At 64.7% G+C, this 110883-nt stretch carries 111 protein-coding genes, 3 tRNA genes, 3 rRNA genes, 3 pseudogenes and 4 other annotated features (2 of these 124 running past the window's edge); of the genes and pseudogenes, 56 read left to right on the plus strand and 64 right to left on the minus strand.

What is annotated here, in order from left to right; translation table 11 throughout:
* Positions 1-70, minus strand: partial view of a hypothetical protein gene (locus KWG56_RS13395; protein WP_219355141.1) — the 5' portion only. The gene continues 893 nt to the left of window position 1, outside the view; 70 of the gene's 963 nt are visible here — the first part of the coding sequence; it begins with the start codon at positions 68-70; its stop codon lies beyond the left edge, outside the window.
* Between the two features lie 286 nt (positions 71-356).
* Between KWG56_RS13395 and KWG56_RS13400 the strand changes: the two genes are divergently transcribed.
* Together KWG56_RS13400 and KWG56_RS13405 are read left to right on the plus strand one after the other, a co-directional pair.
* Positions 357-884: a hypothetical protein gene (locus tag KWG56_RS13400; protein WP_201101203.1), complete on the plus strand. Its 528-nt coding sequence runs from the start codon at positions 357-359 to the stop codon at positions 882-884.
* A 37-nt stretch (positions 885-921) separates the two neighbouring features.
* The gene (locus KWG56_RS13405) at positions 922-2232 is read left to right on the plus strand and encodes a hypothetical protein (protein ID WP_219355142.1); all 1311 of its coding nucleotides are present in this window, start codon (positions 922-924) and stop codon (positions 2230-2232) included.
* A gap of 82 nt (positions 2233-2314) precedes the next feature.
* Here the strand turns inward: KWG56_RS13405 and KWG56_RS13410 are convergent, their stop codons facing one another.
* The 4 genes from KWG56_RS13410 to KWG56_RS13425 all read right to left on the minus strand — a co-directional run bounded on the left by KWG56_RS13410 (position 2315) and on the right by KWG56_RS13425 (position 6485).
* The gene (locus KWG56_RS13410; protein ID WP_219355143.1) at positions 2315-4936 is read right to left on the minus strand and encodes a TonB-dependent receptor plug domain-containing protein; all 2622 of its coding nucleotides are present in this window, start codon (positions 4934-4936) and stop codon (positions 2315-2317) included.
* 111 nt (positions 4937-5047) lie between these two features.
* Complete coding sequence (locus KWG56_RS13415) at positions 5048-5518, minus strand: DUF6644 family protein (protein ID WP_219355144.1); 471 nt, start codon at positions 5516-5518, stop codon at positions 5048-5050.
* 10 nt (positions 5519-5528) lie between these two features.
* Entirely contained in the window at positions 5529-6038 is a 510-nt protein-coding gene (locus KWG56_RS13420; RefSeq protein ID WP_201101207.1) for a DUF6644 family protein, read from the minus strand.
* Between the two features lie 15 nt (positions 6039-6053).
* Positions 6054-6485, minus strand: coding sequence for a DUF6152 family protein (locus KWG56_RS13425; protein WP_219355145.1), 432 nt, complete (start codon positions 6483-6485; stop codon positions 6054-6056).
* Positions 6486-6678: 193 nt separating this feature from the next.
* Here KWG56_RS13425 and KWG56_RS13430 point away from each other — a divergent pair, with 193 nt between their 5' ends.
* Both KWG56_RS13430 and KWG56_RS13435 read left to right on the plus strand, forming a co-directional pair.
* Entirely contained in the window at positions 6679-7137 is a 459-nt protein-coding gene (locus KWG56_RS13430; protein ID WP_219355146.1) for a hypothetical protein, read from the plus strand.
* Positions 7138-7329: 192 nt separating this feature from the next.
* Positions 7330-7851: a hypothetical protein gene (locus KWG56_RS13435; RefSeq protein ID WP_219355147.1), complete on the plus strand. Its 522-nt coding sequence runs from the start codon at positions 7330-7332 to the stop codon at positions 7849-7851.
* Here the strand turns inward: KWG56_RS13435 and KWG56_RS13440 are convergent.
* Genes KWG56_RS13440 through KWG56_RS13450 form a run of 3 tightly spaced genes read right to left on the minus strand, consistent with a single transcriptional unit; the run spans position 7848 to position 12282 of the window.
* Positions 7848-10133, minus strand: a complete 2286-nt coding sequence (locus KWG56_RS13440) for a CHASE2 domain-containing protein (RefSeq protein WP_219355148.1) — start codon at positions 10131-10133, stop codon at positions 7848-7850. The genes KWG56_RS13435 and KWG56_RS13440 overlap by 4 nt on opposite strands.
* 38 nt (positions 10134-10171) lie before the next feature.
* On the minus strand, positions 10172-11560 hold the full coding sequence (locus KWG56_RS13445) for a FecR domain-containing protein (RefSeq protein ID WP_219355149.1): 1389 nt from the start codon (positions 11558-11560) through the stop codon (positions 10172-10174).
* The gene (locus tag KWG56_RS13450) at positions 11557-12282 is read right to left on the minus strand and encodes a response regulator transcription factor (RefSeq protein WP_219355150.1); all 726 of its coding nucleotides are present in this window, start codon (positions 12280-12282) and stop codon (positions 11557-11559) included. The genes KWG56_RS13445 and KWG56_RS13450 overlap by 4 nt, the downstream gene beginning before the upstream one ends.
* Before the next feature lie 306 nt (positions 12283-12588).
* Here KWG56_RS13450 and KWG56_RS13455 point away from each other — a divergent pair, with 306 nt between their 5' ends.
* On the plus strand, positions 12589-12804 hold the full coding sequence (locus tag KWG56_RS13455; protein WP_219355151.1) for a hypothetical protein: 216 nt from the start codon (positions 12589-12591) through the stop codon (positions 12802-12804).
* Positions 12805-12994: 190 nt separating this feature from the next.
* Here KWG56_RS13455 and KWG56_RS13460 read toward each other — a convergent pair.
* The 8 genes from KWG56_RS13460 to KWG56_RS13495 form a co-directional block, all read right to left on the minus strand.
* A tRNA-Met gene (locus tag KWG56_RS13460) sits at positions 12995-13071 on the minus strand.
* Between the two features lie 80 nt (positions 13072-13151).
* Positions 13152-13266: ribosomal RNA gene (gene rrf / locus KWG56_RS13465) — 5S ribosomal RNA — on the minus strand.
* 89 nt (positions 13267-13355) lie between these two features.
* Positions 13356-16135 (minus strand): 23S ribosomal RNA (locus KWG56_RS13470).
* Positions 16136-16399: 264 nt separating this feature from the next.
* Positions 16400-16475 (minus strand) — tRNA-Ala (locus tag KWG56_RS13475).
* 87 nt (positions 16476-16562) lie between these two features.
* Positions 16563-16639 (minus strand) — tRNA-Ile (locus KWG56_RS13480).
* A 180-nt stretch (positions 16640-16819) separates the two neighbouring features.
* Positions 16820-18280: ribosomal RNA gene (locus KWG56_RS13485) — 16S ribosomal RNA — on the minus strand.
* Together the 16S, 23S and 5S rRNA genes with 3 tRNA genes alongside form the textbook arrangement of a ribosomal RNA operon.
* Positions 18281-18838: 558 nt before the next feature.
* Positions 18839-19768 carry an electron transfer flavoprotein subunit alpha/FixB family protein gene (locus KWG56_RS13490; RefSeq protein WP_219355152.1) on the minus strand — a complete coding sequence of 310 codons (930 nt, stop codon included), beginning with the start codon at positions 19766-19768 and terminating at the stop codon, positions 18839-18841.
* A 1-nt stretch (position 19769) separates the two neighbouring features.
* A complete protein-coding gene (locus tag KWG56_RS13495) occupies positions 19770-20534 on the minus strand; it encodes an electron transfer flavoprotein subunit beta/FixA family protein (RefSeq protein ID WP_201098866.1) in 765 nt (254 codons plus the stop codon).
* Positions 20535-20651: 117 nt separating this feature from the next.
* Between KWG56_RS13495 and KWG56_RS13500 the strand changes: the two genes are divergently transcribed.
* Positions 20652-20993: a hypothetical protein gene (locus KWG56_RS13500; RefSeq protein ID WP_219355153.1), complete on the plus strand. Its 342-nt coding sequence runs from the start codon at positions 20652-20654 to the stop codon at positions 20991-20993.
* A gap of 10 nt (positions 20994-21003) precedes the next feature.
* Here KWG56_RS13500 and KWG56_RS13505 read toward each other — a convergent pair whose 3' ends face one another.
* Positions 21004-21576, minus strand: a complete 573-nt coding sequence (locus KWG56_RS13505; protein ID WP_219355154.1) for a cob(I)yrinic acid a,c-diamide adenosyltransferase — start codon at positions 21574-21576, stop codon at positions 21004-21006.
* A 2-nt stretch (positions 21577-21578) separates the two neighbouring features.
* The gene (locus tag KWG56_RS13510; protein ID WP_219355155.1) at positions 21579-21782 is read right to left on the minus strand and encodes a twin transmembrane helix small protein; all 204 of its coding nucleotides are present in this window, start codon (positions 21780-21782) and stop codon (positions 21579-21581) included.
* A gap of 174 nt (positions 21783-21956) precedes the next feature.
* Between KWG56_RS13510 and KWG56_RS13515 the strand changes: the two genes are divergently transcribed.
* The 3 genes from KWG56_RS13515 to KWG56_RS13525 all read left to right on the plus strand — a co-directional run bounded on the left by KWG56_RS13515 (position 21957) and on the right by KWG56_RS13525 (position 26687).
* Positions 21957-24113, plus strand: coding sequence for a TonB-dependent receptor domain-containing protein (locus KWG56_RS13515; RefSeq protein ID WP_219355156.1), 2157 nt, complete (start codon positions 21957-21959; stop codon positions 24111-24113).
* A gap of 102 nt (positions 24114-24215) precedes the next feature.
* A complete protein-coding gene (locus KWG56_RS13520; protein WP_201098852.1) occupies positions 24216-25370 on the plus strand; it encodes a hypothetical protein in 1155 nt (384 codons plus the stop codon).
* Positions 25371-25448: 78 nt separating this feature from the next.
* A complete protein-coding gene (locus tag KWG56_RS13525) occupies positions 25449-26687 on the plus strand; it encodes an argininosuccinate synthase (protein ID WP_219355157.1) in 1239 nt (412 codons plus the stop codon).
* A 109-nt stretch (positions 26688-26796) separates the two neighbouring features.
* Here KWG56_RS13525 and KWG56_RS13530 read toward each other — a convergent pair whose 3' ends face one another.
* Positions 26797-28113, minus strand: a complete 1317-nt coding sequence (locus KWG56_RS13530) for a PQQ-dependent sugar dehydrogenase (protein WP_244999518.1) — start codon at positions 28111-28113, stop codon at positions 26797-26799.
* Positions 28114-28244: 131 nt separating this feature from the next.
* Here KWG56_RS13530 and KWG56_RS13535 point away from each other — a divergent pair, with 131 nt between their 5' ends.
* The 4 genes from KWG56_RS13535 to KWG56_RS13550 all read left to right on the plus strand — a co-directional run bounded on the left by KWG56_RS13535 (position 28245) and on the right by KWG56_RS13550 (position 30694).
* Entirely contained in the window at positions 28245-28703 is a 459-nt protein-coding gene (locus tag KWG56_RS13535) for a translation initiation factor IF-2 (protein ID WP_219355158.1), read from the plus strand.
* 78 nt (positions 28704-28781) lie between these two features.
* The gene (locus KWG56_RS13540; RefSeq protein ID WP_219355159.1) at positions 28782-29339 is read left to right on the plus strand and encodes a hypothetical protein; all 558 of its coding nucleotides are present in this window, start codon (positions 28782-28784) and stop codon (positions 29337-29339) included.
* Positions 29340-29399: 60 nt separating this feature from the next.
* A complete protein-coding gene (locus KWG56_RS13545) occupies positions 29400-30032 on the plus strand; it encodes a LysE family translocator (protein ID WP_219355160.1) in 633 nt (210 codons plus the stop codon).
* A gap of 98 nt (positions 30033-30130) precedes the next feature.
* Entirely contained in the window at positions 30131-30694 is a 564-nt protein-coding gene (locus KWG56_RS13550; RefSeq protein ID WP_219355161.1) for a CC0125/CC1285 family lipoprotein, read from the plus strand.
* A 59-nt stretch (positions 30695-30753) separates the two neighbouring features.
* On the opposite strand, the gene KWG56_RS13555 is transcribed toward KWG56_RS13550, so the two are convergent.
* On the minus strand, positions 30754-31494 hold the full coding sequence (locus KWG56_RS13555; RefSeq protein WP_201098923.1) for a DUF6065 family protein: 741 nt from the start codon (positions 31492-31494) through the stop codon (positions 30754-30756).
* Positions 31495-31558: 64 nt separating this feature from the next.
* Here KWG56_RS13555 and KWG56_RS13560 point away from each other — a divergent pair, with 64 nt between their 5' ends.
* On the plus strand, positions 31559-32101 hold the full coding sequence (locus KWG56_RS13560) for a prolyl-tRNA synthetase associated domain-containing protein (RefSeq protein ID WP_219355162.1): 543 nt from the start codon (positions 31559-31561) through the stop codon (positions 32099-32101).
* Between the two features lie 123 nt (positions 32102-32224).
* Complete coding sequence (locus KWG56_RS13565; RefSeq protein WP_219355163.1) at positions 32225-33061, plus strand: DUF4145 domain-containing protein; 837 nt, start codon at positions 32225-32227, stop codon at positions 33059-33061.
* Positions 33062-33128: 67 nt separating this feature from the next.
* Here the strand turns inward: KWG56_RS13565 and KWG56_RS13570 are convergent, their stop codons facing one another.
* The gene (locus KWG56_RS13570) at positions 33129-34532 is read right to left on the minus strand and encodes an alpha/beta hydrolase family protein (protein ID WP_219355164.1); all 1404 of its coding nucleotides are present in this window, start codon (positions 34530-34532) and stop codon (positions 33129-33131) included.
* 107 nt (positions 34533-34639) lie between these two features.
* Here KWG56_RS13570 and KWG56_RS13575 point away from each other — a divergent pair, with 107 nt between their 5' ends.
* The 6 genes and pseudogenes from KWG56_RS13575 to KWG56_RS13600 form a co-directional block, all read left to right on the plus strand.
* Positions 34640-35512 (plus strand): LytTR family DNA-binding domain-containing protein, encoded by an 873-nt coding sequence (locus KWG56_RS13575; RefSeq protein ID WP_244999519.1) that lies wholly within the window; start codon positions 34640-34642, stop codon positions 35510-35512.
* A 28-nt stretch (positions 35513-35540) separates the two neighbouring features.
* On the plus strand, positions 35541-36446 hold the full coding sequence (gene trxA / locus KWG56_RS13580) for a thioredoxin (RefSeq protein WP_219355165.1): 906 nt from the start codon (positions 35541-35543) through the stop codon (positions 36444-36446).
* A gap of 14 nt (positions 36447-36460) precedes the next feature.
* Positions 36461-37117 (plus strand): LON peptidase substrate-binding domain-containing protein, encoded by a 657-nt coding sequence (locus KWG56_RS13585; RefSeq protein ID WP_219355166.1) that lies wholly within the window; start codon positions 36461-36463, stop codon positions 37115-37117.
* 62 nt (positions 37118-37179) lie between these two features.
* A complete protein-coding gene (locus tag KWG56_RS13590) occupies positions 37180-37374 on the plus strand; it encodes a Trm112 family protein (RefSeq protein ID WP_201098812.1) in 195 nt (64 codons plus the stop codon).
* 93 nt (positions 37375-37467) lie between these two features.
* Positions 37468-38424, plus strand: coding sequence for a glutathione synthase (gshB, locus tag KWG56_RS13595; protein WP_219355167.1), 957 nt, complete (start codon positions 37468-37470; stop codon positions 38422-38424).
* A gap of 60 nt (positions 38425-38484) precedes the next feature.
* Positions 38485-39327: pseudogene (locus KWG56_RS13600) on the plus strand (YifB family Mg chelatase-like AAA ATPase); the annotation flags it as partial.
* Positions 39328-39603: 276 nt separating this feature from the next.
* Here the strand turns inward: KWG56_RS13600 and KWG56_RS13605 are convergent.
* From KWG56_RS13605 to KWG56_RS13620, 4 genes are all read right to left on the minus strand, one after another.
* Positions 39604-39876 (minus strand): hypothetical protein, encoded by a 273-nt coding sequence (locus KWG56_RS13605; RefSeq protein WP_219355168.1) that lies wholly within the window; start codon positions 39874-39876, stop codon positions 39604-39606.
* A gap of 64 nt (positions 39877-39940) precedes the next feature.
* Positions 39941-40825 (minus strand): 3'-5' exonuclease, encoded by an 885-nt coding sequence (locus KWG56_RS13610; RefSeq protein WP_219355169.1) that lies wholly within the window; start codon positions 40823-40825, stop codon positions 39941-39943.
* The gene (locus KWG56_RS13615; RefSeq protein WP_219355170.1) at positions 40825-42792 is read right to left on the minus strand and encodes an ATP-binding protein; all 1968 of its coding nucleotides are present in this window, start codon (positions 42790-42792) and stop codon (positions 40825-40827) included. Before KWG56_RS13615 ends, KWG56_RS13610 begins: the two co-directional genes overlap by 1 nt.
* A complete protein-coding gene (locus tag KWG56_RS13620) occupies positions 42789-44129 on the minus strand; it encodes an SIR2 family protein (protein ID WP_219355171.1) in 1341 nt (446 codons plus the stop codon). Before KWG56_RS13620 ends, KWG56_RS13615 begins: the two co-directional genes overlap by 4 nt.
* A gap of 592 nt (positions 44130-44721) precedes the next feature.
* Between KWG56_RS13620 and KWG56_RS13625 the strand changes: the two genes are divergently transcribed.
* The 5 genes from KWG56_RS13625 to KWG56_RS13645 all read left to right on the plus strand — a co-directional run bounded on the left by KWG56_RS13625 (position 44722) and on the right by KWG56_RS13645 (position 48334).
* Positions 44722-45630, plus strand: a complete 909-nt coding sequence (locus KWG56_RS13625; RefSeq protein WP_219355172.1) for an endonuclease III domain-containing protein — start codon at positions 44722-44724, stop codon at positions 45628-45630.
* Complete coding sequence (locus tag KWG56_RS13630; protein WP_156494705.1) at positions 45627-45893, plus strand: hypothetical protein; 267 nt, start codon at positions 45627-45629, stop codon at positions 45891-45893. The genes KWG56_RS13625 and KWG56_RS13630 overlap by 4 nt, the downstream gene beginning before the upstream one ends.
* A complete protein-coding gene (locus tag KWG56_RS13635) occupies positions 45890-47083 on the plus strand; it encodes a PfkB family carbohydrate kinase (RefSeq protein WP_219355173.1) in 1194 nt (397 codons plus the stop codon). Before KWG56_RS13630 ends, KWG56_RS13635 begins: the two co-directional genes overlap by 4 nt.
* Positions 47083-47676, plus strand: a complete 594-nt coding sequence (locus KWG56_RS13640; RefSeq protein ID WP_244999520.1) for a 7-cyano-7-deazaguanine synthase — start codon at positions 47083-47085, stop codon at positions 47674-47676. The genes KWG56_RS13635 and KWG56_RS13640 overlap by 1 nt, the downstream gene beginning before the upstream one ends.
* A gap of 433 nt (positions 47677-48109) precedes the next feature.
* A complete protein-coding gene (locus KWG56_RS13645; RefSeq protein WP_219355174.1) occupies positions 48110-48334 on the plus strand; it encodes a hypothetical protein in 225 nt (74 codons plus the stop codon).
* Between the two features lie 690 nt (positions 48335-49024).
* On the opposite strand, the gene KWG56_RS13650 is transcribed toward KWG56_RS13645, so the two are convergent.
* Both KWG56_RS13650 and KWG56_RS13655 read right to left on the minus strand, forming a co-directional pair.
* Entirely contained in the window at positions 49025-50506 is a 1482-nt protein-coding gene (locus tag KWG56_RS13650; protein WP_219355175.1) for a SulP family inorganic anion transporter, read from the minus strand.
* 35 nt (positions 50507-50541) lie between these two features.
* Positions 50542-50605: a sequence feature (sul1 is cis-regulatory element that is thought to sense ions involved in sulfur or methionine metabolism; They are found in Alphaproteobacteria), on the minus strand.
* 364 nt (positions 50606-50969) lie between these two features.
* Positions 50970-52373 (minus strand): MFS transporter, encoded by a 1404-nt coding sequence (locus KWG56_RS13655; RefSeq protein ID WP_280638385.1) that lies wholly within the window; start codon positions 52371-52373, stop codon positions 50970-50972.
* A 168-nt stretch (positions 52374-52541) separates the two neighbouring features.
* On the opposite strand from KWG56_RS13655, the gene KWG56_RS13660 reads away from it, so the two are divergent.
* The gene (locus KWG56_RS13660; protein WP_219355177.1) at positions 52542-53174 is read left to right on the plus strand and encodes a methyltransferase domain-containing protein; all 633 of its coding nucleotides are present in this window, start codon (positions 52542-52544) and stop codon (positions 53172-53174) included.
* Positions 53175-53182: 8 nt separating this feature from the next.
* Complete coding sequence (locus tag KWG56_RS13665) at positions 53183-53437, plus strand: hypothetical protein (protein WP_219355178.1); 255 nt, start codon at positions 53183-53185, stop codon at positions 53435-53437.
* Positions 53438-53451: 14 nt separating this feature from the next.
* On the opposite strand, the gene KWG56_RS13670 is transcribed toward KWG56_RS13665, so the two are convergent.
* The 9 genes from KWG56_RS13670 to KWG56_RS13710 all read right to left on the minus strand — a co-directional run bounded on the left by KWG56_RS13670 (position 53452) and on the right by KWG56_RS13710 (position 61610).
* Positions 53452-55083 (minus strand): glycosyltransferase family 4 protein, encoded by a 1632-nt coding sequence (locus KWG56_RS13670; protein ID WP_219355179.1) that lies wholly within the window; start codon positions 55081-55083, stop codon positions 53452-53454.
* Positions 55080-55802, minus strand: a complete 723-nt coding sequence (locus KWG56_RS13675) for a hypothetical protein (protein WP_219355180.1) — start codon at positions 55800-55802, stop codon at positions 55080-55082. Before KWG56_RS13675 ends, KWG56_RS13670 begins: the two co-directional genes overlap by 4 nt.
* Before the next feature lie 39 nt (positions 55803-55841).
* Positions 55842-55893 (minus strand) — a sequence feature (sul1 is cis-regulatory element that is thought to sense ions involved in sulfur or methionine metabolism; They are found in Alphaproteobacteria).
* A gap of 70 nt (positions 55894-55963) precedes the next feature.
* Positions 55964-57097, minus strand: coding sequence for an MFS transporter (locus KWG56_RS13680; protein WP_219355181.1), 1134 nt, complete (start codon positions 57095-57097; stop codon positions 55964-55966).
* A gap of 68 nt (positions 57098-57165) precedes the next feature.
* Positions 57166-57855, minus strand: coding sequence for a polyamine aminopropyltransferase (locus tag KWG56_RS13685; RefSeq protein ID WP_219355182.1), 690 nt, complete (start codon positions 57853-57855; stop codon positions 57166-57168).
* Positions 57852-58220, minus strand: coding sequence for a TraR/DksA family transcriptional regulator (locus KWG56_RS13690; protein ID WP_219355183.1), 369 nt, complete (start codon positions 58218-58220; stop codon positions 57852-57854). The genes KWG56_RS13685 and KWG56_RS13690 overlap by 4 nt, the downstream gene beginning before the upstream one ends.
* A complete protein-coding gene (locus KWG56_RS13695; RefSeq protein WP_219355184.1) occupies positions 58217-58774 on the minus strand; it encodes a hypothetical protein in 558 nt (185 codons plus the stop codon). The genes KWG56_RS13690 and KWG56_RS13695 overlap by 4 nt, the downstream gene beginning before the upstream one ends.
* The gene (locus tag KWG56_RS13700; RefSeq protein ID WP_219355185.1) at positions 58771-58968 is read right to left on the minus strand and encodes a hypothetical protein; all 198 of its coding nucleotides are present in this window, start codon (positions 58966-58968) and stop codon (positions 58771-58773) included. Before KWG56_RS13700 ends, KWG56_RS13695 begins: the two co-directional genes overlap by 4 nt.
* A gap of 300 nt (positions 58969-59268) precedes the next feature.
* A complete protein-coding gene (locus KWG56_RS13705; RefSeq protein ID WP_219355186.1) occupies positions 59269-60117 on the minus strand; it encodes a universal stress protein in 849 nt (282 codons plus the stop codon).
* A gap of 11 nt (positions 60118-60128) precedes the next feature.
* The gene (locus tag KWG56_RS13710; protein ID WP_219355187.1) at positions 60129-61610 is read right to left on the minus strand and encodes a SulP family inorganic anion transporter; all 1482 of its coding nucleotides are present in this window, start codon (positions 61608-61610) and stop codon (positions 60129-60131) included.
* 168 nt (positions 61611-61778) lie between these two features.
* Here KWG56_RS13710 and KWG56_RS13715 point away from each other — a divergent pair, with 168 nt between their 5' ends.
* Positions 61779-62048, plus strand: a complete 270-nt coding sequence (locus KWG56_RS13715) for a cold-shock protein (protein WP_219355188.1) — start codon at positions 61779-61781, stop codon at positions 62046-62048.
* 154 nt (positions 62049-62202) lie between these two features.
* Positions 62203-62252: a sequence feature (sul1 is cis-regulatory element that is thought to sense ions involved in sulfur or methionine metabolism; They are found in Alphaproteobacteria), on the minus strand.
* A 143-nt stretch (positions 62253-62395) separates the two neighbouring features.
* On the opposite strand, the gene KWG56_RS13720 is transcribed toward KWG56_RS13715, so the two are convergent.
* From KWG56_RS13720 to KWG56_RS13740, 5 genes are all read right to left on the minus strand, one after another.
* Positions 62396-62788 carry a response regulator gene (locus tag KWG56_RS13720; protein WP_219355189.1) on the minus strand — a complete coding sequence of 131 codons (393 nt, stop codon included), beginning with the start codon at positions 62786-62788 and terminating at the stop codon, positions 62396-62398.
* A 59-nt stretch (positions 62789-62847) separates the two neighbouring features.
* The gene (locus KWG56_RS13725; RefSeq protein ID WP_219355190.1) at positions 62848-63879 is read right to left on the minus strand and encodes a D-alanyl-D-alanine carboxypeptidase family protein; all 1032 of its coding nucleotides are present in this window, start codon (positions 63877-63879) and stop codon (positions 62848-62850) included.
* 88 nt (positions 63880-63967) lie between these two features.
* On the minus strand, positions 63968-64216 hold the full coding sequence (locus tag KWG56_RS13730; protein ID WP_219355191.1) for a hypothetical protein: 249 nt from the start codon (positions 64214-64216) through the stop codon (positions 63968-63970).
* The gene (locus KWG56_RS13735) at positions 64204-65205 is read right to left on the minus strand and encodes an SRPBCC family protein (protein WP_219355192.1); all 1002 of its coding nucleotides are present in this window, start codon (positions 65203-65205) and stop codon (positions 64204-64206) included. The genes KWG56_RS13730 and KWG56_RS13735 overlap by 13 nt, the downstream gene beginning before the upstream one ends.
* Positions 65206-65367: 162 nt before the next feature.
* Positions 65368-65417: a sequence feature (sul1 is cis-regulatory element that is thought to sense ions involved in sulfur or methionine metabolism; They are found in Alphaproteobacteria), on the minus strand.
* 151 nt (positions 65418-65568) lie between these two features.
* Positions 65569-65805, minus strand: coding sequence for a DUF7662 domain-containing protein (locus KWG56_RS13740; RefSeq protein WP_219355193.1), 237 nt, complete (start codon positions 65803-65805; stop codon positions 65569-65571).
* 792 nt (positions 65806-66597) lie between these two features.
* Between KWG56_RS13740 and KWG56_RS13745 the strand changes: the two genes are divergently transcribed.
* Positions 66598-68352, plus strand: coding sequence for a hypothetical protein (locus tag KWG56_RS13745; protein ID WP_219352605.1), 1755 nt, complete (start codon positions 66598-66600; stop codon positions 68350-68352).
* An 81-nt stretch (positions 68353-68433) separates the two neighbouring features.
* Positions 68434-68745: a DUF2293 domain-containing protein gene (locus tag KWG56_RS13750; protein ID WP_219352606.1), complete on the plus strand. Its 312-nt coding sequence runs from the start codon at positions 68434-68436 to the stop codon at positions 68743-68745.
* 57 nt (positions 68746-68802) lie between these two features.
* Here the strand turns inward: KWG56_RS13750 and KWG56_RS13755 are convergent, their stop codons facing one another.
* The 4 genes from KWG56_RS13755 to KWG56_RS13770 are packed head-to-tail and all read right to left on the minus strand — an operon-like array spanning position 68803 to position 73406.
* Positions 68803-69984 carry a TniQ family protein gene (locus tag KWG56_RS13755; protein WP_219352607.1) on the minus strand — a complete coding sequence of 394 codons (1182 nt, stop codon included), beginning with the start codon at positions 69982-69984 and terminating at the stop codon, positions 68803-68805.
* On the minus strand, positions 69984-70874 hold the full coding sequence (locus KWG56_RS13760; RefSeq protein ID WP_219352608.1) for a TniB family NTP-binding protein: 891 nt from the start codon (positions 70872-70874) through the stop codon (positions 69984-69986). The genes KWG56_RS13755 and KWG56_RS13760 overlap by 1 nt, the downstream gene beginning before the upstream one ends.
* A complete protein-coding gene (locus tag KWG56_RS13765; RefSeq protein ID WP_219352609.1) occupies positions 70874-72778 on the minus strand; it encodes a Mu transposase C-terminal domain-containing protein in 1905 nt (634 codons plus the stop codon). The genes KWG56_RS13760 and KWG56_RS13765 overlap by 1 nt, the downstream gene beginning before the upstream one ends.
* On the minus strand, positions 72765-73406 hold the full coding sequence (locus KWG56_RS13770) for a TnsA endonuclease N-terminal domain-containing protein (protein ID WP_219352610.1): 642 nt from the start codon (positions 73404-73406) through the stop codon (positions 72765-72767). Before KWG56_RS13770 ends, KWG56_RS13765 begins: the two co-directional genes overlap by 14 nt.
* A gap of 185 nt (positions 73407-73591) precedes the next feature.
* Here KWG56_RS13770 and KWG56_RS13775 point away from each other — a divergent pair.
* The 3 genes and pseudogenes from KWG56_RS13775 to KWG56_RS13785 all read left to right on the plus strand — a co-directional run.
* Positions 73592-74371, plus strand: a pseudogene (locus tag KWG56_RS13775) (ATP-binding protein); the annotation flags it as partial.
* Positions 74372-74438: 67 nt separating this feature from the next.
* Entirely contained in the window at positions 74439-75959 is a 1521-nt protein-coding gene (locus KWG56_RS13780; RefSeq protein ID WP_219352611.1) for a response regulator, read from the plus strand.
* A 39-nt stretch (positions 75960-75998) separates the two neighbouring features.
* A complete protein-coding gene (locus tag KWG56_RS13785; RefSeq protein WP_219352612.1) occupies positions 75999-77684 on the plus strand; it encodes an AmpG family muropeptide MFS transporter in 1686 nt (561 codons plus the stop codon).
* Here the strand turns inward: KWG56_RS13785 and KWG56_RS13790 are convergent.
* Both KWG56_RS13790 and KWG56_RS13795 read right to left on the minus strand, forming a co-directional pair.
* On the minus strand, positions 77674-78075 hold the full coding sequence (locus tag KWG56_RS13790) for a YidB family protein (RefSeq protein ID WP_201098795.1): 402 nt from the start codon (positions 78073-78075) through the stop codon (positions 77674-77676). The two genes, KWG56_RS13785 and KWG56_RS13790, sit on opposite strands and share 11 nt — an antisense overlap.
* Positions 78076-78179: 104 nt before the next feature.
* Positions 78180-78317: an entericidin A/B family lipoprotein gene (locus KWG56_RS13795; protein ID WP_201098793.1), complete on the minus strand. Its 138-nt coding sequence runs from the start codon at positions 78315-78317 to the stop codon at positions 78180-78182.
* A 172-nt stretch (positions 78318-78489) separates the two neighbouring features.
* Here KWG56_RS13795 and KWG56_RS13800 point away from each other — a divergent pair, with 172 nt between their 5' ends.
* The 3 genes from KWG56_RS13800 (at position 78490) to rplS (ending at position 81693) form a co-directional block, all read left to right on the plus strand.
* Positions 78490-80325: a DUF885 domain-containing protein gene (locus tag KWG56_RS13800; RefSeq protein WP_219352613.1), complete on the plus strand. Its 1836-nt coding sequence runs from the start codon at positions 78490-78492 to the stop codon at positions 80323-80325.
* Between the two features lie 200 nt (positions 80326-80525).
* The gene (gene trmD / locus KWG56_RS13805; RefSeq protein ID WP_219352614.1) at positions 80526-81266 is read left to right on the plus strand and encodes a tRNA (guanosine(37)-N1)-methyltransferase TrmD; all 741 of its coding nucleotides are present in this window, start codon (positions 80526-80528) and stop codon (positions 81264-81266) included.
* 1 nt (position 81267) lies between these two features.
* Complete coding sequence (gene rplS, locus KWG56_RS13810) at positions 81268-81693, plus strand: 50S ribosomal protein L19 (RefSeq protein ID WP_201098759.1); 426 nt, start codon at positions 81268-81270, stop codon at positions 81691-81693.
* 75 nt (positions 81694-81768) lie between these two features.
* Here rplS and KWG56_RS13815 read toward each other — a convergent pair whose 3' ends face one another.
* The 4 genes from KWG56_RS13815 to KWG56_RS13830 all read right to left on the minus strand — a co-directional run bounded on the left by KWG56_RS13815 (position 81769) and on the right by KWG56_RS13830 (position 84615).
* Positions 81769-82254, minus strand: coding sequence for a PA2169 family four-helix-bundle protein (locus KWG56_RS13815; RefSeq protein WP_219352615.1), 486 nt, complete (start codon positions 82252-82254; stop codon positions 81769-81771).
* An 84-nt stretch (positions 82255-82338) separates the two neighbouring features.
* On the minus strand, positions 82339-83136 hold the full coding sequence (locus KWG56_RS13820) for a tryptophan 2,3-dioxygenase (protein ID WP_219352616.1): 798 nt from the start codon (positions 83134-83136) through the stop codon (positions 82339-82341).
* A gap of 42 nt (positions 83137-83178) precedes the next feature.
* Positions 83179-83727 (minus strand): CHAP domain-containing protein, encoded by a 549-nt coding sequence (locus KWG56_RS13825; RefSeq protein ID WP_201098765.1) that lies wholly within the window; start codon positions 83725-83727, stop codon positions 83179-83181.
* A gap of 48 nt (positions 83728-83775) precedes the next feature.
* Positions 83776-84615, minus strand: a complete 840-nt coding sequence (locus KWG56_RS13830; RefSeq protein WP_244999521.1) for an acyltransferase family protein — start codon at positions 84613-84615, stop codon at positions 83776-83778.
* Between the two features lie 72 nt (positions 84616-84687).
* Between KWG56_RS13830 and KWG56_RS13835 the strand changes: the two genes are divergently transcribed.
* From KWG56_RS13835 to KWG56_RS13860, 6 genes and pseudogenes are all read left to right on the plus strand, one after another.
* Positions 84688-85455, plus strand: coding sequence for an IS6 family transposase (locus KWG56_RS13835; RefSeq protein WP_066521070.1), 768 nt, complete (start codon positions 84688-84690; stop codon positions 85453-85455).
* Positions 85455-85871 (plus strand): phosphotransferase, encoded by a 417-nt coding sequence (locus KWG56_RS13840; RefSeq protein WP_425331926.1) that lies wholly within the window; start codon positions 85455-85457, stop codon positions 85869-85871. The genes KWG56_RS13835 and KWG56_RS13840 overlap by 1 nt, the downstream gene beginning before the upstream one ends.
* Positions 85871-86707: an aminoglycoside O-phosphotransferase APH(6)-Id gene (locus KWG56_RS13845; protein WP_000480968.1), complete on the plus strand. Its 837-nt coding sequence runs from the start codon at positions 85871-85873 to the stop codon at positions 86705-86707. The genes KWG56_RS13840 and KWG56_RS13845 overlap by 1 nt, the downstream gene beginning before the upstream one ends.
* Before the next feature lie 109 nt (positions 86708-86816).
* Positions 86817-87716, plus strand: a complete 900-nt coding sequence (locus tag KWG56_RS13850) for a DUF3363 domain-containing protein (protein ID WP_219352617.1) — start codon at positions 86817-86819, stop codon at positions 87714-87716.
* Positions 87717-87932: 216 nt separating this feature from the next.
* On the plus strand, positions 87933-89147 hold the full coding sequence (floR, locus tag KWG56_RS13855) for a chloramphenicol/florfenicol efflux MFS transporter FloR (protein WP_000214124.1): 1215 nt from the start codon (positions 87933-87935) through the stop codon (positions 89145-89147).
* A gap of 93 nt (positions 89148-89240) precedes the next feature.
* A pseudogene (locus tag KWG56_RS13860) lies at positions 89241-89357 on the plus strand (DUF3363 domain-containing protein); the annotation flags it as partial.
* Here KWG56_RS13860 and tetR(G) read toward each other — a convergent pair.
* On the minus strand, positions 89354-89980 hold the full coding sequence (tetR(G), locus tag KWG56_RS13865; RefSeq protein ID WP_000163574.1) for a tetracycline resistance transcriptional repressor TetR(G): 627 nt from the start codon (positions 89978-89980) through the stop codon (positions 89354-89356). The pseudogene KWG56_RS13860 and the gene tetR(G) overlap by 4 nt on opposite strands.
* A 103-nt stretch (positions 89981-90083) precedes the next feature.
* On the opposite strand from tetR(G), the gene tet(G) reads away from it, so the two are divergent.
* Both tet(G) and KWG56_RS13875 read left to right on the plus strand, forming a co-directional pair.
* Positions 90084-91259 (plus strand): tetracycline efflux MFS transporter Tet(G), encoded by a 1176-nt coding sequence (gene tet(G), locus KWG56_RS13870; RefSeq protein WP_001257840.1) that lies wholly within the window; start codon positions 90084-90086, stop codon positions 91257-91259.
* 56 nt (positions 91260-91315) lie between these two features.
* Positions 91316-92008, plus strand: a complete 693-nt coding sequence (locus KWG56_RS13875; RefSeq protein ID WP_244999522.1) for a LysR family transcriptional regulator — start codon at positions 91316-91318, stop codon at positions 92006-92008.
* On the opposite strand, the gene KWG56_RS13880 is transcribed toward KWG56_RS13875, so the two are convergent.
* Both KWG56_RS13880 and KWG56_RS13885 read right to left on the minus strand, forming a co-directional pair.
* Positions 92005-92772 carry an IS6 family transposase gene (locus KWG56_RS13880; RefSeq protein WP_066521070.1) on the minus strand — a complete coding sequence of 256 codons (768 nt, stop codon included), beginning with the start codon at positions 92770-92772 and terminating at the stop codon, positions 92005-92007. The two genes, KWG56_RS13875 and KWG56_RS13880, sit on opposite strands and share 4 nt — an antisense overlap.
* Before the next feature lie 133 nt (positions 92773-92905).
* Positions 92906-93562, minus strand: a complete 657-nt coding sequence (locus KWG56_RS13885) for a hypothetical protein (protein ID WP_153923403.1) — start codon at positions 93560-93562, stop codon at positions 92906-92908.
* Positions 93563-93714: 152 nt separating this feature from the next.
* On the opposite strand from KWG56_RS13885, the gene KWG56_RS13890 reads away from it, so the two are divergent.
* On the plus strand, positions 93715-94053 hold the full coding sequence (locus tag KWG56_RS13890) for a hypothetical protein (RefSeq protein ID WP_153923404.1): 339 nt from the start codon (positions 93715-93717) through the stop codon (positions 94051-94053).
* A gap of 68 nt (positions 94054-94121) precedes the next feature.
* Here KWG56_RS13890 and KWG56_RS18935 read toward each other — a convergent pair whose 3' ends face one another.
* Genes KWG56_RS18935 through KWG56_RS13915 form a run of 6 tightly spaced genes read right to left on the minus strand, consistent with a single transcriptional unit; the run spans position 94122 to position 100915 of the window.
* Positions 94122-94250, minus strand: a complete 129-nt coding sequence (locus tag KWG56_RS18935) for a hypothetical protein (protein ID WP_257903725.1) — start codon at positions 94248-94250, stop codon at positions 94122-94124.
* 9 nt (positions 94251-94259) lie between these two features.
* Positions 94260-95726 carry a conjugal transfer protein TraH gene (locus KWG56_RS13895; protein WP_153923406.1) on the minus strand — a complete coding sequence of 489 codons (1467 nt, stop codon included), beginning with the start codon at positions 95724-95726 and terminating at the stop codon, positions 94260-94262.
* A 13-nt stretch (positions 95727-95739) separates the two neighbouring features.
* The gene (locus KWG56_RS13900; RefSeq protein WP_153923407.1) at positions 95740-96681 is read right to left on the minus strand and encodes a conjugal transfer protein TraF; all 942 of its coding nucleotides are present in this window, start codon (positions 96679-96681) and stop codon (positions 95740-95742) included.
* Between the two features lie 35 nt (positions 96682-96716).
* The gene (gene traN, locus KWG56_RS13905; RefSeq protein WP_219352618.1) at positions 96717-99875 is read right to left on the minus strand and encodes a conjugal transfer protein TraN; all 3159 of its coding nucleotides are present in this window, start codon (positions 99873-99875) and stop codon (positions 96717-96719) included.
* A gap of 24 nt (positions 99876-99899) precedes the next feature.
* A complete protein-coding gene (gene trbC / locus KWG56_RS13910) occupies positions 99900-100748 on the minus strand; it encodes a type-F conjugative transfer system pilin assembly protein TrbC (protein WP_153923409.1) in 849 nt (282 codons plus the stop codon).
* Between the two features lie 11 nt (positions 100749-100759).
* Positions 100760-100915 (minus strand): TraU family protein, encoded by a 156-nt coding sequence (locus KWG56_RS13915; protein WP_219352619.1) that lies wholly within the window; start codon positions 100913-100915, stop codon positions 100760-100762.
* A gap of 3 nt (positions 100916-100918) precedes the next feature.
* Between KWG56_RS13915 and KWG56_RS13920 the strand changes: the two genes are divergently transcribed.
* The 6 genes from KWG56_RS13920 to KWG56_RS13945 all read left to right on the plus strand — a co-directional run bounded on the left by KWG56_RS13920 (position 100919) and on the right by KWG56_RS13945 (position 103864).
* On the plus strand, positions 100919-101188 hold the full coding sequence (locus tag KWG56_RS13920) for a hypothetical protein (RefSeq protein ID WP_219352620.1): 270 nt from the start codon (positions 100919-100921) through the stop codon (positions 101186-101188).
* A 60-nt stretch (positions 101189-101248) separates the two neighbouring features.
* Positions 101249-101923 carry a hypothetical protein gene (locus tag KWG56_RS13925; RefSeq protein WP_153923432.1) on the plus strand — a complete coding sequence of 225 codons (675 nt, stop codon included), beginning with the start codon at positions 101249-101251 and terminating at the stop codon, positions 101921-101923.
* 265 nt (positions 101924-102188) lie between these two features.
* Entirely contained in the window at positions 102189-102953 is a 765-nt protein-coding gene (locus KWG56_RS13930) for a nucleotide-binding protein (RefSeq protein WP_153923433.1), read from the plus strand.
* Complete coding sequence (locus tag KWG56_RS13935; RefSeq protein ID WP_153923434.1) at positions 102950-103348, plus strand: hypothetical protein; 399 nt, start codon at positions 102950-102952, stop codon at positions 103346-103348. Before KWG56_RS13930 ends, KWG56_RS13935 begins: the two co-directional genes overlap by 4 nt.
* Positions 103345-103560 (plus strand): hypothetical protein, encoded by a 216-nt coding sequence (locus tag KWG56_RS13940; protein ID WP_153923435.1) that lies wholly within the window; start codon positions 103345-103347, stop codon positions 103558-103560. The genes KWG56_RS13935 and KWG56_RS13940 overlap by 4 nt, the downstream gene beginning before the upstream one ends.
* A gap of 25 nt (positions 103561-103585) precedes the next feature.
* Entirely contained in the window at positions 103586-103864 is a 279-nt protein-coding gene (locus KWG56_RS13945) for a hypothetical protein (protein WP_153923436.1), read from the plus strand.
* 2 nt (positions 103865-103866) lie between these two features.
* On the opposite strand, the gene KWG56_RS13950 is transcribed toward KWG56_RS13945, so the two are convergent.
* The 4 genes from KWG56_RS13950 to KWG56_RS13965 all read right to left on the minus strand — a co-directional run bounded on the left by KWG56_RS13950 (position 103867) and on the right by KWG56_RS13965 (position 105919).
* Entirely contained in the window at positions 103867-104445 is a 579-nt protein-coding gene (locus tag KWG56_RS13950; RefSeq protein ID WP_153923437.1) for a thermonuclease family protein, read from the minus strand.
* Positions 104445-104639, minus strand: a complete 195-nt coding sequence (locus KWG56_RS13955) for a hypothetical protein (RefSeq protein WP_219352621.1) — start codon at positions 104637-104639, stop codon at positions 104445-104447. Before KWG56_RS13955 ends, KWG56_RS13950 begins: the two co-directional genes overlap by 1 nt.
* A 261-nt stretch (positions 104640-104900) precedes the next feature.
* Positions 104901-105494, minus strand: coding sequence for a hypothetical protein (locus KWG56_RS13960; RefSeq protein WP_153923439.1), 594 nt, complete (start codon positions 105492-105494; stop codon positions 104901-104903).
* The gene (locus tag KWG56_RS13965) at positions 105491-105919 is read right to left on the minus strand and encodes a hypothetical protein (RefSeq protein ID WP_153923440.1); all 429 of its coding nucleotides are present in this window, start codon (positions 105917-105919) and stop codon (positions 105491-105493) included. The genes KWG56_RS13960 and KWG56_RS13965 overlap by 4 nt, the downstream gene beginning before the upstream one ends.
* A 227-nt stretch (positions 105920-106146) precedes the next feature.
* Here KWG56_RS13965 and KWG56_RS13970 point away from each other — a divergent pair, with 227 nt between their 5' ends.
* The 4 genes from KWG56_RS13970 to KWG56_RS13985 form a co-directional block, all read left to right on the plus strand.
* Positions 106147-106902 carry an ArdC family protein gene (locus KWG56_RS13970; RefSeq protein WP_219352622.1) on the plus strand — a complete coding sequence of 252 codons (756 nt, stop codon included), beginning with the start codon at positions 106147-106149 and terminating at the stop codon, positions 106900-106902.
* Between the two features lie 157 nt (positions 106903-107059).
* Positions 107060-108409: a tyrosine-type recombinase/integrase gene (locus tag KWG56_RS13975; RefSeq protein WP_219352623.1), complete on the plus strand. Its 1350-nt coding sequence runs from the start codon at positions 107060-107062 to the stop codon at positions 108407-108409.
* Positions 108406-110193 (plus strand): hypothetical protein, encoded by a 1788-nt coding sequence (locus KWG56_RS13980; protein ID WP_219352624.1) that lies wholly within the window; start codon positions 108406-108408, stop codon positions 110191-110193. Before KWG56_RS13975 ends, KWG56_RS13980 begins: the two co-directional genes overlap by 4 nt.
* Positions 110190-110883, plus strand: the start of a protein-coding gene (locus KWG56_RS13985) for an integrase (RefSeq protein ID WP_219352625.1). Its footprint extends 1469 nt past the window's final position; the window shows 694 of its 2163 coding nt (coding positions 1-694); the start codon lies at positions 110190-110192; its stop codon lies beyond the right edge, outside the window. The genes KWG56_RS13980 and KWG56_RS13985 overlap by 4 nt, the downstream gene beginning before the upstream one ends.

Below are 110883 nucleotides of genomic sequence, written 5' to 3' on the forward strand. Positions count from 1 at the left end.
TCGCCGCCAGCAGAACGGCCAGGGCCGCGCCTCCTCGCCTCGTTCGGCCTGATTTCAACCAATGCGTCAAAGTCGCTCCCCTCGCTCGCCGGATCGACGCCCAGCCTTTCAGGCGGGCGTAACGGCATTGCGGCTTATGGTCTGGCGGCCTCGCGTGAGTGAAAATGCTTGTCGTCATATGCATATGCTTTCGCTCTGCCGGATGCAGACGAACGGGACGATCCGCACACCGATTTAGAAAGCCTGCGCCCCGCTTTAGGAAAACAGCCAAGGTTCATCGAACGCACTGGACTAGGGTTCACGCCACAGCCGCGGCCGCCACAGGGGGCAGGCACGCGCCAAGGGGAGCCTTCTGAATGCCAGCCAAGACCGCCGTCCATCCACGCGATCATCGTCCAGCCTGGTCGCTTTTGCTGGCAGGGGCGGCGGCGGCCTGCCTGGCCCTGGCGGGGTCTGTCGTGCGTGCGGAGGACGCCGGGACGCGGCCCGTCCTGTCGGCCGAACCCTATCGCACCCTGTCGGTGAATATCCCCCTGAACTCCGGCGATGAGGCGGGGCACTGGATCGAATGGCTGGTGCGGGCCAAGGCGGGCACGCCCATCCTCTATTCCTGGTCCGTCTCAGGCGTGACCGAGCCGGAGGAGTTCTATTCCGACCTGTTCGGCCACGGGGTCGAACCCGGCACCGGCGAGGACGTCAGCTATCAGAAGTTCAGCGGCCTGTTCAGCAACGGTGCGGTGACCGTGCCCTATGACGGGCTGCACGGCTGGTATTTCAAGAACGACTCGGCCGGCGCCGTGGTGGTTCATCTGCGCCTGTCCGGTGATTTCGAAGTCGTCTCGGCGGAAGAACTGGCGGCGATCCAGGCGGCCGACGAACCATGAGCCGCCCCCGCCTGCGCCGCACGACGCGGCGCGCGGCATGACGGACGCCGCCGCAGTCTCCGCCCTGTCGTCCGACGCCGAACGCATCCGCCGCAGCGGCGTCCTGGGCCGCCCCGGCCAGCTGACGCGCCTGTTCGACTTTCTGGTCGAACGCTCCGCCGACGCCGATCCGCCCAGCGAGACCGACATCGCCAGCGAGGTCTTCAACCGGGGACGCGAGTTCATTCCCGGCCAGGACGCCGTGGTCCGGGTCAACATCCACCGGCTGCGCAAACGGCTGGACGACTTCTATCTGCGCCACGGCCTCAGCGGCCCGGACCGTCTGGCCCTGCCGCGGGGCGAATACCGGCTGGTGGTCGAGACGGCGGCCGAAGGCGAGACCGGCGATCCCACGCCCGCACAGACGCCTGCCGCCCGCACGACGTCCCAAGACGGCCTGCGCCCGACATCCGCTGGAAAACTGTCTCCAGACAAGATCGCTATATCGCGCCGCTCGCTGTTCCTTGGCGCGGCCGGTCTGGGCGTCGCCCACCTCGCGGGCTGGGGCGCGGCGACCTATGTGAACTCGCGGCCAAAGGGGTTTCTGGACGCCAGTCCGTGGAGCGTCTATGAGCGCGCCGCCGCGCCGCTGCTGATCGTGCTGGGCGACTATTACATCTTCGGCGACACCGACGAGAAGGGTCAGGTTCTGCGCCTGACGCGCGAGTTCTTCATCAACTCCCGCGACGAACTCTATCAGTACATGATGGAGAACGACGACCTGCACTACCGCTACATGGACCTGGACCTGCGCTATCTGCCGACCTCGGTGGCGACGGCGCTGCAGGATCTGGCGCCCCTGATGGCGCGTCATCCGTCGGCACAGATCATCGGCGCCTCCCAGGTGTCACCCCAGATGCTGCGCGACCACGACGTGGTCTATGTCGGCTATCTCAGCGGCCTTGGGCCGGTGCGCCATCCGGCCTTTCGGGGCGGGCGGCTGACGGTGGGAGCCAGCTTTGACCAGATCATCGACCACAAGGCGGGCCGCACCTATGACAGCGAGGCGGCGCTGGTTCCTCCGCCGCAGGGGCTGGTGCGGGACTATGGCTATTTCACCCGCTTCCCCGGCCCGACCGGCAACACCATCAGCATCATCGCGGGCGCGCGCGACATCGGCCTGTCCGGCGTGGCGGAAGCCGTGACCTCGCCCACCGTGCTGAAGTCCCTGCCCCGCATCCGCGACGATCAGGCGATCGAGGTCCTATTCGAGGTCGAGGGCCAGAACGGGGCCAATCTGAAGACCAAGCTTCTGGTCGCCCAGCAGCGCGATCCCTCGACCATCTGGACCGCCACGCCGCTCAACTGAGCCGCATCAACCTTGAGGCCGCAATGCAAAAGGGCGTCCCGCCCGGGACGCCCTTTCGTCTGTCCGCCTGACGGCGCCGGTCCTACCAGCGCACGTCCAGCTTGATCGACCAGAAGGCGCCCTCGGCCCCGATGGCGCCGTTGTTGCCGTAGCTCCACAGCTGAGTGAAGGCCTGCAGGGGCGCGGGCGTCTTCTCCGGCCTGGTCCCGAAGATGTTGTTGCCCGCCACTGTCACGGTCGCATTGTCCCGGATGTCGTAGGACAGGCTCAGATCCGTCGTCCAGATCTTGCCGATGTCATAGAATATCTCCGTCCCCGCGTTGGGCGAACCCGCCGGCACGACGCCCGAACGCGGCAGCTCGCCCCAGTAGCTCTGGCGCACGAAGGCCTGGAACCGCCCGACATTGACGCTGCCCGACAGGATGTGCCGTTCGCGCGGCAGGGTGTTGGTCAGGTTCACTGCATCGCCCGCGCTCAGCAGGGTGATGTTCGGATTATAGGCGGTCAGGACCGGCGGCGCGTCATAGATCTTGGTCAGTTCACGCTTCAGGAAGTTGCCCGCATACGACAGGTTCAGGCGGCTGCCGGCAGGCAGGTTCAGGAAATTATCCTGCTCCAGCAGGAAGGTCTTGTCCGCCGTGATCTCGACCCCGCGCGTGCGGATGTCGGACGAGTTAAGCAGATAGCTGATGCCGTCGCCGGGATTGATCCGGCCGTTGGTCAGACGCTGCGACACCGACTGGCCGGGCGCGGGCGTGCCGTTCGCGGGATTGTCCAGCCAGCGGGCGCCCGCGGCATTGACCTGGCCCAGGGCGGTGATGCGGTTCTCGACCTCGATCTGGAAGGCGTCGACCGCCAGATTGATCCCCCAGAAGGGCTTGGCCACCACGCCGAAGCTGTAGTTGGTCGAGGTTTCCGGCTGCAGCGGCTTGGCGCCCAAAGCTATGGCCTCTGGCGAACTGACCGCCAGCGTATAGTTGGTCGAGGTGTTGGCGTTTCCGACCGAACGGTAGGACAGGGCCGCCAGAGCGGGGGCGTGGAAGCCGGTGTTGACCGTTCCCCGCACGCCCAGGCGCGGGCTGAAGTCATAGCGGCTGGACACGCGCCAGGTCGCCTTGCTGCCGAAGTCTGAGAAGTCCTCGCCTCGCACCGCCAGATCGACCGACCAGGCCTCGACCGGCGTGACGCTGACCCCGACATAGATCGAGGTGCTGTCGCGTTTGACGTCCTGCTCTTCGTCCGGGCGATAGGCGGGCAGCGCCTGGGACACGGCGAAGGAGTTGGACAGGGTCTGGCCCGCATTCGGTCCGTCCAGAACCTTGGCCCCGCCGTGGGTGTAGCCCGCCGCATCGCCCGCGCCGAGCTGATAGTGCTCGCGGCGATGCTCGATCCCGAACGACACATCCGTCGGGATGGAGGCGATCAGGAAGCTGCGACGCAGGTCGAAATTGCTGGTCCAGGCCGAATAGTTGTGATTGCCGATATAGAAGGAGGTCGGGCTGGCCGCGCCATAGGTGACGTTGATCGAATTGTGCACGTTCACGTCGATCGAGTTCTCGCCATAGACCGAGCTCAGATCCCAGTTCCAGCCGAACAGGTCATTACCGCGAATGCCGAACAGACCCGAATAATCCGTCTCGTCGATGGCTTCGACAGGGGTGTAGCCGTTCGGATAGATGGCGCGGACGTTGGCGTTGCGGTTCGGCGTGCGGAAGTTCTGCGGCGCGCTCGATTCACGCTCGGCATAGGTCAGGAAGGCGTAGGTCTCGACCTTGTCGTTCAGCGGCAGGCCGAAGTCGATGGAGTAGGACGACAGGGTGAAGGGCGCCTTGCCCGAGTTGATCCAGGCGTTGTTGTCGCGCGTGGCTTCCTTCGGATTGGGAATGGCGCCGACGGGCAGGCTGGGATTGCTCTCCAGATTGCCCGCAGGCAGGATTTCCTGGCCCGTGACCGGATTGATCGGGAAATAATACAGCAGCGCCGGGTTCACCGGGCTGTTGCGGATGACGATCTTCTGGTCGTCATACTGGCCGCTCAGACGCAGGTGTCCGGCCTCGCCGATGCGGAACCCCTGGCTGAACTGGAAGACGCTGGTCTCGCCGCCGCCGTCGGCGAACTCGCCGTAACGATAAGAGGCGCGGCCGCCTTCGGGGCTGTCGTCGGTGATGATGTTGATGACGCCCGCGATGGCGTCCGACCCATAGATGGCCGAGGCGCCGTCACGCAGAACCTCGACCCGGCGGATCGAGGCGCTGGAGATGGTCGACAGATCGACCGGCGCCGTGGCGGATTCACCGCCCGCGCCCAGGAAGGCGGTCGAATGGCGGCGCTTGCCGTTGACCAGCACCAGGGTGTGGCCCGAGTTCTGGCCGCGCAGCTGACCCGAGCGGACCATCGACCCGATGTTGGGCGTGGCCACATTCGGCACGAAGAAGGACGGCAGATTGGCCTGAAGCTGCTCCAGCACATTGGCCTTGTTGGCCAGTTCGACGGCCTGGCCGTTGATCACGTCGATCGGCGCCACTGCATTCTCGACGGTGCGGCCCGAGGCCCGCGCGCCGGTGACGACGACTTCGCCCAGTGTCGCCGCTTCCGTGGTGGCCTGCTGGGCCGACGCGGCGCCCGCCGCCAGCAGGGCCGCGCCCAGGCTGATCAGGCTGACGCCATATCGGCCGACGCGCCCGGTTGCTGTTCTCTTGCTCATGACCTGTTCCCCTTGGCCTGCCAATACGGCTTGAAGAACAGTGGGTATCAGATCAAATAATCAGCGTAAGTATATCGGGTTATGATGTTTGAGACCGTCCATATGGTCGATCTATATAAGACCCACCCACCGACCGATTACGGCAACCGTAATCCATATAAGGATAGAAGCAGCAGCTATAACCTTAGACAGATTGGTTGACTTCTGAACATTCCACTTAAGAATGACCGGGTAAAGCAGGAACTGCGCGACCACGGCGAAGAGCAAAGCCAGGAGCTTTGGTCCAAACAGCGGATTCAGCCAGTATTTCAGCGGCCCCGCGGACACCAGCAGCACGCCCGACACGACCATTATGGACAGGCCGATCAGCAGCAGCGGGAACAGAGCAGCGGCGATCCGCGCCGGATCCGCCCTTCTGAACACCACACGCAGCACGGTCAGATCAGTAACCAACGCCGCGCCGCCCAACAGGGCCAGACCCAACAGGTGCAGCGACTCCACCGCCGCGAAACTGGCCGTCGATCCCGCCAGGAACAGGCCGACACCCGTATCGCCCAGCGACAGGAACAGGTTCTCGAACACGGAGGGGGTTTCAGTAATAAGCAATGTAACGCCCCGTCACGACAACTGCGGCCCAGACGACCAGGGACAGAACCGCCGCCGCCTTGGCGGAACGCGGCGCGCCCTCCACGGGCCAGGAGGCGATCGACCGATAGGTGGTGGCGTGAAAGATCACCACGTTCAGCGCGGCGAACAACAGCAGGCCCAGCTTCACCTGCAGGAAGATGTTGTCATAGATCTTGCCTGACTGGGCGGCGAACAGAGATCCGCCGCTCAGGAACATGACGATGAACCCGACCCAGGTGACGGGCAGCAGGCTCTTGCCCACCTCCGCCGCCGTCCGCTCCTTCAGCACCACGCCCAGGATCCGAAGATCCACGATGGCGATGGAGCCGACCATCAGCAGGATGCCCAGCACATGGAAGGTCTGCAGCAGCGGAAAGGTGATCTCCGACTCGCGCACATGGGTCGCCAGCGGACTGTTGTAGATGACAGAAATAAAGGGCGGGATCGCTTCACCCGCCTGAATCAAACTCGCCACTCGATAGGCCCGGCGTCAGGCCTGGGGACGGGGCGCGCGCGGGGCGGCGTCGCCCGGACCGCCGTCGCCCGGCGTGCCGCCGCTGACGCTGCGGCCGTCCGGCAGGGTGATGCGGCGCGCATCGATGATCCGCCCGCCGCTCTTGGCCAGATAGCCGTCGACGACCAGGGTGTCGCCCACGCTGATGTCCGAACGGCTGAAGCCGCGACGCGACAGGGCGCCCGGCCCGGCCCCTTCGCAGGCCCAGGTCGTAACCCGGCCCTGGGCGTCACGGACCTCAAGGTGGAAATAGGAGTGCGGATTGGTCCATTCGACGCTGGTCAGGCGCCCGACCAGCCGGATCGGCCGGTTGGCGTCATACATGGCCGCAAACGAATGGTGAGCCGACGCCGGCGCCGCGACCGAAGCCGTCAGCGCCAATCCCAGAACAAGAGCACGCAGTTTCATCTTACCCATCTCTCTCGGCCCCCGACGCCAGACGCGGCGCGCTCGATCCGACCTTTGTGGGCGTCAGCCTAAGCTGGACCATGAGGGGCGCGATAATGACCGATGGCTATATCCACATGCCCCAAGACCATTGGGCGCGGGCGCAGACAGGCGGAAATGTGCGCGCCGTCACGCTTTCAAGGTCGCCGTCGCCATGTCCACTTCCACCGTCATAGACCGGCCTCTGCGCATCGGGCTGCTCGCCGTGACGGTCATCGGCCTCACCCTTGCGTCGCGTGGCGGCGCCCAGGCGACCGACGCCCCCTCCGTGACCCGCGCCGCCCACGCCGCCCACCTGGACCGGATGCTGCGCGCCGAAGACCTGAAACAGGCCCTGCTGGAAGCCGCCGACGCCAACCAGACGAACCTGGTCCTGCAGAATGCGCGTCGCCTCAAGCCGCTTGTGACCGCCGAACACATCTACTGGACCAACGCCGGCGACGCCCGCGCCCTGACCCTGTCCCGCCAGAACCAGCAGGCGCTCGACCAACTGATCGCCACGGCCTCACAGGGCAATGCCGACCGCGCCTACAACTCCGCCCTCGCCTTCGCCGCCAGCTGCTCCGCCTGCCACGACAACCACCCCGAACAACGGGTGCGCATCAGGAACTGAGTTTTCAAGGCTGAGATCGCCGCCCGTTTCCCACGGCTGCCAACTCGACAGCGCGGCCAGAACGAGGACGAATGCCTTGGGTGGTTCGAAACGCGGGTTGCACGGTTCAATACGGCTCAGTTTCGGCTTAGTGTCGCGGGCATGACTTATCGGGCGCGACGGTTCTCCAAATCTTCCGGGCTGGCGGCTGTGATGGCGGGGGGGCTGGTGCTGGGCGCCTGCGCGTCGCAGCCGAAGCTGGTCGTCGAACGGCCGCTTGGCGTAATCGATCTGGGCTCGACCTCGACCTACAGCCTGTCCTCATCGGAGCATCCGATGGAGGCGGCGGTGGCGGACAGTCTGCGCAGCGCCTTATCGACAGCGGGCTGGCGCGAGGAGGCGGAGACCAGCGCGGACTGGCGGCTGGACGCCCTGTACGCCATCCGCCCGGCGACGACTGGCGCCCATGCCGGGGCGGAGGCCTCAACGGCGGATACGGTGTGGCTGCGGTCGCCTGCTCCGCGTCGCTGGTGGCGTCACGAAAAACAGGTGCGGACTTTGACCCTGTCCCTGATCGCGCCGAAGACCGGGGTGGAGACGGCCCGCGTCACCGCGACCCTGACCGCCATGCCCGGCCATCCAGACACGGGTGACGAAGCGGCGACCATCGCCACGCTGGCGGCGGCGGCGCTGCAGACGCCGGCCGCATCGACGGCGTCTGGCCCGGCGCTTTAGGTCTCGAGGCTCTGCGGCAGGCGGAGGGTGAAGACCGCGCCCGCGCCCGGCGCGCTTTCACAGCCAATGTCGCCGCCGTGCCGTTCGACGACCGCCCGGGCGAAGGCCAGCCCCAGACCGGCGCCGGGCCGATCCGTCTCGCCCTTGGAAAAGGGTTCGAACAGGCGGGTCTGAGCGTCTGTGGCCATGCCCTCGCCATGGTCGCGAACCGTGCAGACCCAGACCGGCGTCCCGGCGCGTTCGCCCGCCGTCACGGCGCACTCCACGATGCTGTCGACGGGGCTGAATTTGATGGCGTTGTCGATCAGGTTCATCAGCACGCGGGTGATCAGGCCCTGATCGCCGCGCACCAGCGGCTCAAGGCCGTCGTCATCGGCTTCAGCCTCAATCCGCACCCCTTTCTGCGACGCCTGGGGCCACAGGGTGTCGGCGGCGTCCAGCAGGGCCTGGGACAGATCGAACACAGCGTCGCCCAGCACCTGAGACTCGGCGCGCGCCAACTGCACATAGCCCTCGGCCAGGGTCAGGGTCAGGCGCGCATTGTCGGCGATACGGCGTTCGAACGCCGGGTCCGTGCGGTCGTGGGGGCCGTCCAACAGGGTCAGGATCGAGACCTGCGGCGCGCGCATGTCATGGCTGAGAAGCTGCAGCGCCTGTTCGCGCTGGCGTTCGGCCAGGCGGAACTCGGTCATGTCGGCCAGCCGCACGATCCGCCCCTGGGCCGCGCCGTTCGCATCAACCAGCGGCGCGGCGCTGACGAAGACCCGGCGGCCCGCGGGGGTGGCGATTTCAAGAGGCTCGGCGCTCTCTTCGGCGCCCAGGCCCTCTGAACCCAGCCCGCCGATCGCTTTCAGCAATATCGTCAGGGGCGCGCCGACCAGATCGTCACGGCCGAACAGGGCCTGCGCCTGCGCATTGGCCATCACCACCGCGCCCGCCTCGCCGACCACCAGGGTCGCATCCGGCAGGCTGTGGAGGGCGTCGGAGATGAACCGCTCCAGATCGCGCAGGTCCGACACCGCCGTGCGCAACGTCTCCACCTGCCGCGCCACGACATCCCCGCCCGCCAGGGCATTGACGACACGGGGCGCCGGGCCGGAACGCGCAAAGGCCTCCACCTCGATCTGCATATAGGCGGACGCCGCCGCCAGCCGCCGCCAGCTCCACAAGGGATAGGCCAGAGCCAGTCCCGTCATCGCCGCAAGCGGCGGGAACCAGACGCCGAACCAGAAAGCCGCCGCGCTGATCGCCAGGACCATGAGCGCAAGGCCCGCGCCCGCAATCAGGCTCCACAGCGGCCGCAGCAGAAGCAGCGCCCCCATCAAAAGCCACAGCGGGATCAGCGACAACAGGGCGCCCCAGAGCGGCGCCGTGGGCGTTATGGCGTCATGTCGCAACAGGGTGTCGACCAGACTGGCCTGGATTTCGACGCCGGGCGTCAACTGGCCCTCGCCCGTCGTCGGGGTGGCGTAGCGGTCGCCCTGACCGTCTGCGGTCATGCCCACCAGAACCAGTTTGCCGGTCAGGAAGGCGGCAGGCGTCTCGCCGCGCAGCAGATCGACAAAGGACGCGGTGCGGAACTGGCCAGGCGGGCCGCGATAGTTGACCAGCACCGCGCCCTTTCCGGTCAATAGGTCCGACGGCTGGGTCCGGGGCGGGACGTCGCCCCCTATGCGGGGGTTCACAGTCCGCGCCAGTTGTGCGGCCAGATGCGGCCACGACGACTGACCGGCCGACAGATAAAGCGGCATCCGGCGCACCACGCCGTCATCATCCACCACCAGATTGACGTGCCCCAGACCGGCGGCGGCGTCACGCAGTTCCGGGATGGGCTCGGTCGCCTGCCACGGCGCGCCGTTCTCGCCGACGGGATCAACCAGCATCGGCAGATAGACATTGCCCGCCGCACCGATCGCTCGGGCCAGGTCGGCGTCGCCCTGGTCTGAGGGTTCGACAAACAGGACGTCATAGCCGACCGCGCTGGCCTGCGCCTGCGCCAGCCGGTCGATCAGATCGGCATGAACCTGGCGGGGCCAGGGCCAGCGGCCCAGCGCCTCCAGACTGCGGTTGTCGATGGCGACGATGACGATCTGTTCGCTGGTCGGCCCGGCGCGCATCCGCATCCAGGCGTCATAGATCATGTTGTCGGGCCGTGCCGTGGCCGCCGCCAGCGACAGCCAGACCACCAGAGCCGAGGTCAGGGCGCCCACCAGCGCCCATTCGATCAACGCCCGCCCGACAAAACCCCGCCCGGCGGAGCCGACTGAAGGCAGGCGCCGCATGGACGTCGATAGTCGGGCGCTCTTCTCGGCCAAGGCCGTCAGCGACCGATATGGAGCGTCTGCGGCTCGGACCAGGTTTCAAGAATACGGCCGAACGCCTGCCGCGTCGCCCGGACTCGCCATTCGTAATCACCGGGCTTCAATCCCGTCAGGGTGATCTCGGCAGCATCCAGCCTTGCTTCGTCGATCACCGGCCGCACGTCTGGATCAGTGGAGACCGGGCGGATCTGGAAGCGGAAATGCACATCGCCCGCGCCTTGCGCCTCCCAACGGAACAGATACCGTCGCTCCCGCCCTCTGCCGAACACCGAGGCCGCCAGATTGCTGAGCCCGTTGCGGGCGCGCAGCAGACTGTAGTTGGAGGCCAGGCCTTCGACGCCTTCGGCCGTCACCGCCGTCAGACGCACGAAATAGGCGCCGTCATCCAGTTGGTCGAACACGACGGCGTCGTCCGCCGTTTTGCTGCGCGCCTCTGCGAAGGCGTCGATCATCCCGGCGTCATTGGCCAGTCGGGCGCGATAATAGGCGATGTCGCCCTGCGGCCTCAGCGTAAGAGCCACGGCGGCCGCGCTCTGGATCCTGTCGGGCTGCAGCAGCTCAGGCGCAGGGGCCAGATCGGTCAGATGGGCCGAGCCCTTGGCTGAAACCACGCCCTGACGCGCCGCCGCGTCCAATAAGGCGCCTTCACCCTGGGCGCCCGGGGTCGACACCCCGACCAGACCCTCGATCACCTCGGTTGCGGCGCGGTCGACCTCATCATCATAGGAGACGCGGAACTGGGTGCCGCGCACCGCCGACACCGAAACCGGCGTGCGAATAGCGAAGCCGCCGGGCGCCCGCACCGGGGCGGCGCTGGCCTCAGCCCGCCCGGTCTCGACACGCATTTCCTGATCCAGGGCGCCGTTCAGCAGAATGGTCCGCAAACGCCCGACGCGCACCCGGCTCTGCGAGGGCAGGGTCACATGGCCGCCGTCCGGCAGGCCCAGGCGCACAAAGGCGTTGGCGCCGGTGGCGATGACCGCATCCTCGCTCACGATCTGACCCACGGTCGGCGTCGCGCTCTGGCCGGCCTGCAGGATCGTCACCGCTCCGCGAAAACCAGTGACCCGCGCCTGGGCCGGTTCGGTCCGCAGCAGATCGACAGGAAACCGCACCACCTGGCCCACCGCCATGCGTCGGTCATTGCGCACCCGGTTCAGCCGCTGGACCTGTTGATAATCAGATACGCGCAGCAGATAGGCGCGGGCCAGGTCCGACAGGGTGTCGCCCGGCTTCATCACATAATCGACGGTCGGCCGCGTCGGCGACGTGTCGGTCGGCGTCGCCCGGCCCGTCTGGGCCGATGCCGAACCCGTATAAATCATCGCCGTCAGACTGGCGGCGATGATCGCCCTCGCCCCCCGATATCCCAGGCCCCCGCGCCTCATGTTTCGTCGTCCTTCAACGGCGTCGTGCGCTCGGCTCCAGCCACACGCTCCAGCCGATAGCCATAACTATAGACCGGCGTCAGACGAAAGCCGTTCTGCGGCCGCAAACCCAGTTTGGCGCGCACCCGCGACACATGCATGTCCAGCGATCGGCTGTTCAGGTCGGGATCGCTGCCCCAGGCGGATTCGCTCAGATAGCTGCGCGACAGGGCCCGGTGGAGATTGCGGAACAACACCAGCGCCAGAGAGAACTCACGCGCCGTCAGCGTCACGGCTTCACCGCGCACGACCACCGCGGACATGGACGGATCAAAGCTCAGGCCCGCATGGGTCTCGATCCCGCCGTCGGCCCGTCCCGGATAGGCGCGCCGCAGCAGGGCCGCGATGCGGGCGGCGAGCACCGGGGGCGATATCGGCTTGGCCAGATAGTCGTCGGCGCCCGCCTCCAGGCCCGCGACAATATCCGCATCCTCGGTCCGACTGGTGACCAACAGCATCGGCGGCGGCGGGTCGACGTTCAGGCGCACCCAGCCGATCACCTCCAGGCCTGATCGATCCGGCAGGTTCCAGTCCAGCACCAACAGATCGAAGGTGTCGCGGCGCAACGCCGACAGCAGGGCGCCGGAACGTGAGAACCCCGTCGCACGATAGCCCGCGTCCTCCGCTACAGCCGTAATGGCCGCCAACTGCACCGGATCGTCGTCGAGCACGGCGATCTTCATCGAGTCTCCACCCCTTGATTTCCGCCCTTTTAACCCGCCGACGTCGCACAGGGCAGGAAGCGTCGCTGCGAGCGGTAAAGAGTTGTAACCTCAAACAGCCCCTCGGCGCGGCCCTTATACGCCGGACTGAGACTGGGAGATCGAAAAGAGCCGCGAATCTCCTGCGCGCACAATCGTTTACAAACCCGGGCGGCAGAGCCTGATAGCGTAGCCATAACGGCTGAGGGTCGCCTGATCGCCAATGGCGGACCGGGCTCGCCTGTGTTTTTCACAGGTTGAATCGCAGCCGATGAGGCGAGCAGTGCGATGACCAACCCGTTGAACGACAACCCCGCGCCCCGGCCGCTCAGTCCCGACGATGCGGCGCTCGACGCCCTGTGGCGCGAAGCTTTCGGCCAGCCCCTGCCCATCCTCGGCGCCGGCCATATCGTCCGGGAAATTCTCAAGGACCAGGGCATCACCGTGCCGCCCGCCCCCGCGCAGAGATCGGGTGCGAAGAAGAGCGAGCCCGCCAACCGCTGAACGACCTCAGTCAACACAGGGGCTGCGCATATTCGTGGCCCACCGCCTCGACGAGCGGGTCACGAACAGTTCACGCATTGTCCTGATACAGCCTGGATCGGCGGCCTTGCGCCCATGAGACAGGTTTCTGCCAAGCGCAACTCGCACAGCAAAACGCCCTCGCGTTTTGAGCGAGGGCGTTTTGGTTGTTTGGGTGCGGGAGTAGGATTTGAACCTACGACCTTCAGGTTATGAGCCTGACGAGCTACCGGGCTGCTCCATCCCGCGGCAAACGGTAGTGTCGTGAAGGAAGAACGGTTCGAGAAGAGCCTTTATGGGGCTGCGCAATCATTCTGTCCGCCTGGTAGACCCGGCGGCGACCTACTCTCCCGCGCCTTAAGACGAAGTACCATTGGCTCTGGAGGGCTTAACGACCGAGTTCGGAATGGGATCGGGTGGGGAACCTCCGACATAGCCACCAGGTCAACGAGGCGGACAGAAGGATTGCGAAGAAGACATTGTCAGAGATTGTTCGGGTCATTGAACAATCATCGAATGAGTTTTGCTGAGAAACGATCAAACCGATCGGATTATTAGTACCAGTAAGCTTCACGCGTCGCCGCGCTTCCACACCTGGCCTATCAACGTGGTAGTCTTCCACGATCCTCAGCGAAGCCTTGTTTTGAGGTTAGTTTCCCGCTTAGATGCTTTCAGCGGTTATCTATTCCATACTTAGCTACCCTGCTGCACAGCTGGCGCCATGACAGGTACACCAGAGGTATGTCCATCCCGGTCCTCTCGTACTAGGGACAGATCCTCTCAAGCTTCGAACACCCACGGCAGATAGGGACCAAACTGTCTCACGACGTTCTGAACCCAGCTCACGTACCACTTTAAATGGCGAACAGCCATACCCTTGGGACCTGCTCCAGCCCCAGGATGTGATGAGCCGACATCGAGGTGCCAAACTTTGCCGTCGATATGGACTCTTGGGCAAAATCAGCCTGTTATCCCTAGAGTACCTTTTATCCGTTGAGCGATGGCCCTTCCACTCGGGACCACCGGATCACTATGGCCGACTTTCGTCTCTGCTCGACTTGTCAGTCTCGCAGTCAGGCGAGCTTATGCCATTGCACTCGACGAGCGATTTCCGACCGCTCTGAGCTCACCATCGCGCGCCTCCGTTACACTTTGGGAGGCGACCGCCCCAGTCAAACTACCCACCACGCCATGTCCCGGGACCGGATAACGGCCCTCGGTTAGACGTCAACGACAGTAAGGGTGGTATTTCAAGGACGACTCCACCAGAGCTGGCGCCCCGGTTTCATAGTCTCCCACCTATCCTACACATACGGTCGCTAACGCCAAGGCGAAGCTATAGTAAAGGTTCATAGGGTCTTTCCGTCTGACCGCGGGAACCCCGCATCTTCACGGGGAATTCAATTTCACTGAGCCTGTGCTGGAGACAGTGGGGAAGTCGTTACGCCATTCGTGCAGGTCGGAACTTACCCGACAAGGAATTTCGCTACCTTAGGACCGTTATAGTTACGGCCGCCGTTTACCTGGGCTTCAGTTCGGAGCTTTCACTCCTCCCTTTAACCTTCAGGCACCGGGCAGGCGTCAGACCCTATACGTCGCATTGCTGCTTCGCAGAGCCCTGTGTTTTTGCTAAACAGTCGCTACCCCCTGGCTTGTGCCACTCATTCCTGCTTGCGCAAGGTGAGTCACGCTTATTCCGAAGTTACGCGTGCAATTTGCCGAGTTCCTTCAGCACAGTTCTCTCAAACGCCTTGGTATGCTCTACCTGACCACCTGTGTCGGTTTCGGGTACGGTCTCTGCTGGAGTTATTTCCTGGGACAACGCCCCCGCACACACAATCCAATAAGTGGGTACGAGTTAAGCCATCCGTCACTTCCAGCTGGTGCAGGAATATTTACCTGCTTCCCATCGACTACGCTTTTCAGCCTCGCCTTAGGGGCCGACTAACCCTGCGCAGATTAGCTTTACGCAGGAACCCTTGGTCTTTCGGCGAGAGTGTCTCTCACACTCTTATCGTTACTCATGTCAGCATTCTCACTTCCGATACCTCCAGCCAGGCTCACGCCTGACCTTCACCGGCTTACGGAACGCTCCGCTACCGCTTGCAGTAAACTGCAAACCCATATCTTCGGCGCACGGCTTGAGCCCCGTTACATTTTCCGCGCAGGATCGCTTGATCAGTGAGCTGTTACGCTTTCTTTAAAGGATGGCTGCTTCTAAGCCAACCTCCTGATTGTCAAAGCAATCCCACATCGTTTCCCACTTAGCCGTGACTTGGGGGCCTTAGATGATGGTTAGGGTTGTTTCCCTTTTCACGACGGACGTTAGCACCCGCCGTGTGTCTGCCCGATAGTTCTCTTGGGTATTCGGAGTTTGGTTAGTATTGGTACCGCTCGCGCAGCCCGCAACCATCCAGTGCTCTACCCCCCAAAGGAATTCGTCGGACGCTCTACCTAAATAGATTTCGCGGAGAACCAGCTATGTCCAGGTTTGATTGGCCTTTCACCCCTATCCACAAGTCATCCCAGAATTTTTCAACATTCACGGGTTCGGTCCTCCAGTTAGTGTTACCTAACCTTCAACCTGCTCATGGATAGATCACCTGGTTTCGGGTCGTCATACGTCGAACTTAGCGCCCTATTCAGACTCGCTTTCGCTGCGCCTACACCTAACGGCTTAAGCTTGCTCGACACATGAAGTCGCTGACCCATTATACAAAAGGTACGCCGTCACCGCGCTTGGCGGCTCCGACTGCTTGTAGGCTTCCGATTTCAGGATCTGTTTCACTCCCCTTGTCGGGGTGCTTTTCACCTTTCCCTCACGGTACTTGTTCACTATCGGTCGTAGAGGAGTACTTAGGCTTGGAGGGTGGTCCCCCCATGTTCAGACAGGATTTCACGTGTCCCGCCCTACTCGAGTCTCTTGCTATTTGATGACTACGGGGCTTTCACCCACTATGGCCGACCTTTCCAGATCGTTCGTCTTTATTTCACAAGAGCACTGGCCTGGTCCCGGTTCGCTCGCCACTACTACGGGAGTCTCGGTTGATGTCCTTTCCTCCGGGTACTGAGATGTTTCAGTTCCCCGGGTTCGCTTAATGAAGCCTATGTATTCAGCTCATTATACCTTTCAACAATCCGCCAATCGCTGCCCCGAAGAGCAGAGTTGGAAGACTGTAAAGGTGGGTTTCCCCATTCGGAAATAACCGGATCAAAGGGTGCTAGCGCCTCCCCGGTTCTTATCGCAGCTTGCCACGTCCTTCATCGCCTCTCTACGCCAAGGCATCCGTCAGAAGCCCTTCAACGTTTGATCGTTTCTCAGCAAAACTCATGCTTGGTTTATTCCGCCCGACTGGAAAGTTGCCGGGGGACCAAGCCTGATTTTTGTCAGACAATGTCTTCTTCTCGAACAAGACCTAAAAGCTCAGGGGAGCCGGTCACGTTCTTCCTTTACGATATCAATGCCTGTCGGCGAGCGCCGACGGGCAATACTTGATGCGATCTGCGAGCTTTGGCGGGGTGCGCCACCGCTTTCAAAGCGGAGCCTCTGGTCAAATGCCCCTCGCCGCACGGCGAGTGGTGGAGCCAGACGGAGTCGAACCGACGACATCCTGCTTGCAAAGCAGGCGCTCTACCAACTGAGCTATGGCCCCATTCCTTCGAGGAATAGTGCGAAGCCCAGGAGAGCTGTCATCGATACTGCCTAGGCTGGAGGCCAGCCCCAGCAAACCAGAATGACCTGGTAGGCCCGGGCAGACTCGAACTGCCGACCTTACGCTTATCAGGCGTACGCTCTAACCACCTGAGCTACGGGCCTATGGCAGCGACAGCCAGGTCGAATGACCCAGGCTCGCGATCGCGTCACCAATACAACAACCCGTATGGCTGATGTCTCAGTGACGAAAGAGGAAAGAGAAACGGAGACGGCGGCGTTCCGCCGTTTATTGGAGCCTCAATAGACAGTCTCGTGAGAGACGGCCTGGAGAAGCATCCTTAGAAAGGAGGTGATCCAGCCGCAGGTTCCCCTACGGCTACCTTGTTACGACTTCACCCCAGTCGCTGACCCTACCGTGGTCGCCTGCCTCCTTGCGGTCAGCGCAGCGCCTTCGGGTAGAACCAACTCCCATGGTGTGACGGGCGGTGTGTACAAGGCCCGGGAACGTATTCACCGCGGCATGCTGATCCGCGATTACTAGCGATTCCAACTTCATGCCCTCGAGTTGCAGAGGACAATCCGAACTGAGACGACTTTTAAGGATTAACCCTCTGTAGTCGCCATTGTAGCACGTGTGTAGCCCACCCTGTAAGGGCCATGAGGACTTGACGTCATCCCCACCTTCCTCCGGCTTAGCACCGGCAGTCCCATTAGAGTTCCCAACTAAATGATGGCAACTAATGGCGAGGGTTGCGCTCGTTGCGGGACTTAACCCAACATCTCACGACACGAGCTGACGACAGCCATGCAGCACCTGTGTCCTAGTCCCCGAAGGGAAAGCCAGATCTCTCTGGCGGTCCAGGCATGTCAAAAGGTGGTAAGGTTCTGCGCGTTGCTTCGAATTAAACCACATGCTCCACCGCTTGTGCGGGCCCCCGTCAATTCCTTTGAGTTTTAATCTTGCGACCGTACTCCCCAGGCGGATTGCTTAATGCGTTAGCTGCGTCACCGAAATGCATGCATCCCGACAACTAGCAATCATCGTTTACGGCGTGGACTACCAGGGTATCTAATCCTGTTTGCTCCCCACGCTTTCGAGCCTCAGCGTCAGTAATGAGCCAGTGTGTCGCCTTCGCCACTGGTGTTCTTCCGAATATCTACGAATTTCACCTCTACACTCGGAGTTCCACACACCTCTCTCATACTCAAGACACCCAGTATCAAAGGCAATTCCGAGGTTGAGCCCCGGGATTTCACCCCTGACTTAAATGTCCGCCTACGCTCCCTTTACGCCCAGTAATTCCGAGCAACGCTAGCCCCCTTCGTATTACCGCGGCTGCTGGCACGAAGTTAGCCGGGGCTTCTTCTCCGGGTACCGTCATTATCGTCCCCGGTGAAAGAATTTTACAATCCTAAGACCTTCATCATTCACGCGGCATGGCTGCGTCAGGCTTTCGCCCATTGCGCAAGATTCCCCACTGCTGCCTCCCGTAGGAGTTTGGGCCGTGTCTCAGTCCCAATGTGGCTGATCATCCTCTCAGACCAGCTACTGATCGTCGCCTTGGTGAGCCTTTACCTCACCAACTAGCTAATCAGACGCGGGCCGCTCTAAAGGCGATAAATCTTTCCCCCGAAGGGCACATTCGGTATTAGCACAAGTTTCCCTGAGTTATTCCGAACCTAAAGGCACGTTCCCACGTGTTACTCACCCGTCCGCCACTAACTCCGAAGAGTTCGTTCGACTTGCATGTGTTAGGCCTGCCGCCAGCGTTCGCTCTGAGCCAGGATCAAACTCTCAGGTTGAGTTGACTTCTGACCTAAGCTTGAAGCCTACCGAAGTAAGCTTGGCATTAGTTCTACGTATTTTATTGACGAGTTCCCACGTCATCGATCCGAAGACCGACGCATGGTATCTTTTCAAAAAGACCGCAGATAGTCAGTGTCGTATGATGACCTCGAAGGGCCATCGCAAGAACACCGCCGCCTGCGTTTCTCTTTCCAAATCAACAATGTCAAAGACCCAAACCGCTCCAGCGGCCCGACTTGTTTAGCGCCGGTGTCGTCGGCGGAGGCGGGTGTTTAGTCGCCTCAGTTTTGAAAGTCAAACACTTCGTTGAAGTTTTTTTTCTTTCGTTCAAAACCCCGGAAGGTCTTGCCTCAGAAGCCCCGAGGGGCCCGTTGGAGAGGGGCGGTTTAGAGACCGTCCAAATCCCTGTCAACCTTTTCTTTTTCAAGAGAAAATCGATCAGCTCGCGGCCGCGAGGAGCGGCGAAGAGGGGCGGGGTTTAGGCCCCCGCCCGACCCGAGTCAACCGAACACTGAAGCTTTTTCAAAACTCGTTGTTCGGTCCGGTTTCAACCCCTAGCCCAGAGCGGCCAAAAGCTCCGGCACAGCCGTCTTATAGTCTGCGACCAGACCGTAGTCGGCGACCTGGAAGATCGGCGCATCGGGGTCCTTGTTGATGGCCACGATGGTCTTGGAGTCCTTCATGCCCGCCAGGTGCTGGATCGCGCCCGAAATGCCGATGGCGATATAGAGGGCAGGCGCAACGACCTTGCCGGTCTGTCCGACCTGATAGTCATTGGGCGCATAGCCCGCATCGACCGCAGCGCGCGAGGCGCCGATGGCGGCGCCCAGCTTGTCGGCCAGCGGCTCCATCACGGAATGGAACTCATCCGCCGAACCGAGGGCGCGGCCGCCCGAGACGATGATCTTGGCGGCGCCCAGTTCAGGACGATCCGACTTGACCATTTCTTCCGAGACGAAGGCCGTCTTGGGCGCATCGGCGCCGGCGACGCTCTCTATAGAAGCGGAACCGCCCTCAGCCGCAGCGGCGAACGCGGTCGGACGCACGGTGATCACCTTCTTGGCGTCAGAGGACTGGACCGTCTCCAGCGCATTGCCCGCATAGATGGGGCGCACAAAGGTGTCGGCCGAGACGACCTCGACGATGTCGGAAATCGGGGCGACGTCCAGCTTGGCGGCGATGCGCGGTGCGAAATTCTTGCCGTCGGTCGAGGCCGGGGTCAGGATCGCGTCATAGTTGGCGGCCAGGGGCACGACGGTCGCTTCAACAGCTTCGGCCAGGCCGTGGCCCAGACCGGCGCTTTCGGCCAGCAGCACCTTGCGGACGCCTGCGATCTTGGCGGCGCTGTCGGCGGCGGCCTGCGCGCCCTGCCCCACGACCAGAACGTCCACGTCGGACGACAGGCCCAGAGCGGCGGTCACGGTCTTGTTGGTGGTGTCGCGAACGGCGGAGCCGTCGTGATCGGCGATGACGAGGACAGCCATATTACAGCGCTCCCGCGGACTTGAGCTTGGAAACCAGTTCGGCGGCGTCGGCGACCTTGACCCCGGCGGAGCGCTTGGGCGGTTCGGTGACCTTCACGACCTTCAGACGATCGGCGACATCAACGCCGTAGTCGGCGACCGCCTTCACGGCGATCTCCTTCTTCTTGGCCTTCATGATGTTGGGCAGGCTGGCGTAGCGCGGCGTGTTCAGACGCAGGTCCACCGTCACGACCGCGGGCAGTTCAGCCGCAACCGTCTGCAGACCGCCGTCGACTTCACGCGTCACCGTGGCCTTGCCGCCGTCGATGACCAGCTTGCCTGCGAAGGTGGCCTGGGGCCAGTCCAGCAGTGCGGCCAGCATCTGGCCCACCGCATTGTTGTCGCCGTCGATGGACTGTTTGCCCATCAGGACCAGGTCGGGCTTTTCCTCCTCGACCACCGCCTTGAGCAGCTTGGCGACCGCCAGCGGCTCCAGATCGGCGTCCGACTGGATCAGCACGCCGCGGTCCGCGCCCATGGCCAGGGCCGTGCGGATGGTTTCCTGGGCCTGGGTCACGCCGATGGAGACGACCACGATCTCGGTCGCGGTTCCGGCGGCATGGTGTTCCTTGCCTTCCTTAAGACGCACAGCCTCTTCGACGGCGATTTCGTCGAAGGGATTCATGCTCATCTTTACGTTGGCCAGATCGACGCCTGACTGGTCCGCCTTGACGCGGGCCTTGACGTTATAGTCGATCACCCGTTTGACGGGGACGAGTACCTTCATGGGTCTATCCGTGAAATCGCCTGAATGTAGAGGCAGGGACATGGAGCGGTCGCGAAGGCCTGTCAACGTAACGCGGGGTCAAGCTTTGGCTGCGCGCCACACCCAACGGATCAATCGATGAAGCGTTTCCTGACCTTTCCCCGCCTGGCCATGCTGTTCGCGGGGGTCTTCGGCCTGGCGGTGATCGGCGTCTTCGCCATCCAGAACTATTGGGTCGCGCCGGGCAAACGCTGCGAGGCGGCGGGCAAATGGTACGACATGGAAAACCGCATCTGCGCCCAGCCCATCTCGATTGCGGAAATCACCGGCCGTCCGATCGGCGTGTCACGCGCCGAAGCCTCGGCCGAGAAGAATCGCGAACTGGTGAAGATCGAAAACGAGATCGCCCTGCAGAATCAGGCGCGCGACGCCGAGACCGCTCGCCAGAAGGCGGCGCTGGCCGCCCGCAAGGGCAACTGATCCAGAAGGTCTAGCGGGTCGCGCCCGGCTTCCACTTGATGTCGTTGGCGCCATTGGCGTTGGCGCGGCGGCCGGCGACGAACAGATGGTCGGACAGGCGGTTGAGGTATTTCACCGCCGCCGCGTTCACCGCCTCGCCCGTTTCCACCAGACGCACCGCCTCGCGCTCGGCGCGACGGCAGACCGTGCGCGCCACATGCAGATGCGACGACAGGGGCGAGCCGCCCGGCAGGATGAAGCTGTCCAGCGGCTTCAGGCTCTCGTTCATCCAGTCGATTTCCTGCTCCAGCCGTTCGACCTGGCTGTCGACGATGCGCAGGGCCTCCCAGGCTGGGGGCGGATCGAGGGGGGTGGCCAGATCGGCGCCCAGATCAAACAGCTCGTTCTGGATCCGACCCAGCATGGCGTCGATCCGGTCGTTCTGGCCGCTGTTCAGGCGGGCCACGCCGATGACGGCGTTCAACTCGTCCACCGCGCCATAGGCTTCGACCCGGCGGTCCGTCTTTGACACCGGCGCGCCCGACGCCAGCCGCGTCTGTCCGCCATCGCCGGTCCGGGTGTAGATCTTGTTCAGCACGACCATGATCAGCCTCCGCGCGTCGCCTTCCACAACATCCCGACCACCAGCAGCAGGATCGCCACCGCCTGCAGGCCGACCCGCAGCCGCATCAGCTTGTTGGAGTTGGAGCGTGCATAGTCTCCGCCCCGGAACAGCGAATAAAGGCCGAACCCCAGGGTGACGGCGACGGCGGCGATAGCGACCAGGATCAGGATGTCGAAAATCTGCATAGCCCCGTTCTAGGCCCGCAAGCGGCGCCGCGCCAGCGCAAGGGACCGGATCAGCCGCCGCCGAAAACCGCGCCCTCAGGGGTGCGACACTTGCGACCCTTTCGCACACCCCCCTTGGTGCGGATTTGCGAATGATGTTGAGAGGCGCTCGCAACAACCGGGACCTTTCTCAAGATGACCTTCTCCACCCGCGCTCGCCTGCTGGCCGGCGTTTCGTGCGCCTTCGGCCTGACCTCCGGCGCCGCCTTCGCCCAGACGTCGTCCGCGACGACACAACCGGCGAACCTGGAGGAAGTCGTCGTCACCGCCTCGGGCTTTGAGCAGCGCATCACCCAGGCCCCTGCCTCCATCAGCGTCATCCCCCGCGCCGAGATCGAAGAGATCCGCGCCGTCTCGCTGGCCGAAATCCTGAACAATGTCGAAGGCGTCGACACCGGCGCCGCTGTCGGCAAGACCGGCGGCCAGACCATCAACATCCGCGGCATGGGCTCCGACTACACCCTGATCCTGGTCGACGGCCGTCGCCAGAACACGGCGGGCAGCGTGACCCCGAACGGTTTCGGCGAAACCTCGTCCAGTTTCATGCCGCCAGTCTCGGCCATTGAGCGCGTCGAGGTCGTGCGCGGTCCCGTTTCGACCCTGTATGGCTCGGACGCCATGGGCGGGGTGGTCAACATCATCACCCGCAAGATCGGCGACAGCTGGCACGGTTCGGCGACGGCCCACTACACGATCCAGGGCGATGACGAGTTCGGCGCCATCCGCGGCGGCGACGTCTATCTGGCCGGTCCTCTGGTCGCGGACCGCATCGGCGTGTCCATCCGGGCGTCACGCTCGGAGCGTGAACAGTCGAAACTGACCTATGAGACCATCAACGGCGTCCAGACGCCGGTGTCGGGCTTTGGCCGCAGCGCCACCGCCAACCAGATCTGGTCGGCGGGCGGGCGTGTCGCCTTCAACCTGCACCCCGACCATGACCTGTGGATCGACGGCGACGTGACGCGCCAGTGGTACGACAACTCAAAGGGCCAGATGGGCACCGCCACCACCGCAGGCGGCTATGACCGGTTCCTGGAGTTCAACCGCGACCAGATCTCGGTGGCCCACAACTGGCGCCTGCCGTTCGGCGTGCTGGAATCCAACTATTCGCTGAACAAGACGACCACCGACGGCCGCATAATCCCCAACGGCGTGGCGGGCGCAGGCGGTTCGCGCACGCTGGAGAGCGAGAACCGCATCTTCGACACCAAGCTGTTCTCGCAATGGCGCAACCACACCTTCACCATCGGCGGCCAGCATTGGGAAGCCGAAATGACCGATGGCGTGGTGTCGGGCACGTTCAACCACACCCAGTGGGCGGTCTTCGCCGAAGACGAATGGCGCTTCACCGACAGCCTGGCCCTGACGCTGGGCGCGCGCCACGACGATCACTCGACCTTTGGTTCGCACTTCAGTCCGCGCGCCTATCTGGTGTGGAACCCCAACGAGACCTGGACGGTGAAAGGCGGCGTCAGCCAGGGCTTCAAGACCCCGCGGCTTGAGCAGTTGGCCTCGGGCATCAACGGCTTCGGCGCCCAGGGCCGCCTGCCCCTGCTGGGCAGCCCCGGTCTGAAGCCGGAAACCTCGACCTCGACCGAGTTCGCCGTTCTCTATGACGACCGCCGACATCTGCGCGCCGGCGTGACCGTCTTCCACAACAAGTTCGAAGACAAGATCGCCTCGGGCGTGCCCATCGCCAACTGCGTGTTCGGCCTGACCCAGGCTCAATATAATGCAGGCGGCTACAACACCTCGGGCTGCTATGATGTGGGCTTCTACACCCCCTACATCTCCACGGTCGCCAGCTATGGCCAGAGCGTGAACATCGACGAGGCGGTGACGCAAGGGGTCGAGGCCTACGCCCGCTATCGCTTCAACGACGCCTGGACGCTTCAGGGCAACTACACCTTCACCGACAGCGAACAGAAGTCGGGCGCAGCCGCCGGCCAGCCCCTGACCGACACGCCCGAGCATATGCTGAACGGCAATCTGCGCTGGGTCGCCAATGACCGCCTGAACCTTTGGCTGCGCGGCGAATACCGCTCGTCGCGCTATCGCGGCGAGGGCGCGGCCCAGACGGCGCTGGGCGACTACAAGGCCTACAGCCTGTTCCACCTGGGCGGCGCCTATCAGATCGACAAGAACCTGACCCTGAACGCCGTGGTCTATAATCTGTTCGACAAGGATTTCGTCAGCCTGTTGCCCTACGGACCGACGCCGACCTACGCGCCCGAGTTCGCCAACAATCAGGAGCCGCGCCGCCTCTGGATTTCGGTCACCGCCGCCTTCTGATTTCCTTCCCCGCGCCTGCCCACAGGGGTCGCTTCGGCGACCCCTGTTCTTTTTTGCGCCTCAGCTAAGCCCTTGGTCACCATTAGGCGTCATCCTGGCGTCATGACTGATCGCGCCGTCCGCAGCCTCGAACACCTCAAGGGCTCCGCCTCCACCGCCCGCGTGCTGAATCTGTTGCGCGTCTGGGAGGAGAATGGCGACGGCGGCAGCGACGGCGTGGCCAAGAACCCGGAATGGGCCGAACGTCCCATCTTCCACACCACGGCCCTGAATCGGGCCCTGATCATCAAGCACCGTCTGCGCCGCAACGAGTTCGACCTGTTCACCGGGCGGCGTCAGGTGGCGACGAAAATCATCATCCCCATCGACGAAGCCGATCTGAAGACCGGCGGCCGCTATGTCTTCGTGAACCAGATCGGCTTCGAACGGGCGATGACCGAGGCGTTCGGCGTGGCGCCGGACCATCCCGACATCACCACCCTGCGCCTGATCGACAAGCTGCCCTCGCTGGACCCCTTCCTGCTGCGTGAACAGCTGCGGCGCGGCGGCCAGGACCCGGCGGCCTGCTATTTCTCGATCAGCGAAGGCGATCTTCAGCGCATGACGGCCTTCGTGCGGTGCGAGATCGAGCCGCTGGTGACCCTGAGCCTTGGCCCGGACACCATGGCCCTGGCGCACGAATCCGCCACCCGCATGGCCGCCAAGATCCTGTCCAACAGCCCCGGCGACCAGTTGGACGCCCTGCGCCAGACCCTGCGCCTGGCGCCGGAGCAGTATCAGGAGGGCGTCTTCTGCTGGAAGGGCTTCCTCTATTACAAATGGACCCTGTCCACCCTGCTCAGCGAAGTCGGCGTCGTCGCCGAATCCGTGCGCACCACCCATCCGGCGGGCAGGATGGACCGGGCGGCCCGCGAATATCTGGACCGCAGCCGCGAAGTCCTGCGCATGCGCATCATCAAGACCTGCGACGAGGTCAGCCGCACCCTGCGCGTCTATGACGACGCCTACGCCAAGCTGACGCAGGAAGGCCATCCGGTCGCCTTCCGCGACTTCCTGCTGGACGCCCCGGCCATGTTCGCCAAGCTGGGCGACCAGCTGGGCGCGGTCCAGCATATCGTCAGCTACTGGCGCTTCCGCTTCGGCCCCAACAGCCCCCCGGTCAATGTCGAGGAGCTGATGGACATCTTCATGGACTTCGAGACCGGCCTTCTGGGTCGGGGCGAAATCCCCGAGGCGTCAGGCGTTCTGGCCGCCTGACGGGCGGAAAAGGTTGCATCCCCGCCCCCCCGGTCTTATGCGCGCGTCAACTTCCCGAACGCTTGCAAAAGAGTTGCCATGTCCGCCCCTGCCGACAAGCCCGTCAAAAAGGTCGTTCTCGCCTATTCGGGCGGTCTCGACACCTCGATCATCCTGAAGTGGCTTCAGACCGAATATAACGCCGAGGTCGTGACCTTCACGGCGGACCTGGGCCAGGGCGAGGAGCTTGGCCCGGCGCGCGAGAAGGCCCTGAAGCTGGGCATCAAGCCCGAGAACATCTTCATCGACGACCTGCGCGAAGAGTTCGTGCGCGACTTCGTCTTCCCGATGTTCCGCGCCAACGCCCTGTATGAAGGCCAGTATCTGCTGGGCACCTCCATCGCCCGCCCGCTGATCGCCAAGCGCCAGATCGAGATCGCCAAACAGGTCGGCGCAGACGCCGTCTGTCACGGCGCCACCGGCAAGGGCAACGACCAGGTGCGGTTCGAACTGGGCTACTACGCCCTGAACCCCGACATCCACGTCATCGCCCCCTGGCGCGAATGGGAGTTCCGCAGCCGCGAGGCCCTGCTGGACTTCGCCGAGAAGAACCAGATCCCGATCGCCAAGGACAAGCGCGGCGAGGCGCCCTTCTCGGTCGACGCCAACCTCCTGCACTCCTCGTCCGAGGGCAAGGTGCTGGAAGACCCGGCGGTCGAGGCGCCCGAGTTCGTGCACCAGCGCACCATCTCGCCGGAAGACGCGCCGGATACGCCGACGGTCATCGAGATCGGCTTCGAAAAGGGCGACGCCGTGTCGATCAACGGCGAGGCCATGTCCCCCGCCACCCTGCTGACCGCACTGAACCAGTACGGCCACGACAACGGCATCGGCCGTCTGGACCTGGTCGAGAACCGCTTCGTCGGCATGAAGTCGCGCGGCGTCTATGAGACCCCCGGCGGCACCATCCTGCTGGCGGCGCACCGCGGCATCGAATCGATCACCCTGGATCGCGGCGCCATGCACCTGAAGGACGAACTGGCGGTCAAATACGCCCACCTCGTCTATAACGGCTTCTGGTTCTCGCCCGAGCGCGAGATGCTGCAGGCCGCCGTCGACAAGAGCCAGGAAAAGGTCTCCGGCACGGTCAAGGTCAAGCTCTACAAGGGCAACACCACCGTTATCGGCCGCGAAAGCCCCTACAGCCTGTACGATCAGGATCTGGTCACCTTCGAAGAAGGCGTCCAGGCCTATGACCACCACGACGCCGAGGGCTTCATCAAGCTGAACGCCCTGCGCCTGCGCGTCCTCGCCAAGCGCGACGCCCGCAAGAACTAAGGCCAATCGACATTCGGTTGGCCGACGTTAAGCCGTCATTTCGGGTTCTTCGCTTCGCTCAGTCCCGGAATGACAGCTTCGGACTGAATGTCGACCGAGCCTAGGCCATCTAAGGCCGGGCGATCCTCAGGATCGCCCGGTTCTTGTCGTCGGTCACCCAGATCGAACCGTCCCGCGCCACAGCCATGACCACCGGCGCGCCCTGCGGCTGACGGTCCGCAATCCTGTTCCAGCCCGGCGTCAGCACCTTGCCGCGAATGCTGGGCGCCCCCGCCGGATAGGCCAGCGACCCGCGCGGATAGATGGCGTAGCGCCCGCCGCGATCCACCAGCGGCACGCCCTGCCCGTCCGTCTCCGCCGCCACGATGCGTCCGCCCGCCCGGCGATAGCCGTGCCAGGTCATCAGCAGACGCCCGCGCAGCTCCGGGAACATGGCCCCCTCATAATAGATCAGGTCCAGAGGCGCCGCGTGCGGCGGCAGCAGGGCGACGGGGCTGGCGCGCTGGCTGCAACGTGACTGGGCCGCGCTCCATCCTGGCAGGGGCGTGGCCAGATCCACGCAATAGGGCCAGCCGTAGTCGCCGCCCTGGCGCAGCACATTGATCTCGTCATACGGATGATCCGGCGTGGTCAGATCGACCGAGTTCTCGCCCTGCAGGATCGTGCCGGACGGATGCCGCACCAGGGCGATGGAGTTGCGCAGACCCGAGGCGAAGACCGTGCTGTCCTCAGACCAGCGCCCGCGTCCCAGATAGGCGTGTCGGCGCACCTGGGCCGTCGCTGCGCTGTCGATGCAGGCGCCGGAGGCGTCGACCAGCGGCTTGCCGGATGGATCGACGCAGCGATCCGTCGGCGCGCCCACATTGACCAGCAGATCGCCGTTGCCGTCGAAGACGAAGCTGGACAGCGGGTGGCGGTTGTCATGAAGCTGGTTGTCCGGCAGGCCGCCGATCACCGTGCGGACGCTGGCGGCCGGATCAGCGGCGTCGGGGTCCAGGGTCAGGATGCGGTTCATCTCCGACACATAGATGCGTCCGTCCGGCCCGCGCGCCACGGTGTGGGGCATGCTCAGGTCGCGCGCCAGCCGTCGCCAGCTGGCTGCGCCGTCGCTGCCGAAGCTCAGCCGCCAGACCGCGCCCCGACCCGCCGACCACGCCCCCAGATCGGTCACCAGCCAGTCGCCGTCGGCCAGCTGCATCAGGCCGCGCGGCATCAACGGTCCGTCGGCGCCCGCCCCCTGCCAGACCAGCCCCAGACAATAGTTCGGAGCCATCCGCACCGTCGTGGAGGGCGTTCCGGCGCACTGGCCCTCGGTCACATACTGACGCCGCGCGGCGGTCTGCGCCTGCGGACTTGCGGCGGCGCCGACGACCCCGGCGAAGGCCAGGGCGGCGGCGAGAAGCGGGGTCAGTTTTCGCATCGTCATGACCGGATTCATGCGACCCCAGGCGGCGCTCTGGCAAGGGCGCCCGCCCTGGAACGAACGAATGCCGCAATACGGGCTTGCCACCGCCGTCATAGGCCTTGAGGTTGTGCGCCTGAAAATTGGAGTTTCAAATGCGCCTTCTGACCCCGCTGGCCGCCGCAGCCGCCCTCGCCTTCGCCGCTCCGGCCTTCGCCCAGAGCACGCCCCCAGCCCCCCCGGCAGCTCAAGCCGTGAGCCCCGAGGAAGCCGCCATCGAAGCCAAGGGGCAGGCCTTCGAGGCGGTCATCAACCAGATGAACGCCGAGCTGGAGGCCATTCTGAAGGACGAGAGCAAGAGCGCCGCAGCGGTCACCGCCGAAACCAACGCCGTGATCGACCGTCGCGCCGCCGACATCAACACCTTCGCCAATGAGGTCGAAGCCTTCATCAAGGCCGAAGCCGCCAAGCCGGAACACGCGGCCCAGAAGGACGAAATGATCGCCGGCGCAGACCAGGCCCAACAGGCCATCGCCAGCATTCCGGACCAGATCCGCGCCGGCGTTCAGCAGGCTCTGGCCGCACGCGCCGCTGCACCGGCCAGCCCGCAGTAGGTCCGCCTTACCGCGATTTCACTTGAGACAGGGCGGCGTTGGGCACAGGGTCGGCGGGTCAACAAAGGGGTTCCTCCCATGATCCGCATGCTCAGCCTGACCGCCGCCCTGACCCTGCTGCCGCTCTCGTCGGCCCTGGCGCAGGAGGCGACGCCCGCGCCCGGTTCCGCCGAAGCCCGCCTTCAGGCCGCCTCCAGCGCTTTTGAGCAGCGGATGGAGCGTTTCGGCCAGCGCGCCGAGGCCCTGTCGCTGGACAACAGTCTTCCCGAACTCGAAAAAAGCGCCCGTATGGCCGCCCTCTGGGCCGAGTATTCGCCGGACGTGACCGCCTTCACCGCCGAGGCCACGCGCCAGGCCTCCCAGATCGCCGCCGAGGCGCTGAAGGACATCGACGTCAACGCCCTGGTCGCCGAAGCCCTGAACGATCCAGATGTGCAGGAGGCGATGCAGAGCGGCGCCGCCGCCGGGACCGGCATCGCCCGCAACAGCGCCTGGACCAACCCCAGCCCTGAACAGATCGAGACCTACGGCCTGATCGCCCAGTATGCGCTGGACCAGGCGCAGGACGCCGTCGGCCCCTCGGATCAGGCGGACGACCGCGCCGCCAAGGCCAGGCCCGCCGTCCAGAACCCGTAATCGCGCGCTTTCGCGTCTGCGCAACTTGACGCAGGCGACGCAGCGCCCGACACCGCCCCCATGTCCGCCCTGCCCGTCGACCCGCACCTGTATGTCACCTTCCTGGGCGTCATGGTGGTGATGGCCATAACCCCCGGACCGGCAAACCTTTTCGCCGTCGCATCGGGGGTCGAGAAGGGGCACGCCTCGGCCTTGGTCAGCGTGGTCGGCATGAACACGGCCACCCTGGTCTGGTTCGGCGCGGCGGCCCTGGGCCTGGGCGCTTTGGTCAAGGCCTTTCCCGAGGTCTTCCGCATCATCGCCATCCTCGGCGCTCTCTATGTCGCCTGGCTGGGGCTGAAGGCCCTGATGGGCGCCTTCAAGACCGCCGCCCAACCCGATCAGGTCGTGGTGCGCAAGGATCGCGGCGCCTTCCTCGACGGGTTCGCCGTCCAGATCGCCAACCCCAAGGCCATCCTGTTCTTCACCGCCGTCCTGCCGCCCTTCGTGGATGTGAACCGCCCCGTTGGTCCGCAGCTGATCCTGTTCGCCGTCGCCGTCATCGGCATGGATATGATGTCGATGAGCGCCTACGCCCTGTCGGGCGCCGCGCTGTCACGACGCATGCAGGAGCCGCGTTTCAAACGCGGTTTTGGGCTATTCGTCGGCATCCTGCTGCTCACCGCCGCCGTCCTGATCGTGTTACGCCTCTAGACGCGGCGGAGCTTCATCCTAGATTGGCGTGGAACGGGCCGTTCATGCGTCGTTCAGCCGTCAGCGCGCCCAATTGGGCAACAAGGAGTGTGATCTACATGCGTGCCCTACCTCTGAAGACCTTGGCGGTGACTTTGGCCGCTGGACTCGCGCTGGCCGCCTGCGCCACCGCCACGCCCTATCAGCCCGCAGGCTTCAACGGACAGCGCGGCGGCTATGCCGAGCAGCGGCTGGAGAACAACCGCTTCCGCGTCAGCTTCTCCGGCAACTCGGTGACGTCGCGCGATCAGGTCGAGATGTCCCTGCTGCTGCGTTCGGCCGAACTGACGGTCGAGAGCGGCTTCGACTGGTTCTCCACCGTGAACCGCGCCACCGACCGCGACACCCGCTTCGTCTCGACGCCGGATCCGTTCTACTCGCGCTACAACAGCTTCTATGGCCCCTACTGGGGTCCGTCGTGGCGCTACTACCGCAGCGGTTTCTGGAGCCCGTGGGATCGTTGGGGCGCCAATGACTTCGACGTTCGCCAGGTCGACCGCTACGAAGCCAATGCGGAAATCATCATGGGTCGCGGTCCCAAGCCCGCCAATGATCCGAACGCCTTCGACGCCCGCGAAGTCGTCCAGAACCTGAGCGCCCGCGTCACCCGCCCCGGCGCCTGACCCATAAATGCAAAGGGCGGCCTGAGACTTCGATCTCGGGCCGCCCTTTTCTTTTGAACTCAGCCGACGCGCGGCGTCTTCAGGCGCCGCTTGTTGGCGTGCGTCGCCGGGGCCGCGCCCAGATCCTCCGGAATCTCCCCCTTGAAGTAGAAGCGCTGCCACGCCTCCTTGGCCGCATCCGGATCGCCCGAGGCCAGGCGGGTGTTGAAGTCGGTGCGCGCCCGGTTCCAGGCCTCGAACTGGCCCTTCATCACGGGATTGGATTCCAGGGTGCGGATCACCGGCTGGAACTGCTCGACCTTCTTGTGCTCGACCAGATTGATGAAGCAGAAGGGTTCGCCCTTCTCGAACTTCACCCGGCCCGGACGCGTGAAAAGCCAGTTCATCGTGAAGGGGAAGGGCAGCCAGTCCGTCTCGATCAGGCCGACCAGAGGCTGAATGCCGTCCTTCATATGATTGGGCGAGCCCGAACAGATCATCCCCCAGCCGGGCGGCGTGCGGAACAGATACTGCGGATGCATGGTCAGAACCCCGCGCGAGAAGTGCGAGGTGACGAAATGGTCCAGGTCCGCCTGCGGGCGGTCCGGCGTGATGGTGATGTCGTCCTGGCGTGGGCCGCCGTTCCATTCCGCCGTAAAGCCGAACGGGCACAGGATCTCCCACCCCGTCGTATTGGCCATGTTCAACGGCAGACAGCGATAGGGGTGGCGGCTGGCGAAGGCGTCCATCCAGTTCCGCGACTGGCGCCCGGGCACCAGATCCGGCGGCCGCGACGACATCGGATAGCATTCCAGTTCCAGCGGGCGGGTGTTCGCGGTATCGACCATGACCCTCTCCTACCGCCCTGTTTGCGACGGCTCAACCATGACTGACCAGCCCGCCCCCGACGCCGCCCCCGCCGACGTCCCCGCCTACAACCGGGATCGCCTGACCGCCTGGATGGTCGAGAACGGCGTGGCCCACGTCACCCACGACCACCCCGCCGTCTTCCGCGTCGAAGAGGGGCTGGAGCTGAAGGCGGGCCTGCCCGGCGCCCACACCAAGAACCTGTTCCTCAAGGACCAGAAGGGCCGCCTGTGGCTGATCTCGGCGCGTCAGGACACGGTGATCGATCTGAAGCGCGCGGCGGGCGTGATCGGCGCGGCCAAGCTGTCGTTCGGCAATGAGACCCTGATGTGGCAGACCCTGGGCGTGCGCCCCGGCTCGGTCACGGCCCTGGGCCTGATCAACGACACGGACCGCCGCGTGACCTTCGTGCTGGATCAGCGCCTGTGGGACGCCGACATCGTCAACTTCCACCCCCTGACCAACACCGCCACCACCGCCCTGAACCAAAGCGCTTTCCGCCGGGCGTTGGAGCTGTTGGGACGAGAACCGATCGTGGTGGACTTCGAGGCGCTGGGCTGATTCAAAGCCGTGACGAACGGTGTTCACACAAGCTGAACTTCGGCTTTGCGTGCAGGCGTAAAAACCTGCTTCCGACCCTAAGCAGACCTTAGCCGTCTTGCCGACCCAACGATCGACGCCTTCTTGACGATCTGGCACCCTCTCTTTGCCATGCTGGCAACGAGCCTACTGAGCGCGATGAACCTACACACTGACGGTCAAGAGAAAGACACCGTATTTGGTGATCTCAACCAGCTTCAAAGCCTGACGTCCGCGATGGATGAACGCAGCCTTGTGCTGGCCTTGGGGGCCTTTGCCGAGGACGCCCTCGGTGATCTGATCAGGGCCTTTATGCTTCCGGGCGAGCAGGCCAATCGTCTCCTCAATGGCTTCAACGCGCCCATCGGGACTTTCTCGGCGAGGATCAAAACGGCATTTGCGTTGGGCCTGATTACTGAGGCCCAACATAATGATCTCGACCGCCTTCGGAAGGTAAGGAATATCTTCGCCCACGGCTGGAAGCCGACGTCGCTAACGGATCAGAATATCGCCTCCCATGTTTCGGCAATGAACTTCAGCACATTGGACGAAGATTTCCCAGAAACACCAATCGACAAAGTCCGCACTTCAATCGGTGCCCTGCTGATAGAGTTGAGGTCCGCTACCCATCAAATCACCAAGAACCGATTGGGTGCCAAACTGATTGGAACGCACCTGCTGGCAGGTCTCACAGGTCCGTTAAACAATCAGGTCAAAGAGTGTGAGACGCGGCTCGCAGAGATTATAACCGAGATGCGCGAAGCTTCGGGAGATCGGGCGAGGTTTCTCCAAGCGTCTTATGTTCGTTGGACCGGTAAGTTCGAGATCGTCAGGCGGAATGCGCCCGCCGAAGGACGTGAGAAAATCCGGGCAGCATTGGCTGACATTGAAAGCCAATGGTCACAGCTCAAAAAATGTTCTGATTTTGCGGGGTGCACGTAGGGAGGAGCTGCGAAGACCGGCGCAAGTGGTGTCTTTTGTTTGCAATCCGAAGGCTCGCCTTCCACCCCTAGCGGCCCCTCGAACAGCCCGCTCTCTGCATCCTCGCACACGCCAGAACCTGCCCGTCGCCGTAGCCCCCGGTCAGTCGTCCGGTTTTCGCCCAATCCAGAACGGCCTGGAAATAGCCCGGCGGATTGCCCAGCGACGTGCGGGCGCCGTCGGGGGCGGTTTCGAAACGGGTCAGGCCGTGGTCCGTGCCGGGGTATTGCATCACCGTGATCGGACGCCCCTGCGCCGACAGGTCGATCAGCCGCTGGCGGGTGGCCTCGGGCGGGGCCTTGGTGTCCTCGCCCGCCAGAATCCACAGCATGGGCGTGTTCAGCCCGCTCAGCACCGGCAGGGGGTCATAGGTCCATGAGGTGCCGACGTCATACTGGGGCAGGATGGCGCGGATCTGGTCGTTGGTGGCGTTCAGCAACATGCCAGTGAAGCCGCCCTTCACGTCCGCGAACCACGGCGCGGCGCCATATCGGGCGCGTACGGCGTCCAGCCCCTCATAGCCGACCGCGCTGTTGGAGGCGACGAAGGCGCCCATGGCGTCGGTGATGTCGCGCGCCTGGGCCAGGACGTCCGGCCCCCAGCCTTTCGCCTTCAACCCCTGCGCCACCAGATCGCTTTCCTGGGTCAGGGGCGAATAGGCCAGTCCATAGTCGACGATGACGAAATCGACGGGCGTGCGGCTGGCAGCCAGGGGCGTGACCCACCCGGCCTGACTGCCGCCATGCAGACCCACTTGGCCCGCGCGCCGACCGGCCAGGCGCCGGGCCTCTGTCACAGCGGCGGCGGCGTCATCGGCCAGGATGTCGAAATCCTGGGTGTAGCGACCCTCGGACCCGCCCGAGCCGCGCTTGGCATAGACAAAGACGCCGACGCCGGAGGCCGGGGCGAACCGCTGGAAGACGTTGAAGTCCAGCGCATTGGCCCCTTCCGACCCATGCACCTCGACCATGATCGGCGCCCGCCCTGATCCCGGCGGCAGGATCAGCCGCCCAGTCAGCCGGGTTCCGCCGTGTCCGGTGAAGACGACGTCCTGAACCTGCTGACTGATGCGCCGCCCGGCCCGGCCTTCAAAGACGATCCGGTCCTCGCCGCAGGCGCCCAGTTGCGGTTGCGGCCCCTCGACGCGGCGCGTCCCGCCCAGGGTGCTGACCCACAGGCCCTCGGCGCTCTGCGTCATTCGCCCGCTCGATCCGTCCAGACGTCGCCAGCGCAGCCCTGCCTCCGGCAGGGGCGCGACATCCACCCAGCCGCCGTCCGCCAGACGATAGAGGCCCACGTGACAGGCGACGGCGGGATCAGGGCGCAGATTGACATCGTCGCCCGGAACCTGGGCCAGGGCGGACGAGGCCAGAAGCGATGCGGTCAGGCTGAAGGCGGTCAGGATCAGCGCGGATGGCCGGAGTTGCGACACGGGATTTCCAATCAGGACGAAATGCGGTTCGATCTCCATTGTCGGACGTAAGGTCACTCGCTAGGGCGTTCTTCGCGAACGGCGCCGGAACTGCGTGATCGGGACAGATGAACGGCGGAACGAAGACAGGATCACGGGCCGCACCCGATGCACAGCGCACGACGGCGATGCGGCGGGGACTGATCGACCTGGCCATATTGTGCGCCATCGGCCTGCTGATGGGGTTTCTGGCGCCCCTGAGCTGGGACCGCATCTCCACGCCGGTCCGGTATCTGTACTGGATGATCTGCATTCTGGGCGCAGGCGGGCTGGCCATCACCCTCGACGCCTGGCTGAGCCGACGCATCGGCGTCCTGTGGCGGCGGCTGGTGGCGGTTTCGGTTCTGGCGGCGCCGCCGACGGCCCTGCTGGTGCTGACGGCCCAGCACCTGCTGATCGGCGAGGCTTACAGCTGGCCCGCCTATCTGAAACTGTCGTGGCAGGCCTGGCCCATACTGCTGGCGGTCGTCACAGTCCGGGCGCTTGTCTGGCGACGCCCGTCCCCGCGCATCCAGACCCGCATCCTCATCGCCCCGCCTTTGCCCGAGGCCGAGGCCAGGTTCCGACGGCGGCTGTCGGCCCGACGCCGCGCCGCGCGCCTGATCGCGGTCGAGGCCCACGACCACTATCTGAAGGTCCACACCGATGCGGGCGAAGAGCTGATCACCCTGCGCTTTACCGACGCGCTGGACGAACTGTCGGGCGCCCACGGCTGGCGGGTGCATCGGTCCTGGTGGGTGGCGGCGGAGGCGGTTGAGAGCGTGCGCTGGCGGCGCGGCGCGGGCGAAATCACCCTGACGGGCGGCCTGACCGCGCCGGTCAGCCGGACCCACGCCCCGGCCCTGAAGGACGCGGGCTGGCGATCGCGGACCCCGCGTCCGGCGCTTTCGGCCAATTCAACGCTTGATGCCGACGCATCCCGACGCCATCTGGACCGTTGAACCTGACAGACCCTGCACGGACCCCGCCATGACCCTCGTTGATCCGACCCTAGACCCGAACCTCTCAGGCGACCTGATCAAGGAAGGCACGGACGCCTCCTTCATGACCGACGTCATCGAGGCCTCGAAGCATCAGCCGGTCATCGTCGACTTCTGGGCCACCTGGTGCGGGCCGTGCCGCACGCTTGGCCCGGCGCTGGAGAAGGCCGTGCGCGCCGCCAAGGGCGCGGTGAAGATGGTCAAGATCGATGTGGACGCCAACCCGGCCTATGCGGGCCAGCTGCGGGTGCAGTCGATCCCGACGGTCTACGCCTTCGTCAACGGCCAGCCGGTCGACGGCTTCCAGGGCGCCATTCCGGACAGCCAGATCAAGGCCTTCATCGACAAGCTGACCGGCGGCCAGGGCGGTTCGACCGAGACGGCGCAGCTGCTGGACCTGGGTGAAGAGTCCCTTGGCCTGAACGATCTGGGCGGCGCCGCTCAGGCCTTCGCCCATGTGCTGCAGATCGAGCCTGAGAACGAAAAGGCCATCGCCGGGATGGCGCGGGTCTATCTGGCCGACGGCGACCGCGAACAGGCGCTGCAGACCATCGCCATGGCCCCGCAGGACTCCAAGGAGCCGACGGTCCAGAGCGTGCGCGCTCAACTGGCCCTGGCGGCAAAAGCCCCCGCCGGCGCCTCTGCCGAGTTGGAGAGCAAGGTCGCCGCTGATCCGAACGACCATCAGGCGCGCTTTGACCTGGCCGAGGCCCAGAGCGCGGCGGGCGACTTCAAGGGCGCGGTCGACAATCTGCTGCACATCATCAAGACCGACCGCGAGTGGAACGAACAGGCGGCGCGCAAGCAGCTGCTGGTCATCTTCGAGGCGGCGGGCCTGAGCTCGGACGTGGCCAAGGACGGGCGACGCCGTCTGTCCTCGATTCTCTTCTCGTAACGGGACGGCGGCCCATGCCCCAAAGCTATGTCAGGGCGCTGGACCTGCCGCAGGTGATCCCGGTCTTTCCGCTGGACCGGGTCATTCTGCTGCCGCGCGGCCAGCTGCCGCTGAACATCTTCGAGCCGCGCTATCTGAACATGATCGACGACGCCATGGCCGGGGATCGCATCATCGGCCTGGTCCAGCCGGTCGGCGGAACCCCCGCCCTGCCCGGTCTGTCGCCGGTCGGATGCGCCGGGCGGATCACCAGCTTCGCCGAAACGTCGGACGGCCGCTATCTGATCACCCTGACCGGGGTGTCGCGGTTCCGCATCGCCGCCGAACTGCCGTCCAAGGCCCCCTATCGTCAGGTCCGCGCCGCCTTCGACGCCTATGAGGCCGATCTGGCCTCGCCGCCGGAGGAACCCGACTTCGACCGCCACGCCTTCCTCGATGCCCTGCGCAACTATCTGGCGCACCGGTCGCTGGACATCGACTGGGAGACGGCCGAGAGCGCGCCGATGGAGGCCCTGGTCAACAGCCTGTCCATGGCCCTGCCGTTCGAACCGGCCGAAAAACAGGCCCTGCTGGAGGCCGTCAGCCTTCTGCCGCGCTCGGAGGCCCTGATCGCCCTGATGCGGATCGACGCCGCAGACAGCGGTGACGACGCCTCTCCCTCCATGCAGTAGCGCGATGCGACAAGGCCCCCTACAACGGCCTCAAGCAGAGCAAGACGCGATAGGCCCATACAATGAGTGATGCTTTCAACACCCCCGTCTCGGTCGATCCGCGCCTGCTCGAAGTGCTGGTCTGCCCGGTCACGCGCGGCAAGCTGACCTATGACCGCAACGCCAATGAACTGATCTCGGCGGGCGCCAAGCTGGCCTATCCGATCCGCGAAGGCGTGCCGATCATGCTGGCCGAAGAAGCGCGTCAGATCGACTGACCGACGCGCCCAGCCCCTTTCTGACATCCACAGGCCCGAGCGCAGCGCGTCGGACGGGCCCCAAGCAGCGCGACGCGCGATAGGCCCCAGCCCATGACTCTCAAGATCGCCATCCAGATGGACCCGATCGAGGCCGTCGACATCTCCTCGGACACCAGCTTCCTGATGGCCGAGACCGCCCAGGCGCGCGGTCACAAGCAATGGGTCTATGACTTCCGCACCCTGGCGCTGGAGGAGGGCCGTCTGTACTGCCGCGCGCGTGCGATCACCGTGCGGCGCGAGGCCGGCAACCACGTCGATTTCGGCGACTGGGAGACGCTGGATCTGGCTGAGGACGTTGACGTCATCCTGATGCGTCAGGACCCGCCGTTCGACATGGCCTATGTCACCGCCACCTATCTGCTGGAGACGGTCCACCCCAAAACCCTTGTGGTCAACGACCCCGCCCAGGTCCGTTCGGCGCCCGAGAAGCTGATGGTCACGGCTTTCCCCGGCCTGCAGCCCCCGACCCTGATCTCCGCCGACCCCGTCGCCCTGACCGCCTTCCACAAGAAGCATGGCGAGGTGGTGCTGAAGCCGCTGCACGGCAACGGCGGATCGGGCGTGGTCAAGCTGCGCGCCGACGATCCCAATCTGGACGCCCTGATCGAGATTCACGCCGCAGGCAGCCGCGATCCCCTGGTGATCCAGAAATTCATTCCCGCCGTAACCAAGGGCGACAAGCGCATCCTGCTGATCGACGGCGAACCGGTCGGCGCCATCAACCGCGTGCCGGCTGCGGGCGCCGTGCGCTCCAACCTGCACGTCGGCGGCACGGCCATGCCGGTCGAACTGACGCCGCGCGATCTTGAGATCTGCAAGGCCATCGGCCCCACGCTGAAGGAACGCGGCCTGATCTTCGTCGGCATCGACGTGATCGGCGACTATCTGACCGAGATCAACGTCACCTCGCCCACCGGCGCCCAGCAGTTGAAAACCTTCACCGGCATCGACGCCACGGCCCTGATGTGGGACGTCATCGAGAAGAAGCGCGCCGCACAGGTTGCGTGACCGCCACTTGAATTAGATTTCAGTTCGTGTTTCGTTCCCCGGCAACAGCGGGGGAGCAGCATGGTCGCGCGGGTTGTCACGGTCGCCTTTGACGGGGTCGAGGCCCGGCGCGTGGACGTCGAGGTCCAGCTGATCGGCAACGACGGGCCGACGATCTTCAACATCGTCGGCCTGCCCGACAAGGCGGTCGCCGAAAGCAAGGAACGGGTGCGCGGCGCCTTTGCGGGCATCGGCCTGGCCCTGCCCGCCAAGCGCATCATCGCCAATCTGGCGCCCGCCGACCTGCCCAAGGAAGGCAGCCATTTCGACCTGCCCATCGCCCTGGCCCTGATGGCGGCCATGGGGGTGATCGCGCCCGATGCCCTGGACGGCTGGGCCGCCATCGGCGAACTAGGTCTGGATGGACAGATCGCGCGCGTGGGCGGCGCCCTGCCCGCCGCCGTCTCCGCCGACGCCATGGGCCTGGGTTTGATCTGCCCCGAGGTGTCAGGGCCAGAGGCGGCCTGGGCGGGCGGGGCGCGCATTCTGGCCCCGCGCTCGCTGATCAGCCTGATCAACCATTTCAAAGGAACCCAGGTGCTGCGGGCGCCTGAACCCGGCCCCCTGGCGTCCGGCGGCGTCGTGCCCGACCTGCGCGAGGTCAAGGGTCAGGAAAGCGCCAAGCGCGCGCTGGAGATCGCCGCAGCGGGCGGTCACAATCTGCTGTTCATCGGCCCGCCGGGATCGGGCAAGTCGATGATGGCGCAACGCCTGCCCGGCCTGTTGCCGCCCCTGACCTCTCAGGAGTTGCTGGAGACCTCGATGGTCTGGTCCATCGCGGGCCTGATCGAGCGCGGCGCCCTGACCCGGGACCGCCCCTTCCGCAGTCCACACCACTCCGCCTCGATGGCGGCCCTGACCGGCGTGTCCATTCCATTCCGGAATGCGATTTTTAATGAATTATGCGACAAAGGGCGATGCGCTGGCCTTGAAGACGCGCTGCACTATCCGGGAACATAACAAGAACAGTTGTCATCATCAAGCTTTAGGGGGGAGCCTTCTTTAGTGCGCGGGCATTGAGGGTGAGCTAGGACTGAGCAGATGCGATTGTAGTCCGCAGGGGATCTGGTTCTCATTCCTAGGCTCCGCGCCGTTCGCTCTCTTTCGGCCTATGCCGACCCGACTTGGACGACGGTTCCATCAACCGCTGCTGGGTGTAATCATCGCCCTGCTGCCAAACACGAAAGCCTCCTCGTTACCTTGATCGCAGTGCTGCCGCTCATTGTTGAGCTGGTTGGTGAGCGAAGCGACGATTTGCTCAACCTTGCGGGCTTTGAACGGTGGATCGGCGTAGGTGAAGCTGGCTTTGTCCGTGCCGTTCGCTACCGAGCTTACGTCAAAAGCGTCCAGCCCATGTCGCGAGCGGCTTGCTGGGTTCGAAAAGGAAGGCGGGATCGTGCGTGAAAACGACAATCTGCCGGCTCACCGCTTCAGCCACGAGGCGTTTGACGTCGTCTTCACATGTCAGGCGAACAACCTAGCAGCGGTCTGAAAATCGATCATAAGCGTCGATCCGGCGCGTCAGCAGATCGATCTCTCGCTGATAGATCTCCATCTTCAGGAAGGTCAGTTCGTTCTGTAGCGCCGATTCTTCGACATCGACATACCAAGCCCGCGGGCTAGGCCCGCCCTCACCGTTCCAGCGGTAGCCCCGCGCCTTCAGCCGGTCTTTGAGATCGAACGGACTGTTCTCCGCCCAGATGCGCCAGCTCGGCGCTCTCGCTCGTTCAAGCAGTTCTGCCATAGCCGGTCGATCGGTCCGCCGCAGCGGACGCGCGAGAAGCTCGATAGCGGCAAAGCAATCGTTCACCGCTCGATGCTGGTCGTAGAAGAACCCGCAGCCTTGGGTGAGATAGCCGAGCTTGGTGCCTTCGTGGCCGTCAGCCGCCCAATCGACCTGCGACATCGAACACGCCCAAGCCTTGGTGGTGAATACGGCGTCGAGCCGTTCCAGAAAGCGTCGGTCGAAGCCGGCGTTATGCGCAACCACTAAGGCGGCAGGCGAGACGACCGACAGGACGCCAGCTGGATCAATCCGCTGACCCGCGACCATCTCATTGGTAATGCCGGTCAGGGCCTGGATTTCAGCCGTGATCGGGAGACGCGGCTGGTTGAAACCCTGAAATGGGGCGCTGCAGCCTAGCACCTGTCCGTTCGGCTCATACCAAAACGGCACCATGGCAAGTTCTATGATTTCGTCTTGGCGCGGGTCCAGGCCGGTGGTCTCCACATCCACATAGAGCGCTAGGCGAGCGCTTGGGATGAAGTCGGGCTTGAACATGCGAGGCTGCAGGCGGCGGAGCACGCGATAGTCGCCGCTCGCCTCCAGCGCCGACGCCATCTCTTCATGGCCCAATTCCATCAGGCGATCTTGATATTGGCGGGGCGGCCCGCTTCCTGGAACCACAGGTCGACGATACGGGTGTCGTCACTGTGGGGAAGCGGGGACGCCTCACGCACCTTGAACGTCGTCGGTAGGTTCACGGACGTGCCGAAGACCAGCGCATGCTGCTTGGGCAGGGACGGCAGACGCTTCAGCACGGCGTCGGAGATGAAGGGTGTCATCTGGCGAATCTGGGATAGGTCATCCGGGTTCTGGATGCGATGAATGACGAAGTTCGCGCACTGCGACAGGACGGTCTTGGACAGTTCGCTTGGCCGCTGGGAGGCGACGAGAAGGAACATCCCGTATTTGCGGCCCTCCTTGGCGATCCGTTCGAACACCTTGCTGGCGTCGACCGCATACCGCGAGGGCACCGAGCCCACATAACGGTGCGCCTCTTCCAGCACCATGTGCACCGGAAAGCGATTGCGCGGGTCTGCGTGACGCAGAAGCCTGAAAGTCATTCGAGCCAGCACCGCACTGACCAGCTCGACGACTTCGTCGTCCACGCTGTTCATGTCGATGATGATCACTTGATGGGACTTGGCGAAGCCTTCGCCCTTTTTGGTCAAGCCCAGAAGCTTAGCCAGGACAGCAGGCTCGGAATTGTCAGGGTTTGCTGCATCCGCCAGCCCGTGGCGGAGAAATTTATACTCTTGCCGATCTTCGAGCGACTTCAGCCTCGTCACCATTTGAGAGCAGTAGTCGCGGATGTGTCGGTTGCCGTGAGCCTCCTCATAGAGAAGCGCCAAATCCATCGCTTTGGACAGAATGGAAAACTCGAAGGCTTCGTTCGTGTAGGCCGGAAGATTGAAGCCTTCGATGATGAACGGGTTATCCTCGGTCAAAAACTTACTGAGAGCGATGACGTTGGCTATGCTGCCGAAACCGACCCTAATGTATTTTTCGATGACGCCGTTGTTGATCTGGGGCGTGTTGAACCTCTGCAGAATACCCTGGATCCGGTCCGCCTTCGACGGGCTCGTGGTCTCGTCGCTTAGGATCTGGGTGATGCATTTTGCGAGGATGTGATTTCGCACTTCCACCAACGCCCCGGGAGGACCGGAAAATAGCGTGGTGAACCCCAGAGCGAGTCGGAGTATCGGCACCTGGGTGCGCTCGCTGGCCTGCAGCAGCAGTTCCCACTCCGACTGATCCAGAAACCAGTGAGGGAGTCGAAAGCGGCCCGGCGTCGCTGTCCCGTCCAACACAAGGTATTGGCAGCCGAGTCCGCCAGACGCCTCGATACTCTTCAGCGCCGCTTCGTATTCGCCGTTCACGTCAAAGACGACGAAGGTGGCACCTCGCGCATGATGCTCCTTCGGCTTCTCGAACAATCCCTGCAAGATCGAAGCAACCGTGCAGGACTTGCCGCTGCCAGTATTGCCCAGGACGGCCGCATGGCCTCCGAAGAAGTCGTCCAGCCTGACCTTGACGCCGTAGTTGTCGAAAACCACCGACCTCCCAATGTTGAGGATTCGGTGGCGAGTTGCGCCCTCCGGCACACACGGCGCGTCGCCGATGCCGGCCGCCGGCTCATCGAAACCAGCCGTTTCGAAAATGCGATCCAGCTCTGCATCGAGCGCATAGAGAACGTCAGCGTAGAGCGAGGGGAAGACCGAGACGCCGAAGCGGAACTTGCTTCCGTCCGCCGGCAGCATCCCGACCGGCACGACGTCGAGGAACTTGGCCGAAGACGCCTTGTCCATTTCGCCACGATCGCCGCCAGAGGCGCTGTCGCGTTCTCGCAGCCCCACCACTTCGACGACGACCAGGTCGCCATGGGTGGGGACCATTAGAAAGGATCCCAAACGCGCCACGTAGTGGATGTCATCGAAGCCGACGACGGTGAAGTTGTCGGTCCCGGCGTGCATTTCGACGACGAAACGGTCCGCGGCGACTGAAGTGAGTTTTCCGATCGCGCGCTTCCGGTCGTCGCCGCTCACTGACCCACCTCGCCCGAAGCCTCGTCGCCAGAGCCTAGCGCTTCGAGCACCTTCTTGACGGCCGCCTCGATCCGCTCGGGCGGCCGCTGGGGCAGGAAGTGCTCGACGACCTGGTTGAAGTAGTGAGCAGGCGCTCCGCCTTCGGCGCCCGCGCCGCCGATGATCCAGATTCGCGGATCCCCTAAATCTCGCAGCTTTGCGATCTCGCCTTCCGCCTTTGGGTCGGCGAAGATGATCAGGCGGAAGGTCGGAACCGTCAGGGCTTGGTAGATGATGTTGTTGATGTGCTCGTCGCCGAAGGCGTATCCGGCCGTCACCAGAACGCTCTGCTCACGAACGATGCGGTGCTGGAACTCTCGAAACAGGTCGGCGTAAGGCGAGCCCAGGCTCGAGTTCTGTTTGGCCGGGGTCGGATAGATCATCACCTTGGATGTCGAGGTCGCCGGCCATTGCTCCCGAATGGGGAAGAGCCCATGGCCGTCCTCGGTCCAGCTGAGCGACCCATGCAGTTTGCAGAGATAGACGAAACCGTCGACGGCCGACCATTTTCGCTGGCTCAAGTCGAGTTGTTCGGCCAGCGCATAGCGGAAGGTCGATGGGTTGAACCGCCGTTCGATGACCCCACTGAAGCCGTTTGCGTAGGGTAGACCCAACCGGTCCATGGCCCGCTCGTTGAACAGGTCGTAGTTGGTGGTGAAGACCCAGGGACGCGGCAGCGACCGGTCTCGGAACACCAGCCTGCGATAGAACTTCTCGTAAAGGTCGAGGACGGAGCTGTCCCCGTGGGCGAAAGCGCCATTAGTGCAGCGCTCCCAGAGAAAAAGTTTCACTTTTTCTATGATGCTTTGAACGGTCTTGGCGCGCTTCTCATGGCCGTCTTTCCAGCTGTGATGAAGCACGAAGTGCAGGCTGTGGAGCGCCTCCATCAGCCGCTCAAGGTTCCGCTCGTAGTGAGGGTCCTTCAGGCTGACGCCGACTTTCGCCAGGTAGGCGCGCTCGTCTTTCGACAGAACCCAGGCCGGTTCGCCTGGTGACCCGGCGGCTTCTGCCGGTGCTTCGAGGTCTTCGCCCTCGCCGTCGTCCTCTTCATCAACCCCGCCGTCCTCAGCGCTGGCGGCGCAAAATTCCTTGGCCAACGGCTCCATCGTCGCGATGCCGGTTTCGGCTCCATTGGCATCACGCATTGATGAGCAGCCGGCCCCTAGCAAGAAGGCCACGTTGCGCGCGTTTAAGGCTTCGCCGACCGCTTTGCGCACAAGGCCGGGACCAGAGGTCCAGTCCAGCTGTTGCGGTTCTGGCGATCCGTCCCGCAAGAACTCGAAGGTCGGCGTGGGCATAGCCTCGGCGTGAGGGGCAGTGTCAGTCATGAATCCTCCCGTGCCGGAGACTACATCTTCGGCGGAGCGAGCCTAGCTTTATCGTGCCGGAAGTCGTGCGCAGTTGGCCCTCCTCGAATCGAAAACACTGACGCCTGACAGTGCTCCATCTGCGGGCGAGCCGAACTGCCTGATCTCGCCATCCGCAACGACGCCGGCCCGCGGCCGCTTTGCCTCCCGCCAATCTAGACGCCTTTTCGCCTAGAGAAGGCGCTCAAGCGTCGCTAGAAATTGCATGACATGCATACGTTTTGAAGGCGTGGTCGCCTCTAGGCGTGCAGCGAGCCTCCCGAGCTGATCAGCGGTGGATGCCGCCTTCTCCCCACTGAGCCACGCCTCCAATGCGGACGTGGCCTTCTTCCCCGGCTCGACGGCGTTCGAGAGGATTTTACTGAGGTGTGGCTGAGTCATTCCGCAGGCAATCGCGACCTGCGCCTGGCTTAGGCCCAGCTCCGAAATCCTCCGCCTTATAGCGTCCGTATCGAGCATATTTCGGTTGACCAAGCTCCATGCATTGCATACAGCCTGTATGCATTACATGGAGCTTCGGACCTTGCAACGCATCATCGGCGGCTCGGACGGAAATTATCGCTTTCTGGATCTTCCAGACGCTGACGAGTGGGTCATGCCAGGGGTCCGCTGGGGCGCTTTCGAACACGCCCTAACCCCGGCGTTTTGGGTCAGCCAAGCTTGGCTCGAAGGAACGCCGGCGGAAGGGTTCCAGCTCTGCAACACGCTGGTCGAAGAAGTGGTGACGTGTTTGCTGGGCGGCCATGGCGCCCCGGCGGAAGTTGGGCTTGCTGCCTCCGAGCGAGTGATCGATGCGTTGAACGCCGATCCGGAAGGCGCGCACGATCTGGCATGGGCGGAGCGCTTGTTGACGGAGCCCCTGACCGTACACGGCCGTCAAATCCGCTATCGGTTCGCCTCCCAAAGAGCGAAGTATCTAGCTGGCACACTCGCCGGCCTGAACGAGATCGACGAGGACGACCTCGGCGATCTGGAGCTGCGAGACGCCTTGTGCGGGCTACCAGGCATTGGCCCCAAGACGGCATCGTGGATTGTTCGGAACCGGCGCGGTAGCGATGCGGTCGCCATTCTCGACGTTCATATCGTGCGGGCCTGCGTCCACATGGGCGTGTTCCCGGACAAGGCCGATCCCGCCCGTCACTACCTGGATCTGGAGCGCCGCTTTCTGGACTTCTGCATCGGCGCCGGCGCCAAGGCATCGCTTATCGACGCCATCATGTGGGGGACGATGCGGCGACTGGATCACTCATTGATGAAACTACTGATTGACGGTGGAACGCCGATCGACGAGCGTCTGCCCCTACTCGAATGGGGGGAGAATCAATGTCAGGTAGTGGCGGAACGCGTAGCGACTCCAGAAGCTATGGGTCGGGTCAAACAGGCGGCGCGCAGGCGGGCGGAGCCGGTGGGGGCGCGGCGGATTCATGCATGATTGTGCTGCGCGGGCCGATTAACAGCCCGCAGGCAGCCATTCTTGCAGGCATGGTTCCGGGGAATACCCTGCAGGTCGCAGTCGATAGGACAGGCGCCGCCCCCGTACTGGTCGTGGAGAGAACACCTGGTGTTCGGGCCGGGTCTTTGACAATGGCCAACTACCTTAGCGTCATCACCTGCATCGACCGTGGCTTCGACTATGAAGCCACCATCATGACCATCAACGGGGGCATCTACGACGTGCGGATTGCCCGCGTATGACCACGTTCGCGATTGTCGGCGGCGTGTACCGCGAACGATGCGTCGAGCCGCTGTGGGACGCCATATATGGTTCGGCAGGCCGAGCGCTGGCCGCGACCACGCAAATCGCCCCTGGGGCTCGTTTGGTTTCCTATGTCGATTCCGCCACGGCGACCGGTGCTCAAGCCCTGGCTGACGATTGCGGCGCCACGTTCGAAGGTCACCCAACACCCGCCAGCGTGTGTTTCGACTATCTGCACCCGTTGGCCGCGCCCCGGATCAACCCTCAACCAGGGACCGTGACCAACGAGCCCATCACCGTCTCCGGTGACGTGGTGTTGCGCTACGGGATGCTCGAAGGCGACGCCGTCGTCCACGCCAAGAAAGCCATCTACGACCCTCAATCCTCGTTCGGAACCCAGCCATTCGGCGCGAACGGTTCCACGGCGGAGCGCCTGGCCATAGTCCTCAACAAGGCGGAAGCGAAGTCGATGACCGGGATCGAAGATCCCGAAATCGCCGCTAAATCGCTGCTCGGCGATGGCGTCGAAGTGGTGGTGTTGAAGATGGGACCCCTGGGCGCCCTGGTGATGACAGCCAACAGGGTTCAGCGGATTCCGCTCTACAAATCAGCCAGCGTCTTCAAGATCGGTTCTGGGGATGTCTTCTCTTCGACTTTCGCTGCGCTCTGGGGCGTTCAGGGGCTCGACCCCTTCGAGGCAGCAGACATCGCCTCCCGAGCAACGGCCTATTATTGCGAAAACCGCAGCCTGCCTCCGCCCGATCCGGAGGCGTTGCGTCAACAGAGCTTCGAGCCTCTGACGCCAGGCAAGGGCACCGTCTATCTCGCCGGACCGTTCTTCGACATCGGCCAGCGGTGGCTCGTCGAAGAGGCAAACGACTATCTCTTGGAAATGGGGGCGAACGTGTTTTCGCCTGTTCACGAGGTGGGGCCTGGCCCGGCGGACATCGTCGCTCCGGAGGACATTAAAGGCCTGGAGAGATCAGACGTGGTGTTTGCCATTCTCAACGGCATGGATCCTGGCACCATTTTCGAGGTCGGGTACGCTGTGAAGAAGGGCATCCCCGTTGTCGGCCTGGCCCAGAACGTCCGCCTCGAAGACCTGAAAATGATGGAAGGTACCGGGTGTGAAATACACAGCGATTTCGCGTCGGCCATCTATAGAGCCATCTGGGCCTTGCCCGCCTGATGGCCGCCCTTCTGCTTTCAGGCGGAATGGACTCGGTGAGCATCGCTTGGTGGAAACGACCGACGATCTCGATTTTCGTCGATTACGGACAGAAGCCCGCCCAGGCCGAAGAGGCTGCTGGTCGGGCCGCTGCCGAAGCGATGGGGCTGCGGTATGAGGTCGTTCGGGCGGATTGCTCCGCCTTGGGCTCAGGCGACTTGGCGGGGCGCCCGGCGTCAGCCGTGGCACCGGCGAGCGAGTGGTGGCCGTTCCGCAACCAGCTGATCCTGACGCTGGCGGGAACGGCGGCACTCCAGTTCGGTGAAACCGAACTCATGATCGGGGCGCTCAGGACGGACGGCCACCACGCGGACGGACGACCAGAATTCATCGAGAAGATTTCTTCGCTAATGGAGATGCAGGAAGGCGGACTAAGGGTGAGCGCGCCAGCGATAGGCTACTCCGCACCTGAGTTGGTCGAGGTCTCCCAGATTCCGCAAAGCGTCCTAGCGTGGGCTCACTCATGCCATACGGGCAACCTTGCCTGCGGCCAGTGCAGAGGCTGCGTCAAACATTTCGAGACGTGGGAAGCCCTTGGCTGGACACCCCACTGAACCGAAGCCGAACGCGACCGGAGAATGGTCGCCATTCGAATGGCCCGTTGGACCGTCGGAGCCATGCGCGGCGCCCTGGCCCGGCGCTGATCGGCTGTTTGCCGATGTGGCGTGGTCCCGCCGCTCAGCCGTCGGCGAGAGCATTGGCCTTGGCCCCGCCGGCAACCTTCTTCACCATCTGACAAAAGATGCCGACGACAGGCTCGTCGGCCGCGCGGGTATTCCAGTCCATCGGAGGATCACACCGTCCGCCGGAGGTCTTCACCCCTATAGCTTCCTATGCATCGGAGACGAGGACCGTCGCGCCCTCCTCTACGACCCGGCCACCCACGCCTTCATGCCGATGGCTGTTTCTCATCACGACCTGTACGGCCTGAATCATAGAGAGGTGTCGGAGATCTTGGGCTCCGCTCCTGGCGTTACGGTTCGCGTCATGATCGACGCCGCCAAGGTTTCCGCCGCCTACCGCGATCCTGAAACTCTCATTCTTCGCGACGCGGGCGCGATCTTGTCCGTGGCGGGCATGCTGGCCGAATGGCTCGATCTGCTTGCCTGCCCTCTCGGGTTCATGGGCGGCGCTTTCCTTAATGTGATCGGCCTGCCTTCTGAGCGACTTATTGGAGCCGGCGGCTTTCAGTTGTCAGCCAAACAAGCCTGACAGCTAGAGGGGGCCACAATTCTGGGCACCCGATGACAGGCGCGCCGGTCAGTGGCGGACTCCGCAGGCGGACGAACTGGCCGGCGATCATCACGTTCCTGTGCTTTCGGTGCTGTCACTAACAGCGGCGCTCGTCTTGACGGGTCCCGACGATGTCGTGCGTTGGGGCGGGGCCATGGGGCTGGTGGTCTTTATCATGACGGGCGGGCTGGCCGTTCTCTATCGCCATGCGCCGACGTTCTCGCGGCCAAAGAATGACGCTCAAGATAAGGCGGCATAGGCGGCTCGCCGCGCCGAGCGGCGCGACCGACGGATCAAGGCTCCCGACTCGCGCGCCGTCGCAGATGCGCCAATTGCGGAAGTTGGGTGCCGGGCAAACCGCGGACTTTCAACGAGCAATGAGGCTCGGAGATCTAGATTGCATCCCGCGCCTTCTGCATCGCCCGTCCACATCGTCAGCCAGGAACGTCGGCGGCTGTGGCGTGACCCAGATCGCGTCGCGACCTGGGACACCACGGCCAAGATTTGAGCGCCTGAGTTGCCGCCCCCGGCCATCCGCACAGCTTCCCGAAGAAGGGGCGACGTTGCGATAGGTGGCGGAGTGAAGTTGCGCGCCTTGAAAATCATTACGGGCGGCGTAGTCCGGCACGAAGGATTTGCGCCAAGTCCCAGTTTCCCCGACCAAGGTGCCTAGTGCGTCGCGCCTGCCGGAAGATGTTCCTTCTCGAACCGCCCCACCCGATCGACGAGCGTCCGGGCAGCCTGGTTCATACCGATGACATCGACCTGGGCGCCCTGGCGGCGATAGCGGAAGACGACCTTATCCACCGCCGCGACCCCGGTGAGGTCCCAAAGATGGGCGTCGGTCATGTCGATTTCGACCCGTTTGGGGTGGCCGTGGTGTTCGAAACTGGCGGCGAACAGGTCGGCCGAGGCGAAGAACAGCTGGCCGGTCACGCGATAGCGCAGCACGCCCTCCTCCGGCGTCTCGATCTCGGTCACGGCGACGGTCTTGCCGACCTTGCGCATGAAGAAGATCGCCGACAGCAGCACACCCAGGATCACGCCCTTCGACAGGTCGTGGGTGGCGACCACGGTAACCGTTGTGGCGATCATCACGAGTGAGGACTGGAACGGCGTGGACCGCAGCTTCAGGATAGACCCCCAGTCGAAAGTGCCGATCGACACCATGATCATGACCGCGACCAAAGCGGCCATCGGGATCTGGGCCACCCAGTCGCGCAGAACCAGGATCAGGAACAGCAGGAACAGGCCGGCCCAAAGCGTCGACAACCGCCCTCGCCCGCCGGAGGTGACGTTGATGATCGATTGGCCGATCATGGCGCACCCCGCCATGCCGCCGAACAGGGGCGACAGGATGTTGGCGATGCCCTGGCCGCGCGTCTCGCGATCCTTGTCCGACGGCGTGTCGGTCAGATCGTCGAGCAGATTGGCGGTCAGCAGGCTTTCGAGAAGGCCGACGAAGGCCAGGGTCGCCGCAACGGGCGCGATGATGGCGAAGGTCTCCCAGGTCAGAGGAACGCCAGGCAGATGGAAGACCGGCAGGGTCGAAGGCATCTGCCCCATGTCGCCGACGGTGCGGACATCCAGCCCGGTCATCATCACGAAGACGCTGATCAGGACGATGGCCACCAGGGGCGACGGTACGGCCTTGGTCAGGCGCGGGAAGCCGTAGATGACGATTAGGGCGGCCCCGACCAGGGCGAAGGTCTGCCAGTTGGCGCCGATCAGTTCGGGCATCTGGGCCAGGAAGATCAGGATGGCCAGCGAGTTGACGAAGCCGGTCATCACGCTGCGGCTGACGAACTTGATGTAGCGGCCCAGTTTCAGCAGGCCGATGACGATCTGGAACACCCCGCACAGCAGCGAGGCGGCGAACAGATATTCGAGGCCGTGGTCGCGAACCAGGGTGACCATCAGCAGGGCCATGGCCCCGGTCGCGGCCGAGATCATGGCCGGGCGCCCGCCGACGAAGGCGATGGTCACGGCGATGACGAAACTGGCGTACAGGCCGACGGCGGGATCGACGCCCGCGATGATCGAGAAGGCGATGGCCTCTGGGATCAGGGCCAAGGCCACGACGGTCCCGGCCAGAAGATCACGGCGAGGATTGGCGAGCCATTGCTGACGCGCGGAAGCGATGATGGACATGACGGTTCAACTGGAGCGGGCCGCACGGACGGCAGGGTTTCCCAGCGGATCGGCGGCGGGGATAGCCACCCGTCGCCTGCGAACAGGGCCGGGTCCAAGGTGAAGCTGGCCTCATGCTCCGCCGCAGCGGAAAACTCAAGCCTGGGCGCGTGATGCGGGCCATGCCAACCTAAAGCTGAGGCGCCCGCGTCACACTGATCGTGCCGTCCTAAACGTCTTTGGTCCCACCAGGATGAGGCTGCGGCCAGGGTGAGCCCGAACCGGAGCACCGAGCGCCGCATTCACCGACCTGGGGCCGGTTTCGCCTGCCTGCGAACGGCCGGCCCGGTGACGGGGGTGAATCCCTCGTTGATGGCCTCGGAACCCGGAAGGATGTCGCCCGTCTGCCGATGGCGGAAGCGCATCGTCCTTGGCTCTGTCAGTCATCGACCGGCGGCGGCGAAGCCGAGACAGCTTCACCCCCTCATGCGCGACGCCGCGATAGGCGTAGGGCCGCGTATATGCCGAGCAGCCCAAAGACGGCGCACGGCGCGGCCGTCCACAAGGCGGTCTCGACCGCGATCTCCGGGCTGAAGCCGACGGCGAAGCCCGCAGTATTTGCGGCGACCCCGGCCGCCGAAGCCCCGAAGGCGCCGCCTACCTGGCGGACGGCGATGAACGCGCTCGATCCTGTCGCGAGATCGCCCGCCCCCAGGGATCGCAACACCCTGCGGTTCATTAGGCTGGAGCTGATCCCGAAGCCCGCGCCCATGACGGCGGCGGCGGCGGCGGCCGGCCACGCCTCACCGGTCCCAAGAGCCGGTCCAAGACCGGCCGCTGCTGCCGCGATGAGGACCGCGCCAAGAGGTATCAGCAGGCGTTCCGCCCGTTCGGAAGCGCCTCCGACCGCAAAGGCGCACCCCGTCCAGACAAGGGCCTGAACAGCCACGACATAGCCGGCCTGCAACGCGGTCAGCCCCGCAAGGCTCTGGAGGACTGGTGCGGCGTAGATCGCCAGCCCCATGCCCGCAGCCGTGAGCGCCAGCATGGCGAGATAGCCGTTGCCCGGCGGCCGATGAAGATCGGCCAGGACCACAGGGGTCAACCGGGTTGCGGACCGCGCGTCGAACCTGGCGGTCGCCGCTAGGCCCATCGCGCCCAGAACCAGGGCGCCGACCGCCGCAGGGCCTTGGAAGCTCGGCGCGCTGAGGATGACGCAAAGCGCGCCGCAGAGCGCCATCAGAGATCGCCAAGGGAGATTGGAGCCGGCCTGTCCGGGGCGTGAGCCCATGAGGCGCGGCGCGGCGACGGCGAACACCCCCGCCTGGACGCAGAAAAACCAGAAGACGCCTCTCCAGCCTCCCGGACCGGCGGCGAACAGTCCCCCAACCAGGGGCCCCAGAAGCGTCGCTACGCCCCAGACCGCCGCCACCGCCGCATAGACCCGCGCGCGCTGACTGTCCGGAAAATGCAGAGCGACCGCCACCATGGCGAGGCCGGCGGCCCAGCCCGCCCCCAGCCCCTGGATGAAGCGGCCGGCGAGAAACGCCTCGGGGCCGCCCGACGCCGCGCTGACCCCGCATCCCAGCGCCAGGATCACGCCGGCGGCTGCGGCGGCGCGGCCCAACCCCAGGCGTTCCGCCAGCCACCCCGCGCTCGCGCTTGCGGCCACGGACCCGACCATGAAACCCGAAAAGGCGAGGCTGAAGTAGCGCAGACCGCCAAGGTCGCGACCGACATCCGGCATGACCGTGGCGGTCACGAGCGCGTCGGCCGCATTCAGCCAGACCGCGAGGCAAATCAGACCGAGGACGCCTCCCCGCCTGCGGATCAGGTCGCCCCATCCCTGCTCTGTGGAGGCGGGGTTTCGATTTGCCGGTTTGGTCACGGGAACCTATATAGAGGATGCGCGGCCCAAACGTCGCGCTCCCCCATTTTTGGGCGGGCGATTGTGCGAGGCGACCGGATGACACCGGCCGCGGAACGCCGCCGTTGATGCGGCTCGCCACGCGCCCGGACCGGCGCCTCGATGTTCCCGCCATCGAGGATCTGACCCGTGCCTGAATTTGCTCCGCCCGCCATCACGCCCGACCGGCCTTCGCCGCTCCACCGGCGGCGCATGGACGCCGTACGACGCGCCCTTGCCCGTTTCGGCGCCCGCCGGATCGCGGACTTGGGCTGCGGCCGTGGCCCGCTGCTGATCGAATTGTTGGCGTCTGGTCAGATCGACTACGCCGTCGCCGTGGACCGTGATCCTGACGCCCTGCGCAGCCTCTCGCGAAGACTTCCCAGCTCCGCCGCCGACGTCGACCTGCGTCTGGCCTGTTTCATGGATCGGCGGGTCCCGCCCGCTGCGGTGGACGCCGTTCTGCTGATCGAGACGATTGAACATATCGCGCCCAGCCGGCTGTCGGCCGTCGAATACGCCCTGTTCCGGCACTGGCGCCCGCGTCTCGTCCTGCTGACGACGCCCAACGCCGACTACAATCCCCTCTTGGGCGCGCCGCCCCATCGGCTTCGACATTGGGACCATCAGTTCGAATGGGGACGCCGCCGCTTTGCGGCATGGGCTCAGGGCTGCGCTCGACGGAACAACTATCGGCTCGCGCTGGAAGATGTGGGTCCGGTCGTCCCGGGCGTCGGCGGCGCCAGCCAGATGGCGCTCTTCACAGCCGCCCCGGCTTCATAGGAGACACAATGATCGAACATCCTCTCGACGACCACGCCTTCCGCACCCTCGCGGCGCTGGCTGCCGGCGCACGCGGCGTCTATCCCGTCCTGAGCGCCCGCTCGCGCACACGCGCCATTGGGGAAGGCTGGGCCACGCAGCAGGGCGTGCTAACTGCGCGCGGGGAAGCCCTCCTTCTCGCAGAACAGGGGCGACGGCGATCCGTCCAGCCCCTCGCTTCAGGCGCCGGCCTTCACGAACGGGCCGGTCCCGGCTCTTCCTGAAGAGCCCGAGGGACTCAGCCGAGCCCCGCCGCCGCCAGCCACAGCGGCGCCAGTCGCAGATAGTCCGTCGCGACACGGCCGATGCTGTCGCGTGGGCGGACATCCCTCGCCGGAACCGTGGTCAGCAACCAAAGAGCGCGGCCCGCCATGCGCACCGGCTCAGGGGAGACATAGAGGCCGGTGTCCAGCCACTGCCTACGTCGGCGCCTGCGATGACGCCAAGGCCCCTGATCGACGACGGCGATCGTCCCGTGACCCGCAAGGCGGCGCTTGATCCAGTTCATAGCCTCGGCCGACACATCGGACGCGACCAGAACCAGATCCGGCGCTTCGGGAGGCGGTCCGGATCGAAGCCCTCGTGCGCCCCAGCGGTCGACCACGAGGGCCTCGCCCACTTCGCCGCCCAGGCCCTGCGCCGCCAGGGCGGCCGCAATCCCCCGCCAGCGCTCGAGGGGTTCGCGCCGCTCGTCCCCCTTGAGATCGACGACTTCCGCATAACAGCTCAGCGTCGCCGCAGTCGTCGTGGCCAGGGCGTAGACGCCGCTCACGGACCGCCTCGCCGCTTCGCCCAGCGTCGCATTCGCCTCGCGCGTGCGGCCGAGGAAAGCCTGCAGGCCCGTCGTCCAAGCGTCCAGGTCGCCGACGGGCAGTCGCAGGCCGCCGGTCGTCACGGTCTCCTGGAACCCGCCGAGATCGGCGGCGATGACGGGACGGCCCGTCAACTGCGCCTCGACGGCCACACGCCCGAAACTCTCCGGCTTGAGGGACGGCAAGGCGACCGCATCACAGGCGCCATAGGCCGGCGTCATGTCCGCAAGATCGCCGACGAACAGGATCCGGTCGCCCAGCCCGCTGCGTTCCGCGAGTTGCTCCAGTTCTCGGGCGTAGGCGCCCCGCCCCTGGCGGTCTCCCGCCAGCACCAGCCGCCAGCCCTCGACGTTCGCGCGCGCAAACGCCGCGATGAGCAAATCCTGTCCCTTCCATCGGGTCAGTCGCCCCGGGCAAAGCAGGATGCGACGACCGTCAGAACTCCATGTCCGACGCAGGTCTTCGACGGCCCGTCCGTCCGCCAGTTCAGGCGAAAATCGGGCTTCATCGACCGCCTCCGGCACCAGCCGCATTCGGCTGCGAGGGATGCGATGTTCGCTCAACACATGCCTGTGGGTGTAGCGCGAGTTGACCATCACCAGATCGACGCGGGTGAGAATCCGATTGTAGGCGCGTTTGATCGCCGTGCGGGCGTCATGGGCGCCGTGGCAGGTCGAGACGATCGGCACATCGGTCCAGCGGGCGGCGGCGATCGCGCTGAAGGCCGGCGCGCGCGAGCGCACGTGGACGACATCGACGCCCTCAGACCGGATGAGCCGTCGCAAGCGCAAGATGTTGAGCGCCATGACCAGCGGATTTTTCGACTGCACGGGAAGAGAGACGACGACGCCTCCATCCTCCGTCACGCGATCGCACAGGCGTCCGCCCGATGTCGCCAGTATCGATCGCAGGCCGTGCGCGACCAGACCGCGATTGAAATCCACGACCGCGCGCTCGACGCCGCCATGGTCCATGCGCGGCACGATCTGCAGGACCGTCACCGGCCGCGCCGGAAGCGCGCGGTGCAGATCGGGGGCTGTCGGGGAGGGGCCGTTCATCGTCGCCGCCGATGAGGCAGTTGTACCAAGGCCAGCGCCAGGAGCAGGGGAAGCGCCATCTCCCCGATCTCCTCCACCGCCTTGCTGACCGACAACAGGCCCTCCGACAGGGGCAGGCCGAGACCGTGAAGTTGCCGCGGCAGGGCGTCGATCTGCTTGAGGACAAGACCGAAAACGACGAGGACGGCGAGCGTGGCCGCAGGGACCGGCGTACGCCCCGTGAGGTCGCGCCACGCACCTCGCAGCGCCACGATCACCAAGACCGCCAGCAAGGCCACAGCGGTCGCTGCAGCGATTTTTTCGGCCATGGGCACGTCCGGCCGGGCATAGAGCCGGGTGCTGAACACACCGAAACGGGTGAAGGCCGCATGCGCATCGAGTTCGCGCAGCGCCATCAGAAGCGCAGCGACGCCGACGAGGGCGCCGATCGCCTGGCCTTGTCGCCAGACGAGGAGGCCCGCCAGGATCACGACCCCATAGAGACAGACGGTGGCGGTCTCCACGGGGCCGGCCTCCGCCGTCCAATCCAGCGCCGAGCCGCTAAAGGCGACGCCGACGACGAAGGCCGAGATCAGGGTTGCGACCACGACCACAAGCGCCGGCGCCGCCGCCTGCAAGTGGTCTGAAAGCTGCGTACGAAAACTGAGAGCCGGCCGTACGCGAAGGGGCGCACGAGCGGAAACGTGGCCATGCAGGCGCGCGTCGTCGCGAAGAGACATGAAGGGTACGTAAGGTGCGAGCCGCACAGAGGCGGCGTTCGTGGCCCGGGGGATAGGCGCCCAGGGTAGCCACCCCGAAAAGGGGTCCTTGTGCTAAGGCCTAGCTGCCCGGTTCCACGCGCGCTCGCAAGAGCGTGCAGGCCTATGCGACCTTTTGTCTGTCAGGGTTCGGACGTCCGGACGAAGACGGCGGGCGCCACGACCGCGACGGCGCCGAGCGCGATCGCGGCGAGCCCCGCGCGCGTTCCGAGCCCCAGGACCAGTCCCACCAGGCTCGGCCCCGCCGCCGTAGACACCACCATCAGGGCCGCGATCTGGCTGCGCGCCGCACCGACGCGCGATACGCCCGCCAGATCGGTGGCCAGCGTCGTACGCAACAATCCACCCCACGCATTGGTCACCCCCGCCAGGAGGAGAAAGGCCAGCGGCGCCCACGGTTGGGGCCACGCCGCGAGGAGCGCCACGCCGCCGGCGAGCGGCAGCAGATGAACGAGCAACACCGCCCTCGAGCCGTAGCGATCGATGGCGGCGCCGGCGATCAAGGCGGCCGGCGCCTGGACCACGGCGAAACCGACAAACCCCGCCGCAAACAACGCCGGCGGCAAGGCCAGACCGCGCGCGATCAAACCCTGATGAAACACCAGGCCGGTGACGATGAAGGGGGCCGCCAGCAAGGCCGGGGCCAAGGCCCAGAAGCGAGGATCGCGCAGCAGGGGCCGGCCCTCCCGCGCGCCGCCGCTGGCCGAGGGTCGGGCCGGGCGACGCAGCCGACGCCGGCCGCGGACGGCCCAAAGAGCGAAGGGCGCGAGCACGCCGCCGATCACGAGGCTCGCCCCCGCGAAGACCACCCGCCAGTCCCACAGGCCGAGCGCGAAGACGACCGTCAGCGGGAGCAGGCCTTCGCCGACAGCATGACCGAGCCCGGCCACAGCCAAGGCCTTGGCGCGTCCGCGCGCCACATAGCGCGCGACCCCGCTCAAGGCGATGTGCGACATCAGGCCCTGGCCGCACAGCCTGAGAAGGATCAAAGCGGCGACCAGAACAGGCAGTCCGCGCGCCTGGCTGAAGGCGAGCCCCGCCGCGAGCATCACGGCGACGACGACGCCGCCGAGTCGCAACAGATCGACCCGGTCCACCAGTCGACCGATCCAGGGCAGCAGAACCGCCGCCGCCACCGTCGCGAGGCCGTAGACGGCCGCAAGCGCAGTTTCAGTACGGCCGAGGTCCGCCGCCAGGAAGGGCACGAACAGGGAAATGAAGAAGGTCTGGCCCAGGCTGGATGCGAAGGCGAACACCCCGCCGAACGCCGTGACCGCCCCCGTGCGTCGCCAGGCGGCGACGCACGACGTCAAGCTCGGCAGGCTCAGGCCCAGCCCCTGTAGATGGTGCAGGCCGAAGCCTCGCCGGTGAGCGGGTTCGGGAAGGCGACCGTACGGCCGTCGGCGTCTCGGAACACGGCCTCAAGCACCGCCAGAAAGGGGCCCGGCGCCGCTTCGTCGGACCACATCGCAAACACACCGCCAGGCTTCAGCCGGTCGCGAAGCCGCGTGAGCGCCTCGACGCCGTAGAAATCGGCGTGGCCGGGCGCCAGCCAACGATCCGGCGCGTGATCGATGTCCAGAAGGACCGCGTCCCAGGTCGGGCCCGTCTGGCGTCTCAGAAACGCGAAGAAGTCCGCCTGCGTCAGGCGGCAACGCGGATCGTCCGCCAGAACCGTCCCCAAGGGCGTCAGGCCTTCCCTGTGCCATTCGATGACCGGAGCCAGGGCCTCGACCACTTCCACCGAACCCACGCCGGACTGTTCCAGCGCAGCCTGGGCGGTGTGGCCCAGCCCCAATCCGCCGACCAAGATCTGAAGGTCTGCACCCTCCACCCCGTCCAGCCCCAGGGTCGCGAGGGCTCGCTCACCCTCGACGAACAGACTGGACATCAGATGTTCGTCGCCAAGCAGGACCTCATGGACGTCGCGTCCGGCGGCCGGCACCCACCGACGGCGCAGCACCAGCGGCCCCATGGGGGTCGGGCGATAGTCAAGTTCTTCGAACGGGATCAATTCCGTCCTCCGGCGCAGTCCACGCATTGGGCGAGGGTCGGATCGAGCCGCAACCGCGCCAGCGCGATCGGCTCGCCGCATGTGCCGCACCAGCCGTAGTCGTCGGTCGCCATCCGGGTCAACGCCTGGGTGATCAGGCGAATGTCATGCTGTCGGCGCCCCTGAGACGCGAAGGCCATCGCCTGCTGTTGCAGGGCGTCGACCCGCGACAGTCGGCCGACGCTCTGCTGATCCAGCTCCACGGGCTTGCGGCTTTCTCCAGCCAGGGCGTCGAGTTCGTACAGTTCCGCCAGGCGCGTCGTCAGCACCGCCTTGAGCTCCGTCCTTTGCGCCTCCGTCAGGGCCGGTGAGGATGAAGGGGTCATGAGAGCGCCTCGAGGATTTCTGGTTTCAATCGGATATCGAGCCCGCCGTCCGGCCTCGTCGCACAGTCCGCAAAGGCTTCCAGCACGTACCGGGGAGCCGGATCGCGCCTCAATCGAGACCACTGCAGTTCGGTGAAGAGCCGCCGCCCGAGCCGGCGATACGCCGTCCAGGCCTCTTGGCGGCCCAGTCCGGCGCGGCGGGCGAGTTCATCGATGTCGACAGGCGCGCCGGCGAGGCGCGCATGAGCCTTCAAAAGACGCAGCGCGGGTTCAGCCAAGGGCTCCGGGAGAACCGCGAGGGCTTCGCGATATTCCACAGGACTTGGCCGTCCCGTCTGCTGGCGATGGGCGAACAGGGCGAGCCGATGGGCCTCCAGCCGGGCGTCTATCTCGCCTACGGCGGCCTCCAGCGTCTCGCCTTCGGAGGCTGCGATGCGCAGGCCGCCGCAGAAGGCCGCCGCCTGTGCGCGGCGGGCGCGCCAGCCCGCAACGACGCGATAACGGCCCGTCTGAACCTCCAAGGCCCTTTGCACAGGCGCGAGGGCGCCGCTCAACGGCCCGCCTCCGGCTGGATGCCGAGACGGCGTCGCGCTTGCGCCATCCGGTCTGCGAGATCGGCGTCCCCCAACCTCTGCAGCCAGGGCGCGATCCGCCTCGCCTCCTCCGCCGTGGCCCAGGGTTTGAGGCGCAGCACATTCTCGATCAGAAGGCGGGTCGAGGGGCCGTGCAGGTCACGCGCGCGGCTCATCGTCGGCCTCGCATTCTGCGACAGGGTTGGACAGGCGTCATCAGTCTCTCCTTTCGTGCGGCAAGGCCGCAGACGAGCGAAGAGCGCGGACCGCGAGGCGATCCGAACGCGGCGTCCCGACCGAGGAAGGCTCGAGACCAGGGTCTCGATCGGAAACGACGGCGTTCGAACGGCCAGGCCGGACGAGCGCATTCGCTCCGTTGTCTTCTTCGATCTGCGCCCGATGGTCGGGAGCGGTCCCGGCGGCATCGCCGCAGAGGGACAGGTCCAACCTAGGAGCGAAGACCCGCCTTGCCAAGATCACCGAAACAGAAGCACCGGCAACAGGGCGATGCGGATCATGGCCGTGGTGGTGCTGCCCACGATAAAGCGCCGGATCGGGGAATGGCCGTAGGCGCCCATGACGAGCAGGTCGATGTCATTGGCCGCGACATAGTCGGTGATGACCGCCTCGGGTTCCCCGTCGATCTGGCGCACCGTGTGAGCGCCGCCCCAGGCCGACAGTCGTTCCGTCAGCCAAGCGAGGTGAATCTCGGCGTCGCGGGGATGTCCCGCCGTCACCACGTGACAGTCGAAGGCGCGCAGACGCGGCTCTGAGACCAGGAAATCGACCGCCTTGCGGGCGCTGGGTCCACCGTCGAACGCGAGGACGATCCGCTTCACAGGCTTGAAGGCCCGGGTCGCCATCAGCACAGGCAGGGCGCTGGCGCGCACCACCTGTTCGACCGAGCCTCCGAGATGCGCCTTTGCAAAATCGACGTGCTCGCCGCGCTTGCCCAGCACCACCAGCCGGAACTCGGATTCAATCTCGTGCAGGGTGTCCACCAGTCCGCCGTGACGCAGACGCACCTCGACCCCCGACACGCCGGCGTCGCGCACCCGGCGCTCCGCCTCGGCAAGAAGCGCTCGTCCCCGCTCCATGCGTAGTCGGCCGCGATCCGCGTCAAGCTGGGTCAGTTGCTCCAGCAGATGCTCGGACGCGCCCAGGCCGATGCTGCCCGACACGTCCGTCGGCGGGGCGTCAGGCGCGCGGTCCAGGACGTGAAGCAGATCCACCTCGGCGTCCAGCAGGGACGCCGCCCAGGCGGCGTGGTCGCAGACGCTCGCCCCATAGGGCGAGGCGTCGATACAGGCGAGTATCTTGCTCATCAGTGTCTCCTCTAGTGGCTGAGCAGGCGTTCGAGCGCGCCCGGCTTGTCGTGGATGGCGAACTTGTCGACCATGGTGGCGCTGGCTTCGTTCAGACCCAGGATCTCGACCTCCGCGCCTTCACGGCGGAATTTGAGAATGGCCTTGTCGAGTGCAGCGATGGCGGAGACGTCCCAGAAGTGGGCGCGGCTGACGTCGATGCGGACTTTCGGCACCGCCTCCTTGAAGTCGAAGGCGCCCACGAAAGCGTCCGCCGAGGCGAAGAATATCTGGCCGAGCACGACATAGTCGCGGGTGAAGCCGTCGTCCGACAGACTCGACCGCACCGCCACGATCCGCGCCACCTTCTGAGCGAAGAAGACGCCTGACAGCAGCACGCCGGTCAACACGCCCTTGGCCAGGTCGTGGGTGGCGACCGTGACGACAACGGTCGCCACCATCACGACGCTGGAGCTCTTGGGATGATCGACCAGGCTCTTGATCGAACCCCAGTTGAAGGTGCCGATCGCCACCATGAACATGACGGCGACGAGAGCCGCCATCGGGATCTGGGCGACCCACGGACCCAACACAACGATCATGAAGAGCAGGAAGACGCCGGCAAGAAGGGTCGACAGCCTGCCACGACCACCCGATTTGATGTTGATGACCGACTGACCGATCATGGCGCAGCCCGCCATGCCGCCAAAGAAGCCCGCGACGATATTGGCCAGTCCCTGCCCCTTGCATTCGCGGTTCTTGTCGCTCGGCGTGTCGGTCAGATCATCAACGATGGTCGCCGTCATCAGGGATTCCAGCAGTCCCACCACCATCAGCGTCGCCGAGTAAGGGAAGATGATCGCCAGCGTCTCGAAATTGAGCGGGATGTCCGGGATCAGGAACATCGGCAGGCTTGTGGGCAACTGCCCCATGTCGCCAACGGTGCGAATGTCCAGTCCAAGCATCATCGACAGGGCCGTCAGGACAACGATGGCGATGAGAGGCGACGGGATGGCGCGCGTCAGACGCGGCAGCAGATAGATGATCGCCAAACCGCCGGCGACCATGGCGTAGGTTCGCCAATCGACCCCGGTGAGTTCGGGCAGTTGCGCCAGGAAGATCAGGATCGCCAGCGCATTGACGAAGCCCGTAACGACCGACTTGGAGACGAACTTCATCAGGACGCCCAGACGGACATAGCCGGCGACGATCTGCAGAATCCCCGTCAGAACCGTGGCCGCGAGCAGATACTGGAGACCGTGGTCGCGCACGAGGCTGACCATCAGCAACGCCATGGCGCCGGTCGCCGCCGAGATCATTCCGGGCCGGCCGCCCGCGAACGCGATCACCACGCAGATCGCGAAGGAGGCGTAGAGACCGACGGACGGATCGACCCCGGCGATGATGGAGAAGGCGATGGCTTCCGGGATCAGCGCGAGCGCCACCACAATCCCGGCCAGCGTATCGCCTTTGATGTTTCCGAACCAACTTTGTCGGAGTGTAGCAAATGTCATTGAGTTTATCCCTACGTCTGCACTGCAGACGTCGCGCCGCAACGGGCGCTGTCCTTAATCGTTTAATGAAAGTCGCGAATCTTCCTCCAGCCGATCAGCTTATGAGGGAAGAAACACATTCGAATACTGAGGCCCGCGGGTTGATTTCGAGCCCCAAAGCACGGTCTTATGGAATTCGATGAATTGGTCAGGATCGGGTGGAGCCCGACCCTTTCGAAAGAGGAGGCGGCGATGCCGACCGGTACGCTCAAGTTTGTTTCGCCGGACGGCCGCTTCGGCATGATCTCCCGCGACGACAAGGCGCCGAAGGTGTTCGTGCACATCAACGAGGCGCGCCGCGCGGGTCTTGACGACCTGCCCTTCGGCGCACGTTTCCGTTTCGACGTGGACGCCGACACGGAATCGCGTCCACGGGCGATCAATCTTGAACGTCTCTGAACGTGACGCCGGCGCCGATCGGCGCGGCGTCACGCAGCCTGGCGCGTAAGCGCCAGGGTACGATCGACGGGGTTCCATCGCAGGGTCCACTTGGGGTGCAACTGGCGGCGCGTTCCGTCTACGCGCTGTGCCAGCCGATCAGCGGGCGCTGCGTCAAATCCTAGGGGATGGGCGCCTAGGGTAGCCACTCGAACCGAGTCCGACGGAGCCGTGCCTATGCCCCGGCTGGGCCAAAAATGCAAGCCGCATCAGAACATCGATCGCCAACTTGCGGCTTCGACCTGACCGGACGCAGCGACCGCCGCCCCCTTGGAGAAGGGTGATCAGCAAGGCGGTCAATCGACCGGTCAGCCTTTCGTCCCAGGCGCAGGCAGGCGACACACGGCGTCCAGAAGTTGGAGCATGGAGAAGGGCTTGACCAAAATCCCGGCGGCGCGGGCGGCGAGCGCTCTCGCCCGGTCCGGGTCGTGGGTCAGGAGAATGACGCGCAGTCCCCAACGCTGGGCCAGGCGTTCTGCCAATGCGGCGCCGCCGCCCTCGCTCGGCGCGACATGATCGACATCGATCACCGCAGCATCCAGGAGATGAAGCGCCGCCCCGGCCTCCGCCGCCGCCGCTGTACGATAGGGGCCGACCACGCCATAGCCGGCGTCGGTCAGCCCTTCGAGAAGCGCATCGGCCACGTCCGGATCGCTCTCTACGAGCAGCACCGTCTTGAGCGTCCAGGGCTCAGCGATCATCCCACCGTTTCCTTCCGCGTCTCTTTCGACGGCTCCGAGGCCCCCCGCCGCCGACCCGGTCATTGCAAGGTGCCCCGCGTCGGTGAAACGCCCTCTTGGCCGGGGGAGCCAGACCGCGCAGCCGGTGTCGCCGCCAATCCGGGGGCGCCTGCGGCGGCGAGATAGGGAACAGGACCCCCGGCGTCGGATGCAGCCTCTGGGCCGAAGCCGCGGGCTTCGAAAAATCCCTGGGCGGAGTCAGACGCGGTCATGTCCGCTCGCGCCGCCTCAGCCTCGAATCCAGTCCGCATCAAGGCGGCGACATGAGCATTGCGACTGGCGCTTGAGCGCCCGCCGAGCACTACTGTGATCAGCCGCCGTCCGTCATAGACCGCAGACGCCGCCAGATTGTAGCCGGAAGCGCGGGTGAAGCCCGTCTTGACGCCGTCCACCTGGCCGCCGTCCTGCAGGAGACCATTGGTGTTGCGATAGTCCCGCCCGGCGAACCGCCAGCGGCGTTGGCCGAAATAGGCATAGTATTGGGGAAAATCGCGCATGACCGCCTGGCTCAGCAAGGCCAGATCCAGCGCCGTCGAGACTTGCCGAGGGTCGGGCAAACCATGGGGATTGACGAAGGTCGACTGAACCATGCCCAGATCGTGCGCGCGCGCCGTGGACGCCCGGCCAAAGGCCTCGACGGACCCCGACAGATGCTCGGCCAAGGCGACCGCGACGTCATTGGCGGAGCGGACGGCCAGGGCCTGGATGGCCTCGTCCACCGAAAGCGTGCGCCCGGCCGGCAAGCCGAGCTTCGACGGCGGCTGGCCGGCGGCGCGCGGCGAGATGACGATCCGGTCCTCCAGCGACAGCCGCCCCGTCTCCAGCGCCTCGAACACCATATAGAGGGTCATGACCTTGGTGATCGATGCCGGATAACGCGGCTCGCGGGCCTGGCGCGCGAACAGGAGTTCGCCCGAAGCCGCATTGAGAACAACCGCCGCATAACGCTCCGGGGCCTGGGCGCTCGCGCCACGGGGTCCGCTCAGCGACGGCGGGGCCAGCCACAGGCAGGCCGCCAGTACGACGGCGGCGACGGAACTTAGACGGGTCATCGGAACTCCTGAAGGGTGCGACCGGATCCTGGTCGCGGAAGGTGACGGACGCCGGCCGTGGTCGCGACACGTCGCCCCGATTGACAGATCATTCCGTCGGCGTCCCGGCGCGCCGCCCGCCGGGACGGAACAGACCGCCCGCCGCTGACAGAACGACGCGATGAAGCACCGGATGGCGGCTGCGGTAGGCGCGCGATGACGGCGAGGCCCGTTCGGCCCGCCCGTCTTGCGGCTCCGGAACCCCTGGCGCCCTGTCGTCCGTCGATGGAGCGGCGGCTCGCCCTTCGGCGACATCCTGGCCCTCCGGGTCTCGCCGAAGCGGCGTCAGGTCCGCCATTGCAGCACCGTGGCCCGAACGGGGTTGGCGAAGGGCGCGTCATCGGTCGCGCGGCTGAGCGCGGCCTTGCATTGATAATACCATAAGGAGGGCTGGTCCGGCGCGCCGACGAACAGCAACGGATGGCCAGGGGCGGGGCGGGATTCAAGCCGTCTCAGGATTCGCGCATCCTGCTCCAGAAAGGCGCGGCCAAGCGCTGAAAGGAAAGGATGCAGCGCGCGCATCGGGGTGACGCTGCAGTAGATCGTATTGCGAAGCGTGACCGATCCCGGCGCCGTCGGGGTCACGGTGGTGAGGTTCACCAGCCGGAATCCCTCCGCCTCCACGCGCTCGATCCGTGTCGATGGCAGCCGGAATTCAATGGCGATGCGCCGCGATGCGCCTGTCAGCGCATAGGCTGGAGCAGAAGCGAAAGCATCGGCCGCCGTCGCCGTGAAGCCGAAGGGGGATGGTGCATACTGCTTCGTCTTCACGCGTCGTTTCGACGATGCGCGCCACCACCAGGCATCGTGAACCATCGGGACGTGAGCAGGATCGACGAGCCCGAGGACCGCCTGATCATAGTCCGTCTCCACCTCCACCTCGGAGCAGGCGATCATCGGCAAGTCGCCGCCCCCGATGGGGTCCTCGATCAGCGGTGGAACGACCTGGCCAGGCCCGTCATCCTGGCGCGCCCAGACGAGCCCGGCGCGAACAACAACCAGAAGGTGCGGTTGATGCGGCGCCACGATCGCGCCCGCCTCATTCCGACGCAGGACGATCATGCGACCATGCAGCCGCGTGCGAACCCCCCGGCGAGCCTCCGCTTCGCGCGCAACCGGATACCAGGCCTGAAGCGGCGCACCGAAACGGGGACTCGCCGGTCTTTCCGGAAGGGAGGCCAGCGAGGCGTCGCCGGCGACAGGGGCCTGAGCCAGCGTCACAGCCGCCTCGCCACGATTGTCGGGAGCCCCGGACCGACACGCTGAGGTCGCGTCGTCGGCAGCCATCCCCTCCAGCCGGTGGAGAGACTCTCGGCAAACGGCGCGGCGTAGCCCCAAGCGCAAGCGCCAAGGCACGATCGACGGGGTTCCATCGCAGGGTCCACTTGGGGTGCAACTGGCGGCGCGTTCCGTCTACGCGCTGTGCCAGCCGATCAGCGGGCGCTGCGTCAAATCCTAGGGGATGGGCGCCTAGGGTAGCCACTCGAACCGAGTCCGACGGAGCCTGGGGTTTGACGGCGCACGCCGTGACGCGCAAGTGCGACATTGTCGCAGCCTCGTGTGGATCTGACCCGATCAAGACCCTGCGCGGACGTTCCGGTCACCGAGGACGTCGCGATCGGGTGGAGATCCTGGCCCCTGCACGGCGTATCAGTCCCCGACTGAGCGGCGCGTAAACCGGACCCGCTCCGGACCCGTGAGCTCGGTGCCGAAGCCCACCGCCGACCACGCCCGAACCTGTACGCCGTCACCCGACCACCAACCGTGCGCCTGAGCGGCCTTCGGCAGAAGGGCGCCCAGCCGACGTTCGATCTCCGTGAACGTCAGTTCGATGTCATCTGCAGCGCGGCGCCGCAGAAAGGCGGCCAAAGGATCGTACTTGCCCATAGGTCGTCCAACAGAATTTCGAGCGGCGCCGCAAGGGGCGCGAGCCGTGAGGGCCCTGGATGACGGCCACTGATCGGCCGCCGCAGGGCTTCAGCCCGACACGCGCACCGCCACCGGACAATGGTCTGAAGGCGCTTCGTCCCCATAGCGTCGATGACATACGCTACGGCCGCGTCCTCCCAGATGGACGCATGGCTCGCTTCGCAGAAAGGTCGTGTGCGAGCAGTGCGACTCCGCCGACGAAGCAGCGAATAAACCCCGGCACACTTCTCGTTTGCGCCCGGTGAAGAATGCCAGTTCGTCACGTCGGCTCCGCACGGCTTTCATACGATCGGCTATGAGATCGCGCGACTGCTATACGAGGAGTTTTTAAAAACAGGATTCTTCTAAGTCAGACGGCGACTAGGCCCGCTTGCAAGCGGACGTCTCGAACCGCCGCTTTGAGTCATCAGCCGACAGTTAGTTCTAGATAGACCGATTGCTGTGGGTCAGTTCCGTTGTGGGGCGACGGCGCTTTGTTGAATAGCTCTGTCGCCCCACAACTCTTACCGATGCCGTGTCCAGCTTGGCGCAAGCCGTCCACACGAACTGACCAGAGGCGCCCAGTTGTTTGGCTCCACACAGACAGCGGTGCCCCGTCCGCTATTGTCTTCCAAAAGGCAGGGCATCTCACCGCTAGTTCAGAGGCCAATCCCAATTCAGGCACTGGAAATCGCACAGCCGTTAAGCTTCCGGTTGTGATGTCCTTGGATATTCGGCTGTCCCGAAATAGGCCTGAGTGCGAGTTCAGCGTTGTCACAGCCTCCCAGCAGGCTCCCCGCCTATGCGTTCGATGACTTCCCCGAGGACGACGCCGTCTGGGAAGTGGTGATGTACGGCGCCGTGGATTCCACCCCCGTCGCCTGGATGGGTGAGGTGCTACTGGCGGATTGGCGCTGGCGCTTCAGAGAAGGCTCACAGCCTTTGCCACAGATGCGCCTTCTGCGCCGCGCTCTGGGCGACGTGGCCGGCCTTCCGATTGGAAGTCGCTGGCGCAACGGCGAACCCGTGGCGGATAAAAGGGGACCGCAGATCTCCACCATTGAGGTCGATAGGATCTCTGGCCTGCCAACCCACAAACTCGGCGATGCCGACCCGACATGGGAAAAGACCGACCGACCTCCCTATCCAGTCACCGGCTTTGCCGATGCGCCCGTCTGGCAGATAAAGTCCGGCCCCGCCGACCGCTACTATGTCCCGGCGATGGAGCTGATCCGATACGTCTTCGGGGGCACGGCGTCGTTCCTCAAGCTGACGGTCGAAGGCGGCCACAAGATCGCGCCAACGTTCCGCCGGCAGGTGTTCGACGCATCCAATAGTGGCCGCGCCTCAGACGACCCCTCAACCGTCCATATCGCCGCCTACCGGCCGCTGTCTCGGCACGAGGCCGAGATCGCCGCTCGTATCGTCACCAACCCGCAAATGCATACGGCGTTCCGACGCGTTTTTGCGTCGGTTCAGACTGCGGCGGCCGGCAAAGGTCGCATCTATCCTGAAACCATCTACCCCTATGATCAGCCTACGAAGTGGCATGTCGAATGGCGCTGGACGCGGGTCACACCGGGCGGATGGCGAAAGCTCATCACCCGCATCCACGCGATCGAGGTGCCTTTCGACGTGAAGCGGATCGTCGTCTCGCTGACAGGCGGGGAGGAACGTCAGGACGACGAGAAGCGACGCCCCGTCTCACGGCGGCGAGGGACCAGAGGCTCCGAACCTCTGCGAATTCTGCCCGACCAGCCCAGCGCATCAAACCTCGCTGAAATGCCCCTCAGCAGCCAGCACACCCACCATGATCCCGGTTTCGTGCTGGACCACGTCATCATCAAAGACGGTGAGCCGAGCAATGTCGTCGTAATCGAAGGCGACACCTATGAGGTAACCGTAGGATCCTCGACCTGGTCATATGGAACTAAGCAAAAGGTGACACCCATCAATTGGATGAGTAAGTCGGACGAAGTGGACGACCCGCCCCGGCCGCCGAACGAATGGCTTATGGCCACACGACTGGCGGTCGAGAAAGCGGCGGAGCGGCAAGGGTGGGCTTGCGCGGCCTTCCTGCCTCCAATCGGGCCCGGTGCAAACACCAGCGACGGGCTGCATCGTTACCCAAAATTCGCTGATGACGAGAGCCCGTTGTCGTGGTCGGAAACGAATGATGGTCGCTCCCGTCGTTGCCTTGTCATGGAAATCACTCTGCCCGAAGGGTACGTGTATATCTTTGACGCTGAACGACCCGCTGATACCGTTGACCGAGACAATCGGCGCGCCTTGGGCCTCGTGCTAGCGCCTATGGGATGGCGGCTGAACTACGAGGATATGCAGGCCCTGCTGGCGGTCAATGCGGCGGCCCGAGGCGTATGGCGACAGGACGACGTTCCCGCGTCCTACCGAGTGGAAACCAGACCTCGGAATGAGACCTGGCGGCGAAACATCCACGCCTATGCGAACCACATCGCTAGTCGAACTAAGGTGCTGGCGCGGACGCGTCACACTGACGGCGGCTAGGTGCCGGTCGGCTTTCAATTGTTTATATTGCAGCACAACTAGCGGCCACCCTGTCCGCTAGGTCCGGATACGATGGGTGCGATGGCCCGACGTCGAAAGCGTAAGCGCAGCACTTTCTCGGAAGTCGAAGTCCGGGAACACATCTCCCGCCATCACCCAACCTGCCCAGCCGAGTTCGCCGACGCCTATGCCCTGCGGATAGCCAGCCGCACTTGGGACCCGCCCACCACGCTCGGCCATGCCGTCGGCCTGACGATCCAGAACGACGTGCGGCACAGGTTCACGGACTACGACCGGCTCCTGCGAGTGCCTGGGCTGACCCGGGATGAAGCGCGGTTGATCGTGGCGGGAGATGTGCGGAGCATCACCCGCAGGTGGGAAGAGGCCGGCTGAACGACGGGTCGGTTATGGGCCCGGCGTTAGCTGCTCGCTAGGTGCATCACCTGCGTTTCAGCCGATGGGCGCTTCGCGGAACGCCGGGAGGAAGGAGGCCTGACGCTCAGCGTCGAAGATCGGCTGAATATGGATGCTGTCGCCGACAAGTTTTTTGAGCGCAAGCTTGGTGAGGCCTGAGGACCGTCGGCGCAGGTAATCAGCTGCGCTCTGAACCTCAGCCCGCGATGGAGAGTACCTAGGCGTGGCCAGGCGTTCGGCGACCATGGAGGCGTAAGCGAAGGGCGGCCTGTCGTCATCGCGTAGGGCCCATGATTGCCATAGGCCTGCCGTCGAGGCCGTCGAGACGAACCGTTCCGGCCATTCCTCCAACAGTCGCGAGACCAGATCGAACAGGCGGTGGCGCTCGGTCGCCGTCAAAACGTCGATGTCGCGCTTTTCACCCTCATATGGCGATGGATCACCACCCCAAGATTCCGCAGCCACGGTGCGAAAGGTGGTCGCGCGGGCGCCCAGGGATAATGATCGCGCGACGTGCCGGATCGTCTGGAAATACTGAACTGAGTAGGGGAAGTGGCTGGGACCTAGCTCGCCCCAGCCCTGAGCCAGGATCAGCTCCTGCCGCATCTGGAGAGACAGGACCATTTCGCTCGCCGGCAGTCGTTGGCCATCCGCCAGAGCGGCGCCGCAGTTGAAGCAGGCGAAACCTCGGGCGCGGAAGGGCGCCAAGATCGATGCACAGTGCGAGCATCGATCAAGAAGCCGCAGCTTGTGTTCGACACAGGCCGTCGCCCAGGACACGCGCCACAGCCGACGATAATAGGGCGCCTGTTCCAAGCAGGCCGGGCAGTATTGCAGCCCCGGACTAAGTCGGGTGCGCGCACGGACACCCAACGGCATGATCCAAGTGGTGCGTCCGAGGGGCTGATGGGATTCGAAGAGTACGCCTTCGTAACTAGCGAGCGTAGTGGCGCGGCATTGCTCGATGGGCGTCAGCGTCGAAGCCGAAAGTATAGCGAGAATCCGATCATCGGCGATGCCGTCGATATCGCGTGTCAGAGGAGGAGGGGTCGAACGCCAGGCGATGTGAGCCAGCGCGTAAGGCTTCATTTCCATGGCCTCCGCCGCGCGCAGGAACCACGACGACAAAAGCTCATCGGGCTTCGGGCGCCCTCGAAAGGGCCACGGCCGGAAATCAGCGGTAGGAGCATCGCCACCGGGTGATGCTCCTGCCGCCATCAAAGCGGCTTGATCAGATCGGCGGTGATCCGCTCCTCGCCCGACTGCACGGCGAGCAGCGCCGCGTCATGGAGAACATAGGAGAGATCGCCGATCCGGCCGCTCGACACCTCGTGCAATGTTCTCGCGATGTCCTCATCATCTAGGCATGACGGCTTGCGAAGAGGGATCAGCGCCTGGAAGCTGCGAAGCAACGTGCGCCAATCTTCGTCATACGGCCAACGCTCCAGTGTCGCTCGCGAGAACCGGCGGTGTAGCTGATCGTCCTTCTGGAACACCTGATCCACCATGTCGGTGCCGGCGACTAGAAATGGAATGCCGGTTTCGTTGGTCAGGTTCTTGAGGACCACATTGAAACGGAGGAGCTGTTTGAAGTGTGCGGGGAGGGCGTTGTGAAACTCGTCGAGAATGATGAGGCCGACCCTGTTGGCCTTTATCAACTTCACAACCGTCCTGAGTTTGGCTGAGGTCGAATAGGACGCCGGAAGAGGGAAACCCAACTTTTCGAGGATGTTTTCGTAAAGCCGCGCCTCATCACCTAGCGGTGGCGTTTCGACGCATACGACAGGGATATGAGCCCATTCACCGAGTAAGGCGGGATCGCACAGTCGCTCAGCTTCCGCCGCCGCGTCATTCTTCCGCTCCGCCCAACGGCGAAGCATAGTCGTTTTCCCGACGTTCGATTCCCCTAGGAGTAGCAGATTACGGGGCCGCGTTGTTGGAGGCGTCATCAGCATAACCTCCATTTTGTCGTAGATTTTTTTGAGCCTAGGGTAGCCGACCCATAGGTTGCCCCAGCGAGAAACAATCCGCTCTGGCCCTTCGAGGTCGATGACCTGGAGAGCCTTCGGGGCGAGGTGCGCGTAACGCGAAGCGGCGGTATCGGTCATCAGATGTCCAGATCGTCGAAGGTGTCGGTGCGGCGCGGCGCAGCCGGGCTCTCAGGCGGCGGCGGCTCAGCCGACAAGGGAACTGCGATCGGCCTGGGCACGGCGGCCGGCGGCCCGGAGCCGGTGACGACCGCCTTCTCCCGCTTTCTCGCGTCTTCATGGCGCCGCTTCTGTTCGCGTTGGCGCCTGGCTTTCACCGTGTCCTGTTTGGAACTGGCGACCAACTCCTGACGCTTGATGCGCTCTTTGTGAGCGTCGAAGATCTCGTTTTCTCCGATGTGCATTAGGCCCTGTTCCTCCAGGGCGCGCTTCGTTGCTCGTTGGTCCCATAGGGACATGCCGATGCTCATGGGGCTTCTGTAGCGGACGGTCAGATAGACCTTGTTGTCCGGATCCCAGACGTACACCTCCGAAACATCGCGTGGGTCGCGGCGGACAGTGAAGGTCTTGCTTGGGGTCTTCGCATGTCGCTGACGCAGGGCGACCAAGCCGTCGGAATCGTAGTGGAAGAGATCCCACTGAACGCCATAGCTTTGTAGCGTCCGCTCGGTCTTCGGCATCAGTTCCTTGCGCCAGAAATCGAGATTGTCGACTTCGTCAGGCAGCTTGTTGATCTGCTTGGTCCCTTCGAAGAAGTACGAGCGCCATTTCTCCAGCGGGGTCATGCCCAGCGTGGAATGCTTGGTGTTGATGTGTTCCTTGATGACGCTGAGGAGGTAGAGTTCAAGCTCCCCAAGCGTGAGGCTGGCGGACTTCCTCGGGTCGGGAAGCTTTGCGCGCTCGCGAATATTCGATCCGGTCGCGCCAGGGAGGTGCTTCACGCTGAACGCTAGCTTGCCAAAGTAGCGTTCGATGTGGGGGCCATATCGAGGCGTCTTGACCTTCCGGTTCATCAGCTCCCCGTCCACGTTCGCCATGAACTGTCGAAGCATGGAGCCCCTGAACTCCTTGGCATTGTCCGCATGGATCATCTTAGGGAAGCCCCAAACGGGCCACTCCATCTCCACGCCCAGGTCGGCGAGCCATCGTTCTTTGCGTGTGATCGAATGGAAGATCGCGAGGCCGGCGCTGGAGGCGCCGGTAGGGTCCAGAGAGAGATAGTAGCCGATGGGCATGAAGCTGAATGTGTCGATCACCATCGTCAGCCGAGGTCGGCCGATGGGGAGGCGATCAACGCTGTCCACCACTTCGAGATCGTAATCCCAATAATCGATCTGGACTGAACTGAGCGGCGCCTCGGCGAAAGGATAGCTGCCCATCAGGCGCTTCTTGGCGTCGTGCGATGCCCGCTTGCCCTGGCGCGCCTCGATGACCTCGATCGGGTCTAGCGCCGCGATGCGAGCGTAGAAGGTGGCGAGAACCGGAGGGCGTAAACCCGCCTTTGCGAATTCGATTTCAAGGTGTTCCTTGTACACCGTCATAGGGGCGGGCTGATTTTTGACCAGGTAGTGCTTCCTGATGATGGCATCGAGGAGGGCGTCTCGCTCGGCGCTCATACGCCGCTGTCCGCGCGCGCCTTGCCCGCCCTTTGGAAGCAAGCTCATGACCGAGCCGGTGTAGCCTTTCACACGGCGATAGACGGTCGCTCGATCAACCCCGAGCACCTTGCCGGCTTCGATTATGAAGTCCGACTTTTCACCACGCGAGATGGCGCCGGTGAGAAGGGGTTTGAGGACTTCCCACCAACAGTAAGCTTCCTCGGTCTCTTTAGGGCTATAGTCGTCCAAAGCGCGGATCGGTGCGCTTACGCTTCGTGGATCGTCGATGTCCTTACGCCCGACGACGCGATGTTCCTCGCTCTCGAAGCGGACCAGATAGCTGTCCAGGTCGAGTACGCGAACGATAGTGGCAGGGCGATTGCCGATCGTGACATTGACGCCGGCGTCTAACCTAAGTCCCTTCAAGCAATGCTCCGATTTTCGCATTCGCCCACCACGTCAGAGGCGTATCGTCGGTGAGAGGCTTGTTGAGGTCGCCAATCAGAAGCTCCGCACCCAGCATGTAATAGAGGGCTTCCATAACAACGCCGCGAATGGCCCCTTCCTCCTCCAGCCGGAAACGGATGTCGCCTAGTCGGTGCGTCCCCTTGGCGAGGACAATCGCCTGCACCCGACGCACCATTTCCTGATCCACGCTGCCTCGCAGGGTCGGGGCGATCAGTTCGGCGTTCACCTGACGCTGTGTGCGAATGGTGCGTTCGGTCACCACGCGGTAGCCGACATTTCTCTCGGCGAAATACCGGCGAGCGGCGCGGTACTTCGGCGCCAGTGTTCCATATTCCGAGCGTAGGATCGCCAGCGGTTTCACCTCGAAGACCACGCGTCGAAAGCCGTGAGGCCAAGGCGAGCGTGTCTGCCAGACCGCCATGATGTCGGGCGTATAGGTACGCGCCTGGCCATCGACCGTAAGACTGATCGTCATCGGCTGAGTGACCACGTCGCGGATGTGGCCGTCCACCTCCAGCAACATAAGGAAATCGCGTTCCAGTTTGGACTCGTAAAGAAGCGGTCCGCTCGGATAGCGCGAGGGCATCTGCCCTGTCACTGAGCGACGGCCCGGTGGAATGCGTCGGCGCTTATGCACTTCGGTATCTTGTCGCATTATTTGCCAGAGTCCTAGATTTTGTCGCAGTTCTTGGTGGATGAAATCGGAGCTTTGGGCACCGTTAACGGGTCATCTCAGGCTTGGTTTGTCGCATCGGGTGCCGGAACTCACACGGCGGGGGCCTGCGCGCCAAACCGGGCGAGGCCTCGTTGGCGCACAACGGCGTGCTGTTCCTGGACGAGTTGCCGGAATATTCGGCCCAGGCGCTGGATTCCCTGCGGCAGCCGCTGGAGACGGGCGAGATCGTGGTGGCCCGCGCCAACGCCCATGTCCGCTATCCGGCGCGGTTCCAGTTGGTGGCGGCCATGAACCCCTGCCGCTGCGGCATGGGCGGAGCCGGGCGCGGCGCCTGCGGCAAGGCCCCGCGTTGTCAGCGCGACTACCAGAACCGCATTTCCGGCCCCATGTTCGACCGCATCGACCTGACCGTGGAGACGCCGCCGGTCACCGCCGCCGACATGGCCCTGCCGCCGCCCGCCGAAGGCACGGTCGAGGCCAGGGCCCGCGTCGCCGCCGCCCGCGCCATGCAGGAGGAACGGGTGCGGGCCGCAGGGCTCGATCCGGCGCAGGGCCTGAACGCCCGCGCATCCGGCGACACCCTGGACCGGTTCGCCACGCCCGATGAGGCGGGACGGATGCTGCTGATGCGCGCGGGTGAGGCGGGGGCGCTGACGGCGCGCGGCTGGACCCGCACCCTGCGGCTGGCGCGCACCATCGCGGATCTGGACGGAGCGACCGGCGTGCTGCGCCGCCATATCGCCGAGGCCCTGATCTATCGTCGCAACACCGTGGGCGCCGAGGCTGATTTCGACCGCCGTGTCGCCGCGCGCAGCGACGGCGGGTTCGGCGTGCGTGAAGACGAAGGGGAACAGACGCCCTTCCTCCACTCATGATGGAGCCATGCGCGCAGACAATCCTTAACCCGCCCCTCCTATCCTCACCGCCCTACGGAGAGCGGCCATGGCGCGACGGACAACAGCGAACCTGATCGAGAACGGCGCAGCGGACGCCGTCGATCCCGCCCAGCAATTCCTGCGGCTGATGAGCCACGAGATGCGCACGCCCCTGAACGGCGTCATCGGCATGATCAATCTGTTGCAGAACACCCCGCTGAACGGCGCCCAGCGCGCCTATGCAGAAACCGCACGCCAATCGGCGGAGCATCTGCTGGGTCTGGTCAACGACCTGCTCGACTATGCCCGGCTGGAGGCCCACGCGCTGGAGTTCGATCTGGTGCCGGTCGATCTGGAGGGGCTGGTGCGCGGCGTCGCCGAATTGCTCAGCCCCCGCGCCCATGACAAGGGGCTGGAGATCGTCTGGTCCGTCGCCGCCGACACGCCGGACATTCTGGCCGACGAAGGGCGCCTGCGTCAGGTCCTGTTCAATCTGGCGGGCAATGCGGTCAAGTTCACTGAAAACGGCGGGGTGCGGATATCGGTCGAATGCGCAGACACCGATCCAAACCGCCCGCGCCTGGCCTTCATCGTCGACGACACCGGACCGGGCGTCGCCCCTGAAGCCCGCGACCGCATCTTCGAGGAGTTCGGCCATGCCGATTCGTCGGACGCCGTGCGCCATGACGGCGCGGGCCTGGGTCTGGCGGTCGTGCGCAAACTGGCCGCCGCCATGGACGGGACCGTCCAGGTCGAGGATCGGCCCGACGGCCCCGGCGCCCGTTTCCGCTTCATCGCCCCGTTCGATGTCGTCGCTGCGCCTCGCGGCCGTCCGCTTGAGGGCCAGACCGTAGCCGTGCGCTCGCCTCACCCCTTCATCCTGTCGGCCGCCGTCGAACAGATCGCGGCCTCCGGCGGCTTGGTCGCGGCTGACGCGCCGGTCGCCCTGATCGATCACGCCAGCGCGCCAAAAGCTGGGCTGGCGCCCCATCCCGAGACGGGCCGCGCCATCATCCTGCTGAAGCCGTCCGAGCGTGACCTGATCGCCCGTTATCGGTCCGCTGGCTTCCATGGCTATCTGATCAAGCCCCTGCGCCGCGCCTCATTGGTCGAGCGGGTCCTGGCCGCCGTCGGCAACGTCGCCAGCGAGGCCGCAGCCCCCGCCCCTTCGCCCGAAGACGACCGCGTCGCCCCGGCCCGTTTCGCCGGCACGCGGGTGCTTTTAGCCGAGGACAATCCGGTCGGCGCCCTTCTGGCCCGCACCCTGTTGCGCCGCGAGGGCTGCGTCGTCGAAACCGCAGCCACGGGCGCCGAGGCGGTCGAGGCCGTCAGCCGCGCCCGTTATGATCTGGTCTTCATGGACATGCGCATGCCGGGCATGGACGGCCCAGCCGCCGCGCGCGCCATCCGGGCCGCGGGTGATTCGACGCCCATCCTGGCCCTGACCGCCAACGCCTTCGCCGAGGACCGCCGGGCCTGTCTGGAGGCCGGGATGAACGACCATCTGGTCAAGCCGCTGGACGCCGCCTCGCTCCGCGCCGCTCTGGCCCGCTGGACGAACGCCGACGGACACGCCAAGGTCGGATGAATACAGGCGTCCGCGTTTTGGCCGCCGTCGGAGCCGTGCATGAACGACCAGACATCAACGCCCGCTTCTGAGGTCGCGGCGCTTCGACCTCAACCCAAGGGACTGGGCGTTCTGAAAGCCGCTTTCCGCGAGCGGCGCACCCTGGCCATGCTGCTGCTGGGCTTCTCTTCCGGCCTGCCCTTCGCCATGCTGTTCGGCACGTTGAACGCGTGGTTGACGGCGGTGAACGTGTCGGTGGCCACCATCGGCGTCCTGTCGTGGGTCGGCCTGTTCGGCGCCTTCAAGTTTCTGTGGTCCCCGGCTGTCGGGCTGCGTCTGCCCGGCGTCGGGCGATTGGGGCAGAGACGATCCTGGATGATCGTCTGCCAGATCATTCTGGCTCTGACCTTCGTCGTCATCGCCGTGTCCCACCCCGCCAGCAACGCCATCGGCGCCCTGGCCCTGGCTGCCGCCGTCGGCGCCTTCGTCTCGGCGACGCAGGATATCGTCATCGACACCTGGCGGATCGAGGCGGCGGACGACCGCGCGCCGGTGGACCTGCTGTCGGCGGTCTATCAACTGGGCTTCCGCACGGCCGCCCTTGTCGGCGGCGCGGGCGCCTTGATCCTGGCCGATGTGCTAGGCTGGCCTTCGACCTTCCTGATCGGTGCGGGCCTGATGGGCCTTGGGCTGATCGGCGCCTTCATCGCCCCCGAACCCGAGCGCGAGGCTGCTCAAGCGATCGCGCGGGAGCGGGTTGCGACGCCCGGCCTGCGCCGCGCGGCCCTGATCATCACGCTTGCGGCCTGGGGCTGGGCCGCCTTCATGTTGATCCGTTTCATGGTTTCAGCCCTGACGACCACGCCCGCGCCCAGCGCCGGAACCTTCATCCAGACCTGGGGGCCGCTGATCGTCGCCGCCGCCGTCCTGCTGCCTGCTATCCTGGCGGGCGGCCTGGTCTGGCGCGGGCGCAAGACCGTCGCCTCCGCCTCCGCCGCCCAAGGCGGCCTGGGCGAGCGCTTTTATGACGCCATTCTGGCGCCCCTGGTCGAGTTGATGGGACGTCTGGGCTGGGGCGCGGTGATCGTGCTGGGCCTGATCCTCAGCTATCGGATCACCGACGGCGTGTGGGGGCCTTTCGCCTATCCCTTCTATATGGGGACAGAGGGCGGCGCCCTGGGCCACACCATGACCGAGGTCGCCCTGGCGTCAAAGACCTTCGGCGTCTTCATGACCCTGCTGGGCATCGCCCTGGGCGGATGGGCCCTGCTGGTCATCGGCCGGATGCCCTGCCTGCTGATCGGCGCGGTCATCAGCGCCGCGACCAATCTGCTGATGATGGATCTGGCGATGGGCGCGCCGGTGATCGACCCCTTCATGCGGGCCACCGGCCTCTATGCCCTGTTCGGAACCTTCGGCGTCGGCGAGCCCCTGGCCCGGCTGATGGCCGCCATCGCGGGCGAGAACATCGCGGGCGGCTTTGCGGGCGCGGCCTTCGTCGCCTATCTGTCGGCGCTGTCGAACCGGTTGTTCGGCGCGGTTCAGTTCGCCGTCTTCACCTCTTTGGCCCTGTTGATCGGCACCCTGGGGCGGGCGCCGCTCGGCGAACTGGTGGATCGGGCAGGGTTTGCGCCCATGTTCCAGTTCGCCGCCGCGCTGGGTCTGATCGCCGTGCTGTTCTGCGCGCTGGAATGGATCAGACTGACGCTGGAAACCCGCAAGGCGGCCAAGTCCCTCAGCGCTTGAGGAAGCCGCCGATCATTCCGCCCAGGCCGCCAAGACCGCCCGGCAGTTTGTTCAACAGGTCATCGGCCCCGGCGGTCTGACCGCCCGGCGTCAGCCGGTCGATGGCCTCGGGCAACAGTCCGGCCAGGGTTTCGCTGGCCTGTTGCGGCGAGATGCCCATCTTGGCGGCGATGTCGGCGATAGGGCCATGGCCGATGACGGCCTGGATCTGCTCGGCCGAAATTGCGGCGTTGGCGCCCTTGCCGACCCAGGAGCCGACCACGTCGCCAAGCCCGGCCTGGTTGAATTTCTCCACCAGACCGCCGACGCCGCCCTGCCCTTTCAGCAGATCGCCCAGACCGCCCGCGGCGTCATCGCCCAGACCGTTCAATACGTTGTCGAGAAAGCCCATAGTCTGTCTCCTGTTGAGGTCAGTCCGAGCATAACACCGTCAGATGACGGCGCCGAGAACGACTGGTCCCGCAGGATCGGCCGGTCGGCAGGGCGTTGTCTCGACTATTTCTTGGCGCTCTCGGCGGTCGAGCTGACGGCCGAACCCGCCGCCGCCACATCGCGTCCGACGCCGGAAATGGTGTTGCAGGCCGACACGGCCAGGGCGGCGGCGACGACGGACAGAGCGATGATCTTGCGCATGGAGAGAACCCCTTCTTGTATGGTCAAGCTGTCGAAACGCCGATCGCGGTTTCCGGTTGCATGGCCTCGTCGGCGGACAGCGACGGAACACCGCAATGCCGAAACGGCGCAGGCCATTGCGCCGGGCGCCGATGGCGTCGAAGCTGCCCGCTTCGCTTCTGAGGGGTTGTTGATGCGTCGTTTCCTGATTTCGTCCGTGGCCGTCATGGCCGTCCTGTCCGGTGCGCCGGCCTTGGCCCAGACCACATCTGTCGCTCCGGCAGCAGCGGCCCAGAGCGAGGACGCCCGGCTGAACGCCTTCTTCGAACAGGCCTTCCAGGCCCGCATCGCCCTCAGTCCCCAGTCAATGACCGCCCTGGGCCTGAAGACCGACTACGACAAGCTGGATGATGTCTCCGACGCCGCCGCCGACCGGGCCCTGGCGCTGCAGGAGGCCCAGTTGGCCCAGATGAAGGCCCAGTTCGATCCGGCCAAGCTCAGCCCGCAGGCGAAACTGTCGTGGCGGATGTTCGAATACGGCGTTGAACAGGCGCGCACCTCCAACCAGTGGCGCAACTGGAGCTTCCAGTTCACGGCCATGGGCAATCCGACGACCAACCTGCCGATCTTCCTGATCAATAATCACCGCGTCGCCAGCGTCTCGGACGCCGAGGCCTATGTGGCCCGTCTGAACGACGCCGAGCGCCAGATGGATCAGGTCGCCGCCACCCTGAAGACGCGCGCCGCCGCCGGCGTCGTCTCGCCCCGGTTCGTCTTCCAGCCCTCGCTGGACAGCACCCGCAACGTCATCACCGGCGCCCCATTCGACACCGGCGCCGACAACCCGGTCTGGGCCGACTTCCAGAAGAAGGTCGCTGCCCTCGACACGGACCAGGCGGCCAAGGACCGGCTGCTGGCCTCGGCCCGCACCGCCCTGACCGGCTCCTACAAGCGCGGGTTCGAGACGGTCCTGACCGCCCTGACCGAGGTTCAGCCCCAAGCCGACAGCGACGCCGGCGTCTGGCGCCTGCCGGACGGCGAGGCCTATTACAACGCCCGCCTCCAGCTCTCGACCACGACCGATCTGACCGCCGACCAGATCCACCAGACGGGCCTGCAGGAGGTCGCCCGCATCCAGCGCGAGATGGAGGTCGTCAAGGCCCAGATCGGCTTCAACGGCTCGCTGCAGGACTTCTTCGTCTTCCTGAAGACCGATCCGCGCTTCCAGTATCCGAACACGCCGGAGGGCAAGGAGCAGTATCTGACCGACGCCCGCGCCTTCGTCGCCCAGGTGATGGACGTGGCGCCGCAGTGGTTCTCGACCCTGCCCAAGGCGGCGCTGGAGGTCCGCGCGGTCGAACCGTTCCGCGAGGCGACGGCCGCCATCGCCTTCTATAACGCCCCCGCCCCTGACGGTTCGCGCCCCGGCATCTATTACGTGAACCTGTCGGACATGACCCAGGTCCTGAAGCCCCAGATCGAGGGCATCAGCTATCACGAGGGCGCGCCGGGCCACCATTTCCAGATCGCCTACGCCCAGGAGATCGAGGGCCTGCCGCGCTTCCGTCGTTTCGGGGGTTACGGCGCATACGCCGAGGGTTGGGGACTTTATGCAGAGCGTCTGGGCAAGGAGATGGGCTTCTATCAGGACCCTTATTCCGACTTCGGCCGTCTCTCGACCGAGCTGTGGCGGGCGGTGCGCCTGGTGACCGACACGGGCCTGCACGCCAAACGCTGGAGCCGTGAACAGGCGATCGACTATTTCCGCCAGAACTCGCTGCTGTCGGAGCGCGACATCGTCAAGGAAGTCGAGCGCTACATCACCAACCCCGGCCAGGCGACCAGCTACAAGATCGGCGAACTGAAGATCGAGGAACTGCGCGACAAGGCCCGTGCGTCCCTGGGCGACCGGTTCGACATCAAGGACTTCCACGCCGTTGTGCTGGGTTCCGGCTCCGTGCCGCTGGACGTGCTGGAGGATCAGGTCAACGCTTGGATCGCAGCGGGCGGCGGCAAGCCAGCGAACTAAACGGCCTCTCCCTCCCCTTCGTGGGAGGGTGGTCGCGAAGCGACCGGGTGGGGACGGCAGGGAGACGCATTTCAGGCGCGCAGCCCGCTTGGCCGCCGGCCCTCCCCACCCGGCCTCGCTCCGCTCAGCCACCCTCCCCGGCACGGGGAGGGAAAGGTCAGAGTCGGATTTTTCCGACTTTATGTGTATGAGCCGCCGCCATGCCCTTCACTGCCACCGTCCTGACCATGTTCCCCGACGCCTTTCCCGGCCCGCTCGGCGTGTCGCTGATCGGCACGGCCTGGCGCGAGAGGGGGCTGTGGGAGCTTGAAACGGTTGACATCCGCGCCTTTTCCACAGATACGCGCGGCTTCCTGGACGACACCCCTGCGGGTGGCGGGCCAGGTGCTGTGCTTAAGGCGGACGTTGTGGCTCGGGCGGTCGATAGCCTGTCGGGACCAAAGCGGCCGCTTTTGTACATGAGCGCCAGGGGCAGGCCCCTGACCCAGGCGCGCGTCAAGGAATGGGTCTCGCCTGAAAAGGGTGGGGCCGACGGGATCGTCGTGCTGTGCGGCCGTTTCGAGGGGGTGGACCAGCGGGTGCTTGACGCACGCGGGTTCGAGGAGGTCTCGGTCGGAGACGCGGTTCTCGCCGGCGGCGAGGCGGCGGCGATGGTCGCGATCGAGGCGTGCGTAAGGCTGATCCCCGGCGTGCTCGGCTCAGGCGACAGCCTGTCGTCCGAAAGCTTCGAGGATGGGCTTCTGGAACACCCGCAGTACACGCGACCGCGGACGTTCGAGGGGCTGGATATTCCCGAAGTGCTGCTGTCGGGCGACCACAAGAAGGTCGACCAATGGCGTCAGGCGCAACGGGAGCTAACGACGCGGGAACGCCGCCCAGACCTCTGGGAAGCGCATTCCGCCAAATCACAGGTAAAGAGCGCAAAGCTCGAGGAGAAATAGAATGAATATCGTTCAGCAGATCGCTGCCGAAGAAAAAGCCCGCGTTCTGGGCGACCGCAAGATCCCGGACTTCCAGCCCGGCGACACCCTGCGCGTCAACGTGAAGATCAAGGAAGGCGAGCGCGAGCGCGTTCAGGCCTTCGAAGGCGTCTGCATCGCCCGTGACGGCGGTGGCGTGAACGAGACCTTCACGGTCCGCAAGATTTCGTTCGGCGAAGGCGTCGAGCGCAAGTTCCCCATCCTGTCGCCGAACGTCGAGTCGATCGAAGTGAAGCGCCGCGGCGTCGTGCGTCGCGCCAAGCTGTACTATCTGCGCGACCGTCGCGGTAAGTCGGCGCGCATCGCCGAGCGTCAGACCGTTCGTCCGGCCAAGGGCGCCGTCGTTCCGGTCACCGGATCGGCCGACAAGCCCAGCGAAGAAGCATAAATCCTGCTTCTGACGGAATAGACGAAGGCCCCGGCGATCGCGCCGGGGCCTTTTTCTTTGGACGATGCGGATCCGCTAGTTCGGAAACAGCGGGTTGGAGGCGTCGCGCTGGCCCTCCAGGCTGTGTTTCAGCCCCTCCATCTGATCGTGCCCGGTCTTGATCGCGGCATAGGCGCGGCGAATGATCTCGCGCGTGGTGGCCGAGATGGCGCCGTCCTCCAGCGACTTTTCGAACTTGTCGGCGATGAAGTTTTCGCCGCTGTTGATCGAGCCGACGACGGAATCATCATTGCGCAGCAGGGCGTGTTTCACGTCCAGAAAGGCGCGGTGGGCCTTGGCCAGGATGGAGCCGGATGATTCCGGATCACCGCCCAGGCCGCGCACGGCGGCGGACAGGTCGTCGACCACCTTGGCGCGTTCAGCGTTGCGGCGTTCGAACAGGTCGCGATAATGGGCGTCCTGGGTTTCCCCGGCGGCTTCGCGATAACCGTCGGCGCTGTCCAGCGTGGTTTCGATCAGTCCGTTCAATACCTTGATGTCGTGGGCGTTGGGATTGCTCATCTCGCTCGCTCCTTTCCGCTGTTGCGGTGAACCGGCGAAATGAACGGGCGCAGCGAAGGTTGCCGCGCCGCGATCAAAACAGCGTCAGAGCTTGGTGCGCAGCGACCACAGCTCGGGGAAGCAACGCTTGGTCAGGGTCGAGGCCAGATAGGCCGCGCCTTCCGTTCCGCCCGTCCCACGACGACGACCGATGATCCGCTCGACCGTGACCACATGCTTGTGCCGCCAGGTCAGCAGGGCGTCGTCCAGATCGACCAGCTTCTCGGCCAGCTGATACAGGGGCCACCAGCGTTCGGTGTCGCGATAAACCTCCAGCCAGGCCGCCTCGACCGCCTCTGACGGCTCATAGGGCTGGGTCACGTCGCGGTTCAGCACCGAGACGGGCACCGGCAGGCCCGCGATGGCCAACTGGGCCAGGGCGTCGTCATACAGGCTGGGCGCGGCGATGGCGGCCTTCAGCGCCTCATGGGCCTGGGGCCGGTCGACGTGGAACTTCAGGAAGCTGGAGTCCTTCAGGCCCAGCATGGCCTCGAACCGGCGGAACTGGTCGCTCTGGAAACCGGAGGACGAGCCGAGCGACCCCCGGAACCGCAGATAGTCCGACGGGGTCATGGTCGACAGGATGTCCCAGCTCTGGGTCATCACCGCCTGGATGCGCGACACCCGCGCCAGGCTCTTGTAGGCGGGCACCAGATCGCCGCTGCGCACCATGGTCTGGGCCAGGGCCACCTCGTGCAGAATCTGCTTGAGCCACAGCTCCTTGGTCTGGTGGATGACGACGAACAGCATCTCGTCGTGTTCGTCCGACAGCGGGTGCTGGGCCGAAAGCAGGTCGTCCAACGCCAGATAACCGGCGTAGGTGATGTCGCTGGATTGGGTCATGCCTAGCCTATCGCCCGCAAGGGGATGGCGCGCAAGTCGGGCTTAGTGCTGGCCCGGCGCCTGAGGCTGGGGTTGGGCGGTCGCATTGGCGGCGATCTGGCGGCCCGCGTCGAAGGCGTCGCGCGCGCCTTTGTAGATGAAGCCGTAGGTCGGATAGACGGTGGTGCCCAGGCCGTTGATCGGATTGTACCAGACCTTGACCTGCGACCAGTCGTTGGCTGGCGAGACGTCGACGACGGTGACGTTTTCCTCGACCTTGCCGCGGCTGCCGCCCCAGTTGGCGTGGGTCACGCGGACCACGCGGTCAGTCAGGATGTCGGAGACGACGGCGACGTGGCCCCGGCTCATGCGGCCCTCGGGGCGGAAGACCAGGACCGAGCCGGTTTCAGGCGCCTTGCCGGTGCGGAAGTTGGAGGTGGCCTGACGCCACCAGGTCCAGGCGTCGCCGAAGATGTTGATGCCCGAGAACATGCGCGCGAAGGTCACGCACTGCCAATACGGCTCGCTGGCGTTCGCGGCGGATGGGACGGCGCCCAGCGTGACGAAACCTAGGGTCGCTGCAACCGCAGCGGCTTTGAGCCGTTTAAACATGCTGTAACTGTATGCTGCCCGTCGTTGTGGCGGTTACACCACACCACGTCAGGATTGAAAAACCCTTTCCGGCGTATCGTCGTTGGATTTTTTCTGACTTGACGACTTTTTCCGCCGATCGGCCATCCCCCGCAAAGCCTTGCGGGCCGGGCGTTCGACCAGGTGATAGGACACCGCCGCCACGACCGGCAAAAGCGCCAAAATCGCCAACCACACAAAAATGTGAAGTTGCTTGTCCGGGGCGTCCGTCAGCTTGGCCGCGAGATTGATCGACAGCAGCTTCCACGGCACGCAGACCATATAGACCGAATAGCTGATCTCCCCCAGATAGACGGCGGGTCTGGACGCCAGCACCCCGGCCCGCGCGTTCGGCAGCGAGGCCAATGACAGGATCAGCGCGCCGGCGAACAGGACGGTGATCCCGTCCCACAGGCCCAGGGCGGCGCTCAGGATCATCAGGGCGAAGGAGGCCGCCGACGCCGTCCACGGCGCCTTCAGCGGGGCCTTGCGGTAAACCAGGTACAGGGCGCAGCCCAGGGCGAAGCAAGGCACGATCCGCAGCGCGCCCCAGCGGAAGGTCGCCTCGGTCAGGGGGAAGCCCGCAACCTGTTCGAACACGAAATAGAGCACGGTCAGGAAGGCCGCCGCCCCCACGACCGCCGCCACGGGCTTGTCGCGCAGCCGCCAGAAGACAAAGGCGAACAGGGGGAAGCACAGATAGGCGAACCATTCCGCCGAGATCGACCAGGACGGGTGGTTCCACCCCGCCACCGGCGCCAGCCCCCAGGCGTGCAGCATCAGCAGATTGGCCGGCAGCGCGGGCCAGCTCAGCACATTGCCGTCCACGCTCATGCCCGCGATCAGGGCCGCGGCGGCCAGAAGCCCCACCCCGATCAGGGGCTCTGTTGCAAACTGATCCGATTTTCGGTGATCTGTCTTGCCGAGAGTGAGGGTGGCGCGATGTCAGGGTTCAAAGGGCGGCATTTTGAGGGTGAGATCGTGCTTTGGGCGGTGCGATGGTACTGCCGGTATGGCATCAGCTACCGGGATCTTGAGCAGATGATGGGCGAACGTGGCGTGAATGTTGACCATTCCACGATCTACCGCTGGGTTCAGAGATACGCCCCGGAGATCGAGAAGCGGCTGCGCTGGCAATGGCGCCGCCCTGCCTCGACGAGTTGGCGGGTCGATGAGACCTATATCAAGGTTCGTGGTGCCTGGACGTATCTGTATCGCGCGGTCGACAAGGACGGGAACACGATCGATTTTTATCTCTCGCCAACGCGGAATACGAAGGCTGCGAAGCGTTTCCTGGGCAAGGCGCTGGGCGGGTTGAAGGACTGGGAGAAACCCGAGATCATCAATACCGATAAGGCGCCGACCTACACCGCCGCCATTGCTGAACTGAAAGCGGAAGGCAAATGTCCCAAGGATACCCAGCATCGCCAGGTGAAGTATCTGAACAACGTCGTTGAGGCTGACCATGGCAAGCTGAAGCAGCTGATCCGGCCGGTGCGGGGTTTCAAGACACTGAAGACGGCGTATGCGACGATCAAAGGCTTCGAGGTGATGCGGGCCCTGCGCAAGGGACAGGCAGCTGCCTTCAATCTCACCCGCGACATTTGCGGCGAGGCGCGGCTGGTCGAGCGTGCCTTCGGCCTCGGCGCTTGCGCCCTCACCGAAGCCATTCAACTCATCGGCAAACGGATGGAACTTGAAGCAGCCTAATGGGCACCGCTCGAACAGCCATGAGACGAACTGCGCCCGTCATCACAGTTTGCAACAGAGCCGACAAGAGTACGCCGCAGCTCGATCTTTTGGCTCGTGTCGAACGAGAGCTACCGGTGCGGCTCGACCAAGAGCGCACCGATATGGTTGTTTGCCATGGTGATCCCTGCATGCCGAACTTCATGGTGGACCCTAAAACTCTTCAATGCACGGGTCTGATCGACCTTGGGCGGCTCGGAACAGCAGATCGCTATGCCGATTTGGCACTCATGATTGCTAACGCCGAAGAGAACTGGGCAGCGCCAGATGAAGCAGAGCGCGCCTTCGCTGTCCTATTCAATGTATTGGGGATCGAAGCCCCCGACCGCGAACGCCTTGCCTTCTATCTGCGATTGGACCCTCTGACTTGGGGTTGATGTTCATGCCGCCTGTTTTTCCTGCTCATTGGCACGTTTCGCAACCTGTTCTCATTGCGGACACCTTTTCCAGCCTCGTTTGGAAAGTTTCATTGCCAGACGGGACTCCTGCAATCGTCAAGGGATTGAAACCTATAGAAGACATTGCTGATGAACTGCGCGGGGCCGACTATCTGGTATGGCGCAATGGGAGGGGAGCAGTCCGGTTGCTCGGTCGTGAGAACAATCTGATGTTGCTCGAATATGCCGGGGAGCGAATGCTCTCTCACATCGTTGCCGAGCACGGCGACTACCAGGCGACCGAAATTGCAGCGGAACTAATGGCGAAGCTGTATGCCGCATCTGAGGAACCCCTGCCTTCTGCCCTTCTCCCGATCCGGGATCGCTTTGCAGCTTTGTTTCAGCGGGCGCGCGATGATCAAAACGCAGGTTGTCAAACTGACTACGTCCACGCGGCGATTATAGCCGATCAAATGATGAGCAATGCCTCGGAACTGCGTGGGCTACATGGCGATCTGCATCATGAAAACATCATGTTCTCCAGTCGCGGCTGGCTGGTGATAGATCCCGTCGGTCTGGTCGGTGAAGTGGGCTTTGGCGCCGCCAATATGTTCTACGATCCGGCTGACAGAGACGACCTTTGTCTCGATCCTAGACGCATTGCACAGATGGCGGACGCATTCTCTCGTGCGCTGGACGTCGATCCGCGTCGCCTGCTCGACCAGGCGTACGCTTATGGGTGCCTTTCCGCAGCTTGGAACGCGGATGGAGAAGAGGAGCAACGCGATCTAGCTATCGCGGCCGCGATCAAGCAGGTGCGACAGACGTCATACTAGATATCAAGCGACTTCTCCTATCCCCTGGGAACACATCAATCTTACCGGAGAATATCGTTGGCCAAAGCCTTAGCGTAGGATTTCGCCCTCTCCCGCAAACGACCCCGAGTTGGGCGAGAACCTGACAATCGTGGTGGACGGGATCGACGGTAGGACGCACCACATCGCCGGCATCACGCCCGAGCGGCTGGAGGACGCCCGCATTGGCAGCGTCATCCAGATCGGCCCGGCCGAGGTGGCACCCCGGCCGTCCGACCGCACCATCACCGCCATCGCCGAGGACGGCATCTATCGGCCGAGCCGCCATCTGGAGCAGGCGAAATTCGAGGGCCGCGTTCCCGGCGGCGACGATGAGGGCTATATCGATGCCCATGTCCGGCGGCTGGAGGCGCTGCGCCGGGCCGGCATCGTCGAGCGCATCGACGCCGACCAATGGCGCATCCCAGATGATCTGGTCAGCCGCGCGGCTGATTACGATACCGGCCGCGACCGGCAGGCCAGCGTTCGCGTGCTTTCCCCGGTTGATCTGCAAAGGCAGATACGTTCGGACTGCGCGACATGGCTGGACCGGCGATTGGTCCATGGCGAAACGGCCGACCTTGCGCCGACCGGCTTCGGGCAACAGGTCCGCGAAGCCATGGACCAGCGCCGCGAGCATCATATCGAACAGCGCGACGCCACGCGCAACAGGGACGGCCGAATCTTCTACCGGCGCAATCTTCTCGCCACCCTGCGCGAGCGGGAAGTTGCGCGCGCCGGTGCGGAGATGGCCGAGGGCAAGGCGCTGCCGTTCCGCGCCGCCAAGGATGGTGAGAGTGTCAGCGGCAAGTTCACCGGGACTGTCCAGCTAACGAGCGGCAAGTTCGCCATCGTGGAAAAGAGCCACGAGTTCACCCTTGTCCCGTGGCGGCCGATCATCGACCGCCAGCTCGGCCGCGAGGTCGCGGGTATCATGCAGGGCGGTTCGGTGTCGTGGCAGTTAGGGCGGCAGCGGGGGTTGGGGCTATAGGAGCCAACGATACCGCATTGCAACGCAACAACTAATTCGATAAGAGCTGCTATTCAATTTCGTAATCGTGGAGCCATCAGCATGGGAAATTCCAAGTCAGCAGACAAGTAAGCCGCAACATCAGAATTGTTGTTGCGGCGCTCTGTAAGACCAATCCCATCTGATTGCTGACGAGCAGACGCTGCCCGGTATCCTTAATCGAGCGGTTGATTCGTCATGACCACCACACGCCCCGCGTGGGCCTATACGCTGCCGGCAGCCTTGCTGCTTATGGCTCCCTTCGACATCCTCGCCTCGCTGGCGATGGATATTTATCTTCCAGTCGTTCCGGCGATGCCGGGCGTCCTGAACACGACTCCATCCATAATCCAACTCACGTTGAGCCTCTACATGGTGATGCTCGGTGTGGGCCAAGTGATCTTTGGGCCACTCTCCGATCGCGTCGGGCGACGGCCGATCCTGCTTGTAGGCGCAACGGCTTTCGTTGCTGCGTCTCTGGGAGCGGCTTGTTCTTCAACTGCATTAGCCTTTGTTGCGTTTCGTCTGGTTCAGGCTGTTGGAGCATCGGCCATGCTGGTGGCCACCTTCGCGACCGTGCGCGACGTATATGCCAATCGTCCCGAAGGTGCCGTCATCTACGGCCTTTTCAGTTCGATTCTGGCGTTCGTGCCTGCGCTCGGCCCTATAGCCGGTGCGCTGATCGGCGAGTTTTGGGGATGGCAGGCGATCTTCATCACACTGGCTGCACTGGCTTCGCTCGCACTCTTAAACGCCAGTTTCAGGTGGCATGAAACCCGACCGTTGGATCAGGCCAGAACGCAACGATCTGTTTTGCCGATCTTCGCGAGTCCGGCCTTTTGGGTTTACACGGTCGGATTTAGTGCCGGCATGGGCACATTCTTCGTTTTCTTCTCGACAGCCCCCCGTGTTCTCATAGGCCAAGCCGGCTATTCCGAGATCGGATTTAGCTTGGCCTTCGCGACTGTCGCGCTGGTCATGGTCACGACAACCCGCTTCGCAAAGTCCTTCGTTGCCAAATGGGGTATCGCGGGATGCGTAGCGCGCGGGATGGCGTTGCTCGTTTCCGGCGCGATCCTGTTGGGGATCGGCCAACTTTTCGGATCGCCGTCATTTTTCAGCTTCATCCTGCCGATGTGGGTTGTCGCGGTCGGCATTGTCTTCACGGTGTCCGTTACCGCCAACGGCGCACTTGCGCAGTTCGACGACATCGCTGGATCAGCGGTTGCGTTCTACTTCTGCATCCAAAGCCTGATAGTCAGTATCGTCGGGACATTGGCGGTGACGCTGTTAAACGGCGATACAGCGTGGCCCGTGATTTGTTACGCCACGGCAATGGCAGTGCTGGTGTCGTTGGGGCTGGCGCTCCTTCGATCCCGTGATGCTGCCACCGAGAAGTCGCCAGTCGTCTAGCCGACGACTGGAAGCAAGCCCGCTCCGATGCGGCGCAATAATCTTCGAAACCTCGTGAATGGCGGTATCCTGTCTGGCAAGATACCGCTCATTTCCCTTGTCCCGTGGCGGCCGGTCATCGACCGCCAGCTCGGCCGTGAGGTCATGGGCATCGTGCAAAGCGGATCGGTGTCGTGGCAGTTGGGGCGGCAAAGGGGCATAAGCCTCTAATCTGTTGTAGATGAACGCAGCCGCTCGAAACCAGCGATGAGGCTGTCGAGTCCGAAGTTGAACGCAGCATCCATGCCGTCTGTTTCCAACTCGTGAAACAGATCGTGCAGGAAGGACGACGGTGCTTGCTCGGACACATCTGGCCTGTCCGGAACTCTCTCATCGGCATCAGATGCCTGCTGCTCGAGAACGGAACCGACCACATAGTGACTGACCGCCCGGAGCGCCCAAACGGCGCGCTTCGGACAAAAGCCCTCCGCGCAGAGAAAGCGTATTTGCGTCTCGGCGGTGCCAAAATTCGGTTCTGTCGGTCGAGTGCCGGCATGGATACGCGCGCCGTCCCGATAAGAGAGCAACGCCGTTCTGAAGCTCAGGGCATTCTCTTTCAGGAACACCCGCCAGTCCTCATTCTCTTCGGGTAGCGAGCGGGTATGGCGTTCCGCCAGCATCGCCTCGGCGAGCGCATCAAGCAGCGCTCGCTTGTTCTGGAAATGCCAGTAAAGCGCAGGCTGCTGAACCTTGAGGCGTTCAGCGAGCTTCCGCGTCGTCAGGCTGTCCATGCCAACCTCGTTCAACAGCTCTAGCGCCGCCGCGATCACGGTGCCCTTGTCCAGTTTGGTCATTCACGTTCCTTCGCCAGTGCTTGACAATTTATCACCGATAAGTTCTATGTCCATCTCCTTATCGTTGATAAAGTCGCTCCATTGAGCGGCGCTGGAGTTTCAGGTGCGCAGCTCTGCCATCATTGCCCTGCTGATCGTGGGTCTTGACGCCATGGGTCTCGGCCTCATCATGCCCGTCCTTCCGACGCTTCTGCGTGAGCTTGTGCCAGCAGAGCAGGTCGCTGGACACTATGGTGCCTTGCTGTCGCTCTATGCATTGATGCAGGTCGTCTTCGCGCCCATGCTTGGACAGCTTTCGGATTCTTACGGTCGGCGTCCGGTACTTCTGGCTTCTCTTGCAGGAGCCGCAGTCGATTACACGATTATGGCATCAGCGCCGGTCTTATGGGTGCTCTATATCGGCCGACTCGTGTCCGGCGTCACGGGCGCAACCGGAGCTGTAGCAGCCTCAACCATTGCCGATTCGACGGGGGAAGGTTCTCGCGCACGCTGGTTCGGCTACATGGGGGCCTGTTATGGGGCGGGCATGATTGCCGGGCCAGCACTTGGTGGCATGCTCGGTGGTATCTCTGCTCATGCCCCGTTTATCGCCGCCGCCCTTCTCAACGGGTTCGCGTTCCTGCTTGCCTGCATTTTCCTCAAGGAGACTCATCACAGCCATGGCGGGACCGGAAAGCCGGTTCGCATCAAACCATTCGTTCTGTTACGGCTGGATGATGCATTGCGCGGGCTAGGTGCGCTTTTCGCAGTTTTCTTCATTATTCAACTGATCGGCCAAGTGCCTGCAGCCCTATGGGTCATATATGGCGAGGACCGTTTTCAGTGGAACACCGCGACCGTTGGTTTGTCGCTCGCGGCGTTTGGGGCAACACATGCGATCTTCCAAGCGTTTGTTACCGGCCCGCTTTCAAGCCGGCTTGGAGAGCGGCGCACGCTGCTGTTTGGCATGGCTGCGGATGCGACTGGCTTCGTTCTTCTGGCTTTTGCCACGCAGGGATGGATGGTGTTCCCGATTCTGTTGCTGCTTGCCGCCGGGGGTGTTGGCATGCCGGCCTTGCAGGCAATGCTCTCAAACAATGTCAGCAGTAACAAGCAAGGGGCTTTGCAAGGAACGCTAACGAGCCTCACCAATCTAAGCTCTATCGCAGGACCGCTTGGCTTCACAGCACTCTATTCTGCCACCGCCGGGGCATGGAACGGTTGGGTTTGGATTGTCGGCGCGATCCTCTATTTAATATGTCTGCCAATACTACGCAGACCATTCGCAACTTCATTGTGATTTAGTCATGGCGATTTGGCATGCGTAGACTTAGGAGAAATGACGGATTAAATCTGTTGAGCAATCATCTCCTTTCGGGGCGAGTGCCAATGATGACCTTAGTTCACACTCTCGCTGTCGCCGAATATCTCAACTTCCGTCACGCCGCCAACGCGCTCGGCGTTGCACAGTCCAGCGTCAGCGCCCGCGTGAAGGCACTGGAAGAAGACCTCGGCATCCTCTTGTTCGAGCGTCATGCGCGCGGCGTTCGGCTGACCGAGGCCGGACGCCATTTCGTCGAGCGGATAGCCGTAGGTATTGACCAACTCGACCATGCGGTGAAAACCGCCGGCATGGCGGCAGCCGGAGAAAGCGGCCGGCTTCGTATCGGTATCCATGCCCTGATTCCGCATAGCTTCCTCGCAAAGCTGATCGGCCAATACCGCAAGGATTACCCCGATGTTGAAGTCGAGATCGCCGAAGGCCCGGCCCGTGAAGCGGTGGTGCAGCTTCGCGCCGGCAGGTTGGACGTGGCGTTCGTCGCGGGCACGCCCCAACCACCCGACTGCCATTCCCGTCGCACATGGACCGAACCGCTCTTGGCGGTGCTACCGGAACGGCATCCGCTCGCCAAGCGGTCAGCCGTCACATGGCCCGATTTGGCAGGCGAGACGTTCCTTGTCCGGCATGGCGGCACTGGACCGGGCTCTGTTGCAAACTGTGATGACGGGCGCAGTTCGTCTCATGGCTGTTCGAGCGGTGCCCATTAGGCTGCTTCAAGTTCCATCCGTTTGCCGATGAGTTGAATGGCTTCGGTGAGGGCGCAAGCGCCGAGGCCGAAGGCACGCTCGACCAGCCGCGCCTCGCCGCAAATGTCGCGGGTGAGATTGAAGGCAGCTGCCTGTCCCTTGCGCAGGGCCCGCATCACCTCGAAGCCTTTGATCGTCGCATACGCCGTCTTCAGTGTCTTGAAACCCCGCACCGGCCGGATCAGCTGCTTCAGCTTGCCATGGTCAGCCTCAACGACGTTGTTCAGATACTTCACCTGGCGATGCTGGGTATCCTTGGGACATTTGCCTTCCGCTTTCAGTTCAGCAATGGCGGCGGTGTAGGTCGGCGCCTTATCGGTATTGATGATCTCGGGTTTCTCCCAGTCCTTCAACCCGCCCAGCGCCTTGCCCAGGAAACGCTTCGCAGCCTTCGTATTCCGCGTTGGCGAGAGATAAAAATCGATCGTGTTCCCGTCCTTGTCGACCGCGCGATACAGATACGTCCAGGCACCACGAACCTTGATATAGGTCTCATCGACCCGCCAACTCGTCGAGGCAGGGCGGCGCCATTGCCAGCGCAGCCGCTTCTCGATCTCCGGGGCGTATCTCTGAACCCAGCGGTAGATCGTGGAATGGTCAACATTCACGCCACGTTCGCCCATCATCTGCTCAAGATCCCGGTAGCTGATGCCATACCGGCAGTACCATCGCACCGCCCAAAGCACGATCTCACCCTCAAAATGCCGCCCTTTGAACCCTGACATCGCGCCACCCTCACTCTCGGCAAGACAGATCACCGAAAATCGGATCAGTTTGCAACAGAGCCGCCCAGCGTGGCTCGAGGCGCCCACTCGTTCTGACCGCAGGAGTCCAGTTCGTTGGCGGTGTGCACGCGAGTTACCGCTTCCAGGCCAGACCCGGGATTTCCGGCTCGCCTTCGATGAGGATTGCGGAGGCGCCGGTGCGAGCTTCGATGGCCTGCACCGTCCCTCGGAGCATGTTTTCCGTGAACTCCTGCGGCGTCCCGACCAGACGGTTGGCCAGAGCCCGGCCGAGGCGTTCGGTCACGCCGCCACCGCTCATCGCGGTGTCGCTGGCGAACATGTTCAGGTGATAACCCTGCCGGTCCTCACGCGCGTAGGGGAACAGGCAGAGCGTGGTGCGCAGCTCCTGGCTGCCCGAGACCCGGCGCGTGACGTGGGCGGTCCAGACAGCGCCGTCGCAGGTCGCGACCATGAACTGCTGAGTGCTGACCCCGCCCAGGGCGGCAAGTCCGGCAAGGCGGCTCTCCGCCAGCGGGTTCGACAGCACGAAGCGGCCGGGTTGCTCCGGAGTCTGGACGGCGATCGGACGGTTCGACTGAAAGTCGCTGGCGTAGCCCTCAAGGACGCGTTCTGCAGCGTCGATAATCACGCCCTTGGCGGCTTCCGTCTCGATGTCGATGATTGCGTAGGCTTGATAGCTGCGCTGACGGTTTTGCGCTTCTGCAGCGCTGGCGATGCCGGCGGCTGCGAGGAGCGCGGCGGCGGCGGCCGCGATGGATTTCATCTTCATTGGTGGGAACCCCTACCCTCACTTGGAAACGATGTTGAAATATCCCACGTCGAGGGTGGTCGACGTAAGTGCAGCGTCACAGATCCGGGCACGCTTGGCGTTTTGCGCGATCTGCGAGATGATGTTGCCGTCCTAGTTGCATGGAGGCCGTCGTGGTAGAACCGAACAAGAACACCAAGGAGACCGATGCCATGCAAGCCGCCCCTTCGTCTTTGAACCTGTCGCCGCAAGCCCAGCGCGTCTTGGAGGCCCAGCTGAATTTCGCGCTCGCGGGTCCGGGACTGATAGCCGGGGCGGTCGCGACCTATGTGTTCGCCGCCATCATGACCGTGGCCCTCCTGGGGGCGGTGTTTTGGGGAATCTCCTACGCCTTGGAGACGGGGAACCCACTGGCGTTGCTTTCGCTGGGACTGCTTCTGTTTCTCGCCGTGCCCTACATCACTGTCCTCAATGCGAACCGACTGCTGAAAGCTCGCCGTTCGCAGGGCTGAAGCGGCTCCCACGAATTCGCAGACGATAGAACGGCCGCCCCTCACCGGGCGGCCGTTTTCTTGTGCGGTCACGTGCCGTACCGGCGGCCCAGACGGGCGCTACCTTGTTCCTGCTGAGTGTCCTCGACATTCCGGCTGTTCCAGAGCGAGGTATCGGCCGGTCGATGAGCATCGATCACGCCGCCGACCGTTTCCATGGGGTGTCCTTAGTTCGGGGTCTGCGAAGCGGAGAACGCGATCGCGTCTCCAATCCGCGTGCCAATGCGGGCGGTCAGGACCTGTTCAGCCTGCTGAGTGCGGGAGATCATCGCCTCGATCGACGACGTCTTCTCTGCAACGAGGGACTGCTTGGCGCCGATGTTCTGGCGGACGGTGTCGATGCTCGCGCGCCACTGGTTCAGCTGGCCCTCGTCCATGCCGACCATGTTGCGAGCCCCGTCCTCGACCATGGACACCGACCGGTTGAGCCAGGTGTAGAGGAGGTCCAGCGCGATGATGTCCGAGTATTGCGCCAGAGTGCCGGCGGCCGCTGCGCCTTGCTGGGCCGTGTAGACGCTGGCCATCTTGTAGACGGGCAGGCTCACCATGTTCAGGAAGTCCTGTTCCTGCGCGTTGAGCGTCTGCCGCGCCTGGATCTTGCCCACGATGCCCCGAAGCATGGCCTCAACGCGGTTCTTCAGCGCCTTGCTGGCCACCAGGTTCTGCGAGCCGCCGTATTTGACCGGGTTCAGGCAGAGTTCGACCGTGTCGCAGCGGTGCGTCCGGAGGCTCCCGCCGTCCAGCAGCTTGGTGATGACGCCGTCGTCGTCGGCGTCGGCCGGAATCACGTCGATGATGCACCCGTTGTTGTCCGGGCAGCGGTAGATGATCGTCCCGGTCAACGTCATCATCAGTTCGGCCAACTCGCGGTCGCCCGCCAGAAGCGGATGCTGCTTGGTCGCCTCCCAGGCGATGTTCTTGTTGACCGGGATCGACTTCTTGTCCTGGGCCGGAAGGTTGTTGAGGTTCTGGGCCAGGCGGTTCGGGCAGTCATGTCGGGCCGCAATCCGGTCGGAGTAGAAGCCGCGATACGTGGAAAGGTCCGTGCAGACCTGCATGGAGGCCGTGTCGCTCCGGCCCCACAGCCCGCCTACGAGGGCCTGCGCCTGCTGGCAGGAGCTCATGTTCTGGGCGTTGACCTCGTTGGCCAGCTTCTGCAGCGACTCGATCTGGTCAGCCACGATGGGGGACAGGCTCTTCAGCGCCAGCATGAAGGCATAGCTGATCGCGTTCGACGCGACCGACTTCATGTGGGCGACCAGCTGGTCGCTGTTGATGAAGGAGAAACCGCCGGTGAAAATGTCGATACCGCCGCAGCCGGCGCGAACGGACGGCATCTGGATCGACCCGATCTGGGTCGTTTCCTGCGGCGTCCGCACCGCCATGTTGCCCAGCGTGTAATAGCCAGCGCTCTGCCCCTGGAAGGCAGTCGGGCCGGTGACGTTCGCCGAACCCAGCGAACTGGACCAATAGGTGTCCATGCTGCTGTTCACGTCGCTTGCGGGCGCTGCGCTCGACAGGAGCGTGAAGGAGGCCGCGACGACGCTGGCCAGCGCGGCCCGGCGCCGACGTCGGCCCTTCAACTTGGCGATAGGATCAGCGCCGGGCGCGCGATGGTCGTTCTTGCGCTTCATGAGCGTTGCTCCTTTAGAAATCTGTGCCCGGCTCTTTGGAGAGCAGGACGAAAAGACGTTCGGCGATGTCGTCCATCGCCATGACACCGGCCCCGGCGTAGGTCAGACAACCCTGGGGCTTGAGGCACGGCAGCAGCTCGAGGATTTGACCGTTGCTCCCGCGGACCCGCGTCGGCCGGATCTGACCTGTGCGCGGATCCATGTCGGACTGTTGGAAGAACAGGAGCGCCGGCGTCGTTTGCCGCACGCCCCACGCCGCCAGCTGGCCCTGGTCACGCACCGCGCCGGGGAAGTGCGGGTTCGGCGCGCCGTCGGCCGACACCGCGCGCACCGTCATCCCGTAGCGATCGGAGAAGGCCTTTACGATCGGACTGGCGATCGTGCAGGCGCCGCAGCTGCCCCGGTAGACGTAGAAGACCCCGACGCGGGTCGACACCCCGCGCAAGAACAGGTCCCGATCCGCCATGCGGTCATCGGTCCAGCCATGCTTGGCCACTTCTGTCACCGGCCGGCGCACGGTGTAGTCGAGATCCGGATTGGTCCACGTCAGCCGCCTATAGTGGTCGGCGAAGAGGCCGCCCCGTTCCAGGGCGACCTGCTGCAGACGGTAGTAGCGCTCGACGGTCTCTGGCGTCGGCCGCCAGACGGCAATCGACCGGGCTTCCTCGAGCTGGCGCTGATACTCCTCCAGCTCGCGTACTTCGGGCGGCGTGGCGGCGCTGATAGTCGGTAGCGGCGCGGCCTCTTCGGCGGGCTCAGGCGGGGTAGGTCGCTGGCAGTAGAACCACATGCCCAAGTCGCGACCGCAATACTCTTCAGAAGCGCCGCTCGCGGCTGGCGCGGGCTGCGTCTGATACGGCGATTGGGCCCGGACCGGGCCGGTCAGCATCAGCGAGGCGGCAAGGCCAGCCGCCATCGCGAAGCCGAACCGTTGCGGGATCGAGAACGAGATCATGGAGTCTACCTGGTTGTGGGGAGATTGGCGGACGCTCACGGCTGGCCCCCGCCCGCTTCGTTGGTTTCGCCGGGCCCGGGCGAGCCGTTGCCCATCAGGCTTTCGATGCTCTGCTGAATCCGGCCGACAGTGCCGCCGGCGTCGGGCGTCGAGATCTGATCCATCAGGCCCGCCGTGAACTCGGAGAAGTCGACGTTCGACAGGTCCAGTTGCTGGAACTGTTCGACCGTGAACCCGGAGCAGTCGGCGTCTTTCGGCGTGCCCCAACCCTTGCCGATTTGCGGGCGGCCCGCCTGGTGGACGATCTTCGCTAGCGTCCCTTCGAAGGCGCAGTAGCGCATGGCCTTCTCGGTGCAGATCCCGAAGAACGACTTCTGAGAGCAGTATGTCCCGACATAATGGGTCGCCTTCGCCTCCTGACGCGTCATGAGGGTCTTCTCTTCCTCAGAACACTGCGTCAGGCCTAGATCGACGCCCCAACCGCTGTCCTTGCAGCAGTTGCGGAAGCCGAGGACGGCCTTGCGGCACCGCATCGGCTGGCCTTTGAAGATCGTCAGGTCCTTTTCGTAGTCCTCGCCCGCCATCTGAGCGATCAGAAGCGCGGCCAGGGCGTCCGGCATGTCGGTGTCGCCCTCATCTTCGTTCCCGACGCACATGTTTCCGATGCAGACCCGCGTCTGGCATGAATTCCGGGTTTCTTCGGTGACCACTTCCTTCTTGCATTCGTAGACGTTCTCCCACGCCCGGCATTGGGCGGCGGGCACATCGTCGAGGCAGACCTGTTCCTTCATCTCGCAGCCGGAGGGCGGCGAGCAGTTGTTCCCGGGCTCGCCCATCGTTTCGCAGGTGTAGGTGTCCGTCTCTTCCCAGCACGGCGGCGTGACGGGCACGCCATTTGGCCCGATGCGGGTTTCGCCCGGCTGCGAGCAGGTCGTGCTGGTTAGCGTGCAAGCGCCGTTGCCCCGGGAGGGGCAGGCGTTGTCGTGCATACCGCCACCCGTCCAGTCGATCGGCGTCTCGACCACGGGCTCGTTCGGCACCGGGTTCTCGCAGCGATAGCGGTTCAGCTGCAGCGAGCAGGAGCCGTCCGGCGCCGTGCCGGCGCAGCTTTGCCCGATCAGCTGACAGCTGGCCACCGGCGCACAGGTGTTGACGGCCGTCGCACGATCACAGGTCCAGGACTCGCGCCGTTTCCACGGATTACGTGTCACCGACAGGCCATTGATCACCCGCGTCTCATTGCCGATGACGACCACGTTCGACGTCAGCCGGCACGCCGGGTCATTGCGGTTCGTGGCGCATGGGTCGGTCCAGTATTCCCCGACTACCTCCCGCGGCGTCTCGATAGGCGTTCCCCCGCCGTTGGCGGGGTTCTCGCACCGATAGGTCCGGTCATAGGCCGTGCAGTTTCCGGCCCTGTCCTGCGATGCACACGTCTGAGACTGCTGAACGCAGCCGACGAACGGCGTGCAGCTGTTCACCGTCGAGGACGACGAGCAGATGTAGTCTTCCCTGACGGTCCACGGGTTCCGCGTCACCTGCAGCCCATTGATCGTCCGGGTCTGGCTGCCTTCGATGACCACCTCGCCCTGCTTCACGCAGGCGCCATTCCCGGCGAGGGCGTTGCAGCCGTTGTCCCAGGTGTCGGAGACGACGTCGCGGATGACTTGGCTCGGCGTCCCCGCGCCCGGGACCTGGTCCTCGCAGCGGAACCCTTGTTCGAAGCGGGCGCAGCCGCCCGAGGGGTCGGTGTAGGTGCGCTCCGAACCTGTGCAGGTCCCGCCGGCATCGGTGGCGAGGCATCGCTCACCCGTCAGCGCCATACCGGCCGGGGCGGCGCAGCCCGCGTAGTCCGTCCGGCTTCCGCAGGTGTAGCGCCGCGCATACTTCCAGCATTCGCGATAGACCGACGTCCCATCAATCATGCGACTGCCGGCGGGCTCGGTGCAGACATCGCCGGTCATCCGGCAGGTCGTGTCGGCCTCAAGCGGCGCGCAGGTGTTGTTGGTTTTGACGCCTTGGTCTCTGCCCGGCCCCGCCGTTTTGACGTAGAATTTGAGCCAGTGGGGATTGGTCGATCTGGAGCTCCACCCGGTCCGACCGAAGCTGTCGCCCAGGATCTTGTTCATGTCCGAGATGTTGAGGCCGTTGGGGCAGTTGGCCGAGAATTTCCAGATCGTGCCTTCCTTGCGGTAGTTGCTGATCGTGCACCCGGAGTAGGCCGCTACATCGGCCGCCGTCGTCACCGCGCGCCAGGATTCACCGTCAAAGGTCCCGGTCGGAAAGATCTCCACGACCTGGTTCACATCGCAGAATTTATCGACCGAAGTCCCCGCATAGCCTTGCTGACAGACATAGCTGGACGGCAGGCCCGAAGGCGCAGCGCAGACGCGCCCGCCGGAGGCCACGCATCCCGGTTGACCGTTCGCCGTACAGGCGGCGTTCGGGGCATGGGTCGATCCGTTCCACGTCTGAACGCAGCCATACTGATAGTCCTCGTCCACCACGACGATGCGCCGCCGCTGGCAGCTCGCGGGCGTGTGCGTCCACACCGTCCCGGTCTTGCAGGAGTAGACATAATCCTCGTCGACCGTGACGACGCGCTCAGGCTCACAGGTCCGGGTTTCAGACCGCCACTGGTTACCGGCCTGACACTGGTAGACGTAGTCCGTGTCGAATTCCGGCTTGTAGATCCGCGTGCAGCTCTGAGGCTGGTTCGTTACCGGCGTCGCGGTCTCACAGGTGTAGAGGCTTTTCTCCTCGTGCGTGACCTGCGTCGTCTCCTGCTGGCACGACGTATTCGCGTCCCCTGTCAGGTCCCCAACCTCGTTGCCCGGATCACCGAGCAAATCCAGCGACCGCTTCAGCCAGTCGTCGTTGTTCGACAGATCATAGCGGGCGGCGTTCACGGAGCCGCCGCCAATGACCTGCAGGTATTCGTTGCCGGGCGCATTGGCCTCGCCGGCGCTGATCAGCCGGTTGGGATCGCTGCTGTAGCCAGACCAGCCGGTCGTATCTCCCCCGGCGCCGGGCACGACCTGGCCGGGGTCGCCGAGCGGCGGGGGTGGATTGCTGCCGGCGAACCCGCCCGCTCCCCCGTCGCCCGACGTCGTGGTCTGAGCGAAAACAGGCAGGACGCCGCCCATAAGGGCGACGCCGCACGCGATTACTACGGCGCTACGCGCCTGCTTCAACAGACCTCGATAGGACACAGTCCATCACCCCTCTAACCGGGCCAAAGCCGCTCTCGCGACGTCGGGCGCTTGGTCACCGCCCTGGGCCAACAGGCGCAGAGCTTCCGCGAGGCTGATATTCCCCGCGAGGCGGTCGTGAGGGGTTGCCACGCTATCGCAGTCGACGCCCTGGTCACACGGTTGGACCGGAGCCTTGGCTGCAATAAACGTCGGTACGCGTTCGACACCAAAGGCCCGAAAGACCTGAGGCTCGATCGCCACGCCGCCGATGCTATTCTCGTCGAAAATCTCTTTCGCAGCAACTAACGTTTGCTCAAAAGACCCATTCACCAGACCGCGAATGACGACTTTGGCCCCGGCCTTGTTCGCATCGAGCGCCAGCTGCCGCAGTGCGGGCTTCGGCATCGTCAGAGACACGGCGATGTAGAGCGCTCCCTCCTCCTCGGGCTGCGCTGAAGCGATCTCGGCGGCATCGCCGAAGAACGGATCATTCTTCAGCATCGTCATCCCACGCTGCAGGTTCTGACGGTTCGTCGCGGCGAGGGTCTCGGCCTCCTGCCGATACTCCTGCCCCCGCTCCTGGACCTGAGTGGCCCAGCCCTGAAGCGCCTCCTCGGCCGAGCGCCCGCGGGCCTCGGCCTGGTCGATCAGTTCACGGGCGGCCGCTCCGAGCGCGCCCGGGTCCTGTGCCCACGCCGGGGTGGAAGCCCACATCACGGCCCCGCCGGCCAGCAGCGAGCCCGCCATGGAGAAGGCGACCCACTGGTTACGGAAACCGAGGCACAGGAAGGTGATGGCGGCCGCCAGGACGCCTATGAAACCGGCCCAGCACGCCAGCGTGCCGGAGAACGACGGTAAGATGGAATCGAGCATGGTCCTGCCCCTTATGGAATGACGGTGACGCAGCAGTTCCGCTTGCGCCAAACGAGGAAGCCGTAGTCCTCACCCTTGATCGGGATGGTCTTCCCGCTCTCGTAGGCGACATCATCATCGCCCTGCCCGATATCCTCGCCCAGAAGGACTTCCCCTTCACGCGCCATCCCATGTTCCCGACCGACGAGGCCCTTGTGGTGGCCTACGGGCAGTCCGCCGCGAGCCGTGTTGGGCTGACGAAGGAAGAGATCCGCCGCCATTCCGCCGGCGACGCCGGAGTTGCCTTCGCTGTGGCGGCGCTTTTGGCCGAGTTTACGGCGGACGTCCGCAACCGGCGGGCCTACCTGCTCGGCCTGGTCGCGCGCCTCAACGATCCTCTTGTGACCGTCAATCTCTGGGCCAGCTGGAAACGTCTCGTCCGCGTATCCACACCGGACTGACTTCACTAAGATTCAACCTCCGGACGTCACACTGGCGTCCAAGTATTCGAGGGCGTGACCATGACCTTCCCCGTCGTAGAGACCTTTGCCGACTTCGACAGCCATGCGCGGCGAGCTGCGACCGCGCAGGACGCCAGTCGGGTTCTTGGCGGGCGGCCCGTCGAGTTCGCCAGCGAATACCTCTCGGGCCCGTGGCCGACGCTTGAAGGCTTCGATCAAGACGCCGCGCGCCTCGGCGTAGCCGAATTCGCCCGCCGCGTTCCTGTCATGGGGGGTTGGGTGGTCTCAGTGTCCTTTTGGCGGCCGCGCCCTGCCCTGCCCCGCGCTATGACGCCTAAACAGGCCCTGGCCGCCCTCTCCTGCCCTCCTACCGGTCCGGAAGGGCCACCGGACGCCCGTACAGCCGCTGGCGAGACCTTTGGTCCCTCCGGTCGCCTGTATCGCTCCCTGGCGGCGCTTCGGCGCTCCAACGCCGCCGCGCTTGCCGCTGGCGTCATCCGGATCAGGCCGCTCGACGAGCGCTGGACGTTCGACATCCGTTTTACGCCGGCTCCGCCCGTCTCCAAGTCCGCTCGCCCGGGCAAGACGACCGTTCCGGCCGCATCGGCAACCCCTTCCTCGATCGTCCCGCCTATCTCGGACCTCGGCGCCAACGAGGTTCACGATCCCCTTGGCACTGACGTGGTCTTGGTTGACGATGAGGGCGACGGGATTCGCGTCAGGGCTTCTGCCTAGCCTAGACCACTCTAGACCACTCTAGACCTGTCTAGACTGGTCCGTGGCCTCCGGGGTTGTCCGTGCCATCCGTCGCCCGCCGTGTGGTCCGTGTTCTCCGTTGTTTGCCGTGCCCTCCGGGCCGTCCGTGCCCTCCGGGTTATCCGTCACCTCCGTGACTTCCGTCGCGTCCGTGGTGTCCGTCTTGTCCGTGGGGGCCGTGTGGTGTAGGGTCTCCGGATGCCACGGCGCGTCCGTGCTCACCGGACGCTCGGGAGGGAGCCTCATGCCGAACATCATCTTCGCCAACACCAAGGGCGGCAGTGGAAAGACCACGGCCGCTTTGACCCTGACCTCGGAGCTTCTCGCCGCAGGAGCCCACGTGGCGCTCCTGGAAGGCGATCCGAACCGTCCGCTGGCGCGCTGGGCCGAACGCCGGGGCGCGCCGGTTATCGACGGACCAAAGACTCGAGTGGGCAGCGCGGCCGACGCCGCCGTCGCGATCCGCGAAGCAGCCGGCGACAGCAAGCTGCTGGTCATCACCACGGACAATGATGACGAGGCCGTCCTTGACTGGCTTCAGGCCGCGCAGGGCTGGGGAACCTTCGTCATTGCCGATCCGGAGGGGAGCCCGAACCAATGGCTCGCCCAGGTCATCTCCCAAGCCCATCTGGTTCTTGTGCCGTTCGCGCCCACGACGTTGGACGCCAATCAGGTCGCTCGCACCATCCGGCAGATCAATCAGACGGAACGGATCTCCAGCAAAGCCATCCCGCACCGGATCGTCATCACCCGGGCGAACCCCGGCGCCGTCATGACCCGCGACGAACGGGACATCCGCAAGTCGCTCCTGGAGAACGCCTTGCCGTTGATGGACGTCTCCCTGGCCGACCGGCCTGCTTTCCGGGGCATGTTCAAACACGATGCCCTGCTGAGCGAGTTGACCCCCGACCAGGTGGGCGGTCTGCCGCAGGCGCGCAGCAATGCCGCCGCCTTCGCGGAAGAAATCATCGAAATCCTCCGCCAGCCCGCCGCACAGAAAGCCGCATGATGACCAAGTCCAGCGACGCATTCGGATTCGAGGCGATCGGCGAGGAGCGCAAGGGCCTCGATCTGTCGGATTTCACGCGCTCGCCAGGGGCGCCGATCGACAGGCCTGCGGCCGAGGCCGCCCGGGAAGTCGCCGACGCGGCCGGGTTTCAGTCGCGCGGCAAACCTGCATCGCCGCGCCGCGCGGGGCAGGGGAGGGCCAACCCTCCCGGAAAGGTCAAGATCAGCGATCTGATAGGCCGGCCCGATGTCCCCGACGAACCTCGCGCCCAGCTGAACATGATGGCCCCGGCGAGCCTTATCGTGCGGTTCAAGAAGATCGAGCACGAACGGGGCGTCAGGGCGTGGGAAGTGCTGAAGGCCGCCTTGGACGCGCTCGAAGGGCCTGAGCAGTGAGGGACCGCCTTCACCAGCTCAACGACCACGAACTGTCTGAGGTTCTGGCCGCCCTCGCGGCCTGGCAGTTTCCGGGCGGTTTCACCGACGAACAGCTTCAGGAAATCGCTACTGACGGCGGACGCTACGCCCGAATGGACACGCGCGGCCTTCAGGCCATCATCGACCGGCTCAACCGCGAGGGTGAACCGGTCCAGTCTCGGCCGGCATAACCGGCTGTCCCGGTCGGAGGTAGTGATGGACAAGCGGCGCATCGCTGCCGAACTGCACAATCTCTTTGGCGACGACCTGGACAGCCGGTTATCGGCGGCCAAGGTCGCGAACAATCTTTGCGCCCGTAGCCCTCTCGTAAATCGCGCCTCCGCGACGGAAGCCGCATTTGCGCGGATGTGGGATTACGAAGCCAGTGGGCTTGTTGAGAACTGTCCTGGCCCCCGTGGAGGCGCTGGTTGGAAGCTCACGTCCAAGGGCACGGCGCTGCTAATGACCCGCGCATCAACCCCACATGCCGGATAGCCCTAAAGTCGGTTGAGAGACCGGCCGCAGGGCCGCCGCGTTTCCACGCCCATGACGTCGCTCGTGAAGTCGCCCTGCCGGCGATAGGCGCTCGGGCGGGCGAAGGAGCCCGCCCAGAGGCCCAGACGCGCCTCACAGGCCCGCATGGCGCTGCTGCGGTAGTTTCCCACGAAGAAGGGAACGGCCAGCCCTCTGGACGTCAGCCAGTCCGCCAGATCCACGCCCCGCACCGTGCAGCGCACGACGGCCCGGTCCTCATGGTTCAGCGCCCGGGCCGGGTTCCAGTCGCGGTAGTCGCAACGCACCTGGTCGCGCCCGATGTAGGTCCGGAGCGCCTCGGCGACATGCTCTCCGCACAGGAACGCCTGGCCATTGCGCAGGCACTGTTGCCGGATCTCGGGCGCGTCCACGCCCCACAGCCGTAGCCGATCATTGCCGATCGCCAAGGTGTCGCCGTCGACGACGCGGGCCCGGCCGACATAGGTCGCGCGCCTTTCCGTAGCGGCCGCGGCGCTGGCCAGGGCGATGGAGAAGCCGACCGCGATCGTGGCGGCCCAGAAGACGACGGGGAGATTGCGCATTATCGGGTCTCGGTGATTTCAGGCAGGGCAGGGGAGCGGGCTTCAGGCGTTGGAAGGACGACGAGGGCGGTCAGCAGGACCCCCACCATCCATGTCGCGGCCGCGAACCAGACGATGCGCTTGCGGCGCTTGGACGCCGCGCTGCGCTGGCGCCCTTCAATGGCGTCGTGGATCCAGCTGAGGTAGCCCAACACGCCGGCGGAAAAAAAACGACAGGCACGCCAGCGTCAGGACCGTGGAGGCGCCCAGGAGCGGGGGGACGATCACCGCTGCGCCAGAGATCAGCGCCACCCGCAACAGGAATCGGGAAAGGCGCTGAATGGCCCCTGACTGGCCCACCAGGCCCGCCCTGACCCTCGGCGGAATGATCCGCCGCCAACCCAGGTGATCGCGCCCTGAGCGGCTTCCCCAGGGCCCGGCATCGCCTTCGGCCTGCAGCTGTCTCTTTCCGAACATCAGCCGCCCCACACCGGGGGCAAAGCGACGGATCTCGGGCGCGAGGCGCGGAGTATCTCGAGCTTCGTCGGAAGCGGCATGGGTCCGCGCTCGAGGAGAACCTCGCAGATCATCTCCATGAACCTGAGCTTGCCGAACGCCAGCTGGCCGGCCGCGCCGACCGCTGTCGTCGACGGCGAGACGTCGAGGGTCGCCGCCAGTTGCCGCAGTTCGTAGATGTGCAGAAGGCTGAGCAGATCGGACACGCCCGGCTTGCCGATCGTCGCCGGCATCGCCAGCGCCGGCACAATACCGGGCTTCGCCACCCGGAAGCCCACATGAAGGGGCAGGCAGCCTCGCAGCTCACCCACGGCCGCCGGCGTCGAGAGAACCCAGATTTCCGCCAGATACGCCTTGGCGGCCGTCACCAGATGGACCAGGGCGCTCCGATCGGAGGCCGCGTTCCAGAAGAAGATCCCGCAGATCCGGCCATCCTCGATCACCGCGAGGTCTACCTTGCCCCCACACGGCAGACGCAGGTCCCGCATCGTCCTGCAGTGGGGCCGTTCATTCTCCAGCCAGACATAGGCCGCATCGATCAGATAGCCGGTCATGCGGCCACGCTCCGGTGAACCGCTTCCCGTTCCAGGTCGAACGCATCGAGCGCTTCTTGTTTCGCGCGGCCGAGGATCTCGCGGATCGAGCCATCCGCCTCGAGCAGATGCACCACCCTGTGACCCAGGGGCCCGCGCGCGATGACGCCCGCCTGCAGGAACCCCAGAACCGTAGTCCCTTCACGCCAGGCGAACACAAGACCGCCGTCCGACGCACCCAGCGCCGACGGCAAGCGCAGCAGATGTTCCGGGGTCATCCCGTGGAACGACGCCCTCCGGACAAACTCCATGATGAACGCATGGCCCAGCCGGATGGCCTTGGCGATGTCGTCTCCCGTCACGACGTGCGTCGGCTCGACGATTAGCCCCGAAAGCTTGTCATACCAGGGCTGGCAGAGCCCCAGCTCCTCATCATCGAAGATCATTGGGTTCTCCAAGTCGGTCTCTCCTGTGTGATCAGATCTGTTTCGCCCCGGCCGCGAGCCGGCCCCGGGCAGCGCTCCCCGAAAATCGAAGGGCGGGCCGCGGCGGCCGCAACGGCTTCGCCGTCCTCCGCTGCGCTGCGGTCCTGCGGATGCGTCCCCCGCTCGGAGCCCGCCCGATTGGTTTCGGGTCGCCCGGGGATCGGCCCCGCGCGCGAGGAGGCTTCCAAATGAAGGATCGCAAGAGTCCCGCCGACCGGATCACCGCCAGCATCATCGAGCAGCTGGAACAGGGCGTTCGGCCCTGGACCAAGCCGTGGGCGTCCAAGGCCGGCGGATCCGTCGCACTGCCGTTGCGCGCCAACGGCGAGCCCTATCAGGGCATCAATGTCGTCATGCTCTGGCTTCGCGGAGCCACGGAGGGCTACTCCGGCTCCCGATGGATGACCTACCGCCAGGCCGCCGCCCTCGGCGGGCAGGTCCGCGCGGGCGAGAAGTCCACCCTCGTCGTCTATTACGGCCAGTCCCAGGCCAAGGGAGAACCCGATCCGTCCGCCGGCGACGCAGACGCCCGCAGCTTCCGTTTCCTGAAGGGCTATCCCGTCTTCAACGTCGAACAGATCGACGGCCTTGACGCCGAGTTCTACCCCACACCGGTCCCCGCCCAGGAACCCGATGCGGCCGCCGAACAGGCCCGCATCGCCTCGGTCGAAGAGTTCCTCGCCGCAACCGGCGCCCAGATCAGCTGGTCCGGCGATCAGGCCTACTACGCCCCGGGCCCGGACCACATCCGCCTCCCCGAACGCCACCTGTTCCGCGACATCGAGCAGGCCTACGCCACGGCCGCGCATGAGCTGATCCACTGGACCGGCGCCAAGCACCGGCAAGACCGCACGTTCGGCTCCAAATTCGGCGATCCCGCTTACGCCCGCGAGGAGCTGGTGGCTTTATCTGGACAGTCTGCGCCGTCCGCAACATTGCAGTAAGGTCGGCGATGGACGCCCACGGTAGGCAGTAATCAGGCTGGCCGTAGCGCTGACCCAAGAGCTGGCGGAGGCCAGCCTGATAGCTGCCGGGCCATAGCGCGCATCGGTGTGAAGGTCAGCTTCCGGGTGGGGGGTCCGGGGGGAGGGCTTCGCGCCGGTGTCGATCATTACTGTTTGCGAGCGTCGCGAGGCCAGGGGCCTCGATGCGCATGTGCCGCTGATCCAGCGCGACGACGCGCTCTACGATCCCGATCTGGATCGCTTCTTTCTCGACCTGCCGCTGTCGGGCGTCCGCTCGCGGCACTCGCTTCGCGCCTACGCCTATGATGTCGTAGTCTGGCTTCGTTTTCTCGATGCCTGCGGCAAGACCGTGTGGGCTGCGACCCGCGACGATGTCGACGCCTATCATCGTGAGCGACGCCGCGACGATGCCGATCACCGGATAACGGCGGCAAGCTGGAACCGCGCCGTCGCCAGCCTCGATCGCCTTTACCGTTGGGGCGAGCAGCAAGGGTTGATCGCCGACGCGCCGTTCAGCCGCCGCGCCGTGTGGCGACCGGCGCAAGGTGGCCGTCGCGGCATGATCGCGGCGCGCAACGATGCCTATGAACGTGTCGCCAGGCGATCGGATGTCCGGTTCGTCACGATGGACGACTACCGCATTTTCCGCGAGGTCGGCCTGCGCGGGCTCACCCCTGACGGCACGGAGCGCCCCGGCGCTCGCGACCGTAATGGGCTGCGCAACGCGCTGTTCGCGGATCTTCTCGTCACCACCGGCCTGCGCCTCGAAGAGGCGTCGGTCTTGCTCACCGTCGAGCTCGCGGCGATCGACCGCGAGGACGGTGACGTCCAACAACTTTGGTTGCCCCTTCCGCCGCCGCTCACCAAGGGCGACCGCGGACGCAGCGTTCTGGTCCCACGCCGGCTGCTTCGTCAGATCGCCGCCTATGTCGCGGTCGAGCGCGCCGCGGGCGTGGCCAAGTTCGCCGCGCGCGACGGTGCGGCCAGCTTCGACCGACCGATCCCTGTCACCCGCGCCGGTCTCGACCGCATGCGCGATATCTGCACCCCGGAGGAACGATGCCGCCTGATCCTGTGCGACGAGGATGGAACGCCCCGCGAGCCGGCGGCGCTATGGCTGACCGAGGTCGGCCAGCCTGTCCGCCCCAACTCGTGGGAGGTGATCTTCACCCGCGCCTGCAAGCGGTGCGCACAGAACGGCTTCCCGCTGTCGATCAGCCCGCACCAGCTTCGCCACGCCTTCGCAGTCCATATGCTCGCCTTGCTGATCCAGCAGCGGCTGCGCGAAGCGGCATTGCCGGTGGGGCCGGTGGAGAGCTATCGGCTGATCCTGGGCGACCCGCTGCAACAGGTGCAACGCCTGCTTGGCCACGCCAGCCTCACCACCACCTATATCTACCTCGACCATATCGCGACCCGCGCCGATACGGTGGACGCGGCCGTCGAGGAGCTGCTGGCGTTACTGCCGGGGCCGCAAGGCGTATGAGCGGGCGTCCCCGCAAGGGCCGGCCTGTCGCCTTTGCGCCGATCACGCCGGAGCGATCGCAGCCCGATCCTGTGCTCGGCCTCAAGTTCACCATCGAGGCGCGGCATGGCGGAACGGTCCTAGTCGATATGACCGGGCTCGATCCTCGCCCACTCGCCATCGCTTTCGCCGGTGCGCTGCGTCGATCGGCGGCGCTCGGCGGCCCCATCGGTGCGGCCAGCGTCATCAAGCAGTATGTTCAGGTCTATCGCCACTTCTTCGCCTGGCTTGGCTATGATGCGCCGGAGGTGACCGGCGTCAACGACCTGCGCGCAGTCCATATCGATGGCTTTGCGTCCGCGCTCGAACGGCGTGGGATGGGCGCGATCCACCGGCACATAACGGTCGGCAAGGTCATCAACACGCTGCGCGCGATCGAGGCAGACCGGCCCGATCGGATCGCGCCCGACCTGCATGAGCGGCTGCGCTACACGCTGGCCACTTCGGCGGGCCGCTCGACCCCGCGCGATGCCTATAGCCCCTTCGTCGCCCGCGCGCTGCGCGACGCCGCGAGGGCCGATATCGAAGCGATGCTTCGCCGCCTCGGCGCCGACGACCGCACTGATGAGGGCGACCCTGTCGTCGCCAGGGCGCGCGCCGATGTCGAAGCGATCATCGCGCGGCAGGGCTTTATCGTCGCAGACCAGCCCGCGCTGAAGCGCCTCTATTTCATGCGCATGCGGCGCGGATTGCCGATCAGCACGCTCATCGACGACCTGCATGGCCGCCATCATCTGCTCGCGCGCGATCTGCCGGCGCTGCTCGTGCTGCTCACGCTCGATACCGGCCTCGAGCCGGAGTGCCTGAAGACGCTGACCGTGGATTGTCTCACCAACCCGCATGCCGGCACGGTGGAGCTGCGCTATCTGAAGCGCCGCGCCCGCGGTGCCGAGCACAAGAGCATGCGGGTCCGCGATGGTGGTAGCGGCACACCCGGCGGCCTCATGCGTCGCCTGATCGACGTCACCGCCGTCGCACGCGAGCATCTGACCGACGATTGCCTCTGGCTCTATCACAACGTTGGCGGCCTTCGCGCCGGCATCGTCGATCCCAAGTTCCAACTCGCCGCCTGGGCTCGTCGCCATGGTATCGCCGGCGATGATGGGAAGCCGCTCCATCTGCTGCTTTCCCGGCTGCGCAAGACCCACAAGGCGTTATGGTACACCAAGACCGAGGGGCATATGGCCCGCTTCGCGGTCGGTCACACCCGCGAGGTTGCGGCGCGCCACTATGCCGATCTGCCGTCGCTCCGGCCGTTGCACGAGGCGGCCGTCGCCGATGCCTTCCGCGCAGCGGTCGCTGCGGCGATGCCGACCGTGCTTCCACCCACCGCCGAGCAGGCGCTGCGCGAAGCGCCCGAACAGGTCGCGTCGCTGATGTCGGCTGATACGGTGGGTCCGGTGCTCGACGGCGAACAGGATGTCTGGCTCGCCGCCTGCGCGGGCTTCCATAGCAGTCCTTTCGCCGAGCCCGGTTCGCCCTGCGCGCAGCCCTTCTGGGGCTGCCTCGATTGTCCCAACGCCGTCATCACCGCGCGCAAGCTCCCCGCGATCCTCGCCTTTCTCGCGTTCGTCGAAGAGCAGCGATGCAGCCTGCCGGCGAGCGACTGGGCCGCCAAGTTCGGCCGCGTCCACACCCGGATCACGGTCCAGGTCCTGCCGGTCTTCTCCGATGCCGTTATCGCCGAAGCGCGCCGGCAGATGGGGAGCGAACGGCTCTATCTGCCGCCGGAGGCACGCGCATGACCACGCCCGTCCATGCCCTCGTGCCCGCGTTCGACGATCGCCCTGTGCTGGCGAGCGCGCCGCTCAAGGCGGGCCATGCCCGCGAGGAGCTGTCGCACGTCGGCGACCCGACCTGGGATCTCGGTCCCGCCGTCTTCCGCGAGAACGCTCGGCGCTGCCACGTCACCGTGCATTTCGACGTGCTCGAACATGCCGATGTGCAGGCGGCAATGCGCGCCTATCTCTACGCCCGCCTCAACGTCGGTCTTCCCGGCTACCACCCGAAGCTGCCGCCCGCCAGCATCCGACAGGCATTCAACCGGGCTCGCCGGTTCTTCGCCTTCGCGCGCGAGCGGCTTGGGCGGCTCGACCTGGGCCGCATCGATCAGGCGCTGATCGACGCTTATGGGCGCCACCTGCGGGATGATTCAGCGCGGCGCCCCGTCATCGTCGGCCAGCTCTTGCAGGTGGTCACCGATCTCTACCATCTCCGGGATCACCTGCCTGGAGGCGGTCTCGGGTTCGAGCCGTGGGCCGGGCAAGCGGCTGCGCGCGTCGCCGGATATCGGCATGTGCGCGAGAACCGCACCCCACGCATGCCGGAGGAGATTGTCACGCCGCTGCTCGCCTGGTCGCTGCGCTATGTCACGACCTTCGCGACCGATATTCTGGCGGCTCGGGTCGCGCTCGATCGGCTCGAGGCAGTCCGCG

This window comes from Brevundimonas nasdae (genome assembly GCF_019395145.1).
Classification (GTDB): Bacteria; Pseudomonadota; Alphaproteobacteria; order Caulobacterales; family Caulobacteraceae; genus Brevundimonas; species Brevundimonas nasdae.

Coding starts and splice junctions, on each gene's coding strand:
- KWG56_RS13980 (WP_219352624.1), top strand. CDS start 108,406: ATGAGCGGGCGTCCCCGCAAGGGCCGGCCTGTCGCCTTTGCGCCGATC.
- KWG56_RS13665 (WP_219355178.1), top strand. CDS start 53,183: ATGATCGAACATCCTCTCGACGACCACGCCTTCCGCACCCTCGCGGCG.
- KWG56_RS13960 (WP_153923439.1), bottom strand. CDS start 105,494: ATGACCGGCTATCTGATCGATGCGGCCTATGTCTGGCTGGAGAATGAA.
- KWG56_RS13670 (WP_219355179.1), bottom strand. CDS start 55,083: ATGAACGGCCCCTCCCCGACAGCCCCCGATCTGCACCGCGCGCTTCCG.
- KWG56_RS13430 (WP_219355146.1), top strand. CDS start 6,679: ATGTCCACTTCCACCGTCATAGACCGGCCTCTGCGCATCGGGCTGCTC.
- KWG56_RS13505 (WP_219355154.1), bottom strand. CDS start 21,576: ATGGTCGTGCTGAACAAGATCTACACCCGGACCGGCGATGGCGGACAG.
- KWG56_RS13520 (WP_201098852.1), top strand. CDS start 24,216: ATGACTGATCGCGCCGTCCGCAGCCTCGAACACCTCAAGGGCTCCGCC.
- KWG56_RS13445 (WP_219355149.1), bottom strand. CDS start 11,560: ATGAGGCGCGGGGGCCTGGGATATCGGGGGGCGAGGGCGATCATCGCC.
- KWG56_RS13550 (WP_219355161.1), top strand. CDS start 30,131: ATGCGTGCCCTACCTCTGAAGACCTTGGCGGTGACTTTGGCCGCTGGA.
- KWG56_RS13450 (WP_219355150.1), bottom strand. CDS start 12,282: ATGAAGATCGCCGTGCTCGACGACGATCCGGTGCAGTTGGCGGCCATT.
- KWG56_RS13770 (WP_219352610.1), bottom strand. CDS start 73,406: ATGCCCTCGCGCTATCCGAGCGGACCGCTTCTTTACGAGTCCAAACTG.
- KWG56_RS13610 (WP_219355169.1), bottom strand. CDS start 40,825: ATGGAATTGGGCCATGAAGAGATGGCGTCGGCGCTGGAGGCGAGCGGC.
- KWG56_RS13845 (WP_000480968.1), top strand. CDS start 85,871: ATGTTCATGCCGCCTGTTTTTCCTGCTCATTGGCACGTTTCGCAACCT.
- KWG56_RS13700 (WP_219355185.1), bottom strand. CDS start 58,968: ATGAGCCGCGCGCGTGACCTGCACGGCCCCTCGACCCGCCTTCTGATC.
- KWG56_RS13705 (WP_219355186.1), bottom strand. CDS start 60,117: ATGAGCAAGATACTCGCCTGTATCGACGCCTCGCCCTATGGGGCGAGC.
- KWG56_RS13640 (WP_244999520.1), top strand. CDS start 47,083: ATGGCCGCCCTTCTGCTTTCAGGCGGAATGGACTCGGTGAGCATCGCT.
- KWG56_RS13730 (WP_219355191.1), bottom strand. CDS start 64,216: ATGGCGGACCTGACGCCGCTTCGGCGAGACCCGGAGGGCCAGGATGTC.
- KWG56_RS13575 (WP_244999519.1), top strand. CDS start 34,640: ATGAACGGCGGAACGAAGACAGGATCACGGGCCGCACCCGATGCACAG.
- KWG56_RS13900 (WP_153923407.1), bottom strand. CDS start 96,681: ATGATCTCGTTCTCGATCCCGCAACGGTTCGGCTTCGCGATGGCGGCT.
- gshB (WP_219355167.1), top strand. CDS start 37,468: ATGACTCTCAAGATCGCCATCCAGATGGACCCGATCGAGGCCGTCGAC.
- KWG56_RS13785 (WP_219352612.1), top strand. CDS start 75,999: ATGAACGACCAGACATCAACGCCCGCTTCTGAGGTCGCGGCGCTTCGA.
- KWG56_RS13435 (WP_219355147.1), top strand. CDS start 7,330: ATGGCGGGGGGGCTGGTGCTGGGCGCCTGCGCGTCGCAGCCGAAGCTG.
- KWG56_RS13835 (WP_066521070.1), top strand. CDS start 84,688: ATGTCAGGGTTCAAAGGGCGGCATTTTGAGGGTGAGATCGTGCTTTGG.
- KWG56_RS13440 (WP_219355148.1), bottom strand. CDS start 10,133: ATGCGGCGCCTGCCTTCAGTCGGCTCCGCCGGGCGGGGTTTTGTCGGG.
- KWG56_RS13540 (WP_219355159.1), top strand. CDS start 28,782: ATGATCCGCATGCTCAGCCTGACCGCCGCCCTGACCCTGCTGCCGCTC.
- KWG56_RS13410 (WP_219355143.1), bottom strand. CDS start 4,936: ATGAGCAAGAGAACAGCAACCGGGCGCGTCGGCCGATATGGCGTCAGC.
- KWG56_RS13500 (WP_219355153.1), top strand. CDS start 20,652: ATGAAGCGTTTCCTGACCTTTCCCCGCCTGGCCATGCTGTTCGCGGGG.
- KWG56_RS13545 (WP_219355160.1), top strand. CDS start 29,400: ATGTCCGCCCTGCCCGTCGACCCGCACCTGTATGTCACCTTCCTGGGC.
- floR (WP_000214124.1), top strand. CDS start 87,933: ATGACCACCACACGCCCCGCGTGGGCCTATACGCTGCCGGCAGCCTTG.
- KWG56_RS13915 (WP_219352619.1), bottom strand. CDS start 100,915: ATGGCGCGTGAAGGGGAAGTCCTTCTGGGCGAGGATATCGGGCAGGGC.
- KWG56_RS13620 (WP_219355171.1), bottom strand. CDS start 44,129: ATGCCCACGCCGACCTTCGAGTTCTTGCGGGACGGATCGCCAGAACCG.
- KWG56_RS13495 (WP_201098866.1), bottom strand. CDS start 20,534: ATGAAGGTACTCGTCCCCGTCAAACGGGTGATCGACTATAACGTCAAG.
- KWG56_RS13965 (WP_153923440.1), bottom strand. CDS start 105,919: ATGATCTTCGATGATGAGGAGCTGGGGCTCTGCCAGCCCTGGTATGAC.
- KWG56_RS13535 (WP_219355158.1), top strand. CDS start 28,245: ATGCGCCTTCTGACCCCGCTGGCCGCCGCAGCCGCCCTCGCCTTCGCC.
- KWG56_RS13800 (WP_219352613.1), top strand. CDS start 78,490: ATGCGTCGTTTCCTGATTTCGTCCGTGGCCGTCATGGCCGTCCTGTCC.
- KWG56_RS13720 (WP_219355189.1), bottom strand. CDS start 62,788: ATGATCGCTGAGCCCTGGACGCTCAAGACGGTGCTGCTCGTAGAGAGC.
- KWG56_RS13490 (WP_219355152.1), bottom strand. CDS start 19,768: ATGGCTGTCCTCGTCATCGCCGATCACGACGGCTCCGCCGTTCGCGAC.
- KWG56_RS13715 (WP_219355188.1), top strand. CDS start 61,779: ATGGAATTCGATGAATTGGTCAGGATCGGGTGGAGCCCGACCCTTTCG.
- KWG56_RS18935 (WP_257903725.1), bottom strand. CDS start 94,250: ATGGAAACGGTCGGCGGCGTGATCGATGCTCATCGACCGGCCGATACC.
- KWG56_RS13650 (WP_219355175.1), bottom strand. CDS start 50,506: ATGTCCATCATCGCTTCCGCGCGTCAGCAATGGCTCGCCAATCCTCGC.
- KWG56_RS13515 (WP_219355156.1), top strand. CDS start 21,957: ATGACCTTCTCCACCCGCGCTCGCCTGCTGGCCGGCGTTTCGTGCGCC.
- KWG56_RS13735 (WP_219355192.1), bottom strand. CDS start 65,205: ATGGCTGCCGACGACGCGACCTCAGCGTGTCGGTCCGGGGCTCCCGAC.
- KWG56_RS13795 (WP_201098793.1), bottom strand. CDS start 78,317: ATGCGCAAGATCATCGCTCTGTCCGTCGTCGCCGCCGCCCTGGCCGTG.
- trmD (WP_219352614.1), top strand. CDS start 80,526: ATGCCCTTCACTGCCACCGTCCTGACCATGTTCCCCGACGCCTTTCCC.
- KWG56_RS13895 (WP_153923406.1), bottom strand. CDS start 95,726: ATGAAGCGCAAGAACGACCATCGCGCGCCCGGCGCTGATCCTATCGCC.
- KWG56_RS13945 (WP_153923436.1), top strand. CDS start 103,586: ATGGACAAGCGGCGCATCGCTGCCGAACTGCACAATCTCTTTGGCGAC.
- KWG56_RS13790 (WP_201098795.1), bottom strand. CDS start 78,075: ATGGGCTTTCTCGACAACGTATTGAACGGTCTGGGCGATGACGCCGCG.
- KWG56_RS13710 (WP_219355187.1), bottom strand. CDS start 61,610: ATGACATTTGCTACACTCCGACAAAGTTGGTTCGGAAACATCAAAGGC.
- KWG56_RS13920 (WP_219352620.1), top strand. CDS start 100,919: ATGTTCCCGACCGACGAGGCCCTTGTGGTGGCCTACGGGCAGTCCGCC.
- KWG56_RS13405 (WP_219355142.1), top strand. CDS start 922: ATGACGGACGCCGCCGCAGTCTCCGCCCTGTCGTCCGACGCCGAACGC.
- KWG56_RS13530 (WP_244999518.1), bottom strand. CDS start 28,113: ATGACGATGCGAAAACTGACCCCGCTTCTCGCCGCCGCCCTGGCCTTC.
- KWG56_RS13525 (WP_219355157.1), top strand. CDS start 25,449: ATGTCCGCCCCTGCCGACAAGCCCGTCAAAAAGGTCGTTCTCGCCTAT.
- KWG56_RS13645 (WP_219355174.1), top strand. CDS start 48,110: ATGATCGACGCCGCCAAGGTTTCCGCCGCCTACCGCGATCCTGAAACT.
- KWG56_RS13455 (WP_219355151.1), top strand. CDS start 12,589: ATGACCAACCCGTTGAACGACAACCCCGCGCCCCGGCCGCTCAGTCCC.
- KWG56_RS13760 (WP_219352608.1), bottom strand. CDS start 70,874: ATGACCGATACCGCCGCTTCGCGTTACGCGCACCTCGCCCCGAAGGCT.
- KWG56_RS13950 (WP_153923437.1), bottom strand. CDS start 104,445: ATGCGCAATCTCCCCGTCGTCTTCTGGGCCGCCACGATCGCGGTCGGC.
- KWG56_RS13755 (WP_219352607.1), bottom strand. CDS start 69,984: ATGGCGGCAGGAGCATCACCCGGTGGCGATGCTCCTACCGCTGATTTC.
- KWG56_RS13880 (WP_066521070.1), bottom strand. CDS start 92,772: ATGTCAGGGTTCAAAGGGCGGCATTTTGAGGGTGAGATCGTGCTTTGG.
- KWG56_RS13750 (WP_219352606.1), top strand. CDS start 68,434: ATGGCCCGACGTCGAAAGCGTAAGCGCAGCACTTTCTCGGAAGTCGAA.
- KWG56_RS13590 (WP_201098812.1), top strand. CDS start 37,180: ATGAGTGATGCTTTCAACACCCCCGTCTCGGTCGATCCGCGCCTGCTC.
- KWG56_RS13815 (WP_219352615.1), bottom strand. CDS start 82,254: ATGAGCAATCCCAACGCCCACGACATCAAGGTATTGAACGGACTGATC.
- KWG56_RS13935 (WP_153923434.1), top strand. CDS start 102,950: ATGATGACCAAGTCCAGCGACGCATTCGGATTCGAGGCGATCGGCGAG.
- KWG56_RS13725 (WP_219355190.1), bottom strand. CDS start 63,879: ATGACCCGTCTAAGTTCCGTCGCCGCCGTCGTACTGGCGGCCTGCCTG.
- KWG56_RS13885 (WP_153923403.1), bottom strand. CDS start 93,562: ATGAAGATGAAATCCATCGCGGCCGCCGCCGCCGCGCTCCTCGCAGCC.
- KWG56_RS13675 (WP_219355180.1), bottom strand. CDS start 55,802: ATGTCTCTTCGCGACGACGCGCGCCTGCATGGCCACGTTTCCGCTCGT.
- KWG56_RS13740 (WP_219355193.1), bottom strand. CDS start 65,805: ATGGGCAAGTACGATCCTTTGGCCGCCTTTCTGCGGCGCCGCGCTGCA.
- KWG56_RS13510 (WP_219355155.1), bottom strand. CDS start 21,782: ATGCAGATTTTCGACATCCTGATCCTGGTCGCTATCGCCGCCGTCGCC.
- KWG56_RS13425 (WP_219355145.1), bottom strand. CDS start 6,485: ATGAAACTGCGTGCTCTTGTTCTGGGATTGGCGCTGACGGCTTCGGTC.
- KWG56_RS13635 (WP_219355173.1), top strand. CDS start 45,890: ATGACCACGTTCGCGATTGTCGGCGGCGTGTACCGCGAACGATGCGTC.
- KWG56_RS13630 (WP_156494705.1), top strand. CDS start 45,627: ATGATTGTGCTGCGCGGGCCGATTAACAGCCCGCAGGCAGCCATTCTT.
- KWG56_RS13825 (WP_201098765.1), bottom strand. CDS start 83,727: ATGTTTAAACGGCTCAAAGCCGCTGCGGTTGCAGCGACCCTAGGTTTC.
- rplS (WP_201098759.1), top strand. CDS start 81,268: ATGAATATCGTTCAGCAGATCGCTGCCGAAGAAAAAGCCCGCGTTCTG.
- KWG56_RS13400 (WP_201101203.1), top strand. CDS start 357: ATGCCAGCCAAGACCGCCGTCCATCCACGCGATCATCGTCCAGCCTGG.
- KWG56_RS13585 (WP_219355166.1), top strand. CDS start 36,461: ATGCCCCAAAGCTATGTCAGGGCGCTGGACCTGCCGCAGGTGATCCCG.
- KWG56_RS13925 (WP_153923432.1), top strand. CDS start 101,249: ATGACCTTCCCCGTCGTAGAGACCTTTGCCGACTTCGACAGCCATGCG.
- KWG56_RS13560 (WP_219355162.1), top strand. CDS start 31,559: ATGACTGACCAGCCCGCCCCCGACGCCGCCCCCGCCGACGTCCCCGCC.
- KWG56_RS13840 (WP_425331926.1), top strand. CDS start 85,455: ATGGGCACCGCTCGAACAGCCATGAGACGAACTGCGCCCGTCATCACA.
- KWG56_RS13930 (WP_153923433.1), top strand. CDS start 102,189: ATGCCGAACATCATCTTCGCCAACACCAAGGGCGGCAGTGGAAAGACC.
- KWG56_RS13820 (WP_219352616.1), bottom strand. CDS start 83,136: ATGACCCAATCCAGCGACATCACCTACGCCGGTTATCTGGCGTTGGAC.
- trbC (WP_153923409.1), bottom strand. CDS start 100,748: ATGCTCGATTCCATCTTACCGTCGTTCTCCGGCACGCTGGCGTGCTGG.
- KWG56_RS13970 (WP_219352622.1), top strand. CDS start 106,147: ATGAAGGATCGCAAGAGTCCCGCCGACCGGATCACCGCCAGCATCATC.
- KWG56_RS13690 (WP_219355183.1), bottom strand. CDS start 58,220: ATGACCCCTTCATCCTCACCGGCCCTGACGGAGGCGCAAAGGACGGAG.
- KWG56_RS13780 (WP_219352611.1), top strand. CDS start 74,439: ATGGCGCGACGGACAACAGCGAACCTGATCGAGAACGGCGCAGCGGAC.
- trxA (WP_219355165.1), top strand. CDS start 35,541: ATGACCCTCGTTGATCCGACCCTAGACCCGAACCTCTCAGGCGACCTG.